The 113,068-nt window shown below is 60.7% G+C and carries 112 protein-coding genes, 4 tRNA genes, 1 pseudogene and 1 riboswitch (2 of these 118 running past the window's edge); of the genes and pseudogenes, 55 read left to right on the top strand and 62 right to left on the bottom strand.

All coding sequences use genetic code 11. The annotated features are described in order from the left end of the window. Positions 1-654, bottom strand: partial view of an acetyl-CoA C-acetyltransferase gene (locus tag QRN46_RS10390; RefSeq protein WP_201820450.1) — the 5' portion only. 552 nt of this gene lie to the left of the window's left edge; the window shows 654 of its 1,206 coding nt (coding positions 1-654); its start codon is at positions 652-654; the stop codon falls past the left edge of the window. A gap of 582 nt (positions 655-1,236) precedes the next feature. Between QRN46_RS10390 and QRN46_RS10385 the strand changes: the two genes are divergently transcribed. Beyond that, on the top strand, positions 1,237-2,064 hold the full coding sequence (locus QRN46_RS10385) for a c-type cytochrome (protein ID WP_285354676.1): 828 nt from the start codon (positions 1,237-1,239) through the stop codon (positions 2,062-2,064). 14 nt (positions 2,065-2,078) lie between these two features. Here QRN46_RS10385 and QRN46_RS10380 read toward each other — a convergent pair whose 3' ends face one another. The 10 genes from QRN46_RS10380 to QRN46_RS10335 all read right to left on the bottom strand — a co-directional run bounded on the left by QRN46_RS10380 (position 2,079) and on the right by QRN46_RS10335 (position 11,030). After that, positions 2,079-2,888, bottom strand: coding sequence for a transglutaminase family protein (locus QRN46_RS10380; protein WP_007959971.1), 810 nt, complete (start codon positions 2,886-2,888; stop codon positions 2,079-2,081). After that, on the bottom strand, positions 2,885-3,835 hold the full coding sequence (locus QRN46_RS10375; RefSeq protein ID WP_007959974.1) for an alpha-E domain-containing protein: 951 nt from the start codon (positions 3,833-3,835) through the stop codon (positions 2,885-2,887). Before QRN46_RS10375 ends, QRN46_RS10380 begins: the two co-directional genes overlap by 4 nt. Positions 3,836-3,847: 12 nt before the next feature. Next, positions 3,848-5,257, bottom strand: coding sequence for a circularly permuted type 2 ATP-grasp protein (locus tag QRN46_RS10370; RefSeq protein ID WP_039769936.1), 1,410 nt, complete (start codon positions 5,255-5,257; stop codon positions 3,848-3,850). Between the two features lie 476 nt (positions 5,258-5,733). Beyond that, complete coding sequence (locus tag QRN46_RS10365) at positions 5,734-6,081, bottom strand: ribonuclease E inhibitor RraB (protein ID WP_007959978.1); 348 nt, start codon at positions 6,079-6,081, stop codon at positions 5,734-5,736. A gap of 210 nt (positions 6,082-6,291) precedes the next feature. After that, complete coding sequence (locus QRN46_RS10360; protein ID WP_007959980.1) at positions 6,292-6,525, bottom strand: hypothetical protein; 234 nt, start codon at positions 6,523-6,525, stop codon at positions 6,292-6,294. Between the two features lie 156 nt (positions 6,526-6,681). Further along, positions 6,682-7,557, bottom strand: a complete 876-nt coding sequence (gene speE / locus QRN46_RS10355) for a polyamine aminopropyltransferase (protein WP_285354610.1) — start codon at positions 7,555-7,557, stop codon at positions 6,682-6,684. 134 nt (positions 7,558-7,691) lie between these two features. Further along, positions 7,692-7,883, bottom strand: coding sequence for a PLDc N-terminal domain-containing protein (locus tag QRN46_RS10350; RefSeq protein WP_007959984.1), 192 nt, complete (start codon positions 7,881-7,883; stop codon positions 7,692-7,694). A gap of 71 nt (positions 7,884-7,954) precedes the next feature. Beyond that, the gene (locus QRN46_RS10345; RefSeq protein WP_011333215.1) at positions 7,955-8,485 is read right to left on the bottom strand and encodes a hypothetical protein; all 531 of its coding nucleotides are present in this window, start codon (positions 8,483-8,485) and stop codon (positions 7,955-7,957) included. A gap of 90 nt (positions 8,486-8,575) precedes the next feature. Continuing rightward, positions 8,576-9,094 carry an ankyrin repeat domain-containing protein gene (locus tag QRN46_RS10340; protein WP_011333214.1) on the bottom strand — a complete coding sequence of 173 codons (519 nt, stop codon included), beginning with the start codon at positions 9,092-9,094 and terminating at the stop codon, positions 8,576-8,578. Positions 9,095-9,191: 97 nt separating this feature from the next. Next, entirely contained in the window at positions 9,192-11,030 is a 1,839-nt protein-coding gene (locus tag QRN46_RS10335) for a long-chain-acyl-CoA synthetase (RefSeq protein WP_011333213.1), read from the bottom strand. 388 nt (positions 11,031-11,418) lie between these two features. Between QRN46_RS10335 and QRN46_RS10330 the strand changes: the two genes are divergently transcribed. After that, positions 11,419-11,697, top strand: coding sequence for a DUF3509 domain-containing protein (locus QRN46_RS10330; RefSeq protein ID WP_041475181.1), 279 nt, complete (start codon positions 11,419-11,421; stop codon positions 11,695-11,697). A 77-nt stretch (positions 11,698-11,774) separates the two neighbouring features. Here QRN46_RS10330 and mtnC read toward each other — a convergent pair whose 3' ends face one another. From mtnC to aroC, 5 genes are all read right to left on the bottom strand, one after another. Beyond that, positions 11,775-12,458: an acireductone synthase gene (mtnC, locus tag QRN46_RS10325; protein ID WP_011333211.1), complete on the bottom strand. Its 684-nt coding sequence runs from the start codon at positions 12,456-12,458 to the stop codon at positions 11,775-11,777. Between the two features lie 3 nt (positions 12,459-12,461). Then, complete coding sequence (locus QRN46_RS10320) at positions 12,462-13,007, bottom strand: 1,2-dihydroxy-3-keto-5-methylthiopentene dioxygenase (RefSeq protein WP_039770173.1); 546 nt, start codon at positions 13,005-13,007, stop codon at positions 12,462-12,464. A 91-nt stretch (positions 13,008-13,098) separates the two neighbouring features. After that, entirely contained in the window at positions 13,099-13,725 is a 627-nt protein-coding gene (locus QRN46_RS10315) for a methylthioribulose 1-phosphate dehydratase (RefSeq protein WP_011333209.1), read from the bottom strand. Beyond that, positions 13,722-14,867, bottom strand: a complete 1,146-nt coding sequence (locus QRN46_RS10310) for an MFS transporter (RefSeq protein WP_285354609.1) — start codon at positions 14,865-14,867, stop codon at positions 13,722-13,724. Before QRN46_RS10310 ends, QRN46_RS10315 begins: the two co-directional genes overlap by 4 nt. A 31-nt stretch (positions 14,868-14,898) precedes the next feature. Continuing rightward, positions 14,899-15,990, bottom strand: coding sequence for a chorismate synthase (aroC, locus tag QRN46_RS10305; protein ID WP_011333207.1), 1,092 nt, complete (start codon positions 15,988-15,990; stop codon positions 14,899-14,901). A gap of 130 nt (positions 15,991-16,120) precedes the next feature. Between aroC and QRN46_RS10300 the strand changes: the two genes are divergently transcribed. Both QRN46_RS10300 and QRN46_RS10295 read left to right on the top strand, forming a co-directional pair. Further along, entirely contained in the window at positions 16,121-17,074 is a 954-nt protein-coding gene (locus QRN46_RS10300) for an alpha/beta hydrolase (RefSeq protein WP_011333206.1), read from the top strand. A gap of 97 nt (positions 17,075-17,171) precedes the next feature. Then, a complete protein-coding gene (locus QRN46_RS10295) occupies positions 17,172-17,963 on the top strand; it encodes a hypothetical protein (RefSeq protein WP_285354608.1) in 792 nt (263 codons plus the stop codon). Positions 17,964-18,005: 42 nt separating this feature from the next. Here the strand turns inward: QRN46_RS10295 and prmB are convergent, their stop codons facing one another. After that, entirely contained in the window at positions 18,006-18,914 is a 909-nt protein-coding gene (prmB, locus tag QRN46_RS10290) for a 50S ribosomal protein L3 N(5)-glutamine methyltransferase (RefSeq protein WP_007960007.1), read from the bottom strand. Between the two features lie 239 nt (positions 18,915-19,153). On the opposite strand from prmB, the gene QRN46_RS10285 reads away from it, so the two are divergent. From QRN46_RS10285 to QRN46_RS10265, 5 genes are all read left to right on the top strand, one after another. Continuing rightward, a complete protein-coding gene (locus tag QRN46_RS10285) occupies positions 19,154-19,744 on the top strand; it encodes a cysteine hydrolase family protein (RefSeq protein ID WP_197869552.1) in 591 nt (196 codons plus the stop codon). 131 nt (positions 19,745-19,875) lie between these two features. Beyond that, the gene (locus tag QRN46_RS10280) at positions 19,876-20,196 is read left to right on the top strand and encodes a hypothetical protein (protein ID WP_285354607.1); all 321 of its coding nucleotides are present in this window, start codon (positions 19,876-19,878) and stop codon (positions 20,194-20,196) included. A gap of 73 nt (positions 20,197-20,269) precedes the next feature. After that, positions 20,270-20,827, top strand: a complete 558-nt coding sequence (locus tag QRN46_RS10275) for a Smr/MutS family protein (protein WP_064594618.1) — start codon at positions 20,270-20,272, stop codon at positions 20,825-20,827. 77 nt (positions 20,828-20,904) lie between these two features. After that, positions 20,905-21,450: a GTP cyclohydrolase I FolE gene (gene folE / locus QRN46_RS10270; protein ID WP_011333202.1), complete on the top strand. Its 546-nt coding sequence runs from the start codon at positions 20,905-20,907 to the stop codon at positions 21,448-21,450. 102 nt (positions 21,451-21,552) lie between these two features. Continuing rightward, a complete protein-coding gene (locus tag QRN46_RS10265) occupies positions 21,553-21,924 on the top strand; it encodes a glutaredoxin family protein (protein ID WP_221616118.1) in 372 nt (123 codons plus the stop codon). Between the two features lie 31 nt (positions 21,925-21,955). Here the strand turns inward: QRN46_RS10265 and QRN46_RS10260 are convergent, their stop codons facing one another. Beyond that, a complete protein-coding gene (locus QRN46_RS10260) occupies positions 21,956-23,122 on the bottom strand; it encodes an aminotransferase-like domain-containing protein (protein WP_221616119.1) in 1,167 nt (388 codons plus the stop codon). 82 nt (positions 23,123-23,204) lie between these two features. Between QRN46_RS10260 and QRN46_RS10255 the strand changes: the two genes are divergently transcribed. From QRN46_RS10255 to QRN46_RS10240, 4 genes are all read left to right on the top strand, one after another. Beyond that, complete coding sequence (locus QRN46_RS10255; protein WP_011333199.1) at positions 23,205-23,648, top strand: MarR family winged helix-turn-helix transcriptional regulator; 444 nt, start codon at positions 23,205-23,207, stop codon at positions 23,646-23,648. Positions 23,649-23,844: 196 nt separating this feature from the next. Beyond that, positions 23,845-25,194 carry an NCS2 family permease gene (locus tag QRN46_RS10250; protein WP_011333198.1) on the top strand — a complete coding sequence of 450 codons (1,350 nt, stop codon included), beginning with the start codon at positions 23,845-23,847 and terminating at the stop codon, positions 25,192-25,194. An 87-nt stretch (positions 25,195-25,281) separates the two neighbouring features. Beyond that, positions 25,282-25,911: a LysE family translocator gene (locus QRN46_RS10245; RefSeq protein ID WP_011333197.1), complete on the top strand. Its 630-nt coding sequence runs from the start codon at positions 25,282-25,284 to the stop codon at positions 25,909-25,911. A 169-nt stretch (positions 25,912-26,080) separates the two neighbouring features. Then, positions 26,081-27,706 (top strand): hypothetical protein, encoded by a 1,626-nt coding sequence (locus tag QRN46_RS10240; protein ID WP_285354606.1) that lies wholly within the window; start codon positions 26,081-26,083, stop codon positions 27,704-27,706. A 104-nt stretch (positions 27,707-27,810) separates the two neighbouring features. Here the strand turns inward: QRN46_RS10240 and uraH are convergent, their stop codons facing one another. Next, positions 27,811-28,164 (bottom strand): hydroxyisourate hydrolase, encoded by a 354-nt coding sequence (uraH, locus tag QRN46_RS10235; RefSeq protein WP_011333195.1) that lies wholly within the window; start codon positions 28,162-28,164, stop codon positions 27,811-27,813. Between the two features lie 430 nt (positions 28,165-28,594). On the opposite strand from uraH, the gene puuE reads away from it, so the two are divergent. The 9 genes from puuE to QRN46_RS10190 all read left to right on the top strand — a co-directional run bounded on the left by puuE (position 28,595) and on the right by QRN46_RS10190 (position 36,666). Continuing rightward, positions 28,595-29,521 (top strand): allantoinase PuuE, encoded by a 927-nt coding sequence (puuE, locus tag QRN46_RS10230; RefSeq protein WP_064594599.1) that lies wholly within the window; start codon positions 28,595-28,597, stop codon positions 29,519-29,521. Beyond that, a complete protein-coding gene (gene uraD / locus QRN46_RS10225) occupies positions 29,518-30,033 on the top strand; it encodes a 2-oxo-4-hydroxy-4-carboxy-5-ureidoimidazoline decarboxylase (RefSeq protein WP_064594598.1) in 516 nt (171 codons plus the stop codon). The genes puuE and uraD overlap by 4 nt, the downstream gene beginning before the upstream one ends. Before the next feature lie 90 nt (positions 30,034-30,123). Further along, entirely contained in the window at positions 30,124-31,119 is a 996-nt protein-coding gene (gene alc / locus QRN46_RS10220; protein ID WP_011333191.1) for an allantoicase, read from the top strand. Between the two features lie 120 nt (positions 31,120-31,239). Beyond that, a complete protein-coding gene (locus tag QRN46_RS10215; protein ID WP_011333190.1) occupies positions 31,240-31,743 on the top strand; it encodes an ureidoglycolate lyase in 504 nt (167 codons plus the stop codon). A gap of 51 nt (positions 31,744-31,794) precedes the next feature. Beyond that, complete coding sequence (locus tag QRN46_RS10210; protein WP_011333189.1) at positions 31,795-33,108, top strand: urate hydroxylase PuuD; 1,314 nt, start codon at positions 31,795-31,797, stop codon at positions 33,106-33,108. A gap of 169 nt (positions 33,109-33,277) precedes the next feature. Continuing rightward, positions 33,278-34,636 carry a nucleobase:cation symporter-2 family protein gene (locus QRN46_RS10205; RefSeq protein ID WP_011333188.1) on the top strand — a complete coding sequence of 453 codons (1,359 nt, stop codon included), beginning with the start codon at positions 33,278-33,280 and terminating at the stop codon, positions 34,634-34,636. Between the two features lie 86 nt (positions 34,637-34,722). Then, on the top strand, positions 34,723-35,508 hold the full coding sequence (locus QRN46_RS10200) for an outer membrane protein OmpK (RefSeq protein WP_011333187.1): 786 nt from the start codon (positions 34,723-34,725) through the stop codon (positions 35,506-35,508). 1 nt (position 35,509) lies between these two features. Then, entirely contained in the window at positions 35,510-35,884 is a 375-nt protein-coding gene (locus QRN46_RS10195) for a hypothetical protein (protein ID WP_011333186.1), read from the top strand. Beyond that, on the top strand, positions 35,881-36,666 hold the full coding sequence (locus QRN46_RS10190; RefSeq protein WP_011333185.1) for an outer membrane protein OmpK: 786 nt from the start codon (positions 35,881-35,883) through the stop codon (positions 36,664-36,666). The genes QRN46_RS10195 and QRN46_RS10190 overlap by 4 nt, the downstream gene beginning before the upstream one ends. 123 nt (positions 36,667-36,789) lie before the next feature. Here QRN46_RS10190 and QRN46_RS10185 read toward each other — a convergent pair whose 3' ends face one another. Both QRN46_RS10185 and QRN46_RS10180 read right to left on the bottom strand, forming a co-directional pair. Beyond that, entirely contained in the window at positions 36,790-37,962 is a 1,173-nt protein-coding gene (locus QRN46_RS10185) for a patatin-like phospholipase family protein (RefSeq protein ID WP_285354605.1), read from the bottom strand. Between the two features lie 35 nt (positions 37,963-37,997). Next, positions 37,998-38,930, bottom strand: coding sequence for a lipid A biosynthesis lauroyl acyltransferase (locus QRN46_RS10180; protein ID WP_285354604.1), 933 nt, complete (start codon positions 38,928-38,930; stop codon positions 37,998-38,000). A 117-nt stretch (positions 38,931-39,047) separates the two neighbouring features. Between QRN46_RS10180 and minC the strand changes: the two genes are divergently transcribed. From minC to QRN46_RS10140, 8 genes are all read left to right on the top strand, one after another. After that, positions 39,048-39,785 carry a septum site-determining protein MinC gene (minC, locus tag QRN46_RS10175; RefSeq protein ID WP_007960063.1) on the top strand — a complete coding sequence of 246 codons (738 nt, stop codon included), beginning with the start codon at positions 39,048-39,050 and terminating at the stop codon, positions 39,783-39,785. 169 nt (positions 39,786-39,954) lie between these two features. Beyond that, positions 39,955-40,767 carry a septum site-determining protein MinD gene (gene minD, locus QRN46_RS10170; RefSeq protein WP_064378705.1) on the top strand — a complete coding sequence of 271 codons (813 nt, stop codon included), beginning with the start codon at positions 39,955-39,957 and terminating at the stop codon, positions 40,765-40,767. Beyond that, the gene (gene minE, locus QRN46_RS10165; protein WP_007960071.1) at positions 40,767-41,021 is read left to right on the top strand and encodes a cell division topological specificity factor MinE; all 255 of its coding nucleotides are present in this window, start codon (positions 40,767-40,769) and stop codon (positions 41,019-41,021) included. The genes minD and minE overlap by 1 nt, the downstream gene beginning before the upstream one ends. A 91-nt stretch (positions 41,022-41,112) precedes the next feature. Next, positions 41,113-41,748 carry an RluA family pseudouridine synthase gene (locus QRN46_RS10160; RefSeq protein WP_007960072.1) on the top strand — a complete coding sequence of 212 codons (636 nt, stop codon included), beginning with the start codon at positions 41,113-41,115 and terminating at the stop codon, positions 41,746-41,748. Positions 41,749-41,794: 46 nt separating this feature from the next. Continuing rightward, complete coding sequence (locus tag QRN46_RS10155; RefSeq protein ID WP_011333181.1) at positions 41,795-42,895, top strand: hypothetical protein; 1,101 nt, start codon at positions 41,795-41,797, stop codon at positions 42,893-42,895. 76 nt (positions 42,896-42,971) lie between these two features. After that, complete coding sequence (locus QRN46_RS10150; RefSeq protein ID WP_007960074.1) at positions 42,972-44,261, top strand: M18 family aminopeptidase; 1,290 nt, start codon at positions 42,972-42,974, stop codon at positions 44,259-44,261. Between the two features lie 132 nt (positions 44,262-44,393). Next, complete coding sequence (locus QRN46_RS10145; protein ID WP_007960078.1) at positions 44,394-44,570, top strand: hypothetical protein; 177 nt, start codon at positions 44,394-44,396, stop codon at positions 44,568-44,570. Positions 44,571-44,646: 76 nt separating this feature from the next. Then, on the top strand, positions 44,647-46,806 hold the full coding sequence (locus QRN46_RS10140) for a mechanosensitive ion channel family protein (protein ID WP_285354603.1): 2,160 nt from the start codon (positions 44,647-44,649) through the stop codon (positions 46,804-46,806). Positions 46,807-47,216: 410 nt separating this feature from the next. On the opposite strand, the gene QRN46_RS10135 is transcribed toward QRN46_RS10140, so the two are convergent. Continuing rightward, positions 47,217-47,930, bottom strand: a complete 714-nt coding sequence (locus QRN46_RS10135) for a UTRA domain-containing protein (protein WP_011333178.1) — start codon at positions 47,928-47,930, stop codon at positions 47,217-47,219. A 352-nt stretch (positions 47,931-48,282) separates the two neighbouring features. Here QRN46_RS10135 and QRN46_RS10130 point away from each other — a divergent pair, with 352 nt between their 5' ends. The 6 genes from QRN46_RS10130 (at position 48,283) to QRN46_RS10105 (ending at position 53,637) form a co-directional block, all read left to right on the top strand. Next, positions 48,283-49,347 (top strand): ABC transporter substrate-binding protein, encoded by a 1,065-nt coding sequence (locus tag QRN46_RS10130; protein ID WP_134023264.1) that lies wholly within the window; start codon positions 48,283-48,285, stop codon positions 49,345-49,347. A gap of 180 nt (positions 49,348-49,527) precedes the next feature. Further along, positions 49,528-50,334: an alkaline phosphatase family protein gene (locus QRN46_RS10125; RefSeq protein ID WP_285354602.1), complete on the top strand. Its 807-nt coding sequence runs from the start codon at positions 49,528-49,530 to the stop codon at positions 50,332-50,334. A gap of 5 nt (positions 50,335-50,339) precedes the next feature. Continuing rightward, a complete protein-coding gene (locus QRN46_RS10120; RefSeq protein WP_011333175.1) occupies positions 50,340-51,176 on the top strand; it encodes an ABC transporter permease in 837 nt (278 codons plus the stop codon). Then, complete coding sequence (locus QRN46_RS10115; protein WP_201820439.1) at positions 51,163-51,963, top strand: ABC transporter permease; 801 nt, start codon at positions 51,163-51,165, stop codon at positions 51,961-51,963. Before QRN46_RS10120 ends, QRN46_RS10115 begins: the two co-directional genes overlap by 14 nt. Further along, positions 51,960-52,949, top strand: coding sequence for an ABC transporter ATP-binding protein (locus tag QRN46_RS10110; protein ID WP_011333173.1), 990 nt, complete (start codon positions 51,960-51,962; stop codon positions 52,947-52,949). The genes QRN46_RS10115 and QRN46_RS10110 overlap by 4 nt, the downstream gene beginning before the upstream one ends. A gap of 34 nt (positions 52,950-52,983) precedes the next feature. Further along, entirely contained in the window at positions 52,984-53,637 is a 654-nt protein-coding gene (locus QRN46_RS10105; RefSeq protein ID WP_064378699.1) for an HAD family hydrolase, read from the top strand. Positions 53,638-53,682: 45 nt separating this feature from the next. Here the strand turns inward: QRN46_RS10105 and QRN46_RS10100 are convergent, their stop codons facing one another. After that, on the bottom strand, positions 53,683-54,645 hold the full coding sequence (locus tag QRN46_RS10100) for a zinc-binding dehydrogenase (RefSeq protein ID WP_011333171.1): 963 nt from the start codon (positions 54,643-54,645) through the stop codon (positions 53,683-53,685). Between the two features lie 181 nt (positions 54,646-54,826). Between QRN46_RS10100 and QRN46_RS10095 the strand changes: the two genes are divergently transcribed. Next, the gene (locus QRN46_RS10095) at positions 54,827-56,911 is read left to right on the top strand and encodes a carboxy terminal-processing peptidase (protein ID WP_170929008.1); all 2,085 of its coding nucleotides are present in this window, start codon (positions 54,827-54,829) and stop codon (positions 56,909-56,911) included. 134 nt (positions 56,912-57,045) lie between these two features. Next, entirely contained in the window at positions 57,046-58,836 is a 1,791-nt protein-coding gene (locus QRN46_RS10090) for a bifunctional diguanylate cyclase/phosphodiesterase (protein ID WP_085608822.1), read from the top strand. Between the two features lie 37 nt (positions 58,837-58,873). Here the strand turns inward: QRN46_RS10090 and QRN46_RS10085 are convergent, their stop codons facing one another. From QRN46_RS10085 to bamJ, 7 genes are all read right to left on the bottom strand, one after another. Continuing rightward, a complete protein-coding gene (locus QRN46_RS10085) occupies positions 58,874-59,290 on the bottom strand; it encodes a hypothetical protein (protein WP_011333168.1) in 417 nt (138 codons plus the stop codon). Positions 59,291-59,298: 8 nt separating this feature from the next. Next, positions 59,299-64,059: an RHS repeat-associated core domain-containing protein gene (locus tag QRN46_RS10080; RefSeq protein WP_285354601.1), complete on the bottom strand. Its 4,761-nt coding sequence runs from the start codon at positions 64,057-64,059 to the stop codon at positions 59,299-59,301. Positions 64,060-64,284: 225 nt separating this feature from the next. Continuing rightward, positions 64,285-64,692 (bottom strand): SEL1-like repeat protein, encoded by a 408-nt coding sequence (locus QRN46_RS10075; protein WP_201820494.1) that lies wholly within the window; start codon positions 64,690-64,692, stop codon positions 64,285-64,287. Next, positions 64,693-65,064: a hypothetical protein gene (locus QRN46_RS10070; protein ID WP_003223109.1), complete on the bottom strand. Its 372-nt coding sequence runs from the start codon at positions 65,062-65,064 to the stop codon at positions 64,693-64,695. Next, positions 65,061-65,402 (bottom strand): helix-turn-helix domain-containing protein, encoded by a 342-nt coding sequence (locus tag QRN46_RS10065; RefSeq protein ID WP_007950435.1) that lies wholly within the window; start codon positions 65,400-65,402, stop codon positions 65,061-65,063. The genes QRN46_RS10070 and QRN46_RS10065 overlap by 4 nt, the downstream gene beginning before the upstream one ends. 114 nt (positions 65,403-65,516) lie before the next feature. After that, complete coding sequence (locus QRN46_RS10060; protein ID WP_007950434.1) at positions 65,517-65,972, bottom strand: YkvA family protein; 456 nt, start codon at positions 65,970-65,972, stop codon at positions 65,517-65,519. Positions 65,973-66,269: 297 nt separating this feature from the next. Beyond that, the gene (bamJ, locus tag QRN46_RS10055) at positions 66,270-66,992 is read right to left on the bottom strand and encodes a BamJ family beta-barrel-assembly machinery protein (RefSeq protein WP_011333164.1); all 723 of its coding nucleotides are present in this window, start codon (positions 66,990-66,992) and stop codon (positions 66,270-66,272) included. Positions 66,993-67,262: 270 nt separating this feature from the next. Between bamJ and QRN46_RS10050 the strand changes: the two genes are divergently transcribed. Both QRN46_RS10050 and QRN46_RS10045 read left to right on the top strand, forming a co-directional pair. Continuing rightward, positions 67,263-69,071 (top strand): di-heme-cytochrome C peroxidase, encoded by a 1,809-nt coding sequence (locus QRN46_RS10050; RefSeq protein WP_285354600.1) that lies wholly within the window; start codon positions 67,263-67,265, stop codon positions 69,069-69,071. A gap of 26 nt (positions 69,072-69,097) precedes the next feature. After that, positions 69,098-70,234 carry a catalase family protein gene (locus QRN46_RS10045; protein ID WP_221616152.1) on the top strand — a complete coding sequence of 379 codons (1,137 nt, stop codon included), beginning with the start codon at positions 69,098-69,100 and terminating at the stop codon, positions 70,232-70,234. 145 nt (positions 70,235-70,379) lie between these two features. Here QRN46_RS10045 and QRN46_RS10040 read toward each other — a convergent pair. The 4 genes from QRN46_RS10040 to QRN46_RS10025 all read right to left on the bottom strand — a co-directional run bounded on the left by QRN46_RS10040 (position 70,380) and on the right by QRN46_RS10025 (position 70,914). Then, positions 70,380-70,456: transfer RNA gene (locus QRN46_RS10040), tRNA-Asp, on the bottom strand. A 19-nt stretch (positions 70,457-70,475) separates the two neighbouring features. Beyond that, positions 70,476-70,551, bottom strand: a tRNA-Val gene (locus QRN46_RS10035). Positions 70,552-70,742: 191 nt separating this feature from the next. Further along, positions 70,743-70,819 (bottom strand) — tRNA-Asp (locus QRN46_RS10030). Between the two features lie 19 nt (positions 70,820-70,838). Then, positions 70,839-70,914, bottom strand: a tRNA-Val gene (locus QRN46_RS10025). A gap of 159 nt (positions 70,915-71,073) precedes the next feature. Here QRN46_RS10025 and rdgC point away from each other — a divergent pair. From rdgC to sugE, 3 genes are all read left to right on the top strand, one after another. Then, entirely contained in the window at positions 71,074-71,994 is a 921-nt protein-coding gene (rdgC, locus tag QRN46_RS10020; RefSeq protein ID WP_007950430.1) for a recombination-associated protein RdgC, read from the top strand. A 74-nt stretch (positions 71,995-72,068) separates the two neighbouring features. Next, positions 72,069-73,034 (top strand): bile acid:sodium symporter family protein, encoded by a 966-nt coding sequence (locus QRN46_RS10015; RefSeq protein ID WP_085611471.1) that lies wholly within the window; start codon positions 72,069-72,071, stop codon positions 73,032-73,034. Between the two features lie 118 nt (positions 73,035-73,152). Further along, positions 73,153-73,467 carry a quaternary ammonium compound efflux SMR transporter SugE gene (sugE, locus tag QRN46_RS10010; RefSeq protein WP_285354599.1) on the top strand — a complete coding sequence of 105 codons (315 nt, stop codon included), beginning with the start codon at positions 73,153-73,155 and terminating at the stop codon, positions 73,465-73,467. Between the two features lie 42 nt (positions 73,468-73,509). Here the strand turns inward: sugE and QRN46_RS10005 are convergent, their stop codons facing one another. The 4 genes from QRN46_RS10005 to QRN46_RS09990 all read right to left on the bottom strand — a co-directional run bounded on the left by QRN46_RS10005 (position 73,510) and on the right by QRN46_RS09990 (position 78,307). Then, entirely contained in the window at positions 73,510-75,384 is a 1,875-nt protein-coding gene (locus tag QRN46_RS10005; RefSeq protein WP_011333159.1) for an MFS transporter, read from the bottom strand. 110 nt (positions 75,385-75,494) lie between these two features. Continuing rightward, on the bottom strand, positions 75,495-76,646 hold the full coding sequence (locus tag QRN46_RS10000) for a TDT family transporter (RefSeq protein WP_221616133.1): 1,152 nt from the start codon (positions 76,644-76,646) through the stop codon (positions 75,495-75,497). Positions 76,647-76,752: 106 nt separating this feature from the next. Next, positions 76,753-77,064 carry a cupin domain-containing protein gene (locus QRN46_RS09995; protein WP_011333157.1) on the bottom strand — a complete coding sequence of 104 codons (312 nt, stop codon included), beginning with the start codon at positions 77,062-77,064 and terminating at the stop codon, positions 76,753-76,755. Positions 77,065-77,119: 55 nt separating this feature from the next. Continuing rightward, positions 77,120-78,307, bottom strand: coding sequence for an MFS transporter (locus QRN46_RS09990; protein ID WP_221616134.1), 1,188 nt, complete (start codon positions 78,305-78,307; stop codon positions 77,120-77,122). A gap of 91 nt (positions 78,308-78,398) precedes the next feature. Between QRN46_RS09990 and QRN46_RS09985 the strand changes: the two genes are divergently transcribed. After that, positions 78,399-78,941 carry a TetR/AcrR family transcriptional regulator gene (locus QRN46_RS09985; protein WP_221616135.1) on the top strand — a complete coding sequence of 181 codons (543 nt, stop codon included), beginning with the start codon at positions 78,399-78,401 and terminating at the stop codon, positions 78,939-78,941. A 132-nt stretch (positions 78,942-79,073) separates the two neighbouring features. After that, positions 79,074-82,544 (top strand): hybrid sensor histidine kinase/response regulator, encoded by a 3,471-nt coding sequence (locus tag QRN46_RS09980; protein ID WP_285354598.1) that lies wholly within the window; start codon positions 79,074-79,076, stop codon positions 82,542-82,544. 9 nt (positions 82,545-82,553) lie between these two features. Here QRN46_RS09980 and QRN46_RS09975 read toward each other — a convergent pair whose 3' ends face one another. Together QRN46_RS09975 and QRN46_RS09970 are read right to left on the bottom strand one after the other, a co-directional pair. After that, entirely contained in the window at positions 82,554-83,918 is a 1,365-nt protein-coding gene (locus QRN46_RS09975; protein ID WP_285354675.1) for a DNA recombination protein RmuC, read from the bottom strand. A 175-nt stretch (positions 83,919-84,093) separates the two neighbouring features. After that, the gene (locus tag QRN46_RS09970) at positions 84,094-84,417 is read right to left on the bottom strand and encodes an SEL1-like repeat protein (protein WP_011333152.1); all 324 of its coding nucleotides are present in this window, start codon (positions 84,415-84,417) and stop codon (positions 84,094-84,096) included. A gap of 954 nt (positions 84,418-85,371) precedes the next feature. On the opposite strand from QRN46_RS09970, the gene QRN46_RS09965 reads away from it, so the two are divergent. From QRN46_RS09965 to QRN46_RS09955, 3 genes are all read left to right on the top strand, one after another. Next, positions 85,372-85,596, top strand: coding sequence for a hypothetical protein (locus QRN46_RS09965; RefSeq protein ID WP_007950419.1), 225 nt, complete (start codon positions 85,372-85,374; stop codon positions 85,594-85,596). A 276-nt stretch (positions 85,597-85,872) separates the two neighbouring features. Further along, positions 85,873-86,355, top strand: coding sequence for a hypothetical protein (locus QRN46_RS09960; protein ID WP_011333151.1), 483 nt, complete (start codon positions 85,873-85,875; stop codon positions 86,353-86,355). Between the two features lie 146 nt (positions 86,356-86,501). Continuing rightward, positions 86,502-87,773 carry an OmpP1/FadL family transporter gene (locus QRN46_RS09955; protein WP_011333150.1) on the top strand — a complete coding sequence of 424 codons (1,272 nt, stop codon included), beginning with the start codon at positions 86,502-86,504 and terminating at the stop codon, positions 87,771-87,773. A 79-nt stretch (positions 87,774-87,852) separates the two neighbouring features. On the opposite strand, the gene QRN46_RS09950 is transcribed toward QRN46_RS09955, so the two are convergent. From QRN46_RS09950 to cobO, 14 genes are read right to left on the bottom strand one after another with little or no spacing between them, the layout of a single operon-like run. Continuing rightward, positions 87,853-88,413 (bottom strand): glutathione peroxidase, encoded by a 561-nt coding sequence (locus QRN46_RS09950; RefSeq protein ID WP_011333149.1) that lies wholly within the window; start codon positions 88,411-88,413, stop codon positions 87,853-87,855. 55 nt (positions 88,414-88,468) lie between these two features. After that, a complete protein-coding gene (locus QRN46_RS09945; protein WP_007950415.1) occupies positions 88,469-88,591 on the bottom strand; it encodes a hypothetical protein in 123 nt (40 codons plus the stop codon). Further along, a complete protein-coding gene (locus tag QRN46_RS09940; protein ID WP_011333148.1) occupies positions 88,588-89,796 on the bottom strand; it encodes an MFS transporter in 1,209 nt (402 codons plus the stop codon). The genes QRN46_RS09945 and QRN46_RS09940 overlap by 4 nt, the downstream gene beginning before the upstream one ends. A gap of 54 nt (positions 89,797-89,850) precedes the next feature. Next, on the bottom strand, positions 89,851-90,255 hold the full coding sequence (locus tag QRN46_RS09935) for a MarR family winged helix-turn-helix transcriptional regulator (RefSeq protein ID WP_007950413.1): 405 nt from the start codon (positions 90,253-90,255) through the stop codon (positions 89,851-89,853). Between the two features lie 56 nt (positions 90,256-90,311). Next, entirely contained in the window at positions 90,312-91,043 is a 732-nt protein-coding gene (locus QRN46_RS09930) for an adenosylcobinamide-GDP ribazoletransferase (RefSeq protein ID WP_201820485.1), read from the bottom strand. 1 nt (position 91,044) lies between these two features. Then, positions 91,045-91,620, bottom strand: coding sequence for an alpha-ribazole phosphatase family protein (gene cobC / locus QRN46_RS09925; RefSeq protein ID WP_201820484.1), 576 nt, complete (start codon positions 91,618-91,620; stop codon positions 91,045-91,047). Further along, on the bottom strand, positions 91,617-92,672 hold the full coding sequence (cobT, locus tag QRN46_RS09920; RefSeq protein WP_285354597.1) for a nicotinate-nucleotide--dimethylbenzimidazole phosphoribosyltransferase: 1,056 nt from the start codon (positions 92,670-92,672) through the stop codon (positions 91,617-91,619). The genes cobC and cobT overlap by 4 nt, the downstream gene beginning before the upstream one ends. Then, on the bottom strand, positions 92,669-93,190 hold the full coding sequence (gene cobU, locus QRN46_RS09915; RefSeq protein WP_201820478.1) for a bifunctional adenosylcobinamide kinase/adenosylcobinamide-phosphate guanylyltransferase: 522 nt from the start codon (positions 93,188-93,190) through the stop codon (positions 92,669-92,671). Before cobU ends, cobT begins: the two co-directional genes overlap by 4 nt. Beyond that, complete coding sequence (locus QRN46_RS09910; protein WP_285354596.1) at positions 93,178-94,644, bottom strand: cobyric acid synthase; 1,467 nt, start codon at positions 94,642-94,644, stop codon at positions 93,178-93,180. Before QRN46_RS09910 ends, cobU begins: the two co-directional genes overlap by 13 nt. Further along, positions 94,641-95,648 (bottom strand): threonine-phosphate decarboxylase CobD, encoded by a 1,008-nt coding sequence (cobD, locus tag QRN46_RS09905; RefSeq protein ID WP_285354595.1) that lies wholly within the window; start codon positions 95,646-95,648, stop codon positions 94,641-94,643. Before cobD ends, QRN46_RS09910 begins: the two co-directional genes overlap by 4 nt. Continuing rightward, positions 95,641-96,549 carry an adenosylcobinamide-phosphate synthase CbiB gene (gene cbiB, locus QRN46_RS09900; RefSeq protein WP_285354594.1) on the bottom strand — a complete coding sequence of 303 codons (909 nt, stop codon included), beginning with the start codon at positions 96,547-96,549 and terminating at the stop codon, positions 95,641-95,643. Before cbiB ends, cobD begins: the two co-directional genes overlap by 8 nt. Continuing rightward, positions 96,546-97,196 carry a 5,6-dimethylbenzimidazole synthase gene (bluB, locus tag QRN46_RS09895; protein ID WP_011333140.1) on the bottom strand — a complete coding sequence of 217 codons (651 nt, stop codon included), beginning with the start codon at positions 97,194-97,196 and terminating at the stop codon, positions 96,546-96,548. The genes cbiB and bluB overlap by 4 nt, the downstream gene beginning before the upstream one ends. Beyond that, complete coding sequence (locus tag QRN46_RS09890) at positions 97,193-98,488, bottom strand: cobyrinic acid a,c-diamide synthase CobB (RefSeq protein WP_201820471.1); 1,296 nt, start codon at positions 98,486-98,488, stop codon at positions 97,193-97,195. The genes bluB and QRN46_RS09890 overlap by 4 nt, the downstream gene beginning before the upstream one ends. Beyond that, a complete protein-coding gene (gene cobO / locus QRN46_RS09885; RefSeq protein WP_007950401.1) occupies positions 98,485-99,096 on the bottom strand; it encodes a cob(I)yrinic acid a,c-diamide adenosyltransferase in 612 nt (203 codons plus the stop codon). Before cobO ends, QRN46_RS09890 begins: the two co-directional genes overlap by 4 nt. Before the next feature lie 81 nt (positions 99,097-99,177). Then, positions 99,178-99,403, bottom strand: a riboswitch (cobalamin riboswitch). A gap of 166 nt (positions 99,404-99,569) precedes the next feature. Here cobO and QRN46_RS09880 point away from each other — a divergent pair. Both QRN46_RS09880 and QRN46_RS09875 read left to right on the top strand, forming a co-directional pair. Beyond that, positions 99,570-100,154 carry a hypothetical protein gene (locus tag QRN46_RS09880; RefSeq protein WP_041475179.1) on the top strand — a complete coding sequence of 195 codons (585 nt, stop codon included), beginning with the start codon at positions 99,570-99,572 and terminating at the stop codon, positions 100,152-100,154. 65 nt (positions 100,155-100,219) lie between these two features. Beyond that, entirely contained in the window at positions 100,220-101,533 is a 1,314-nt protein-coding gene (locus tag QRN46_RS09875; protein WP_285354593.1) for a PQQ-dependent sugar dehydrogenase, read from the top strand. Between the two features lie 64 nt (positions 101,534-101,597). Here the strand turns inward: QRN46_RS09875 and QRN46_RS09870 are convergent, their stop codons facing one another. The 5 genes from QRN46_RS09870 to QRN46_RS09850 form a co-directional block, all read right to left on the bottom strand. Then, complete coding sequence (locus QRN46_RS09870; protein ID WP_011333136.1) at positions 101,598-102,134, bottom strand: C40 family peptidase; 537 nt, start codon at positions 102,132-102,134, stop codon at positions 101,598-101,600. A gap of 219 nt (positions 102,135-102,353) precedes the next feature. Continuing rightward, a complete protein-coding gene (locus tag QRN46_RS09865) occupies positions 102,354-102,974 on the bottom strand; it encodes a C40 family peptidase (RefSeq protein ID WP_039769810.1) in 621 nt (206 codons plus the stop codon). Between the two features lie 214 nt (positions 102,975-103,188). Further along, a complete protein-coding gene (gene hda, locus QRN46_RS09860; protein WP_007950396.1) occupies positions 103,189-103,893 on the bottom strand; it encodes a DnaA regulatory inactivator Hda in 705 nt (234 codons plus the stop codon). 210 nt (positions 103,894-104,103) lie between these two features. Further along, positions 104,104-105,177, bottom strand: coding sequence for an AI-2E family transporter (locus QRN46_RS09855; RefSeq protein WP_221616144.1), 1,074 nt, complete (start codon positions 105,175-105,177; stop codon positions 104,104-104,106). Between the two features lie 35 nt (positions 105,178-105,212). Next, positions 105,213-106,271, bottom strand: a complete 1,059-nt coding sequence (locus QRN46_RS09850; RefSeq protein ID WP_221616145.1) for a DUF2066 domain-containing protein — start codon at positions 106,269-106,271, stop codon at positions 105,213-105,215. A 375-nt stretch (positions 106,272-106,646) separates the two neighbouring features. On the opposite strand from QRN46_RS09850, the gene purM reads away from it, so the two are divergent. From purM to QRN46_RS09835, 3 genes are read left to right on the top strand one after another with little or no spacing between them, the layout of a single operon-like run. Then, the gene (gene purM / locus QRN46_RS09845; RefSeq protein ID WP_011333132.1) at positions 106,647-107,705 is read left to right on the top strand and encodes a phosphoribosylformylglycinamidine cyclo-ligase; all 1,059 of its coding nucleotides are present in this window, start codon (positions 106,647-106,649) and stop codon (positions 107,703-107,705) included. Continuing rightward, positions 107,705-108,355, top strand: a complete 651-nt coding sequence (gene purN / locus QRN46_RS09840) for a phosphoribosylglycinamide formyltransferase (RefSeq protein WP_011333131.1) — start codon at positions 107,705-107,707, stop codon at positions 108,353-108,355. The genes purM and purN overlap by 1 nt, the downstream gene beginning before the upstream one ends. 8 nt (positions 108,356-108,363) lie before the next feature. Continuing rightward, the gene (locus QRN46_RS09835; protein ID WP_007950391.1) at positions 108,364-109,077 is read left to right on the top strand and encodes a DUF3108 domain-containing protein; all 714 of its coding nucleotides are present in this window, start codon (positions 108,364-108,366) and stop codon (positions 109,075-109,077) included. A gap of 53 nt (positions 109,078-109,130) precedes the next feature. Here the strand turns inward: QRN46_RS09835 and QRN46_RS29115 are convergent, their stop codons facing one another. The 3 genes and pseudogenes from QRN46_RS29115 to QRN46_RS09825 form a co-directional block, all read right to left on the bottom strand. Next, a complete protein-coding gene (locus QRN46_RS29115) occupies positions 109,131-109,994 on the bottom strand; it encodes a methyl-accepting chemotaxis protein (RefSeq protein WP_489105391.1) in 864 nt (287 codons plus the stop codon). Beyond that, positions 109,986-110,756: pseudogene (locus tag QRN46_RS29110) on the bottom strand (MCP four helix bundle domain-containing protein); the annotation flags it as partial. The pseudogene QRN46_RS29110 and the gene QRN46_RS29115, both read right to left, overlap by 9 nt. Positions 110,757-110,886: 130 nt before the next feature. Continuing rightward, complete coding sequence (locus tag QRN46_RS09825) at positions 110,887-111,885, bottom strand: amidohydrolase family protein (protein WP_373423152.1); 999 nt, start codon at positions 111,883-111,885, stop codon at positions 110,887-110,889. A 186-nt stretch (positions 111,886-112,071) separates the two neighbouring features. Here QRN46_RS09825 and QRN46_RS09820 point away from each other — a divergent pair, with 186 nt between their 5' ends. Both QRN46_RS09820 and QRN46_RS09815 read left to right on the top strand, forming a co-directional pair. Beyond that, positions 112,072-112,488 (top strand): OsmC family protein, encoded by a 417-nt coding sequence (locus tag QRN46_RS09820; RefSeq protein WP_007959010.1) that lies wholly within the window; start codon positions 112,072-112,074, stop codon positions 112,486-112,488. A gap of 61 nt (positions 112,489-112,549) precedes the next feature. Beyond that, on the top strand, positions 112,550-113,068 hold the 5' portion of the coding sequence (locus tag QRN46_RS09815) for a pirin family protein (protein ID WP_285354591.1). Its footprint extends 372 nt past the window's final position; 519 of the gene's 891 nt are visible here — the first part of the coding sequence; it begins with the start codon at positions 112,550-112,552; its stop codon lies off the right edge, out of view.

Here is a 113,068-nt window from a genome sequence, read left to right as displayed (position 1 = left end):
GCCCAGGCCTTCAAGGGTCGACTCGGCGCGAATGAACTCATCGTGATCGAGCAGGATGATGCCGTTCTGGTCCTGCACCGGCACCAACGACTTGTTGAACGAACCGTCGGCCCGGGCGCGAGCGGCTTTCTGTTGCGAGTGCAGCGCGTAGGCATCGACGTCCTGACGGCTGAAGCCTTCCAGGGTGGCGATCAGGTCGGCGCCGACGCCTTGTGGCGTGAAATGGCTGTGCAGGTTGGTTTGCGGATCCAGCGCCCAGGCGCCACCGTCGCTGCCCATCGGCACGCGGGACATGGATTCGACGCCGCCGACCACCACCAGCTCTTCAAACCCGGAGCGCACTTTCATCGCCCCCAGGTTCACCGCTTCCAGTCCCGAGGCGCAGAAGCGGTTGATCTGCACGCCCGCGACGCTGACGTCCCAATCGGCCACCTGCACCGCGGTCTTGGCGATGTCCGAGCCCTGATCGCCGATCGGCGTGACACAACCCAGCACCACGTCATCGACCTGGCTGGTGTCCAGCGCAGTGCGCGCTTGCAAAGCGGTCAGCAGCCCTGCCACCAGGTTCACCGGTTTGACGCTGTGCAGCGAACCGTCGGCCTTGCCCTTGCCACGGGGCGTGCGTAACGCGTCGAAAATCAAAGCTTGGGTCATGACGTCCTCGAACCTGTGCGGTGAGTGAAATTCGTGCTGCCACTGTTGTCTTCACCCGTCATGGATTCAATGACCACAGCGCTCAATGACGTTGACGCGCACGCTCAGACGGACGGTCATCCGTGGCCTGATTAACCGGTTCAGGTGCGCGAGCTGTCTAGCAAACGGGCGGCAAAGAAGCTGGCAATGGGCCTCATGCCTTTTTAATAGCGACTGGTAGCAAATACATACGAAATGGATCTAAGCGAAGCGTGACGCGGGCCCTAAGGTGAAGATGTACGTCGTTGTCGTCGGGTTTTGCCGAGACAGGCGTTCGCTACAGGAAGTGCAGCGCTTGCCGTCATGGATATGCAGGCAGGCATCAGGAAATAACAATAAAGGCGGTCAAGCCATGTTCAAACAACCGAAAGTACGGCAAGCAGGGCTCATTCTTTTCGCCACGACGCTGTTGTTGATTCTGCCGAACCTGACCAAGGTCATCGGCTGATTCAAGTGTCAGGTATTGTTTATCGCCACTGAAAATGCGACTGGCCCGCTACCCGGGCCAGCGTGGCTGTGCCAATCTTTGCGCACTTCCACGACATGGACGGCGATCACTTGAAAACGCTCATTCTATTTGGGGCCGCGCTGCTGAGCATGCCCCTGTCTGCCGCGCAGCTGAACCTGGAGCTGGGCGCGAACACCCGCACCTGGCAGACCGAGGAGTTGCTCAAGCATCCTCAGGTACAAACCCTCACGGTCAAGAATGATGTGTCCTACAAGAAGGACATGACCTATCGCGCCGTGCCGATGGCCGCGCTGCTGACCGGCATCAAACCGGAGGATCACCTGCAAGCCGTAGCGCTGGACGGTTTCGCCGCCGAACTGTCCGCCGCGCCGCTACTGAACAACAAAGGCTCTCGCGCCTGGCTGGCCATCGAGGATCCGGCGCAGCCCTGGCCGCCGCTGTCGGAAGGCAAGCACAGCGCCGGACCGTTCTATCTGGTGTGGACTGATCCGCAGGCCGGCAATATCAGCCCGGAACAATGGCCGTTCGAAGTCGCCAGCATCAAGCGCATGGCGCCAGTGGCCGAGCGCTTCCCTGCCCTGTTGCCGGATCCTGCGTTGAAGGCCGACGACCCGGTGAATCAGGGTTTTGCGTTGTTTCAGAAGAACTGTCTGGCGTGCCATCGCCTGAATGGCGCAGGCGATGCGCAATTCGGGCCGGACCTGAATATTCCGTACAACCCGACCGAATACTTCGGCGCGGACTTCCTCAAGCGCTACATCCGCGATCCGCAGAGTCTGCGTCAGTGGCCGCAGGCGAAGATGCCGGGGTTTTCCGCCGAGGTGTTGCCGGATGCGGATCTGCAGAAACTGATCGGGTATTTGCAGCACATGGCCGGGCGCAAGGTTGCGCCCGCCAAGTAAGCCAACTACGTCGTTTACTGCTGCTGCACCGAGATGATTGGCGCTGGTGTCGGCGACACCAGCACTTTCGCGTGCATCTGCTCTGAACCGCCGCCACGGCGCATCCCGCGCACCGGGCAGGCGTCGAGGTAATCCAGACCCACTGCCAGTTTCAGGTGCCGCTCCGGCCGCGCCAGTTCATTGGTCACGTCAAAGCTGTACCAGGCGTCATCGATCCAGGCTTCGGCCCAGGCGTGACTGGCCAGATGCTCGCAATCCTCGCTGTACAGATAACCCGACACATAACGTGACGGCACCCCGAGACTGCGCGCGCAGGCTAGGAACGCATGGGCGTGATCCTGGCAAACACCCGCCCGCCCGGCAAATGCCTCGGCGGCACTGGTGTCGACTTCGGTGGCGCCCGGCTTGTAGGTCATGTGCTGGTTCAGCCCATGCATCAGGTCGATCAGTGCATTGCGGTCCCGTCGCTGCTTGCAGGATTTCTCGGCAAACGCCCGCAACGCCTCGTCAGCTTCGGTCAGCCGGGTGAAACGCAGGAACGGCAGCGCCGACTGACTCTCGTGCTCCGCTTCGCGCAACTCGTCGATATCGACCTGCCCCCGGGCGCCGATGATGATCGCTTCGTGAGGCTCGTCCATGGTCAGGACGTGCAGAATGTTGCCGAACGGATCGAGCTGGGCGCGCACCGGGCGCGGCAGGTCGAGCTGCCAGCTCAGCACGTGCTGACGCTCGCTGTCGTGGGGTGTCAGGCGCAGGTACTGGATGCTCGCGCGCACCTGATCTTCGTAGTGATAGGTGGTCTCGTGGCTGATGGAAAGTCTCATGCGGCCTCCAGGTAGGAACTGTGAATGGCGTTGCCCAGCTGGCGCACCAGCGGGATGAATTCGGTGAGCCAGGCGTGCAGCCCTTCCTCGAGAATTTCTTGAATGCCGGTGTAGCGCAGACGCGCGTCCATTTCCGCCGCCAGTCGTTGCGCAGGACGACCGTTGGCCCCCGGCAATTGCGCGAGGATCTGGTCGATCTCTTCGGTGCAGGCCCGCAGCGAACGCGGCACGTCGGCGCGCAACAACAGCAGCTCGGCCACATGCCGGGCGCCGGGCGCATCGCGATAGATCTCGGTGTAGGCCTCGAACGATGACAGCGCCCGCAACAGTGCACTCCACTGGTAATAGGCGTGAGCGGTGCCATCGCTGACTGCTTCGGCCTGATCGCCGGCCATTTCGTAACGCGCATCGAGCAGGCGCAACGTGTTGTCCGCCCGCTCGATGAAGGTCCCCAGGCGAATGAAACGAAACGCGTCGTTGCGCATGATGGTGCCGTAGGATGCCCCACGGAACAGGTGCGAACGTTCCTTGATCCACTCGCAGAAGCGACTCATGCCATAACGGCTGAGGCCCTGATTGGCGATCCCGCGAATCTCCAGCCAGGTGGCGTTGATGTTCTCCCACATGTCGGCGGTGATCCGGCCACGCACCGCATGGGCGCTGGCGCGCGCCGCGCCGAGGCAGCTATAGATGCTCGCCGGATTGGCCGCGTCGAGGGCGAAGAAGTGCAGCAAGCGCTCGGCATGCAGCTCGCCGTGGCGTTCCAGGTAATCGTCCAGCGTGCCGGTGATCAGCAGCGGCATCGCCAGTTCGTGCAGACCGTCGCCACGGCCGTCCTGCGGCATCAGCGACAGCGAATAACTGACGTCGAGCATCCGCGCGAGGTTTTCCGCCCGCTCCAGGTAGCGCGACATCCAGTACAGATCCGAGGCAGTTCTACTTAACATGGCAGGCTTCCTTCAATCCTCGACCACCCAGGTGTCCTTGGTTCCGCCGCCCTGGGATGAATTCACCACCAGAGAGCCTTCACGCAGGGCGACACGGGTCAAACCGCCGGGCACGACCCGGGTTTCGCGGCCGGACAATACGAACGGGCGCAGGTCGATATGGCGCGGCGCAATGCCGTTTTCGACAAAGGTCGGACAAGTCGACAGCGACAGCGTCGGTTGCGCGATGTACGCGTGGGGCTTGGCCTTGATCCGCTCGCGGAACGCATCGATTTCCGCGGTGGTCGCCGCCGGCCCCACGAGCATCCCGTAACCACCGGAGCCCTGGGTTTCCTTGACCACCAGATCCGGAAGATTGGCCAGCACGTGGGAAAGTTCAGACGGGTTGCGGCATTGCCAGGTCGGCACGTTCTTCAGGATCGGTTCTTCGTCGAGGTAGAAACGGATCATTTCGGTAACGAACGGATACACCGATTTGTCGTCCGCCACGCCGGTGCCGATAGCATTGGCCAACACTACATTGCCGGAGCGATACGACGACAGCAGCCCCGGCACGCCGAGCATCGAGTCCGGGCGGAAGGCCAAAGGATCGAGGAACGCATCGTCGAGCCGGCGGTAGATCACGTCCACCGCTTTCGGGCCGTCGGTGGTGCGCATGAAGACCTTGTCGTCGCGCACGAACAGATCCGCGCCCTCCACCAGCTCCACGCCCATTTCCCGGGCCAGGAACGCATGCTCGAAAAACGCGCTGTTGAACCGACCCGGCGTCAGCACCACCACACTCGGGTCGTCGATCGGGCTTGAGCTTTTCAGGGTGTCGAGCAGCAGGTTCGGGTAATGGTCGATGGGAGCGATGCGCTGGGCCGCGAACAGTTCGGGGAACAGGCGCATCATCATCTTGCGGTCTTCGAGCATGTAGCTCACGCCGCTTGGTGTGCGCAGGTTGTCCTCGAGCACGTAATAAGTGCCGTCGCCGTCGCGCACCAGATCGACGCCGGAGATGTGCGAATAGATATCGCGGTGCAGGTCCAGCCCCTGCATCGCCAACTGATATTGCTCGTTGGCCAGCACCTGTTCGGCGGGAATGATCCCGGCCTTGATGATGCGTTGCTCGTGGTAAAGGTCGGCGAGGAACATGTTCAGCGCCTTGACCCGCTGGATGCAGCCGCGCTCGACGATCCGCCATTCACTGGCCGGAATGCTGCGCGGAATGGTGTCGAAGGGAATCAGACGCTCTGTCCCCTGCTCGTCCCCGTAGAGCGTGAAGGTGATCCCGGCGCGATGGAACAGCAGATCGGCCTCGCGTCGCCGCTGGGCCAGCAGCTCGTCAGGCGTTTCGGCCAGCCAGCGGGCAAACTCCCGGTAATGCGGGCGGATCTGGCCGCCGGCATCGTACATCTCATCAAAATAGGTGCGGATCATGCCGTACTCCTTGTCACTCCGGACATACAGGCCTTCGCAAGGCCCGTGCCATCGGCATAAACGCTTTGATTTCAATCGGTTGGATATTCACGCCACACGTACCGCACCATTCCTGTGCGGCAAATGCCCCAACCTGATCGCCCCCGCCTCATTGCGACGCAGTCCCGTCGCCTATCACCAGCATAGTCAGAGTTGATTTCACTGCCCGTCGGCGGCTGCGGATAATCCGCGCATCCGCTGCAAAAACGTCGCTGACGAAGTACGCAGCCTCACTGTTCCGGCTTGCCCTGGCAGCCCTCCCGGCCGTAACCCTGACCGGTTTCCTCTCCTTCCGGTCTTCCCTTTCAGCCACCCCCTCAGGTGGCTTTTTTTTGCGCCGGATTCTTGTTTCAGGGTTTTGCCATGAGGCGTTCAGGGGCAGAAACGACAACGGCCGACCCGAAGGTCAGCCGTTGCTCGACGTGTTGCGAGAGTGATCAGTTCAAACGGTGCCGGTTGCGGATCTCCTGTTTCACGCCCCAGCCTTCGATGATGCCGCCCAAGGGCTCGACCACCGCCGAAAAGCCCTGCTCGAAATCGCCAATGTCGTCGTAGGTTGCGTACATCACCTTGCTCAATTCCAGAGACCAGGCGCCGTCGTCGCGCGCACTGACCTGGGCATTGATGGATTCACCGCGAAATTTGCCTGCCGCCCTGCGTGCCCGCTCCTCGTCCGGGAAAATGGCGTAGAACTCGATGGGATGGAATCGGGAAAAATCGAAACCGCCTTCTTTCATGCGGCGCAGCACACTGCTGCTGATGTCTTCTTGATAGGCTGTGCTCATGAATCGTCCCCCTCGCATAGATGGATAGACTTTCCGTATTCCCTGCACTGGCCCACAGGGCCCGGGTGCTTACGGCAACCGCGTTGCCGGCGGGAAACAAGCATGTAGCTGACAAGACCAGACCTTAGCGATCCGTTCGCTGATCTCGCTTGCAGAGTAGCCCCAAGATAGAGCCGCTGCCAAGGCCTGGTACATGAAGAAAATGAAGATTCAGATTGGGGTGATGCTGCGGATTTCGATGCTGTTCTGGGTTTTCAGGCTTTTTACGCCGGCATCGGCGGTGCGCCCTTCCAGATCGTTCAGGTCAAGCTCGGCGGCGACTGGCAGCAATCGTTCCTTGATGAGGCGAGCTGCCCGTTCATGACTGGGGCATTCCTCGCACTCGAAGACTTCGTCGATCGTTTCACCATGATCGTCCACGAAAGTGACTTTCCACTTTGACATCGGAGCCTCCTCGATCAAACCCGCAAATGGGCTTACACCTATCTCGACTTTTGTCAGGATTGATCGTTCAAAAGGTTTACACCGATGCAACATGAAAAAAGCCGAGGCCGGCGTGTTTTCGCACACCGGCCTCGGCTTTTTCTGACCCGCGAATGATCAGTCGTTGCTTGGCTTGTTCACCGCTTGCAACACGTACTGCGGCAAGGCGAAAGCACCAATGTGAATTTCCGGGTTGTAGTAACGGGTAACGATGCCGCTGCCGATGAAGCGCTGTTGCAGAATTTCACGGCTCAGCTTGCGGTAGGCCGGGTTGGTCGAGCCCCAGGCAAAGGTCATCGAACCGCCGATGTAGGTCGGGACGGCTGCCTGATAGAAGTGCCAGTCCGGGAACAGGCTGCGCAGGCGACCGGCAGTGGTTTTCACTTCTTCGATCTGCATGAACGGCGTGCCGTTCTGGGTCACGAGGATGCCGCCCTCGTTCAGGCAGCGGTGGCAGGCCTGGTAGAAGTTTTCCGAGAACAGCACTTCGCCCGGACCGATCGGGTCGGTGGAGTCGGAAATGATCACGTCGAATTTTTCAGTGGTGGTGGCGACGAAACGCATGCCGTCGTCGATCACCAGGTTCAGGCGTGGATCGTCGTACGCACCGCTGGAGTGGTTCGGCAGAAACTCTTTGCACATGTCGACCACGGTGCCGTCGATCTCGACCATGGTGATGTGCTCGACGCTGGCGTGTTTGGTCACTTCGCGCAGCATGCCGCCGTCGCCGCCGCCAATGATCAGCACGCGCTTGGCGGTGCCGTGGGCGAGGATCGGCACGTGGGTGAGCATTTCGTGGTAGATGAACTCATCGGCTTCGGTGGTCTGGATCACGCCGTCCAGCGCCATCACCCGGCCCATGCGCGGGTTCTGGAAAATCACCAGGTGCTGGTGTTCGGTGCGCACTTCGTGCAGCAGTTTTTCCATGCGAAAACGCTGGCCGTAGCCTTCGTAGAGGGTTTCCAGGTATTCGCTGGTCTTGGTGACGGTCATGGTGAAGTGCTCCGATGAATGCGCGGGCGCCAATCGTCAGGTTCGATTGCCCGGGAAAGGCGCGCATTCTACGTTGCCGAAGATGACAGGTCGAACCTCAGTTCATCGGCCCGACCCGATCAGGGTGCGAACGGTCAGATCCGCACGTTGCCCCGCGGCCCGGCAATCGCCCAGATGATCAGGCCCAGCACCGGCAGCAGGATGATCAGCAGCACCCAGAGGATTTTCATCCCGGTCTCGGCGCCGCTTTTCAGCACATTGATGATCGCCCAGATGTCGAGCGCAAGAATGATCAGGCCGACCAGGCCGTTGAACGTGGAACCCATGGTGTCGCTCCAGAATAGTGGCATGCACTTTTAGGATAGACGGTCGCGCACAGGGTTCCCTTTTATTGCATTCAGACGTGAACGGCGACCTTCAGGGCTTCCAGCGACGGCGCGGCGGCAATGCCGACTTCGGCGCACAGTTCCAGCACGCGCGGCACGTCGTTGCCGTAGACCAGCACCACTTGCAGCTCGTCGTCGAGCAGCTGGCTGAAGTTCATCAGGGTGTAACCGCCGTTTTCCTTGTTCAGGCTGCTCATCTGCACCTGGATGCGGTTGAGCGCGGTCAGCGCCTCGGTCTTGGCCAGTTGCTTGGGCTTGAGGTTGAACTCGACGCCCGGGCCGAACGAAGCCACGATCTGTGCGAACAGGTCAACGTAGGTGTCCGCCTGAAACAGTACGGTCTCGGGCAGGCTGCCGACCACCACCCATTCGCCCAGCGGAATCGGGAAAGTGTCGTCGTAGTTGATGTCCGGGTTGGCGGTCAGAAAAGCATCGGCATCGGCGTAGGCCTGCGCCGCTTCGTCAGCGACCTTCAGGATCTCGTCTTCGCCCATGCAGCCGGAGCTGATTTTGCTGATGAGTTCGGCGAGTGCGGCTTTCATGGGAGCGGATCCTGTGGCGAAGAGAATTTTGAGGGCGCGAAGGATAGCGCATTCTCGCCTTCGCCACAGAACGGGTTCCGGCCAGCGGCTTCAGCCCAGCAGTTTTTCCAGCTGCGCGGTGGTGTCCACAGCGCCCATGGTGCGGGCCGCGTCCAGCGCGGTGATGCCGTTGGCATCCTTGGCTTTCGGATCGGCGCCCTGGTCGATCAGGTAGTCGACGATTTCAACCCGGTTGAACATCGCCGCCATCATCAACGCCGTGCGTCCGTCGAAAGAGGCACCTTCAATCTGCGCCCCACCTTCGACCAACGCCTTGACCACGGCCAGGTCACCCTTGAACGCCGCGCCGGCAATCGGGCTTTGGCCGTTGCCGTTACGTTGTTCCGGGTCGGCCTTGTGCTTGAGCAACACTTGCACCGCGTCCACATGCCCGTAGTAACTGGCGAGCATCAGCAGGGTGTCGCCCTTGCTGTTGGTCAGGTTCACCGGCAGACCGGCAGTGATCAGGCGATCCAGCATTACCGCATCGCCCTCACGCGCCTTGTTGAATACCTGCTCGGTGAATTCGGCGGCTTCTTCTGGGGTCATCTGGCGGCTTTGGTCGGACATGGGGCAACTCCACTTTCGGTCGATCGGAAAGCCGATAGTTTCCCGAGCGCGGCGATAGCTGTCATCCCCTTTTTTCCGAGACCGCCGATAGCCAATATCAATAACGGAACTTGCCTGCCCGGATGTCCGCAAGGATTCCATCCGAGACCTGCACGTAGGTTTCTGTCCCTGGCAGCCAGGCATAAATCGGGTCATCGCCTGTCTGGCGGGGATCGAAGCCTTCGTTTTTCAGGCGCGTCTTCTGGTATTTGAAGGTGCCGGTGGTTTCCATTTTCACCTTGACCCGTAAGAACAACGGCACCGCGTAGGCCGGCATACGCTGGCGGACGAAGGCCAACAGTTCGGCGAAATCCAGGGTCGCCAAAGACTCGGCCGGGGTGATCGCCGCCATCCCGGCGCGACCGTTGGTGTTGGGGATTTCCACACCATAGGCCACGGCTTCGGAAATGTGCGGATGTTGGAGCAGCAGGTTCTCGACCTCGGTGGTCGAGACGTTCTCTCCCTTCCAGCGGTAGGTGTCGCCGAGGCGGTCGACAAACTGTGCATGACCAAAACCGATGTTGCGCAGCAGATCGCCGGTATTGAAAAAGCGATCCCCTTTGATGAACACGTCCTGCAGCACGACTTTGGCGGTTTTCTGCGGATCGGTGTAGCCGTCCAGCGGCGCCTTGTCGTCGATCCGCGCCAGCAGCAGGCCTCGCTCGCCCCGACCGACCTTGCGCATGAACCCGTCAGCGCCACGAATCGGCTCGCCGCTGTCCTGGTCGTAGGCGACCAGTTCCCAGGCCATCAGCGAGAAGCCGATGGTGTTGTCGAAATTGAGGATGTTGGTGAAGCCAATATTGCCGTCGCTGGCCGCGTACAGCTCGCAAATGTGATCCACGCCGAAACGGGTCTTGAACTCGGCCCACGCGCCGGGCCGCAGGCCGTTGCCGATCATTTTGCGCACGTCGTGACGGCTGTCGTCGGCGCTGAGCGGCTGATCCACCAGATAACGGCACAACTCGCCGACGTAACCGATGGTGGTTGCGCGGTAGCGGCGCACGTCGCTCCAGAACTGGCGGGCGCTGAACTTGCGGCGAATCGCGAAACCCGAAGCGCCATTAACCGCCGAACCCCAACACACGCAAAGCCCGGTGGCGTGGTACAGCGGCAAGGTGCAATAGACGATGTCGTCCGGGCGCATGTCGAGGGCGATCATGCCGAAGCTCGCCGAACTGCGCATCCAGCGGCCGTGCTTGAACACGCCGGCCTTGGGCAAACCGGTGGTGCCGGAGGTGTAGATGTAGAAACAGGGGTCGTCGAAGAAAATCTGCCGGCTGCTGGCCGGGTTGTCGCCCGAGGCGTCGGCACTGGCGCTGATCAGGTTGATGTAGCCCTCGGGCGCGATGCCCGGATGGCTGAAGGTATCCTGATCGGCGACGAACCAGGCGCGCGTTGCCGGGATCGACACTTGCTCGCGTACCGCCGCAAATGCCGGCAGCAGTTCCTCACCGACGACAATCGCCGCCGGCGTCACCAGATTGATGCTGTGGATCAGCGTATCGCGGGTCTGCGAGGTATTGAGCAGCGCGCTGACGGCGCCGACCTTGGCCAGGGCCAGAATCGTCACCAGCAGTTCCGGGCGGTTCTCGATGAACACCGCCACCACATCGCCCTTGCCGATACCCTGGCCGATCAAATAGTGGGCAATGCGGTTGGCCCACTGGTTGACCTGTGAATAACTCAGCACCACCTCGCCCGACAGCAGCGCGGGGCCTTCGGGATTGCGCAGGGTCGCTTGCTCGAATGTCCAGCCCAGGCCACAGGTTTGGGTCGGATCCTTGACGTTGGCCACCTTCATGCCTTTCACCACCCGCGGGATGGCTTTGGCAATCATCGGCAGTTTGCGGAGCATCATGCCCCAGGTAATCGTGTCGCTCGGCGCGTGGCGCATGGCAGCTCCCGTTCGACCTTGACGTGCAGGCCGGATTTTTATTGTCGGGCAATCGGGTGAGGCAACCGGCGCTTCTCGAGCGGGGGTCGTGGCCGAAAATACGTCAGGGCTTCGCGGGCTGTACACGCGGTTTTTGCAATGTTTTGTATCCGCCAGCGCTATATGGCGAAGCGGGATTGCTGCCGGACGGAATGGTTCCATCGGATCGACAGCGATCCCGCAAAATGCAGGATGCACGATGGCCATTCATGCAGATTGCACGACAGCCGAAATGAGAAAATTTTATAACCTGCTGTTTTATAACGATTTTTAAAAAAATAAATACTGGCACAATCGCTGCAACTCCCTACGCATGCTTGCCATTCAAGTGCATACGGAGCTGAAAGACATGAGCCTGATCCAAGAAAAATTTACCTCCCTGTTCTCCAACTTCGACGTCACCACTGCGCCACGTCCCGATGGCGGGATCCTGCTGACACTGAAGAGTGCCGACGGCAAAGTGTTCAAACGTGCGCTGACCTATCAGCAACTGCATGCCGGCGATCAACTGTCGTGGGCGATCAGCGCGATCCGTCGTGATCTGGCAGAACAAGCCAGCGAGCTGCCGCAGATCGGCATGCTGCAAAGTCAGCAACGTTTTGCCCTGCCGACTTATCACTCGATGTAATTCGAACACCGTATAAACAGACAGGCCGTGGAGCTTTCGCTTCACGGCCTGTTTTTTTGCGCGGCGATTGTGTGAACTCAGAACGCTTCGGGTTCGATCCCAGTGAAGCTGTCGACGGTCACATGACCTTCCAGCTCCCCGCCCTCACGAGCCAGGCCGCAGGTTTGCAGGCCGGCTGACTGGGCGGCGTCGAGTTCCTGGACGATGTCGGAGAGGAACAGGATTTCCTGCGGTTCGACTCCGATGGCCTGCTGGATATTGGTATATGACTGCGGCTCGCGCTTGGGGCCCGACGTGGTGTCGAAGTAGCCACTGAACAACGGCGTCAGATCTCCTGCTTCCGAGCATCCGAAAATCAGCTTCTGCGCCTGGATCGAACCGGACGAATAAACAAAAAGTTGATAACCGGCCTGATGCCAGCGCTGGAGCGCTTCAACAGCGTCCGGGTAAACATGGCCTTTCAACTGCCCGGCCTGATAACCCTGCTCCCAGACCATGCCTTGCAACGCTTTCAGCGGCGTGGCTTTGCGGTCTTCGGCGATCCAGGCCAGCAGAATTTCCACGACTCGCTCGACGTCAGCCTGCGGTTCGTTGCTGTCGCGGCGCACGGCATCCAGTTGCTCGGCAACGTCGGCGCGCTGGGCGTTCTGACGGACGAAGTCCGGCAGGTGTTTGGCGGCATATGGGAACAGCACGTCGAACACAAAACTCACCGCGCTGGTGGTGCCTTCGATGTCGGTGAGAATGACCTTGATCGACATCGCTCAGTCCTCCAGACGCGGGAAGCGACCGGCGATGTCTTCGCCGGTGAAGTTGGCGACCCAGCCTTCAGGGTTGTTGAACAGACGGATCGCCACGAAATGCGGGTTCTCGCCCATATCGAACCAATGCTTGGTACCGGCCGGCACCGAAATCAGGTCGTTCTTCTCGCACAGCACGGCGTAGACGTAATCGTCGATGTGCAGGGTAAACAGACCGCGACCGGCAACGAAGAAGCGTACTTCGTCTTCGCCATGCCGATGTTCTTCGAGGAACTTGGCGCGCAATTCGGCTTTTTGTGGGTGGTCGCTGTTGAGGCTGATCACGTCGACCGTGATGTAGCCGCGCTCAGTCATCAGTTTGTCGATCTGCTCTTTATAAGCACCGATCACTTCTTCCTGGCTGGCGCCGGGCTGGATCTTCGCGGCGGCTTGCCAACGGTCGAAGCGCACGCCCTGCTCGGCCAGGGTCGAAGCGATGTCTTCGAAATGGGTCAGCACCTTGTTCGGAATCTCGGGGCTGGAAACGTGATAGACGGACAGGCTGCTCATGGGGCATTCCTCGGTATCGGCCTTGCCGTCCGGTTCTTCGAGACCGGTCGGGCACTGCATTCATCGGGCAAAGGGGCTGGTTCTGGTGAAGTCAGCCTTGGCGGTTCATGACGCTGCGGGTCTTCAACTCGCATTCAAACAGGAATTCAAAGGCCTCGATCTGGCGCAACGCGTCGCTCATCTGCGCGCCCCAGGTGTAGAGGCCGTGGCCGCGAATCAGATAACCCACGCAATCGGGATGGGCCTCGAGCCAAGGCTGCACCTTGGCAGCGAGGCGTGCAATGTCCTGATCGTTGTCGAAGATCGGCACGCGCACCCGGGATTCGTGGGTCGAGACGCCGCTGAAGGCTTTTTGCAGTTCGTAGTCTTCGAACTCGATGAAGTCTTGCGGCGTCAGGCGCGACAGCACCGTGGCGTTCACCGAGTGGGTGTGCAACACCGCGCCGATTTCCGGGCGCCAGCTGTAGAGCTGGGTGTGCAGCAGGGTTTCGGCGGACGGTTTTTTGCCGGGTTCCAGGCTGTTGCCGGACAGATCGGTGGCGAGCACGTCGTCCAGGCCCAACTGGCCCTTGTGCTTGCCGGACACGGTCAGCAGCGCTTCGCTCGGCGACAGGCGCGTCGAGTAATTGCTGCTGGTGGCCGGCGACCAGCCGCGACCATAAAGAAAACGCCCGGCGTCGACAATTTGCTGGGCAAGCTGTTCACGGGTAAGGCTCATGGCCTGTCCTCTTGCATTCGAATGGCAATGATAACGGCAGCGGCGAGCGCTGCGAGACTGGCAATACTAAAGGTCAATGTCGCGCCGAGGGCATTCCAGCTGTAGCCGGAATACAACGCGCCGAACGCACCACCGGTGCCAGCCAGCGCGGCATACAACGCCTGACCCTGCCCTTGCTGACGCGCGCCGAAGCTACGTTGCACGAACGCGATGGCAGCCGCATGAAAGCTGCCGAACGTCGCCGCGTGCAGCACCTGGGCAAACAGCAAGACCCACAGGAACTCGGCGAACGAACCTAGCAGCAACCAGCGCAACGCCGCCAGCAGAAAACTCGCCATCAACACCCGCCGCAGGGAAAAACGCGCGAGGATCCGGCTCATGGCCATGAACATCAGCACTTCCGCCACCACGCCGACCGCCCAGAGCATGCCGATCACGCCGCGGCTGTAGCCCAGTCGTTCGAGGTGCAGGGTCAAAAACGTGTAATACGGCCCGTGACTCATCTGCATCAGCGCCACGCAACCGTAAAACGCCAGCACCCCGGGATTGCGCAACTGTTTGAGAAAGCCCTCGCCCGTCGGACGGTTGCCCTGAGGCGGTTGCGCATTCGGCACCCACAGACTGCTGAGGACGATGCCGGCCATGATCAACACCAGCGCCGCCGGGTAGATGTCGAGGCTGAGCCATTCGAACAGGCGACCGAGGGCGACCACGGTGATGATGAAACCGATCGAGCCCCACAGGCGAATCTGACTGTAGCGGGAGGTCTGGCCCTGCAAATGCGCCAGAGTGATGACTTCGAACTGCGGCAGCACCGCGTGCCAGAAAAACGCGTGCAAGGCCATGACCATCGCCAGCCAGGCGTAGGTCTTGCTGACGAAAATCAATGAGAACGTCAGCAGCGTGCACACCGCGCCGAAGCGCACGATGGCCAGGCGCCTGCCGGTGTAATCGCCAAGCCAACCCCAGATGTTCGGTGCTACGCAGCGCATCAGCATCGGGATCGCCACCAGTTCGCCGATCCGCGCGGCACTGAAACCGAGGTGATCGAAGTACAGCGCCAGAAACGGCGCCGTCGAACCGAGCAAGGCGAAATAGAACAGATAGAAACTGGACAGCCGCCAGTACGGGAGCGCCGCCACGGTCAGACCGCGGCGGCTTTGAGATCACCCATCAAAGCTGACCCAGCACCGGGGTGCTCACGCGCACATCGGCGTTCTGGCCACGGTGGCGCAGCAGGTGATCCATCAACACGATGGCCATCATCGCCTCGGCAATCGGCGTGGCGCGGATACCGACACATGGGTCGTGACGGCCCTTGGTAATGACATCGACCGGGTTGCCATCGATGTCGATCGAACGGCCCGGGGTGGTGATGCTCGAGGTCGGCTTCAAGGCCAGGTGCGCGACGATCGGCTGCCCCGAAGAGATCCCGCCAAGGATGCCGCCCGCGTTGTTGCTGAGGAAACCTTCCGGGGTCAGCTCGTCACGGTGTTCGGTGCCGCGCTGGGCGACGCAGGCGAAACCGGCGCCGATTTCCACACCTTTGACCGCGTTGATGCTCATCAGCGCATGGGCCAGTTCGGCATCGAGACGGTCGAAGATCGGCTCGCCCAGGCCCGGCATCACGCCTTCGGCAACCACGGTGATCTTCGCCCCGACGGAGTCTTGATCGCGGCGCAACTGATCCATATAAGCTTCCAGCTCCGGCACTTTGTCCGGGTCCGGGCTGAAGAAGGCATTCTGCTCGACCGATTCCCAGGTCTTGAACGGGATTTCGATCGGGCCGAGCTGGCTCATGTAGCCGCGAATGACGATGCCTTGGCTTGCCAGGTACTTCTTGGCGATGGCGCCAGCCGCGACGCGCATGGCGGTTTCCCGCGCGGAGCTGCGACCGCCGCCGCGATAATCGCGCTCGCCGTATTTGTGGTGGTAGGTGTAGTCGGCGTGGGCCGGGCGGAACAGGTCCTTGATCGCCGAGTAGTCCTTGGACTTCTGGTCGGTGTTGCGAATCAGCAGGCCGATGGAGCAGCCGGTGGTGCGGCCCTCGAACACGCCGGAAAGGATTTCGACTTCGTCGGCTTCCTGGCGCTGGGTGGTGTGGCGGCTGGTGCCCGGCTTGCGACGGTCGAGGTCGCGTTGCAGATCTTCAAGGGAAATCTCCAGGCCCGGCGGGCAGCCGTCGACAATGGCGACCAACGCCGGACCATGGCTTTCGCCCGCGGTGGTGACAGTGAACAGCTTGCCGTAGGTATTGCCGGACATGCAGGACGCTCCGTGAAATCGAACCCAGATTCGTGATGCGCGCCAGTATACGCAGGCTAACCGAGTAGTTCATCCTCGAACCTTAGCGGTGTGGGTGAGTCCAACCGGCACCTTGGCAAATGATGGCGTGATGATGCTGCGAGTTTTGATCTTGAGCCTTTCCCTGTTTACCGGCTTCGTCCAGGCGACTGTCCTGCAACGTCCGGTCACGTTGACGACTGACAACGGCGAACTTTTCGGCTCGCTATTGCTGCCGAAATCCGACAACCCCGTGCCGGTTGTCCTGATCCTTTCTGGCTCGGGTCCTACCGATCGTGACGGAAACAACCCCGACGGCGGGCGCAATGACAGCCTCAAGCGACTGGCCTGGGTGCTGGCCAAACACAACGTCGCCAGTGTGCGTTTCGACAAGCGCGGCGTGGCTGCCAGCCTGGCCGCAACCCCGGACGAGCGAAACCTGTCGGTGGAAGCCTACGTGGCGGACGCCGTGGCCTGGGGGCAGAAGCTGAAAGCCGATCCGCGCTTCGGTCCGTTGATCCTGCTCGGCCACAGCGAAGGCGCGCTGATTGCCAGCCTGGCCGCTCCAAAGGTCGACGCGGCGGCGGTCATTTCGCTTTCCGGCACGGCCCGGCCGATCGATCAGGTGCTGCGCCGGCAACTGGCCCGCAGCCTCCCTCCCCCGTTGATGCTGCGCAGCAACGAACTGCTCGACAGCCTCAAGGCCGGGCATACCGACGACAATGTGCCAGCCCCGTTGCAGGTGATTTTCCGTCCGAGTGTGCAGCCGTACCTGATTTCGCTGTTCCGTCAGGATCCGGCGGCGGCCTTCGCCCAGCTGAAAATGCCGGCGCTGATCGTGCAAGGCAGCAACGACATTCAGGTCCAGGTCGATGATGCGAAATTGCTCAAGGCCGCCAAACCGGACGCAGAGCTGGCGCTGATCGAGGGTATGAACCACGTGTTGCGCATCGTGCCCAACGACGTGAAGCGGCAACTGGCCTCCTACAAGGACCCGAATTTGCCGCTGGCGGCGGAACTGGGGACACGCGTTCTTGAATTTATTGACGGACTTCGCACCCGTTAAGCGGTGTTTACCCTCTAGTCCTGGGAAAAACGGCCGATAAGCCTTTGTCGCCAGCGTACTGGCTGGCGGCAAGCAGCTTGGACAGGATCTCGCCGTTATGACCGATACCCAGACTTCACCCGACACCACCGCTGAAAAAGACGCACCGCCAGCGGTCGAGCTGCCATGGGCGGATGTCCACGTCGAGCACCACAAGATGCTCCGCCTGGCGCCGTTGCAGACCGACCGCAACACCGGCGGGCGGCCGCTGCGCTTCGTTGAATTCGGTTACGCCGAGCGCAACGGCAAAGGACACAGTCTGATGCGCATGGCGATCAAGTTGCCCGCTCAGCGAGTGCGCAAAGAGCAGAATCACCTGGACGTGTGGGTCGACCACACCACCAAGCGTGTGCATTTCGGCCCGGACAGCGGTTTGCAGATCGAACCGCTGAACCGTGGCATCGGCCGTTTCATGGCTGCCCAAGGCATCAACTGGGCAAAAAAGCGCTGGCCCACCTACACCGTCGACGGCATGGACTTGAACAACAAGGACGCGCTGAACGAAGACACTCGCCTGCGCCGCGATCACTTTCTGCGGGTGCATGGCTTTGATGTGGTTTACGCCGACGCCCAGCATTTGAAGGGCAGCGTCAAGGAAGTGAAGGTCGGCGACCTGCTGGGTGACTGGAACAGCGAAAAGCTGCAGATCGTCGAAATTCTCGAAGCTGCGCAGATGTTGCAGCAGGCCGAGCAGAATCTGGCCGAGCAGGAAGTGAAGCTGAAGAAGCAGGAAGACAAGGTCAGCAAGTTCAAGCGCGAAGACGCCGGGCTGCGTTTCACTATTACCTGTCTGGTGGCGTTTGCGGTGTTTCAGGCCGGGTTGCTGATCTGGATTGCTACGCACCGCTAAGCCAATGATCGTTCCCACAGAGGTGGGAACGATCGGTCCAGGTCAGACGCGGGAAGCGAACAGTGCCTGATGGGCGCGACACTGTTCGGCGGTCAGCATGAACACACCATGCCCGCCGCGCTCGAACTCCAGCCACGCGAAGTCGACCTCCGGATACAGCGCTTCGACGTGGACCTGGCTGTTGCCCACCTCGACAATCAGCAAACCCTTCTCGGTCAGATGATCCGCCGCTTCGGCGAGCATCCGGCGTACCAGGTTCAAGCCATCGTCGCCACAGGCAAGGCCCAGTTCCGGCTCGTGCTGGTATTCGTCCGGCATGTCGGCGAAATCTTCCGCATCGACGTAGGGCGGGTTCGACACGATCAGGTCGAAACGTTGACCCGGCAGACCATCGAAACCATCGCCCTGTACGGTGAACACCCGCTCATCGACGCCATGACGCTCGATGTTCTGGTTCGCCACTTCCAGCGCTTCGAACGACAGATCCGCCAGCACCACTTCGGCGTTCTGGAACTCGTAGGCGCACGCGATGCCGATGCAGCCGGAGCCGGTGCACAGGTCGAGAATCCGCGCCGGCTCGTCGCCGATCCATGGGGCAAAACGGTTTTCGATCAGTTCGCCAATCGGCGAGCGCGGGATCAGCACGCGCTCATCGACGATGAACGACATGCCGCAGAACCAGGCTTCGCCCAGCAGGTAAGCGGTCGGAATGCGCTCTTCGATGCGGCGCTTGAGCAGGCGCTGAAGATTGACCAGCTCATCGTCCTCCAGCGCGCAATCCAGATAGCTGTCGGCGATTTCCCACGGCAGGTGCAAGGCACCAAGCACTAGCTGCCGGGCTTCGTCCCAGGCATTGTCGGTGCCATGGCCGAAAAACAGATCCTCCCCATGGAAGCGGCTGACGGCCCAACGGATATGGTCGCGTAGGGTACGAAGTCGGGAAGTGATCACGGGGCAGAACTCCAGAAAAAACGACTGGCGATTCTAGCAGCCAAAACGCGCCGCGACGACGCAGGAAAGATTCCGGGGCGACGGTAGGACTCTTCCGATTTTCCCCTCGGCTATTGAACAGATCGTGTAACTTGACAAGGCTGCAGGCCAGCAACGACGGTGTCTACGATGGTAGCGATTCACAGAACCGCTCAGCCAGAGGAGAATGTCGCAAAAGCCCCACCCGAAGGAGCCCCAGAATGTCCGTTCCAAAAACGATGTTTCAACTCAGCGGTCGCGGTTACGCAGCGGCCACGTTGAGCCATGCCACCGTGGTCATCATCGATGCCCAGAAAGAGTACCTCAGCGGCCCGCTGGCCCTGAGTGGCATGGACGCGGCTGTCGCGAACATCAAACAACTGGTTGCCGCCGCCCGCGCGGCCGGCCGGCCGATCGTGCACGTGCGCCACCTCGGCACCGTCGGCGGTCTGTTCGACCCGCAAGGCGAACGCGGCGAATTCATCCCCGGCCTGGAACCCCAGGGCGATGAAACCATCATCGGCAAACTGCTGCCGAGCGCCTTTCACGGCACCGAACTCTACGATCGTCTGCAAACCATCGGCTCGCTGGACCTGATCGTCTGCGGTTTCATGAGTCACTCCAGCGTCAGCACCACCGTGCGCGCGGCGAAAAACCTGGGCTTCCGCTGCACCCTGGTCGAAGACGCCTGCGCCACCCGCGATCTGCCGTTCAAGGGCCGCGTACTCAGTGCCGCACAGGTGCAGGAAGCGGAAATGGCGATCATGGCCGACAACTTTGCCACCCTCGCGCTGACCCAGGATCTGATCTGATCGACCGTAAATGAGCGGCTCAGCCCGCCGCTCATCTGCAAAAACCTCGCATTTGCTTCAATTACCCTAGCCTCAGGAACAACCCGGTCAACTCCCGGTCGAAGGGCCGATACCCATTGAGGAAGGTCGGAATGAAGTTATCCGATGGATTTGACGCACGCCGCTTGCGGCCCAAAGGCCAAAGCAACTGGCGATTTCGATTCGGCGCGACGATCGCGGCCATTCTGGCGACGTTCGGCGTGCTGCTGGCGATGGCCGGGGCCGCCAGCCTGCTGGGGCGCCCACCGGCGCTCGGCGACCTGAATGCAACACCGCTCGGCTCGGCGATCATTCTCGCAGTCGGCTTGCTGTTCCTGTATTTCGGCGTGGCCCTGTGGCGTCGTTGCCGGCGTCGCGCACGGCAATCACGGGAATTGAACATGTCCCCGCACCTGATGAAAAAACACGATTGATCGACGGCCTGGCTTTTTGCCGGGCCGTTTTGTGTCTGTTTGGGTAAACTGGCCGCCCTTCGCGGAGGCTGACATGCAAGACGACGATTTTTCCCTGTTCAAAAGTGCGATCCAAGGCGTCAAGCCGATCAAGCACGACCGCGCCGACACCGGCAAACCCAAGGCTGACCGTGACCGGATCGCCAAGCTGCGCCAGTCCGCGACCGTGCGCACCGACACCACTACCGTTGACGGCCTGTCCGATCAGTTCGTGATCGACGTCGGTCCTGAAGACGAGCTAATGTGGGCCCGCGACGGGGTGCAGGAAAGCCAGATGCGCAAGCTCAAGATCGGGCAGATCCCGTTCGAAGGCAGCCTCGACCTGCACGGCATGAGCGTAGAAAAAGCCCGCGAAACCCTTTGGGCGTTTCTCGCCGAAGCCACCAGATTCGAAATCCGCTGCGTGCGCGTCACCCACGGCAAAGCCGTGCGTCTGGACGGCAAGCGGCCGATGATCAAAAGCCACGTCAACACCTGGCTGCGCCAGCATGCGCAAGTGCTCGGTTTTTGCTCGTGCCAGGCGAAACATGGCGGCGCCGGCGCCGTGTATGTGATGCTGAAACGCACCATGATGGAAGGCCGCGACGAATAATCCCGTCACACCGAACTTGCAGGGTCGTGTCCGCCACCGTACCCTTGCCCTTTGCGAAAATCCCCACAGGTAGTTTCATGTCCCTGGAACAGAATTACACCGCGATTCTCGGCCAACTGGGCGAGGACGTCTCCCGCGAGGGCCTGCTCGACACGCCAAAGCGTGCCGCCAAAGCCATGCAGTACCTCTGCCGCGGTTATCAACAGACGCTCGAAGAGGTCACCAACGGTGCCCTGTTCAGCTCCGACAACAGCGAAATGGTGCTGGTCAAGGACATCGAGCTCTACTCGTTGTGCGAACACCACCTGCTGCCGTTCATCGGCAAGGCCCACGTCGCGTACATCCCGAGCGGCAAAGTGCTGGGCCTGTCGAAGGTCGCGCGGATCGTCGACATGTACGCCCGCCGCCTGCAGATCCAGGAAAACCTCAGCCGCCAGATCGCCGATGCGGTCCAGCAGGTCACCGGCGCGCTGGGCGTGGCCGTGGTGATCGAGGCCAAGCACATGTGCATGATGATGCGCGGGGTGGAGAAGCAGAACTCGTCGATGATCACTTCGGTGATGCTCGGTGAGTTCCGTGAAAACGCGGCGACCCGCAGCGAGTTTCTCAGCCTGATCAAGTAATGCGTGACAGGAAAAAACCGGCGTTGATCGCCGGTTTTTTTTCGTCCGTGAAAAATCGGGTAAGCTGCGCGCCTTCTTCAATGTCCCTGTGAGGCTTGTAACGTGTTCGTCAAAGCGCTTCGTGTCGGCCTCGGCCAACTGATCATCTTCGTTGATTTCCTGACCCGTCCGGGCAAGAAACAACGCCCCGCCGCTGCCCAGGCTGAGGTTGACGCCGCCGCCAGGGACCTGACCCTGTATCAGTTCCACGCCTGCCCGTTCTGCGTGAAGACCCGCCGCAGCCTGCGTCGCCTGAATGTGCCGGTGACCCTGAAGGATGCGAAGAACAACGAGCAGGATCGTCAGACCCTGCTCGAACAAGGCGGCAAGATCAAAGTGCCGTGCCTGCGCATCGAAGAGAACGGCCAGACCACCTGGATGTATGAGTCCAACACGATCATCGAATATCTGAACCAGCGGTTCGCCGCAGTCTGAATCAAAAAAACCGGCCTGATGGCCGGTTTTTTTATGCCGCCTGCACGGCCTGTGCCTGGCGCACCACCGCCGCCAGACGCTTGAGCCCTTCATCGAGTCGTGAAGGATCGATGTGACTGAAGTTCAGGCGCAGATGACCGGGATTGCGATCCGGCTCGGGGAAGAATGGTTCGCCCGGCATGAAAGCCACATCGTCGGCCAGCGCGGTGTTCAGCAACGTGCGCGTGTCCAATGGCTGCTTCAGGGTCAACCAGAAAAACAGCCCGCCCTGCGGCGTGTTCCAGTCCGCCAGATCGGCGAAATGGGTTTCCAGCGCCGCTTGAAAGGCGTCGCGGCGCTGACGGTAGAAGCCGCGCAATTCACTCAAGTGCTGTTGATATTTCTCACTGCCAATCCACTGCAATGCCTGCCACTGACCGATGCGGTTGGTGTGCAGATCCGCCGATTGCTTGAGTTTGAGCAGATGCGGGAAAAGGTCCGGGCTGGCAATCAGGTAGCCGACTCGCAGGCCCGGCAACAGGGTTTTCGACACGGTGCCGGTGTAGATCCAGCTGGATTTCTTCAGGCGTCCGGCAATCGGTCGGGCGCTGCCGCCGTCGAAGGTCAGTTCGCGATAGGGTTCGTCTTCGATCAGGGTCACGCCGAATTCGTCGAGCAATGCCGCAACGGCTTCGCGCTTGGCTTCGCTGTAGCGCACGGCGGACGGGTTCTGGAAGGTCGGGATCAGATAGATGAACGCCGGGCGATGCTGTTCCAGACGCTGACGCAATTGCGTGAGGTTCGGGCCGTCAGCCTCCAGCGGCACGGTCAGGCAATCGGCGCCGAACAGCTGGAAGATCTGCAGGGCCGCCAGATAGGTCGGCGCTTCGAGCAGGATTTCGGTGCCCTTGTCGATGTACAGCTTGGCCGCCAGATCCAGAGTTTGCTGGGAGCCGCTGACCACCAGCACCTGACTCGCCTCACACGGCAAACCCAGCGCTCTCGCCTCTGCTGCCAGCGCTTCGCGCAGTGCCGGCTCGCCTTCGCTCATGCCGTACTGGCCGAGAGACAGTGGCATGTCGGCCCATTCAACCTTCGGCAGCATGGCTTCAGCCGGCAAACCGCCAGCAAACGACATCACTTCCGGGCGCTGGGCCGCGGCAAGGATTTCACGGATCAGAGAACTTTTGAGGCGCGAGACACGTTCGGAAAAAGCCATGGAGGTCACCGCTAGCGAGGCATGGGAAAAATGAGTCAAACTTGTTGACTGAAATTACGACAGCCTCACTGGAAACGTCAATATGCTTGACCTTAAAAACTGCGCCAGCCAGCAACAAGCCATGGAAGCGTTTTTCTTCGGTTACCAGGCGTTCACCGCCAAGGCCGATGAAATGCTCGAGCGTCGCGGCTTGTCCCGCGTGCATCAACGCATCGTGTTTTTCATCGCTCGCTATCCGAACCTGAGCGTCAAGGAATTGCTCGCGCTACTCGGCGTCAGCAAGCAGGCGCTGAACATGCCGTTGCGGCAATTGCAGGAAATGCACTTGGTGGACAGCGTGGCGTCCGAGACAGACAAGCGTAAACGCCTGCTGGAGCTGACCGTTGAAGGGGCGAAATTTGAACAGGCGCTGCGTCGGGAACAGGTGAAATTGCTTGAACGCGTCTTTGCCGAAGCCGGCGAAACGGCGGTAAACGGTTGGCTGGCGGTGAATCTGGCGCTGGGAACCAATCGCCCGAACGAGTGATATAGCTCGATCAACTGTCTTTTCGTCTACAAAACCAAAAACAATATTTGCTTTATTTGTACACAAAAGCATAATCCACAGCGTGCGAGTTCCTGACCGCATGGTCAACAAATTCGCGTATGCCTCAAAGGGCCGCTGCCACCCCTCATGGGTCCGGTCCTGGAAATAACAATAAAACTCTTGAGGAGTACTCGCTGTGGAAAGCCGCAAATCCGAAGCATCGACGCTGGAACTCTCGCCGCCCTTACGCACGGGCCTGCTTGAGCGCATCTTCAAACTCAGCTTGCATGGCACCACGGTGAAGACCGAGCTGATTGCCGGTCTGACAACCTTCATCACCATGGCCTACATCATTTTCGTCAACCCGAACATCATGGCCGATGCCGGGATCGATCACGGTGCAGCCTTCGTCGCCACCTGTATCGCCGCCGCGCTGGGCTGCCTGCTGATGGGCCTCTACGCCAACTGGCCGGTGGGCCTGGCGCCGGGCATGGGCCTCAACGCGTTCTTCACCTACACCGTCGTCGGCACTATGGGCTACAACTGGGAAACGGCCCTCGGTGCGGTGTTCGTCTCGGGCGTGCTGTTCATGATCCTGACCTTTTCGCGGATTCGCGAATGGCTGCTCAACAGCATTCCGGTCAGCCTGCGCTATGCGATGGGCGCCGGCGTGGGCCTGTTCCTCGGGCTGATCGGCCTGAAAACCGCTGGTATCGTCGTCGATAGCCCGGCCACCCTGATCAAGCTCGGCTCGCTGCGTGAACCCGGCCCGCTGCTTGCAGCCATCTGCTTCCTGATGATCGCGATCCTCAGTTATCACAAAGTGTTCGGCGCAATCCTCATCAGCATCATCACCGTGACCCTGGCAGGCTGGGGCCTGGGCATCGTGCACTATGAAGGGATAATGTCCACCCCGCCGAGCCTGGCGCCGACCTTCATGGCCATGAATGTCGCCGGCGTGTTCAACGTCAGCATGATCAGCGTGGTACTGGCTTTCCTGTTCGTACACATGTTCGACACCGCCGGCACCTTGATGGGCGTCGCACAGCGCGCCAATCTGGTGAACCCTGACGGCCGTATCGAAAACCTGTCCCGCGCCATGAAAGCAGACAGCGCCTCCAGCGTATTCGGCGCGGTCGTCGGCGTTCCGCCCGTCACCAGCTACGTGGAAAGTGCCGCTGGCGTAGCCGCTGGTGGTCGGACTGGTCTTACCGCAGTCACCGTGGGTGTGCTATTTATAGCCGCGATGTTCTTTGCACCGCTGGCCGGCATGATTCCCGCCTATGCCACCGCTGGCGCGCTGATTTACGTAGCGATGCTGATGATGGGCGGCATGGCACACATCGAATGGGACGAAGCGACCGACAGCATTCCGGCGATCGTCACCGCGATCATGATGCCGCTGACCTTCTCGGTCGCCGACGGTATCGCGCTGGGCTTCATTACCTATGTCGCGCTGAAGGCCGGCACCGGTAAATACAAAGAGATTTCCGTCAGCCTGTGGGTGCTCTGCGCGATCTTCATCGCCAAGTTCATCTTCCTGTAAGCGCTGCGCGGTTCACGCTTCAAAACAGCCTCACCCCATCGGGTGGGGCTTTTGCACATTCTTGATAACGATAAAAAGGAGCAAGTGATGAGTCTGGAAACCTGGCTGCTGTTCAGCGGCGCTGCGCTGGTGGTGATCCTGATTCCGGGGCCGCTGTCGTTGCTGATGATCAGCAACAGTCTGAACTACGGTCTGCGTCGTTCGTACCCGGCGTTTCTTGGCGGCGTGTTCGCCTCGATCTGCCTGCTCAGCGCCTCGGCGCTGGGGTTGGGCGCCCTGTTGCTGGCGTCCGAGAAACTGTTCAGTGCCCTGAAAATCATCGGTGCGATCTACCTGTTCTACCTTGCCTGGCAGAGCTGGCAGCAATCGCGTCAGCCGTCGATGGGTGCCGAAGTGCCTCAGGCCGCACCGGTTCCGAAATTCCGCGCGCTGTTCAGCCGGGCCTTCGTGCTGGGCGCGAGCAATCCGAAAGACATTTTGTTTTTCGCCGCGTTTCTGCCGCAATTTCTCAGCGCCGAGCAACCGTTCCTGCCGCAACTGCTGGTGATGATCGCCACCTGGACGCTGCTCGATCTGCTGTGCAAATTGACCTACGGCCTCGGTGCCCATGGCGCGGCGCGTTATCTGCGCAGCGGCAAGGGGCAGAGCTGGTTCAACCGCATCAGCGCCGGACTCTTCGGGGGGGCTGGTGCAGCTTCACTGCTGAGCAGCCACTGATCCGCGATCAGACTGACCGCCATTTCCAGGTGAAGTGGCGGTAGTTGTCCACCTGGAAACGTCCGGCATCAACTGTGTCACCCGATAGACATATGTACCGCACGGCAACGTGCAGGCTTGAGGATCATTGAACGCTCCCGTCATCTGGACCCCGTGAGCACAACAATCCATGAGCCCGAAGAAACCGATCCGCCCCAGAACCCCGCCCACTTCAGATCAAGGCATCCCGAGGGCCCGCGATACGTCGCCTGAAATCACCGTCAGGCAAGCGGCTCACATCGAACAGCCGCCCCTCGATCAGACGACCGATCCGCTCACCGGCCCCGGCAATCTGCCGTCCGGCTCCTCGCCTGCGCACTATCAGATCGCCGATCTGCCCCTCGGCACCCCTATCGCTCGCGTCACAAACGATCGCCCGATTGCCGGTTACTTTCTTCCACCGCGCCTGGTGGACAGATTACCCCAGCCCGACTCACTGACAGGATTTCGCAAGGCCGGGCCGTATACCTACGTCGACCTGATCGACGGCGGAACGGTTTTGCTCGGCGCGGATTTACAAAGCAATATCAGAGCCCGAATGTCGAACGAACTCTGGGCTTCCGGCCCCCGACTCGAGCAGGTGGCAGGCACCCTGCAATGGCGCACGGTGGCCTCGAACGGTTCATCGACCATCGACGCTTCGCAACTTTTTATCACCCGCGTTCCCGCACCCGCTGACGAAGCGCACGCTACACCGCCCAAACGTCCTCGTATTGCGGGTGATGAACAGCAACCGACTGACCCCTCCAGCGCGAACCGCGCGATTGCCGACGCAGAGCTGGATGCGCTGATCGATCCCTGGAAGACCTGGGGCATCATCGGCCAACCGGGCTCACCTGACGACATCAATATCAACGGATCCCGATACCGGACCCTGCCCCGCGGCCCCGCACACAACGATCCAATTGTTTACATCAAGCATCCGTATCACCTGATGTACGACTACGCCACGCTGGATCGGACACTGCGCACCGACTTCCTGCAGCAACCTCGCGGCGCCATTCGTGTTCCGCCTGCCCTGCATTGGGAAGTCGATCCGGCCCTGCCATTTCAGCGGCCGATGAAAGAAACCGTCGCCACCTATTTCCCCGAGTTGTCGGACGTCACCCTGCACAATGTCGCCAAACGGCAATTCACACTCGCCAATGGCTCCGAGCTTGCAACGGGCAGCGGTCTGACGCTGTTGCGTCAAGCGTTCAATGACTGGAAAACCGGCACCGTCAACCCGCGTCCGGAGTTGGTCGATCCGTTGTTGATGCTTGATTCACTGCCGCGATCCATAACGGAAGGCAACCAGAAGGTCGAGCTGCCCGTTGCCAACGTGAAAGCCGGTCTGCGTCGCCTGGACTTCGATCCGGCCCGGTTTCCAGAGGAATGGAGATACTTCATGCCGAGCCAGTCGGCGGTCGATATAAAACGCTTTGCGGCGGGGCTTCTGACGCGCAACGGCTACAGCGTTTTCGAACCGAGCCCTGCACAAAGCTTTGCGGCCGTTGTGTTCACACGGACAGGGCATGACTTCGTCTTTTTCCTCAGCCTGCATCGCGTCAGGGGACGCCAGATTCAGCAGCCTGCTAATCAGGATCCGAATGCCGCGAATATCAGGCTGATCGATCAGGTCGGTCAGGACGCCGCGCAAGCCGTGGAAGCGGCTCACCCGGCGAACAAGGTCGTCTGGCTCAGAGGGGGCGTGCAGACGCTCGCCCCTTATCCGGATACGTTTTTCATCATCAGGGATGATTACGCAAGGCTTTGATGCCTCACAGACGCGAGGATAAAAAAAGCCCGCAGTGTGAGCGGGCGAAAGACCAAAGAAGCTATATGCGCAGTCGCTTCCCGGCAGGAGCAGCTGCTTGGGGGTCAGCTGCCCCGATAGGTGGAATAGCTGTAAGGCGAGATCAGCAACGGTACGTGGTAGTGATCCTGTTCGGCAGAGATGCCGAACCGCAGTACCACCACGTCCAGGAATGCCGGCTCCGGCAACTGGACGCCACGGGCGCGGTAGTAATCGCCGGCGTGGAACTGAACCTGATAGACACCGGTACGGTAGTCATCGCCTTGCAGCAGTGGCGCATCGACCCGACCATCGCTGTTGGTAAGCGCACTGGCGACCAATTCCAGGTGCGAACCTTCAACGCGGTACAGCTCGACCTTGATCGAGCTGCCCGGGCAACCGTGTGCAGCGTCCAAAACGTGTGTTGTCAAACGTCCCATTGATTCTGCGTGCCTGCCTGCGTGGAGCAGTCAGACTTCGCGCCTCCCGAAGTCAGTTGAAAAGGAGACCGCACCGTTTCGGAGCACGAAAAGCTGCGGCGAGCGATTGATTAAGACACTTTTAAAAAAAATTGTACACAATAAAAACGACATTTTTCCTCTCACCCCCGCCATCCTTCGATTTCCCGGTGATTTGCCCCATAACCTCGCATTCATTGAACCCCCAATCCATTAGCTGACTGGTCAGGCAGGTTTCTTGCAGGTTCACGCCATTAACAGCAAAAGATGACGGCCGGTGAAAAATGCGAAAATTCAGGCTTACAAATTGAGAATAAAGTTGTATACAATCAGCCCATCGCTGTGACGCCAGCCTGCCATCCAAACTTCAGGGCGCCACACAATCTGTCAACGAATAAGAAGGAAGACTGCAGTGAGCGCTGACTACCCACGCGACCTGATCGGTTACGGCAGTAACCCTCCTCACCCACACTGGCCGGGCAATGCCCGGATCGCCCTGTCGTTCGTACTCAATTACGAAGAAGGCGGCGAGCGCAACATCCTGCACGGCGACAAAGAATCGGAAGCCTTCCTCTCGGAAATGGTCGCGGCCCAGCCTCTGCAAGGCGCGCGCAACATGAGCATGGAATCGCTTTACGAGTATGGCAGCCGTGCCGGCGTCTGGCGGATCCTGAAACTGTTCAAGGAATTCGACATTCCGCTGACCATCTTCGCCGTGGCCATGGCCGCCCAGCGTCACCCGGACGTGATCCGTGCGATGGTCGCGGCCGGTCACGAGATCTGCAGCCACGGTTACCGCTGGATCGACTACCAGTACATGGACGAGGCGCAGGAACGCGAGCACATGCTCGAAGCGATCCGCATCCTCACCGAACTCACCGGCGAGCGCCCGCTGGGCTGGTACACCGGGCGCACCGGCCCGAACACCCGTCGTCTGGTGATGGAAGAAGGCGGTTTCCTCTACGACTGCGACACCTATGACGACGACCTGCCCTACTGGGAACCGAACAACCCGACCGGCAAGCCGCACCTGGTGATCCCGTACACCCTGGACACCAACGACATGCGCTTCACCCAGGTCCAGGGTTTCAACAAGGGCGACGATTTCTTCGAATACCTCAAGGATGCGTTCGACGTGCTGTATGCCGAAGGCGCCGAAGCACCGAAGATGCTATCGATCGGCCTGCACTGCCGTCTGATCGGCCGTCCGGCGCGTCTGGCTTCGCTCAAGCGCTTTATCGAATACGCTAAAAGTCATGAACAGGTGTGGTTCAGCCGTCGCGTCGACATCGCACGTCACTGGCACGAAACCCACCCGTACCAAGGGGCTGCCAAATGAGCACCTTTCAAACCCTGCAACCGTCGACCCTGAGCCGCGACGCCTTCGTCAAAGCCTTCGCCGACATCTACGAACATTCGCCATGGGTGGCCGAGAAGGCCTTCGACCTGGGCCAGGACGCATCGATCGACCAGATCGAAACCCTGCACCAGCGCATGAGCGACATCCTGTTGAGCGCCGATCACGCCAGTCAGCTGGCACTGATCAACGCTCACCCGGACCTGGCCGGCAAAGCTGCCGTCCAGGGCGAGTTGACCGAAGCCAGCACCCATGAACAGGCTGGCGCCGGTATTCACCAATGCACGGCCGAAGAGTTCCAGCGCTTCACCGAGCTGAACGACGCCTACAAGGCCAAGTTCAAGTTTCCCTTCATCATGGCGGTAAAAGGCAGCAACCGGCATCAGATCCTCGCGGCGTTCGAAACGCGCATTCACAACCCGGTCGACACCGAGTTCAAATGCGCGCTGGCGGAGATCAACAAGATCGCCCTGTTCCGATTACTGACTCTCTAGCGAGCCTGGCCCGAGAAACCTCTAGAACGCTTGTGTTTCCCAGGGCCCTGCAAGCATCCCAAGCCACTTATTTAAAGGCAGACAAGAAGAATGAAAGCTTACGCCGTACCTTTCGAGAAGTTCGTCAACCTGGCCGATGCACGTCTGGGCACCAAAATCATCTCGGTCACCGATGACTGGTTCGCAGACGCCAATCGTCTGTTTCAGCCGACCCCGGCCGTGTGGAAGGAGGGCGTGTTCGATGACAACGGCAAGTGGATGGACGGCTGGGAGTCCCGCCGCAAGCGCTTCGAAGGCTACGACAGCGCGGTGATCCGCCTGGGCGTACCGGGTTCGATCAAAGGCGTGGACATCGACACTTCATTCTTCACCGGCAACTTCCCGCCATCGGCCTCGCTGGAAGCCTGCTTCCTGGCGTCGGGCGAGCCGGACGAAAACACCCAGTGGACTGAAGTGCTGTCTGCCGTCGAACTGCAAGGCAACAGCCACCACTACCACGAAATCAGCAACGACAAGGCGTTCAGCCACCTGCGCTTCAACATCTACCCGGATGGCGGCGTGGCCCGTCTGCGCGTGTACGGCATTCCGTTCCGCGACTGGTCGGCTGTTGGCGACAACGAGCAAGTCGACCTGGCCGCAGCCCTCAACGGTGGCCGCGCCCTCGCCTGCTCCGACGAACACTTCGGCCGCATGAGCAACATCCTCAACCCGGGCCGTGGCATCAACATGGGCGACGGCTGGGAAACCGCACGTCGTCGCACGCCGGGCAATGACTGGGTGATCGTCGCGCTGGGCCACCCGGGCGAGATCGAAAAAATCATCGTCGACACCCTGCACTTCAAGGGCAACTACCCGGACACCTGCTCGATCCAGGGCGCGTTCGTCAAGGGCGGCACCGACAGCCAGATCGAAACCCAGTCGCTGTTCTGGCGCGAACTGCTGCCAAGCCAGAAGCTGGAAATGCACGCCGAACACACCTTCGTCGAGCAGATCAACGCACTGGGCCCGATCACCCACATCCGTCTGAACGTGTTCCCGGATGGTGGTGTGAGCCGCCTGCGCGTACTGGGCAAGGTCGCTAAATAAGCGCTGAACCCGATCGCCAGCAGGCCGGCTCCCACAAGGAAATGTATTCCAGATGTGGGAGCTGGCCTGCCAGCGATAGCAACAGAACCAACAACACAGAATTCGGATAAGAAGAACAGCATGCGCACACTGACGATTGAACCGCTGACCAAAGAAGCCTTCGCCCCTTTCGGTGACGTGATCGAAACCGACGGCAGCGATCACTTCATGATCAACAACGGTTCGACCATGCGCTTCCACAAACTGGCGACGGTCGAAACCGCAACGCCTGAGGACAACGCGATCATCAGCATTTTCCGCGCCGACGCGCAGGACATGCCGCTGACCGTCAGCATGCTGGAACGCCATCCGCTGGGCAGCCAGGCTTTCATTCCGCTGCTCGGCAACCCCTTTCTGATCGTGGTCGCGCCACTTGGCGATGTACCTGTATCAGGCTTGGTCCGCGCCTTCGTCACCAACGGCAGGCAGGGCATCAATTACCATCGCGGCGTCTGGCACCACCCGGTGCTGACGATCGAAAAGCGGGATGACTTCCTGGTGGTTGATCGCAGTGGCAAAGGCAATAACTGCGATGAGCATTTTTTCAAAGAGGATGAGCGTTTGATCCTCGCCCCCCACCAATAAGAGAAGGTCTGATCACTCGACAACAAGAGTGACAGGCGAGAGGTAAAGACTGTGGAAGCACATCTGTTGGAATGGCTGAACCTGAGCGTGCGCTGGGTTCACATGATCACTGGCGTGGCCTGGATCGGCGCGTCGTTCTACTTCGTCTGGCTGGAGAACAACCTCAACCGCGTCAACCCGAAAACCGGTCTTGCCGGTGATCTGTGGGCGATCCACGGCGGCGGTATCTATCACCTGGAAAAATACAAACTGGCCCCTCCGTCGATGCCGGAGAACCTGCACTGGTTCAAATGGGAAGCCTATTTCACCTGGATGTCGGGGATCGCGCTGCTGTGCGTGGTGTTCTACTCCAACCCCGTGCTCTACCTCGTGGCACCCGGCAGCGGCCTGACCGGCCCTGAAGGCGTGGCCATCGGCATCGGTTCGCTGATCGCCGGCTGGTTCATCTACGACTTCCTCTGCGATTCGCCTCTGGGCAAAAAACCTGCCCTGCTCGGCTTCATCCTGTTCGTGCTGATCATCGGCGCGGCGTATGGCTTCAGCAAGGTGTTCAGCGGTCGTGGTGCATACCTGCACGTCGGCGCGATCATCGGCACCATCATGGTCGGCAACGTGTTCCGCATCATCATGCCGGCGCAGCGCGCACTGGTCGCCGCGATCGCCGAGAACCGCACGCCGGATCCGGCCCTGCCGGCCAAAGGCCTGCTGCGTTCGCGTCACAACAACTACTTCACCCTGCCGGTGCTGTTCATCATGATCAGCAACCACTTCCCGAGCACCTACGGCAGCCAGTACAACTGGCTGATCCTGGCCGGGATTGCGGTGTTGGCGGTGTTGGTGCGTCACTACTTCAACACCCGTCACGACAGCCACAAGTTTGCCTGGACCCTGCCGGTGGCAGCGGTGGGCATGATCAGTCTGGCGTACGTCACCGGCCCGGCGCCGATGTCGAACGCGCCGGACGTGGCCAAGGCGCCTGCAAAAATCGAGTACCAGCCACTGCCGGAAACGGCGCTGGGTGGTGGCGCGAAACCGGCTGAAGCAGCACAACCAGCCGCCCCTGCTGCACCGGCCGCCGCTCCGGCCCAGGCGTCCAACGCCGGCCCTGCGTTCGACAAGGTGCACAACGTGATCCAGGAACGCTGCGCGGTCTGCCACTCGGCCAAACCGACCAGCCCGCTGTTCAGCGCTGCCCCGGCCGGTGTGATGTTCGACACCCCCGAGCAGATCCGCCAGAACGCGGCACGGATCCAGGCGCAAGCCATCACCACGCAGATCATGCCACTGGGCAACATCACTCAGATGACCCAGCAGGAACGTGACCTGATCGGTGCATGGATCGCCCAGGGAGCCCAGACCAACTAAGCCGTAAAAACCTCGCGAGCAGGCTCGCGCCCACACGGATCATCCGGATCCTGTGGGCGCCGGCTTGCCTGCGATTGGCCGCATAAGCGGTCTGCCTGATGCAAAGAGGGCAGCGGCAAGCAACCCGGCCGCTGTTCATCACAAGAATAAAAAAGATCCGAGGTGTTGCATGTCCGAGCTGTCCAAAGCGCGCATCCCCGACGCACCCGCCATTCAGCGCTTGCCCCTTTTGCAACTGATCCTGGTCGGTTTGCAACATGTACTGCTGATGTACGGCGGCGCCATCGCGGTACCGTTGATCATTGGACAGGCCGCTGGCCTGAGTCGTGAAGAAATCGCCTTCCTGATCAACGCCGACCTGCTGGTCGCCGGCATCGCCACCATCGTGCAGTCCCTGGGGATCGGCCCGATGGGCATACGCATGCCGGTGATGATGGGCGCCAGTTTCGCCGCCGTCGGCAGCATGGTCGCCATGGCCGGCATGCCCGGCATCGGTCTGCAGGGAATCTTCGGCGCCACCATCGCCGCCGGGTTCTTCGGCATGATCATCGCGCCGTTCATGTCCAAGGTCGTGCGCTTCTTCCCTCCCCTGGTGACCGGCACGGTCATCACCTCGATCGGTTTATCGTTGTTCCCCGTGGCCGTAAACTGGGCCGGTGGCGGCGCTGGCGCCGCACAATTCGGTTCACCGATTTACCTGGCCATCGCCGCACTGGTGCTGGCCACCATTCTGTTGATCCACCGCTTCATGCGTGGTTTCTGGGTCAACATTTCCGTACTGATCGGCATGTGCCTGGGCTACGTGCTCTGCGGCGCCATCGGCATGGTCGACCTGAGCGGCATGGCCAACGCGCCGTGGGTTCAGTTCGTCACCCCGCTGCATTTCGGCATGCCGAAGTTCGAACTGGCACCGATCCTGTCGATGTGCCTGGTGGTGGTGATCATCTTCGTCGAGTCCACCGGTATGTTCCTCGCACTGGGCAAAATCACCGGCCAGGAAGTCTGCCCGCGCATGCTGCGTCGCGGCCTGCTGTGTGATGCCGGCGCATCGTTCTTCGCCGGCTTCTTCAACACCTTCACCCACTCCTCCTTCGCGCAGAACATCGGTCTGGTGCAGATGACCGGCGTGCGCTGCCGTTCGGTGACCATCGTTGCCGGTGGTTTGCTGATCGTCCTGAGCCTGCTGCCGAAAGCGGCGTTCCTGGTGGCATCGATTCCACCGGCGGTGCTCGGCGGCGCAGCGATTGCGATGTTCGGCATGGTGGCCGCCACCGGCATCAAGATCCTGCAAGAGGCCGACATCGGCGACCGTCGCAACCAATTGCTGGTAGCCGTGAGCATCGGCATGGGCCTGATCCCGGTGGTGCGTCCGGAATTCTTCGCCCACCTGCCGTTGTGGATGAGCCCGATCACCCACAGCGGGATCGCCATGGCCACCCTCAGCGCGCTGACGCTGAACCTGTTGTTCAACATCCTCGGCGGCGCCGAACGCGCAGCGATCAACGACTGCCACGCACACCCGCACTGATCCGAAGAGTAAAAAAGGGGGCTCGCCCAAGCCTGCCCCCTCGCGACAGCTTTGCCTCAAACAATAAAAACAAGAGGGAGCAACAGATGATCCGGACTCAAACCAACGTGTTGTTGAGCGGCGGCCTGCTGGCCGCATCGCAAGCCATGGCCGGCGATTTATTGCTGTGGCAGACCAACAGCCTGAGCTACCTGTACGGCAAGAACTTCGCGATCAACCCGTCAATCCAGCAGACGGTAACGTTCGAGCACGCCGACAAGTGGAAGTACGGCGACAACTTCCTGTTCGTCGACAAGATCTTCTACAACGGCCAGGAAGACCGCAACAAAGGCCCCCACGCGTTCTACGGCGAATTCAGCCCGCGCCTGTCGTTCGGCAAGATCTTCGACAGGAAGCTGGAGTTCGGCCCGATCAAGGACGTGCTGCTGGCCATGACCTACGAGTACGGCGAAGGCGACAGCGAGGCCTATCTGATCGGCCCCGGCTTCGACCTCAAGGTGCCGGGTTTCAACTATTTCACCCTGAACTTCTATCGCCGCCAGACCGAAGGCCCGCGCCCCGGCGATGGCGTCTGGCAGATCACTCCCGGCTGGTCCTACAGCATTCCCGTGGGCAACTCTGACCTGCTGATCGACGGCTATCTGGACTGGGTGGTCGACAACGACCAGAACTCCCGTGGCACCTATCACGCCAACCTGCACATCAACCCGCAGATCAAATACGACCTGGGCAAAGCGCTCGGCTGGGGTGAAAAGCAGGTGTACGTCGGCACCGAATACAGCTACTGGAAAAACAAATACGGGGTCGAAAGCACCCACAGTTTCGACACCAACCAGAACACCGCCAGCCTGCTGGTGAAGGTGCACTTCTAAGATGACCCGCAACCGTGCCCGCTACCTGTCGTCGGTGCTCTGTTGCGGGGCACTTGAGGCCTGGCCGTTGAGTCAGTATTCTCCGCGGCCTCCTGAATTCGGTCTAAAAAAAAGCCCGAATTTAATTCCTGACCGAAAAGCCAACTTATCCCGGCCGCGGTCAGTACCGAGGCATCCCGAAAACACGCTCAATCGACTGTTTTTCAGCAGCCGACGGGCGTTTTTTTGCTTTTCGAAAAGCCTTGGCTCAGCTCTTGCTAACAGCATGAAAGCTGACCGGATGGATGACTTTCGCAGCAACGAAAAAAGGCGCCACACCAGAGCGCCGACTCAAAAAAACAAACGTGGAACACCTACTTTGGGAGCAACCGAATGAAACGTATGTGCACCAGCCTGATGCTTGCGGGATCGCTGCTGGCAGGGGGTCAGGCCATGGCCGACGGCCTGCTGCAATGGCAGAACAACAGCCTGACCTACCTCTATGGCAAGGACTTCCAGGTCAACCCGCGCATTCAGCAGACCGTCACCTTCGAGCACGCCGATGCCTGGAAGTACGGCGACAATTTCCTGTTCGTCGACAAGATCTTCTACAACGGCAAGGATGACGGCGGTGTGGGTTCGAACACCTACTACGGCGAAATCAGCCCGCGTCTGTCGTTCGGCAAGATCTTCGATCAGAAACTGGCTTTCGGTCCGGTCACCGACGTGCTGCTGGCCATGACTTACGAGTTCGGTGAAGGCGATACCGAGTCGTACCTGATCGGTCCGGGCTTCGACCTGGCAATCCCGGGCTTCGACTACTTCCAGCTGAACTTCTACCAACGCCACACTGAAGGTTCCCGCGCCGGTGACAACGTCTGGCAGATCACCCCGGTCTGGTCCTACACGATTCCGGTCGGTGACTCGAACATCCTGATCGACGGTTTCATGGACTGGGTGGTCGACAACGACTCCAACTCCAAAGGCGATTACCACGCCAACCTGCACTTCAATCCACAAATCAAATACGACCTGGGCAAAGCGCTGAGCATTGGCGAGAAGCAGTTGTATGTGGGTGTCGAGTACGACTACTGGTCGGACAAGTACGGGATCAAGGACAGCCAGTATTTCAAAACCGATCAGAGCACCACGAGCTTCCTGGTGAAGTTCCACTTCTGATCCTGGTGTCAGTGGCGTCTGAAAGGACGCCTTCGCGAGCAAGCCCGCTCCCACACTCGTTTCGTGTCGTTCACAAAACCAATGTGGGAGCGGGCTTGCTCGCGAATGGCGGCGCAACACATCTCAAGCGGGAGCCAGCGCCTCGTCAATCCCGAGAAACCGGCACAACTCATCGCGCTTGGCCAAGGCATCGCGCCTGCCCAGATCGATCAATTCGCTGCAATACCCCGCCTCGAACAGCAAGTAACTCAACACCCCTGCCCCGCTCGTCTTGGTCGCACCCGGCCCACGCAGAAACAGCCGTAACGCCGTCGGCAATTCCTGGCGATGCCGCGCCGCGATTTCATCGATCGGCTGGCTGGGTGAAATCACCAGCACGTCCACCGGCGCCACACCCAACGCGCGGGTCGGCGTACCTTCAGGCATCAGACGGCTGAACTGGTTCAGACGCTGAAGCAACTCGATGTCGCTTTCCAGGCTGTCAATGAAGGTACTGTTGAGCATGTGCCCGCCGATCTGCGCCAGCGTCGGCTGCTGCCCGGTGTAAGTGCGCTCCAGCGGTTGCGCCGGATCAAAACCGCGCGGGTTGCCGCTGACACCCACCACCAGCACCCGGCTCGCGCCCAGGTGCAGCGCCGGGCTGATCGGCGCCGATTGCCGCACCGCGCCATCGCCGAAATATTCATCGCCGATCTTCACTGGCGCGAACAACAGCGGGATCGCCGAACTGGCCAGCAAGTGCTCCACCGACAACTGCGTCGGCACACCGATGCGCCGGTGACGCAGCCAGGAATCGATGGTGCCGCCGCCCTGATAGAAGGTCACCGCCTGTCCCGACTCGTAGCCGAACGCCGTGACCGCCACCGCGTGCAATTGCTTGCGCGCGATGGACTCGGCGATGCCGGGCATGTGCAGTTTTTCATTGAGCAGATGGCGTAGCGGCGAACTGTTGAGCAGCGCCACCGGCATTTGCCGGCCCATGCCCAACAGGCTATGGGTGACAAAACGACTGGCCTGGTGGATCACTCCCGGCCAGTCGCTGCGCAACACGCGATGGCTGCGAAAGCCTTGCCAGAACAGCGTCAGACGTTCGATGGCGGCGCGAAAGTCCGTAGCACCGCTGGCGAGGCTGACCGCGTTGATCGCCCCGGCCGACGTGCCGACGATCACCGGAAAGGGATTGTCCGCCCCCAATGGCAGCAATTCAGCAATTGCCGCCAGTACCCCCACCTGATACGCCGCCCGAGCCCCGCCGCCGGAAAGAATCAAACCTGTGACCGGTTCAGCTGGGCTCATCGCAACGCTCCGTGGTGCTTATGGGAATGGGTCAATCAACCGCGTTTGGCGTACAGCTTAGGCTCGCCTGGCGGACGACTCTTGAAGCGCCGGTGTGCCCACAGGTATTGCTCGGGGCACTCACGCAACACGCCTTCGACCCACTGATTGATGCGGATGCAATCTTCCTCTTCGGTCTCGCCCGGGAAGCCTTCCAGCGGCGGATGAATCACCAGACGATAACCGCTGCCGTCAGCCAGACGTTCCTGGGTGAACGGCACCACCAGCGCCTTGCCCAGCCGGGCGAACTTGCTGGTGGCGGTGACTGTCGCGGCCTGAATGCCGAATAGCGGCACGAAGATGCTTTGCTTGGCGCCGTAGTCCTGATCCGGTGCGTACCAGATTGCCCGGCCTGCGCGCAGCAACTTGAGCATGCCGCGCACGTCGTCACGTTCCACCGCCAGCGAGTCGAGATTGTGCCGCTCGCGGCCCTGACGCTGGACGAAGTCGAACAGCGGGTTCTTGTGCTCGCGGTACATGCCGTCGATGGTGTGTTGCTGGCCAAGCAGCGCCGCGCCGATTTCCAGGGTGGTGAAATGCACCGCCATCAGAATCACGCCCTTGCCTTCAAGCTGGGCCTTTTGCAAATGCTCCAGGCCTTCGACGTGAGCCAGTTTCGCCAGACGCTGACGCGACCACCACCAGCTCATGGCCATTTCAAAGAAGGCGATGCCGGTGGAGGCAAAGTTTTCCTTGAGCAGGCGCTTGCGCTCGGCGGCGGACTTTTCCGGGAAACACAGTTCCAGATTGCGCTTGGCGATGCGCCGTCGGTCGCCGGCGAAGCGATACATCAGGGCACCGAGAAAACGGCCGATGGCGAGCAATGCCGGATAAGGCAACTGCACGATCAGCCACAACAGCCCGAGGCCGCACCAGAGCGGCCAGAAGCGTGGGGCAAGAAATGCTTTTCGAAAACGCGGGCGATCCATTAAAGCTTCCGTAAATACAGTGGCCGCGCATTCTACATCGTTCGACCCGGCTTGCGGCCTGCGGGCGTTCTCGTTATAAGTCTCGGCACTTTTAGTGACAAGCCGTTGTATGCCGACATGAGCCAAACCGAACCGAAAGACCAAGATCCCGTGTTCCAGCTGAAGGGCAGCATGCTCGCCATTACAGTGCTGGAGCTGTCCCGCAACGACCTGGACAGCCTCGATCGGCAATTGGCCGCCAAAGTCGCCCAGGCACCGAATTTCTTCAGCAACGCGCCTCTGGTTCTGGCGCTGGACAAACTGCCGCCAAGCGAAGGCGCCGTCGATTTGCCGGGCCTGATGCGCGTGTGCCGTCAGCACGGCCTGCGCACCCTGGCGATCCGCGCCAGCCGCATCGAAGACATCGCCGCCGCCATCGCCATCGACATTCCGGTGCTGCCGCCGTCCGGCGCCCGCGAGCGACCGCTGGAAAGCGCCGAACCCGTCGCACCGAAGAAGCCGGAAAAACCGCCGGAGCCGGCCGTCAAACCGACCCGAGTCATCACCACGCCAGTACGTGGTGGCCAACAGATATATGCACAGGGTGGCGATCTGGTGGTGGTTTCCTCGGTCAGTCCGGGGGCGGAACTTCTCGCCGATGGCAACATCCATGTATACGGCCCGATGCGCGGTCGTGCGCTGGCCGGGGTCAAGGGCGACACCAAGGCGCGGATTTTCTGTCAGCAACTGAGCGCTGAACTGATCTCCATCGCAGGCCATTACAAGGTTTCCGAGGACCTGCGTCGCGATCCGATGTGGGGTTCGGGCGTACAGGTCAGCCTGTCGGGCGACGTGTTGAACATCATTCGGCTTTAACGGATACTGCCGCATTTTCCAAGCATCTCTAAAACGTAGCGAAAACGGCTCAAACGAAGTAGGAAAAAGGCCAAAAGCCGAATTCCAGCCAAGGCTGTCCGACTGCAGTAGTTTTCTAGAGATGTTTTTCAGGGGCTGAACAGTCCTTCTTCCTTAGGGGTGAAACACCTTGGCCAAGATTCTCGTGGTTACATCCGGCAAGGGTGGTGTGGGTAAGACCACCACCAGCGCCGCTATCGGTACCGGCCTCGCTCTGCGCGGCCACAAAACAGTGATCGTCGACTTCGACGTGGGCTTGCGTAACCTTGACCTGATCATGGGTTGCGAGCGCCGCGTGGTGTATGACTTCGTCAATGTGGTGAACGGCGAAGCCAACCTGCAACAGGCCCTGATCAAAGACAAACGCCTGGAAAACCTCTACGTGCTGGCTGCCAGCCAGACCCGCGACAAAGACGCGCTGACCCAGGAAGGCGTGGAAAAAGTCCTGATGGAGCTCAAGGAACAATTCGAGTTCGTCGTCTGCGACTCCCCGGCGGGTATCGAAAAAGGCGCGCACCTGGCCATGTACTTCGCTGACGAAGCGATCGTCGTGACCAACCCGGAAGTGTCCTCGGTACGTGACTCGGACCGCATGCTCGGCCTGCTGGCCAGCAAGTCCCGTCGCGCCGAGCGCGGTGAAGAGCCGATCCAGGAACACCTGCTGATCACCCGCTATCACCCGGAGCGCGTCGAAAAAGGCGAAATGCTCGGCGTCGAAGACGTCAAGGAAATCCTCGCCGTACGCCTGCTGGGCGTCATTCCGGAATCCCAGGCCGTGCTCAAGGCCTCCAACCAGGGCGTACCTGTGATCCTCGATGATCAGAGCGACGCCGGCCAGGCCTACAGCGATACCGTTGATCGCCTGCTGGGCAAGGAAAAAGAACACCGGTTCCTGAATGTCGAGAAGAAGGGATTCTTCGAGCGTCTGTTTGGAGGTAGGTAATGAACCTTTTTGACTTCTTTCGTGCCAACAAAAAGCCAAGTACCGCCTCGGTCGCGAAAGAGCGTCTACAGATCATCGTGGCGCATGAACGCGGCCAGCGCAGCACCCCGGACTACCTGCCATCCTTGCAGAAGGAACTGGTGGAAGTGATCCGCAAGTACGTCAACATCGGCAACGACGACGTGCACGTGGCACTGGAGAGCCAGGGCAGCTGCTCGATTCTGGAACTCAACATCACCCTGCCAGACCGCTGAGTCGATCCGGCAGGAACGACGGCGGCTCAGGGCCCTTCCGACACCGGAGGGGCCCTGAGCCGCCGTTGGCATTTGTTACGAGGCTGTTTTAATGCCGTTGTCCAACGTCCAAATCATTCATCAGGACGCCGCCGTTCTGGTGGTGAACAAACCGACCCTGTTGCTCTCCGTCCCTGGCCGGGCCGACGACAACAAGGACTGCCTGATCACCCGCCTGCAGGAAAACGGCTACCCCGAAGCACGTATCGTCCATCGTCTGGACTGGGAAACATCGGGGATCATTCTGCTCGCCCGTGATGCCGACACCCACCGTGAACTGTCGCGCCAGTTTCACGATCGTGAAACAGAGAAAGCCTACACTGCGCTCTGCTGGGGTCAGCCGGAACTGGACAGCGGCAGCATCGATCTGCCCCTGCGCTACGATCCGCCGACCAAGCCGCGCCACGTGGTCGATCACGAACTCGGCAAACACGCCCTGACCTTCTGGCGCGTGCTGGAGCGCTGCGGCGACTGGTGCCGCGTCGAGCTCACACCAATCACCGGCCGCTCGCACCAGTTGCGCGTGCACATGCTGTCCATCGGTCACCCGTTGCTTGGTGACGGCCTCTACGCCCACGAGCAAGCCCTGGCCGCCTGGCCTCGTCTGTGCCTGCACGCGAGCATGCTCAGCTTCACCCATCCCCAGTCCGGCGAACGCTTGCGTTTCGAATGCCCGGCACCGTTTTAAGCACTGTCGGACCGACAGCTGCCCGATTTATAGGATTTTGTTCCGGATGAGTTGTACTGATTCCCTGGCAACACCCGTCAAGAAGACCCGTCATCAACTGCTTTATCTGATTTACGGCAATCAGGATGCCTACCGGCGCGAAGCCAAGTTCAGCATCCTGACCGCCTTGTCCCACGCCAGAAACGGCAAGCGCCCGGCGATCAGGATTCTGACTGACCGACCGCAAGACTACGTAGGCTGGCCGGTCGACACCGTGTTGCTCGACGACGCGACCCTGACCCGCTGGCAAGGACAGAACGGTTACCACCACCGGCGCAAGGCCTGCGCGATTGCCGCCGGCTTGCAACTGGCCGAGAAAACCCTGTTCGTCGACACCGACACCCTGTTCACCAGCCACCCGAGCAGCCTGTTCCAATACATCGATGCGAATCAGTCGGTGATGGATCGCTTCGAATACGACTGGGAAGACGTTTTCGAACGGCCGGACTACCTGAAGCTCGCTCGCGACCTCAGTGTCCACGGTGTTTCCCCGCAGAACGGTTTCAAGCTCTACAACAGCGGCCTGTGCGGTATCACCGACCGCGACTCGGCATTGTTCGAAGAGTCGATCAGGCTGATCGACGAGTGGACGGCCGACGGGTTCGAGATTCACACCATCGAGCAAATCGCCCTGTCCTACGCGATGCGCGAACGGCCGGTGGTGGAAGCGCGCAAACACATCTACCACTACTTCGCGGAAAAACGCTTCTTCCACGCGATGCAGGCGTTTTTCTTCGCCCAGCACGGCGAGAAATTCAGCCAGCGACTGGTGGACCTGTGTGCCGATGTGCCGCGCGTCAAACCCTTTCCGTCCGCCTGGCAGCGCCTGAAGATCAAATGGAAGCTGCGCAACCAGAGCGGTGCCATGCGCAAGGTCGGCCGGGACCTTTTGTACGGCAGCGCCGCGCCGGATCATCCGTACTACAGCGCCTGTCGCCATGAGTGGTGGGAATGCGCCTCGCGGGAGATCCTGCGCTGGGACGAGAGCCGCCAGAAAAAGCTTCTGGAACAGAGCCGCTGGCCCAAGCAGCTGCCTCGCCCGGACAAGCCTGAAGACGAAAAAGCGATCATGAACTACTTGAAAAAACGCGTGGCCGCCGCTCGTTGACGCGAGCGGCACATGCCAAGTCCCAAGCATCAGGCCGATGCGTTAAACTCCCGCCCATTGCTGTCTGGAGCTTCTTATGCGCGAAGAGTTGAACCAAGGCCTGATCGACTTCCTCAAGGCCTCCCCTACCCCGTTCCACGCCACCGCCAGCCTTGTTCAACGCCTGGAGGCCGCCGGTTATGTGCGCCTCGACGAGCGCGAAACCTGGCACACCGAAGCCAATGGTCGTTACTACGTCACCCGTAACGACTCCTCGATCGTCGCGATCAAGATGGGCCGCAACTCGCCGCTGCACGACGGCATCCGCCTGGTCGGCGCCCACACCGACAGCCCGTGCCTTCGGGTCAAGCCACAACCTGAATTGCAACGCCAGGGCTTCTGGCAGCTCGGCGTCGAAGTCTACGGCGGTGCGCTGCTGGCGCCATGGTTCGACCGCGACCTGTCGCTGGCCGGCCGCGTCACTTTCCGCCGCGACGGCAAAGTCGAAAGCCAGCTGATCGACTTCAAGGCCCCGATCGCGATCATTCCCAACCTGGCCATCCACCTCAACCGTGAAGCCAACCAGGGCTGGGCCATCAACGCCCAGACCGAACTGCCACCGATTCTCGCCCAGTTCGCCGGTGACGAGCGCGTGGACTTCCGCGCGGTGCTCACCGATCAACTGGCCCGCGAACACGGCCTCAACGCCGACGTGGTGCTGGATTACGAGCTGAGTTTCTACGACACCCAGAGCGCTGCGGTCATCGGCCTGCACGGTGATTTCATCGCCGGCGCGCGCTTGGACAACCTGCTGTCGTGCTATGCCGGCCTGCAAGCCCTGCTGACCGCCGACACCGAAGAAACCTGCGTGCTGGTGTGCAACGACCACGAAGAAGTCGGCTCCTGCTCGGCCTGCGGCGCCGACGGCCCGATGCTCGAACAGACCCTGCGCCGTCTGCTGCCGGAAGGTGATGAATTCGTACGCACCATCCAGAAGTCCCTGCTGGTTTCTGCCGACAACGCCCACGGCGTGCACCCGAACTACGCCGAGAAGCACGACGCCAACCACGGCCCGAAACTCAACGCCGGCCCGGTGATCAAGGTCAACAGCAACCAGCGCTACGCCACCAACAGCGAAACCGCCGGTTTCTTCCGCCATCTGTGCATGGCCGAAGAAGTGCCGGTGCAAAGCTTCGTCGTGCGCAGCGACATGGGTTGCGGCTCGACCATCGGCCCGATCACCGCCAGCCATCTGGGCGTGCGCACGGTCGACATCGGCCTGCCGACCTTCGCCATGCACTCGATCCGCGAACTGTGCGGCAGCCATGACCTGGCCCACCTGGTCAAAGTGCTGAGCGCGTTCTACGCCAGCCGCGAACTTCCGTAGAACACAGCCGGGATCGCAGCCTCGAGCTGCGGTCCCCCGGCCCGTAAAACCGGCTCATTTCTGATACACATCAGCACCGTCCATCGAAAACCCACCTAGACTTGAACAATCCCTTTCGACAAGGCTGTCGCCATGATCTCGATGTCTGCGTTCCACTCCATGCTCATTCCCATCCTGTGCGGAATGATTCTGCTGGCCATCGGCTTCAACTTCCGTGACAAGAACGCCGGTGTGTTCGCCATGTGGATCGGCATGCTGATGATCCTGGCCACCGTGGTCTACAAGATCCTGGCCAAACTCAACGAATAAATCCGCGCCCGGCTCGCATTGAATCTGGCGGGCTCGTACACTCGCCCGATCCGCCCCTTGCGAGGTTGACCGCCTAGTGTTCGCTCGTCTTTTTGCCCTGCCCTGCCTGTTTCTCGTCTGCCTGATGACCCTGACGTCGCCGGCACCTGCCGACGCCGCCGGTCTGCCGGGACTGCTCACAGGTTCCGGCAAGGCTCAGCCCGAAGCTCAGGAACCGCTCGGCCAGTCGCTGGACGAGGTCATCAAGTCGCTGGAAAACGACAAGCAACGTGCCCAGTTGCTGACCGACCTGAAAAAACTGCGCGATGCCACGAAAAAAGCCCAGGCCACCCCGGAAGAAGGGGTACTGGGACTGATCGGCGGCACCCTCGCCACTTTCGAAAAACAATTCTCTGGCGCCGACAGTCCGCTCAATCGCTGGTCCGCTGAATTCGACATGGCCCAGGACGAACTGAAAGGCCTGATGCTGCCGGCCAGCGAATGGCTGCCGATCATCTTCGCCTTCGCCGTGATCCTCGCGGTCTGGAGCCTGCTCGCCGCCGCACTGATCTGGCTCGGTCACCGGGTACGCATGCGCTTCGGCCTGACCGAAGAACTGCCGCAACATCCCCGAGCCCTCGACATGCTGCGCTTCGCCCTGCGCAAGCTCGGGCCGTGGATGATCGCCCTGGTCATCACGGTGTACATGAGTTACGCACTGCCCTCGTCGCTGGGCAAAAGCCTGGCGATGGTACTGGCTTATGCGCTGGTGGTCGGCACCTGTTTCTCGGCCATCTGCGTGATCGCCTTCTCCGTACTCGACGGTCCGCACCGTCATCGCGCGCTGTACATCCTGCGTCACCAGGCCTTTCGGCCGCTGTGGCTGATCGGCAGCTTCGCCGCGTTCGGTGAAGCCCTGAGCGATCCGCGACTGGTGGCCGGTCTCGGCGTGCACCTGGCCCACACCGCCGCTACAGTCGCCAACGTCCTCGCGGCGCTGTCGACCGGTCTGTTCATCCTGCGTTTCCGCCGGCCGATCGCCCACCTGATCCGCAACCAACCGCTGTCCCGCCGCCTGACCCGCCGCGCCCTGAGCGACACCATCGAAATCCTCGGCACCTTCTGGTACGTCCCGGCGCTGGTGCTGGTGGGTATTTCGCTGTTCGCCACCTTCGTCTCCGCCGGCGACACCAGCACCGCCCTGCGCCAGTCGCTGATTTGCACCGTGCTGCTGGTGTTGTGCATGGTCATCAACGGCCTCGTCCGCCGCCACGCCCTCAAACCCCAACGCGGGCCGAAACGCCACGCGCTGTATTCCGAGCGCCTGAAAAGCTTCTTCTACACCCTCGCCCATTTGCTGGTGTGGCTGGCCTTCATCGAACTCGGCCTGCGGGTGTGGGGCATGTCGCTGATCGGCTTCACCGAAGGCGAAGGCCACGACGTCAGCGTCAAACTGTTCAGTTTGATCGGCACGCTGATCTTCGCGTGGCTGATCTGGATCCTCAGCGACACCGCCGTGCACCACGCCCTCACCCGTTCTCGCAAAGGCCTGGCCAACGCCCGCGCGCAAACCATGATGCCGCTGATCCGCAACGTACTGTTCGTGGCGATCTTCATCATCGCCCTGATCGTCGCCCTGGCGAACATGGGCATGAACGTCACGCCCCTGCTGGCCGGTGCCGGCGTGATCGGCCTAGCGATCGGCTTCGGCGCCCAGTCACTCGTAGCAGACCTGATCACCGGCCTGTTCATCATCATCGAAGACTCTCTGGCCATCGACGATTACGTCGACGTCGGCGGCCACCTCGGCACCGTCGAAGGCCTGACCATCCGCACCGTACGCCTGCGGGACATCGACGGCATCGTCCACACCATCCCGTTCAGCGAAATCAAAAGCATAAAAAACTACTCCCGCGAATTCGGCTACGCCATCTTCCGCGTCGCCGTGCCGTTCAACATGAGCATCGACGAAGCCATCAAACTGATGCGCGACGTCGGCCAGAAAATGCGCACAGATCCACTGCAGCGGCGCAACATCTGGTCACCGCTGGAATTTCAGGGCGTGGAAAGTTTCGAGTCCGGCAACGCGATATTGCGTGCAAGATTCAAGACCGCACCGATCAAACAATGGGAAGTTTCACGGGCATTCAACCTGTCGCTGAAACGGCATCTGGACGAGGCCGGACTGGACTTGGCGACGCCAAGGATGAATGTGCAAGTGATCACCGCAGGCGGTGGTGGCCAAACTCAAGAATAGACCCGAAGAATCGGGCCAACTTCAAGGCCCTCATCGCTGGCAAGCCAGCTCCCACCACTCACCACGATGAGCGTTAGCTCGAGTACCGCTCTTGACGTGCCGGCCCCATCGGCCGGCTGAGTGGAGGGATTCATCCGGGGGTGGGAGCGCAGCGACCGTGCGGCGCAGCCGCATGCATCGAGAGGAGGTGCAGCGAAGCAAACCGTAGGCGATGCCCCCGGATGAATCCCGGAACGAAGGAACACCGAGCCTCAGCGAGGTGCCGAACGCAGGGGCCCAGCGTTTTGGTTACTTTGGGGCGTTTGCCAAAGTGACTCGCCGTAAGGGCGAAACCGTCAGCGGCAGCACCCGAAGCAACGGATATTCACCCAAAACAACCCAAAACCTGGTCGGCCCAGAGGCCGCCAAGGTCAAACCACATCAACCCCCACGTGAATCGCATCATGCCGCCAAAACTCCAGATCACAATCAATCAACCGCCCAAACTGATCATAATTAACCCGAGCAATCCTCAACCCCGGACTCCCCACCGACACCCGCAACGCCGCCGCCGCATCGACCGATAAAGACGTAGGCACAATCTCGAACCGCACCCGCCCATAGTGCAAATCGTAATGCCGCGCATACAGCTCGGTAATCGACTGATTCAGATCAAACTCGAGAATCCCCGGAAAAAACTGCGGATTCAGATAATGCTCCACATACAACACCAGCCGCCCATCGATCCGCCGCGACCGGCAAATCTGAATCACGCTCGACAACGCCGGCAACTGCAACCACGCACAGACCGCCGCTGAAGCCGGCTGCAACCGCGCCGAAATCACCTCGGTCGACGGCACCCGCCCCTGCGCACTGACCATCGCGTGAAAGTGACTGCGCTGCATCAGGTTGTAAGCCAGACGCGGCGGCGACACGAACCAGCCCCGACGCTCCTCGCGATAAATCTGGCCCTGCGCCTCCAGCTGCAACAAGGCTTCACGCACCGTAATCCGGGTCGTGCCGAACAACTCGCTGAGCTTGCGCTCCGCTGGCAGTTTGCTCCCCGCTGCGAGCAACCCATGGTCGAGTTGTTCCTGAAGGATCTGGCCAATGGCTGTCACCGCTTTTGTTGCCTCATCGCGCATCAACGTTACCTATCTGGACTAGACCAGCACTGTTTCGGGGCAAAAACCGCACAGCGATAGCGCCGCTTGGTCGTGTTGCAAGCCTAGGCAGTGCAGATGACCGAGAGATGACAAAACTACCGAACGGTCGCTCTGACAACTTGCAATACATCGGCCAAGTCCCTTGTCCACCGGGACTTTGCGGGTGGTCTACGCTTAGCGGGCAGCCTTCGATACCGGAGAAATAAAACACGGGGCGGGCAACCGCCGACATCAAAGTGTCATCCAGCCCCCCTACATTGGCTCAGGTATTGCTGACCTAGACCAACACCAACCGCAATCGCAGCGTTGAACACGACCAAGGAGCTTCGGAATGAAACAGCTTTTCCTGGCAACACTGTTAGGCTCGACCATTGCCATGTGCACCGCCGCCATGGCGGCTGATGATCTGAAAACCCTCGAAGCCGCTGCGAAAGCGGAAGGTGCCGTCAACAGCGTCGGCATGCCCGATGACTGGGCCAACTGGAAAGGTACCTGGGAAGACCTGGCTAAGAAATACGGCCTGAAACACATCGACACCGACATGAGTTCGGCCCAGGAAATCGCCAAGTTCGCCGCCGAAAAAGACAACGCCACCGCCGACATCGGCGACGTCGGCGCGGCCTTCGGCCCGATCGCGGTCAAGCAAGGCGTGGTGCAACCGTACAAGCCGAGCACCTGGGATCAAGTGCCGGACTGGGCCAAGGACAAGGACGGCAACTGGGCGCTGGCCTACACCGGCACCATCGCCTTCATCGTCAACAAGAAGCTGCTGCACGGTTCCGAAGTGCCGACCAAATGGGCTGACCTCAAGGGCGGCAAATACAAGGTTTCCATCGGTGACGTAAGCACTGCCGCACAAGCTGCCAACGGCGTGCTCGCCGCAGCGCTGGCCAACGGCGGCGACGAGAAAAACCTCCAGCCTGCCCTGCTGCTGTTCGCAGACATCGCCAAGCAGGGTCGCCTGTCGATGGCCAACCCGACCATCGCCACCATGGAAAAAGGCGAGATCGAAGTCGGCGTGGTCTGGGACTTCAACGGCCTGAGCTACAAGGCGAAGATGGCCAACCCGGATGACTACGTGGTGCTGATCCCGTCCGACGGTTCGGTGATTTCCGGCTACACCACCATCATCAACAAATACGCGAAGAACCCGAACGCTGCCAAGCTGACCCGCGAATACATCTTCAGCGATGCCGGCCAGACCAACCTCGCCCGCGGCAACGCTCGCCCGATCCGCGCCGAGCACCTGCAACTGCCGGAAGACGTGAAAGCCAAGCTGCTGCCGAACGAGCAGTACAAGAAGGTCACGCCGATCAAGGACGCCGATGCCTGGGAAAAAACCTCCAAGGCCCTGCCGCAGAAGTGGAACGAAGAAGTCATCGTAGAAATGAAGTAAGCCCGTAAACCCAACAGGGTTTGACGCAAAACTCTGTGGGAGCGGGCTTGCCCGCGATGGCAATTTCACATTCAACAAATGTGTTGAATTGCATGACGCCTTCGCGGGCAAGCCCGCTCCCACAGGATCCGTGTTGATTTCGAGTTTTCCGATTTATTGTTTCGCGGAGTTTTTGCCCCTATGAAGCACACCGTCATCCTTGTCGTGCTCGACGGCCTCAACTACGAGGTCGCGCGTCACGCCATGGGGCATCTGCAGGCTTACGTTGGCGCAGGACGCGCCGCGCTCTACCAGTTGGAGTGCGAGTTGCCGGCCCTGTCCCGACCGCTTTACGAATGCATCCTCACGGGCGTACCGCCGATCGACAGCGGCATCGTCCACAACAACGTCTCGCGCCTGTCCAATCAGCGCAGCATCTATCACTACGCCCGCGATGCCGGTCTGAAAACCGCCGCCGCGGCCTACCACTGGGTCAGCGAGCTGTACAACCGCTCGCCGTTCGTGGCGGCACGGGATCGGCATACCGATGACCCGACGCTACCGATCCAGCATGGCCACTTCTACTGGAACGATCACTACCCGGATTCGCACCTGTTCGCCGACGCCGAAAACCTGCGCCTGCGCCATGCCCCGGATTTTCTTCTGATCCATCCGATGAACATCGACGACGCCGGCCACAAGCACGGCCTCGACACCCCGCAATACCGCAACAGTGCACGCAGCGCCGACATCATCCTCGCCGACTACCTGCAAGGCTGGCTCGACGCCGGTTGCCAGGTGCTGGTGACCGCCGACCACGGCATGAACAACGACCGCTCGCACAACGGCCTGCTGCCGGAAGAACGCCAGGTACCGTTGTTTGTACTCGGTGACGCCTTCAGTTTAAACACCGACGCCATGCCGAAGCAGACCGACATCTGCGGCACCGTCTGCGAGCTGCTCGGCGTACCTCACGACAAACCTGTGTGCCGGGAGTTGCTCAAGTGAACTCAATGACTCGCGGCAAATGGCTGGCCGCCCTGTGCCTGGTGCCTTTCGCACTGTTCTTTATCGTGTTCGAAATCGCCCCGCTGATCTGGGTGATGATCAACAGCCTGCAATCGGAAGAATTCGGTTGGGGCTTTGCCAACTTCAGCAAGATCTTCAATTCGAAGTTCTATCTGCAGGCGATCCAGTACAGCCTCGAAATCAGTTTCTGGTCGAGTGTGTTCGGGATCATCATCGCGGTGCTGGGCGCCTACTCCCTGCGCCGGGTCGATTCAAAACTGCGCAACTTCGTCAACGCCTTCGCCAACATGACCAGCAACTTCGCCGGCGTGCCCCTGGCGTTTGCGTTCATCATCCTGCTCGGTTTCAACGGCAGCATCACCATCATGCTGAAGCAGGCCGGGATCATCGAGGACTTCAACCTGTATTCGAAAACCGGGTTGATCATCCTCTACACCTACTTCCAGATTCCCCTCGGCGTGTTGCTGCTGTACCCGGCATTCGACGCCCTGCGTGAAGACTGGCGCGAATCCGCGGCACTGCTCGGCGCCGACAGCTGGCAGTTCTGGCGCCACATCGGCCTGCCGGTACTGACCCCGGCCCTGCTCGGCACCTTCGTGATCCTGCTGGCCAACGCCCTCGGCGCCTACGCCACGGTCTACGCCCTGACCACCGGCAACTTCAACGTATTGCCGATCCGGATTGCGGCGATGGTCTCCGGCGACATTTCCCTCGACCCGAACCTGGCCAGCGCCCTGGCCGTGGTGCTGGTGGCGCTGATGACCCTGGTGACTGTCGTGCATCAACTGCTGTTGAAGAGGAGCTACCATGTCTCGCGCTGAATCCGGCCCGGCCGGCGTCTACCACCGCGTCGTGGTCTATCTGTTGTTCGCAATCCTGCTGCTGCCGTTGCTGGGCACCTTGATCTACTCGATCGCCAGCAGTTGGTCGGCGACCGTGTTGCCCAGCGGTTTCACCTTCAAGTGGTACATCCAGTTGTGGAGCGATCCGCGCTTCCTGCACGCCTTCGGCCAGTCGCTGCTGGTGTGCGTCGGCGCGCTGATCCTGTCCGTGGTGCTGATCCTGCCGCTGCTGTTCGTGGTGCATTACCACTTCCCGAAACTCGATGCGCTGATGAACATCCTGATCCTGCTGCCCTTCGCAGTGCCGCCGGTGGTGTCGTCGGTGGGGCTGTTGCAGCTCTACGGTTCCGGGCCGATGGCGATGGTTGGCACACCGTGGATTCTGATCGGCTGCTACTTCACCGTGGCACTGCCGTTCATGTACCGGGCGATCACCAACAACCTGCAGGCGATCAACCTGCGCGACCTGATGGACGCCGCCCAACTGCTCGGCGCCAGCACCTTTCAGGCAGCTTTCCTGGTGGTGCTGCCGAACCTGCGCAAGGGCCTGATGATCGCATTGCTGTTGTCGTTCTCGTTCCTGTTCGGTGAGTTCGTGTTCGCCAACATCCTGGTCGGCACCCGCTACGAAACCCTGCAGGTCTACCTCAACAACATGCGCAACAGCAGCGGCCACTTCACCAGTGCGCTGGTGATTTCCTACTTCTTTTTCGTGCTGGTCCTGACCTGGGTCGCCAACATCTTGAACAAGGACAAAAGCGAATGAGCTATGTCAGCGTCCAACACCTTCAGAAAAACTACGCCGGCACCACCGTGTTCAGCGACATCAACTGCGAAATCCAGAAGGGCGAATTCGTCACCCTGCTCGGCCCGTCCGGTTGTGGCAAATCCACCCTGCTGCGCTGCATCGCCGGCCTGACGCCGGTGGATGGCGGCAAGATTCTGCTCGATGGTGTCGACATCGTGCCGCTCACCCCGCAGAAACGCGGGATCGGCATGGTGTTCCAGAGCTATGCGCTGTTCCCCAACATGACCGTCGAACAGAACGTCGCCTTCGGTTTGCGCATGCAAAAGGTCAATGCCGACGACAGCCACAAGCGGGTTGCCGAGGTGTTGAAATTGGTTGAACTCAACGATTTCGCCAGCCGCTATCCGCATCAGCTGTCCGGCGGTCAGTGCCAGCGTGTCGCCCTCGCCCGTTCGCTGGTCACCCGTCCGCGCCTGTTGCTGCTGGATGAACCGCTGTCGGCCCTCGATGCACGGATTCGCAAACACTTGCGCGAACAGATCCGTCAGATCCAGCGCGAACTCGGCCTGACCACGATTTTCGTCACTCACGATCAGGAAGAAGCCCTGACCATGTCTGACCGGATTTTCCTGATGAATCAGGGAAAGATCGTACAAAGCGGCGACGCCGAAACCCTCTACACCGCCCCGGTCGACGTATTCGCCGCCGGCTTCATCGGCAACTACAACCTGCTGGATGCGGAGAGTGCGTCGAAACTGTTGCAGCGGCCGATCAACCACCGCATCGCGATCCGCCCGGAGGCCATCGAATTGAGCCTCAGCGGCGAGCCCGATGCGCAGATTCGCAGCCACAGCCTGCTGGGCAACGTGATTCGCTACCGCGTCGAAGCCCGGGGCGTGGAACTGGTGGTGGATGTGCTCAACCGCTCGGCGGCGGATCTGCATCCCGACGGTCAGCGCCTGTCACTTTCCATCGATCCCACCGCCCTGTGTGAGGTAGCCTGATGACTTTGCTGACACCCAAGAGGGAACTGAACTGATGGCCCTGGCAATTTTTGATCTGGACGAAACCCTGATCCACGGCGACTGCGCCACCCTCTGGAGCGAGCAGATGGGGCGCCTGGGCTGGGTCGATCCCGAGTCGTTCATGCGCCGGAACAACGAGCTGATGGACGCCTACAGCCATGGCAAGTTGCGCATGGAAGACTACATGGACTTCAGCCTCGAACCGCTGATCGGTCGCACCCCGGAGGAAGTCGAGCACTTGGTTGGCCCATGGGTTGAAGATTTCATCGAGCCGATCATCTTCAGCGACGCCACCAAAACCATCGCCGCCCATCGCAAGGCCGGTGACCGGATTCTGGTGATCTCGGCCTCGGGCACGCACCTGGTCAAACCGATTGCCGATCGGCTGGGCATCGACGAGGTGCTGGGAATCGAACTGGAAGTGGCGCATGGCGTGTACAGCGGCCGCACCGTGGGCACGCTGACCTACCGCGAAGGCAAGATCACCCGCTTGCTGGAATGGCTGGATGCCGAAGAGGAAAATCTTGAGGGCGCGAGTTTCTATTCCGACTCACGCAATGACCTGCCGCTGCTGCTGAAGGTGGATTACCCGCATGTGGTCAATCCGGATCCGGTGTTGCTGGCAGAGGCCGAGAAGTCCGGCTGGCCGATCCACCTCTGGAAGTAAGCGATGGTCTTGTGGGAGCAGACCTGCTCCCACAAGCAATGATGATCAGCTCAGGCTTTCGTCGATCACCAGCACCAGCTTCCCTGCCACGGTGTTGCTCGCCAGCTCTGCAAACGCAGCCTCGGCATCCTTGATCGGGAACGCCTTGGCCAGTTGCGGCTTCAGGCGCCCTTCGGAAAACAGCGGCCACACGTGCTGGCTCAGATCGCTGAACAGATCGGCCTTGAACTGATCGTCACGGCTGCGCAGGGTCGAGCCCAGCAGTTGCACGCGCTTGGCCAGCACTTGGGCCAGATCCAGTTTCGCCTCACGGCCGCCCATCAGGCCGATCAGCACCCAGCGTCCGTCCTGGGCCAGCAACTTCAGATTCAACGCCGAATAATTGCCGCCCACCGGATCGAGGATCACATCGAACGGCCCGAAATCCCGCAGGCTTTCCAGATCGTCGGTGCGCACCACCCCGCCCTGGGCACCCAGCGATTCGCAGTACGCCAGCCGCTCAGCCGAGCCAACGCTGACCCAGCACGGATTGCCGAAAGCCTTGCACAGTTGAATGGCGGCTGAGCCGATGCCACTGGCTCCGGCGTGCAGAAGAACTTTCTCACCCGGTTTGAGCGCAGCGAGTTGAAACACATTCAGCCAGACGGTCGCGTAAACCTCGGGCAACGCCGCCGCTTCAATCAGCGACACGCCTTCCGGAACCGGCAGCACATGCCGTCCGTCGACGACCACCTCTTGCGCCATCCCGCCCCCGGCCAGCAAGGCGCAGACCCGGTCACCGACCTGCCAGGACGAGCCCGCGCCGACCTCGCTGATCACCCCGGAGCATTCAAGACCCAGCACGTGGCTGGCACCTGGAGGGGGTGGATAAAGTCCGGCTTTCTGTAATAAATCCGCGCGATTGAGGCCCGCTGCCGCCACCCGGATGCGAACTTGTCCTACATCACATGTAGGACTTGGTTCATCAACCCATGCCACTTGACCTTCAACGCCTTGCAATGCCTTCACAGTGCCTCCATAGTGAGTCTGGACTGAGCCCGAAGCTGTAGCGCCGGGCTTTTTGCATTATGCGACCGGCCCTGGGGTCTGAACGAACGCTGAACAGCAGTTATCGTACAGAGCGTAGAGGTACCGGCGACTTCAAAGACGGCCTAATATGCGTTATCAATTGTCCCCGCGTCGAATCAGCATGAAGCATCTGCTCCCCAGCACCGCCCTCGCTCTTTTCATCGGTATCGGTCTGTTGCCGGTGTCGGGCACCACATTCGCAGCCAACAGCTGGGACAAGTTACAGCCTGATCGCGACGAAGTGATCGCCAGTCTGAACGTCGTCGAGTTGCTCAAGCGTCACCACTACAGCAAGCCGCCGCTCGACGATGCGCGCTCGGTGATCATCTACGACAGCTACATCAAGCTGCTCGACCCGTCGCGCAGCTATTTCATGGCCAGCGACATCGCCGAATTCGACAAGTGGAAGACCCAGTTCGACGACTTCCTCAAGAGCGGCGACCTCAACGCCGGGTTCACCATCTACAAGCGCTATCTGGATCGCGTGAAGGCGCGTCTGGACTTCGCCCTTGCCGAGCTGAACAAAGGCGTCGACAAGATGGACTTCACCACCAAGGAAACCTTGCTGATCGATCGCAAGGACGCTCCGTGGCTCAAGTCCACCGCCGAACTCGATGACCTGTGGCGCAAACGCGTCAAGGACGAAGTGCTGCGGCAGAAGATCGCCGGCAAAGAGCCGAAGCAGATCCAGGAAACCCTGACCAAACGCTACAAGAATCAACTGGCGCGTCTGGACCAGACCCGCGCCGAAGACATCTTCCAGGCGTACATCAACACCTTCGCCATGTCTTACGATCCGCACACCAACTATCTGTCGCCGGATAACGCGGAGAACTTCGACATCAACATGAGCCTGTCCCTCGAGGGCATCGGCGCCGTGTTGCAGAGCGACAACGATCAGGTGAAAGTCGTGCGTCTGGTGCCGGCAGGCCCGGCCGACAAGACCAAGCAGGTTGCTCCTGCCGACAAGATCATCGGCGTTGCCCAGGGCAACAAAGAGATGGTCGACGTGGTCGGCTGGCGTCTGGACGAAGTGGTCAAGCTGATCCGTGGCCCGAAAGGCACCGTGGTCCGTCTGGAAGTCATCCCGGCCAGCAATGCGCCGAACGACCAGACCAGCAAGATCGTGCCGATCACCCGCGAAGCGGTGAAGCTCGAAGACCAGGCCGTGAAGAAGTCCGTGCTTAACCTGAAACAGGACGGCAAGGACTACAAGCTCGGCGTGATCGAGATTCCGGCGTTTTACCTCGACTTCAAGGCCTTCCGTGCTGGCGATCCGGACTACAAGAGCACCACTCGCGACGTCAAGAAACTGCTGACCGAGCTGCAGAAAGAGAAAGTCGACGGCGTGGTCATCGACCTGCGCAACAACGGCGGCGGTTCCCTGCAGGAAGCCACCGAGCTGACCAGCCTGTTCATCGACAAGGGCCCAACCGTGCTCGTGCGTAACGCCGATGGCCGGGTCGATGTACTTGAAGATGAAAACCCGGGCGCGTTCTACAAAGGCCCGATGGCGCTGCTGGTCAACCGCCTGTCCGCCTCGGCTTCGGAGATCTTCGCCGGCGCCATGCAGGACTACCACCGTGCGCTGATCATCGGTGGCCAGACCTTCGGCAAAGGCACCGTGCAGACCATTCAACCGCTGAACCATGGCGAACTGAAACTGACCCTGGCCAAGTTCTACCGGGTTTCCGGTCAGAGCACCCAGCATCAGGGCGTACTGCCGGACATCGATTACCCGTCGATCATCGACACCAAGGAAATCGGCGAAAGCGCCCTGCCGGAAGCCATGCCGTGGGACACCATCCGCGCGGCGATCAAACCGGCGAGCGATCCGTTCAAGCCGTACCTGGCCCAGCTGAAATCCGAGCATGACACCCGTTCCGCCAAGGACGCGGAGTTCGTGTTCATCCGTGACAAGCTGGCCCTGGCGCAGAAGCTGCTGGAAGAAAAAACCGTCAGCCTCAATGAAGCCGAACGCCGTGCCCAGCACGCCGACATCGACGCCAAGCAACTGGCGATGGAAAACATCCGTCGCAAGGCCAAAGGCGAAGAACCGCTCAAAGAGTTGAAGAAAGAAGACGACGACGCCCTGGCAGCCGCCGAGCCGGACAAGGTCAAACCGGAAGACGACGCCTACCTGAGCGAGACCGGGCGCGTGCTGCTGGATTATCTGAAGCTGAGCAATCAGGTCGCAAAGAAGTAAGGTGATGGCAATTTAATGCTGGCGATCCCCGGATCGTCATCAAACAGTCATCATTCTGTCGTGCAATAAAGGACTGGGAGCGGTTCTCTTCATCGAGAACGCTCCCAGTCCTTTTTTTATTGCCAGAGATTGCCATGACCACGACCGAACAGCTGAGTGCCTTGAGCTCGATACTGACTCAAAGCGGATTACACAGCCTGTTCCAGCCGATCATTTGCCTCTCCGAACGGCGCATTCTTGGCTACGAAGCCCTGACCCGCGGCCCGTCCAACAGCCCACTGCACTCCCCCATTGCCCTGTTCGCCGTGGCCCGCCAGGCCGGGCGCTTGAGCGAACTGGAAATCGCCTGCCGCCAAAGCGCCTGTCGTCGTTTCAACGAACAGCAATTGCCGGGCAAGCTGTTTCTCAACGTCTCTCCCGAATCCTTGCTTGAAGCCGCGCACCAGCCGGGGCGCACGCTGCAGCTGCTTCAGGATTTCGGCATTCCACCGAGTCAGGTGGTGATCGAACTCACCGAACAGACGCCAATCGATGATTTCCAGTTGCTGCAAACAGCACTGCATCACTATCGGGCGATGGGTTTTTCGATTGCTCTCGATGATCTTGGGGCCGGTTATTCGAGCCTGCGCCTGTGGTCGGAACTGCGGCCGGACTACGTGAAGATTGACCGGCACTTTATCGACGGCATCCATCAGGATGCGTTGAAACGAGAGTTCGTCGGATCGATCCTACAAATCGCAAAGGCCTCGCGTGCGCAGGTAATCGCCGAAGGCATCGAGTTGCCGGAAGAGTTGGCGGTGCTGACCGAGATGGGTGTGGATCTGGTGCAGGGCTATCTGCTCGGCCGCCCTCAGGAACACCCGCCGCGCGATGCCCGCGCCTTGATGCCCAAACACGATAGCAGCGCCGTTGCACTGAACGATGAAGGCAGCGATCTCAGCGCTCTGCTCAACGATCAACCAGCCGTGAATCGCGACACACCGACTGCCACCGTACTGGAAGCCTTCCGCCGCCAGGCAAACCTGAACTCGCTGGCGGTGCTCGACGAACAGGGTCAGCCGTGCGGCATCGTTCATCGTCACTCGTTATCCGATGCGCTGCTCAAACCGTTCGCCACCGACCTGTTCGCCCGCAAACCGATCAGCCGCCTGATGAACGACGACTTCCTCGCCGTGGAAATGAGCCAGTCGCTGCAACAGGTCAGCCGTCTGATCACCAGCCGCGCCCGGCAACGCATCGAAGAGGATTTCATCATCACCCTCAACGGCAGCTACTTGGGCCTGGGCCGGGTGATTGACGTGCTCAAACTGATTACCGAGCTGAAAATCCAGCAGGCCCGCTATGCCAATCCGCTGACGTTGTTGCCGGGGAATGTGCCGATTCAGCAATGTTTGACTCGATTGCTGCAACAGGGGCGCGAGTCGGTCATTTGTTATGTCGACATCGACAGCTTCAAACCCTTTAACGATATCTATGGGTATGGACGTGGGGATGAAGTGCTGCTGTGTCTGGCGCAATGCCTCAACGAACGCGTCGACCCGTCCCGCGATTTCGTCGGGCATATCGGCGGGGATGATTTCCTGTTGGTGCTCGGCCCGGAGGATTGGCGCAAACGGCTGAATCAATTGCTTGATGATTTCCAGAGCCAATGCCGACGGTTTTATCGTCCCGAACATCTTGAGGCTGGGTGTTTTGTTGCGCCGAACCGCCAGGGTATTCGTCAGGAGTTTCCGTTGCTGTCATTGTCCATTGGCGTGGTGCATTTGCATCCTGAAGCGTGTGCGCAGCTGGATGCGAGTCAGTTGGCGGAAATGGCATCGCAGGCGAAGCATCATGCGAAGAATGTTCCGGGGTATAGCGTGCATTTGATTGATAGCCTTTCCCTGTCTAACCTCCATCAATTAAAGACAATCGAGCAGTTCTGACCTCTTCAAATGCACGAAACGGCTAAACCAATAAAACTCACCATTGATCTTGATCTTCAAGGTTCGCCCGAAGTAAATCTTCCCTCCACGACTTAGTAACTATTTCATATATATGTTCAAAAAAACCACGAGGATCTATTATTTCCGTTTTGTCCCATGCAAGCACTCTCGGATTATCAAAGTCGCTCTGAAACTCTCCCGAAAAATCAAAACCAGCATCCTGCAAATGGCTTTCAAGGATTTTATAAATCAAAAACCTATGGCGATAGGTTAGATAATCAAATTCAGGAACAATAAAATTCTTAATTATTTCTTGTTGATCCTCATACTTATTAGGGTCATAAACCCACAATGCCTTACCAAGCGTCTCTTCCCGATCATAAATCGATATCCCACTCAACAAGTGAGAGAGCCGGGGTTCATATGGAAATTCCGTAAATGGTTGCATCAACATAACTTCACCTATCTTGGAAAGCCAGTAAATGGCCGTGTAATATCTCGTTTATCAAATTTCACTTCCGCCCCATCCAAGCTATCTATATAACGAGGATTGCTTAGATCTCTTTCATTAGGTTTATAGCCACGACCTGCTCCTGGCAGTTTCATCCTAACAATAGGATTTTGGTCAGCATCATACCCTGTAGGCTCAGGAACTTTTTTATGCATCCTGGATAAAGCAAAATGCAACGCTCGAAACTGCATCATCCAACTACGGAATTGAGAACTCGGCCCCACCATCCCTCTAACGCCTTTTTTTGTTGGATGTGAGCCATCTATTGACCTCTGCTTTAAAGCTGCATCGTCAATTTCTGGCCCATGTTTTTCTACAGAGTGCATTCTGTATTGTCTGTTCCAAGCTAATACCTGACGTTTAGCTTCAGCTTCATTTTTTGGCCCATCTTTACCAACCGCCGGAACGATAGGCAACCCTTGATTTACGTTAGGTTTGTTAGCCTGAATTGGTACTGAGCACTTCTGGATCTTATTGTTTTTGGGCGGCGGACAGTTGGACGTCAACCCCAACGGATCCACCCACCCCGTCGGATTCGGCACGTACCGGTACTGATTCAGCCCTCCCGCCAGCTTCACCGGATCCGGCGTCAGGTACCGTCCCACGTCCGGGTCGTAATACCGATGCCGGTTGTAATGCAGCCCGCTTTCGTCATCGAAATACTGCCCCTGAAAGCGCAGCGGCTGGTTCAGATAGTCCTCGGTCGCGAGCTCCAGCGAGGTGACCTTGCCGTAGGCGCTATATTTGGCTGACCAGACGATGTCGCCGCTGTAGTCGGTCAACTCTTGCGGAGTGCCGAGGTGGTCGAGTTGGTAGTAGAACGGGCAGGCGCGTTTCGGGCCTTGGCCGTCGAGCATCGCCAAGGGGTGGAAGGTGCCGGGTTCGTAGATGAAGCTGCGGTGCTGGGTCGGGCTGCTTTCCGCGATCAGGTGGTCGCCTTGCCAGAAGAACTCGGTGGTCTGGCCGTTGACGGTTTTGCGGATGCGCCGGCCGAAGGCGTCGTACTGGTAGGTGGCGCTGGTGCCGTCGGGACGGGTGAGGCCGATCAGGCGGTGCTGGCTGTCGTAGCGGTATTCGGTGACGAGGGTTTGCGCGCGGCCACGGCGTTCGCGGATCAGGTTGCCGAAGGCGTCGTAGTCGTAGTGGCGGTCGCCCTGCATCTGCAGGCGATTGCCTTTGATCTGCGTCGGGCCGGGGCGGTCCTGCATCAGCAGGTTGCCGGCCGGGTCGTGGGCGAAGTTTTCCGGCAGGTCGTCGCGGGTGTGGCGTACGCGGATCAGCCGGTCGAGGGCGTCGTAGGTGTAGCTGCGCTGGCCGTGGCGGGTGTCGGCGATGTGTTCGAGGTTGCCGTTGGCGCTGTAGGCAAAGTCGCGGCGGTACAGTGCACTGCGTTGATGGCCTACGGCGTGGGCGCGCAAGCAGCCCTGTTCGTCGTAGGTGTATTCGCTGAGCAGCAGGCCTTGCTGGCGCTGCTGTTCGCGGCCGTTCTGGTAGACGTGGCGGGTGAGCAAGGCGCCGTTGAGGTCGATCGCGGTCAGCGCGCCGCCCTTGGCGTAGTGGTAGTCGAGCTTGCTGTTGTCCGGCAGACGCATGCGAGTGAGCTGGCCGCAGGCGTCGTAGGTGTAGCGCAGGGTGCCCCAGCCCTGATGCTCGCGCACCAGCCGGTCCTGCAGGTCGTATTCGAAGGCCAGCGGGTGATCCAGGCCGTCATCGACGCCGACCAAACGGCCTAAACGGTCATAGCGGTAGCTGACCTCGACCCCGTCCGGCAGGGTCTTGAGCAGCAGACGCCCGGCGCTGTCGCGTTGGTAAGTGGTGACCAGCGTCGAGCCGTCATCGCCGTACTCGGTCTTTTCCAGCAGGTGGCCGTTGCGGTCGTAGACGTAGGCGGTGCGCCGGCCATCGAAGCCGGTTTCCTGTCGGATCAGTCCGGTCGGCGTGTAGTCCAGCCGGTACTTTTCGCCGGACTCGTTCTCGATTTCCGTCAGCAGCAGCTGCGCATGGTCGTAGCGGTATTGCAGGCGCGTGCCGTCGGGGTTGATCCGCCGGCTGACCAAATGCAGGTCGTCGTCATACTCGTAGCGGGTGATGCGCCCCAGTTCATCGCGTTCGGCGGTGATCTGGCCGTAGGCGCTGTAGGACCAGGCGCGGGTGGCGCCATTCGGCGAGGTGGTCTGGATCAGCCGGCCAACGGCGTCCCACGCATGGCGAGTGACCGCTCCGTGTTCGTCCTGCGCAGTAATCCGCCGCCCCAACGCGTCGTAGGAAAACTTGCGAACCCCACCGTCCGGCAGACTTTCCTCGACCAACTGACCCAGGTCGTTCCACACAAACACGTGGCGACCCGAATCCGGATAACGGATCGACAGCAACCTGCCCTGTGCATCGTGGTGGTAATGGGTGACATGGCCGTCCGGGTCGACCGCTTCGGTGATGTCACCCTGGGCATTACGCCGGTACGTCCACACGGCATCGCCACGTGAACGGCTGTGCAGGAAACCGTTGCGGTACTCGTAGGACGTCGGCGCATCGTCCGGCGGAATCAGCGCGATCAGCCGTCCGGCATCGTCGTAGCGGTATTCGGTGACCGCCCCCAGCGCATCCTGCTCGGCGACCAACCGACCTTGCGCGTCATAGGCCTTGAGCTGCTCGCCACCGTCCGCCGACACCTGACGCACCAGCCGCGCCGTGTCGTCGTGGACATAAACCTCTTCGCGACCGTCGACGTACTGCACGGTGACACGGCCGGCGTCATCCCAGACGTAGCGCGTGTCCATCTGCGAAAACGAGGCCCAGTGCCGCACGCAACGCGCGGCCTTGCCGGCGCGTTCCCACGCCCAGAAGAAGCTCGCACCACCGCTCAGTTGCCGTTGCAGGATGACGTGCTGGTCGTCGTAGTCGTAACGCTCGCTTTCGCCGACCGCATTGGTCGCCTCAATGAGCCGATGACGGGCGTCGAACCGATAACGGGCGAGGGTCTGCTCGGTGCGCCAGGCAGACTCCCGAAAAACCTGATAATCGACCGCGACCAGATGCGCCCGCTCATAGCGCAGCAACAAGGAGCGACCAGCGCCGTTGTCGAGGCGCTCAACGCGATCCAGACGATCCCGCGTAATACGCAACCGGTTACCGTAGGCATCGCTGACCGCCGTCAGACGCCCAGCCCGAAAGTGATAAAACCGCGCCGCGTCCCCCGCCAGCGCAACAATCAACTCCTCCGGCTCATCCCCGAGAAAGATCGCCGCCCGCGACAAGCTGTTGTGGATTTCCGGCCGCTCGACACTCGGCAACGGAAACCGCGTCCGCCGGTTCTCATGGTCCACCCAGACCACCGCAGCGCCCTCGACCTCCAGCCGATGCGCCAGCGAGTGACTCCAGCCAAACCCCAGCCCGACATCGATCTCGACCGCACTGCTGCGATACAAGCGGCTGAACTCGAACGACAGCAGCCCGTCGAGCACGCCATCGGTCAGCGTCAACAGCTCTTCGCCAGTGACCATCGACACCGGACAGCCGTTGGTGCAGGTCCGCGGCGCACAATCGGCGCTGTCACCGTTGGGATTTTTCGCCTGATCCGGGGTGTCGTCGTGGTGCTCGTCTTTTTTCAGGGAGGCATTGCGCCGGGCATCCCAGCGCAATTGCATGCGGCCCTTTTTCACCCCGGCGGCGATGCCCCGTGCGGCGACGGATTTGTACTGGTTCACGTAGCCGATGAAGGTGCTGACGATGCCGAACATCGCCTTCACCAGGCGCGTCACCGCCGACAGCAACTGAGCGCCACGCTCCGCCAGACGCAAGGTCAGATACGCAATCCCCGCCCCGGCACCAACGAAGGTCAACACAACGCCAATCAACACATCGATCAGCAGTTGCACCACTACCATCGATACCGCCTCGGCGGTTTTCCCGGCAATTTCACTGGGTGGCAGCATCTCCAGCCAGAGGCTGGCAGTTCGCAGCAACAAACACAGCGCTGCTTCGTCACTGACCAGCAACTGAAGCTTCTCCATCATTTCCGGCGCTGTTTCTGCCAACGCGATCAGCTGTGCGGCGCCACTGCCCAAACGCTCGTCAAACTTTCCGGGATCCTGGAGAATCTCCGACAGCAACCCGATGCTGTCCCACACCCCCTCGATCGCCGCCCAACTCCCGGCCAGCATGCCGTTCCCGGCTGCCGTGGCCACCGACTGCGACCACTGCGGCTTGAAACCCTGCCACTCGCTGCGCAGCCAGCCATCCAGCTGCCGAGTCAGGCCATCGTAGGATTCGAAAAGCGCATCAACCTGCTGCTCGCTGGCGCCGCCGTGCACCACGACCCGATAAAACTTGCCCGCTTCACCGGTGAACACCCCTTTGCCCTGAACATCCAGGGTGACGGACTCGACTGCACCGCCTTCCACCGCCACCACATCGACAACGATGTCGCCCAACGGAATGTCGTACGCCGACTCGAACTTGCTCTCGATCTCCATTCGCCCGGAATACGGGCATTGCACGACCGCAGAGGAGAAGCGGTTGTCGTCAATCGCAACCGCCGTGCTGTGCTCGCCGAAACGGATGATCCGCTCCATCCCCATCAGCGAAGGCAGATCAGCCGCATGACTGACGCCGTCTGCCGAGCGACTGAGCCAGTGCTTGAGCTGCTCGCGATAGAGATCGAGGGTGCGGGGAAAGCTGTCGAGTTCTTGCTCGATGCGGGTGACGGCATCCATCAGCGCATTTCCATGCGCATGGCGAAACGAAAAACCGGGTCAAACATGTGCGTTCCCTCGCGCAAAAATCAGGCGAGGGACTTTGCGGGGGATCAAACAGAAAAGAAGTCAGGCGAGTAGGCAGAGGATGTAGGAGAAGTCTGTAACTGTTTTTTATCGAACTGCAGACGCAAAAACGGGGCGGGAGGTTTCCCTCACGCCCCGTTCACGGAACAGATGATTTGCTTATCGAGAAGCATCTCGGCCGGCCAGCTCTTTCAACTTGAGCTCGGCCAGCGGATGCCCGACCTTCGCGGCCATGGTCCACCAGCGAGCGGCTTCCGAAGGATCCGGCGCTTTGCTCGACGTACCTGCCAGACTGATGACACCCACCTGATACGCCGCCTTGCCATCCCCGGCCAGCGCAGCCAGTCGCAACAACCGCACACCTTCTTCACGTGCGCCCAGGCCCACCCCGCGAAACGTGAGGATGTGCCCGTAAAAACTTTGCGCGCCGACATCGCCCAAGTTGGCCATGCGCGCAAACTGTCCTTCGAGCCAGCGCCAGCCGCGGGGCTGACGGACAAACCACGACCAGTGAAACAGCCTACGGGCCAGCCAGTAACTTGCCCGCGCCTTGAGTCGTAAAAACACTCAGGCCTCCGCCGATTCCGGGTATTCGTACTCAAACACCCGCACCACTTCCGAGGCATGCCAGGAGGCGGCGGCAACACCGTCGGACGGCCCGGAAAAACGCCCCAGACGCTCGACACACTCAAAGAAACCGGTGCGTGGCAGGCGGCTGGCGCCCTGGCTGATCACCAGCGAGCTGCGCAACGGTTGTTCGGCTTTCGCGTCCAGTGCCGCGAGATGCTCCAGTGCCGCGGTCAATGTCTGCATGGCCGGCGTGGGCAGTTGCAGGCGTTCAAGCAAGGCTCGATAAGTCAAAAGATGGCGCTGCCTGCGCGCCTGATCCAGCTCCCCCAGCAATCCGTCCCAATGTTGACGACTGATGCGTACGCTCACGATTGTTCCCTCCACCCTGGCACCGTCAACTCCCAGGCCAGGCTGCGGCGAATCGCGGCGTCGGGCAGACGCTCGCCACTTTCGATCATGGCCAGGTAAGACGGGCTGATGCCTACCGTGCGGGCCAGCGCCTCGATGGCGATGCCCTTCCCTTCGCGCAAACTGCGTAACTGATCCAGACCTGGAAGAATCGGGTCCGGGGTTGCCGCAAGCGGCGCTGGAGCCGGTTGCGACGGTGCTTCGTTAATGCCTGCTGCTTTCAGTAGAGCCTGATACTGAGCCCATGGCAGAACCGCATATTCGGGTTCGCCATCGCGTGCAATTATCTGAATATCCATGACTACCCCGTAGGACAACAACACTTAGCGAGTCGGCACTTTTCCCTAGAAGTGTAATCCTAACAGCGGCCAAGGTCGTGGGGGGTATCTATCTGAATAAGAGGCTGTCGCAATTCAGGACTTTTTTGGCCCCTGAAGCTGAAGTTGCTCGGGCGTATCGGGCAATCGCTCGACCACCCTGAGCTTTTCCGGCGCCTGGCGCTGACGCCACAGGCGGAAGGCATTCAGTTCATCGTCGAGGGTTTTCATCAGCCAGGCGAGGACGGCGATGTCATCGAGCATGCCGAACATGGGAATGAAATCCGGGATCGCATCCACCGGACTGAGGAAATACATCAGACCGGCCACTACCGAAACGATCGCCTTGGCGCTGATCGCACGGTACTCGCCGCGCCAGTACGCCAGACACAGTGCCTGCAACAGACGCAAATCGTCCTTCAGCTTGCCGAGACGATTGCCTTGGGCGGCGCCTTTGCTGGCCACGGCGAACAACAACGTCGGCAAGCGGCCTCGAGCCAGCAGTCGTCCGGCCAAAGGCAGGAATCGGGCGAAATTCCACGGCGCTTTCATTTATTTCTCCCGTTGAAATGTTATCCACACAAATTGTGGATAACCTTGTGAACAGAGCTGCATTTCAGCGCTGAGAGCCCCGTTTCATAAGGGCTGCGCTCAGATCGGGCGTTTTTTACTCACATAAAAAATCCCAATATTTCATTGACTTGGCGGCTCCGGGCGTCTAACGCGGGCCACCTTAAAGTCTAGGACTGCCATGACCAGCATCGGTTCGGTCTGTTTACGCCGACCATCGTCCAGATGCAACAACGCCCCGCATAAGCGAGGCGTTGTTGGTGAAACCGGTGCCGAAGTTTATTGCTTGGCGGCAGCGGCGTCTTCTTTGGCTGGGTCCTTGATGGCCAGCAGTTCCAGGTCGAAAACCAGGACCGAGTTGGCCGGGATTGCCGGGCTTGGCGATTGTGCGCCGTAAGCCAGATCGCTAGGGATGTACAGCTTGTACTTCTCGCCAACGTGCATCAGTTGCAGGCCTTCGACCCAACCCGGGATCACACCGCTGACCGGCAGATCGATCGGGCTTCCGCGCTCGACGGAGCTGTCGAAAACGGTGCCGTTGGTCAGCTTGCCGGTGTAGTGAACGGTCACGACATCGGTAGGCTTGGGTTGTGGGCCGTCGGCTTTCTTGACCACTTCGTACTGCAGACCGGAAGCGGTGGTGGTCACGCCAGCCTTCTTGCCGTTTTCTTCGAGGAATTTCTTGCCGGCGGCTGCCGACTCTTCGCTCATCTTGGCCATACGCTCTTCGGCACGCTTTTGCAGCGCGGCGAAAGCTTCGACCAGTTCTTCATCTTTCAGCTTCTGTTCTTTCTTGCCAACGGCATCTTCGATGCCCTGGGCTACCGCTTTGGAGTCCAGATCATCCATGCCTTCCTGAGCAAGGCTCTTGCCCATGTTCAGGCCGATACCGTAGGAAGCTTTTTGCGCCGGGGTTTTCAGCTCTACGCTGGTCTGCGAATCACAACCCGCGAGTACCAGGCTAACCAGGGCAACCGCCGCCGCCAACCGATGCTGTTTCATGCTATTTCCTTGTTCATGCGCCGAAAGGGCAATCGAGTAAAGCCGCGAGCTTATCAGGCCGCCACGACCAATGGCTACCGGCATGAGAGCAGGAATCTTCCGATAAGTTCAGGGATTAAAACGCATTTGGCCAACGCCGTGATGAAGCTTCTGTCATCTGGCTCTGACGACAATTGATGTCACCTCCCACAACACTTGGCGTAATGGCCACTTGCCGCACACCACCCGCCTCAGGCATAACAGCGCAACAAATCGACAAGGATGTTCATCTTGCGCCTCTTATACCGTGTGCTGACGCTGATCGTGGTGCTGCTGGGACTGGTCCTGGCAGTGGTTCTTTACTATGTCGCCAATCCGAAATTGCCCTTCCCGACGCCCGCGAAACAGGTGCATTACCTGGATCAGTGGACTGAGCAAGAGCGCCAGACCTACTACTTCACCCCACAGGGAACGCAGGTCAAAGGCTTGCGTTACGAATGGTTCCAGGCGCTGGAGCTGCCGTTCTCGCAGCAACGCTTTGCCTCCCCGGAATACCTCGCGCGCTTCGGCTTTCTGATCGATCCGCAGCAAAAAGCCACGCCGGACAACCCGGGGAATCTGCCGGTGGGTTTCGCCCGGCACCAGAATCCCGGCAGCACCGAGCAATATCTCGACATCACTTGCGCGGCCTGCCACACCGGGGAACTGCACTTCAATGGCCAGGCAGTGCGCATCGACGGCGGTTCGGCCCAGCATGTGTTGCCCTCCAGCGTTCCTACATTGCGCGGCGGCAGTTTCGGACAGGCATTGGTCGCCAGTCTCACCTCGACTTATTACAACCCGTGGAAATTCGAGCGCTTCGCCCGCCACGTGCTGGGCAATGACTACGACGCACGCCACGAACAACTGCGCAAAGACTTCAAAAGCTCACTGAACACCTTCATCAAAGTGGCCTGGAACGACACTCACCGTGGCCTCTACCCCACCGAAGAAGGCCCGGGCCGCACCGATGCCTTCGGGCGTATCGCCAACGCGACCTTCGGCGATGCGATATCCCCAAACAATTACCGCGTGGCCAATGCCCCGGTGGATTACCCACAGCTGTGGGACATGTGGACCTTCGACTGGGTGCAGTGGAACGGCTCGGCGCAACAACCGATGGCGCGCAATATCGGCGAGGCTTTGGGCGTCGGTGCCACGCTGAATTTCTTCGACGCCAACGGCCAGCCGCTGCAAGGCGATGAGCGCTATGCCTCCAGCGTACGTGTGCGTGATCTGCACAAGATCGAAGAAACCCTGCAAAGACTGCGACCGCCGGCATGGCCTGAGGAGTTGCTCGGCGTCGTCGACAGACCCTTGGCAGCCAAGGGGCGAGCCCTGTTCGCCGAGAATTGCGCCGGATGCCACGTCCCGCGTCAAACCCAGGAAGGCGAGCGTTGGGTGCAACACCTGCACATGCTACCGGTGGACGTCATCGGCACCGACCCGAACGCCGCCAACAACATTGCCAATCACCGTTTCGACCTGACCGCTCTGCAATGGAACCCGGCGGAACTCGAACAAATGGACGTGAAGTGGCACCCCAAACCCAAGGAGCCGCTGGACCTCAGCCAGTTGTCGGTGGCCAAGGGACTGGCTTACGTCACCGCCTTCGTGGAAAACCGTGCATACCGTGAAGCGGGCGTCACCGCTGCCGAGAAACCACAGCTCGATGGCTTCGGTCTGCCGATCGGCGTTCGCGAAAAAGTCGCCTACAAAGCGCGTCCGCTCGCCGGCGTATGGGCCACGGCCCCATTCCTGCACAACGGCTCGGTGCCGAGCCTTTATCAGTTGCTGTCGCCTCAGGACGAGCGCGCCACCACCTTCTATAAAGGCACCTTCGAATACGACCCGCGCCATCTGGGCTATCGCACCGAAGCTTTCACCAACGGTTTCCTGTTCGACACCCGCATCACCGGCAACCACAACAGCGGCCACGAATTTCGCGCCGGCGAACGCGGCAATGGCGTCATCGGCCGACTGCTGCAGCCAGAAGAGCGCTGGGCGCTGCTTGAATACCTGAAAGTGCTGGGCGGCCCGCTGGAGGCGCAACTGCCATGATCTTCAATTCCTTCAAAAGACCTTCGATGCTGGCGCGTTTCTGGCTCTGGCTGGGACGGTTACTGGGCAAAACCCTGCTGATCTTGCTGGTGATCGGTCTGATCGGCTGGGCCCTGACGACCGCCTGGTTCGCCTGGCAGCACCGTGGCCCGGTGTCGGCGCTGGAGCAGATTCCGGATGGCGAAGCCGCCATGACCCAGGATGTAATTCAGACCGCCGTGCGCATCGTCGATCAGCACCGCGAAAGCACCCGCTATCTGCGCGACGCCCATGCCAAGGCCCATGGCTGCGTGAAGGCCGATGTGCAGGTGTTGGCGGATCTGGCTCAGGAACTGCGCCAGGGCGTCTTCAGCGAACCGGGCAAGCTGTGGAAAGCGACGATGCGCCTGTCCAACGGCAACGCCTATCCGCAATTCGACAGCATCCGCGACGCCCGGGGCATGGCGCTCAAATTGCTCGATGTGCCGGGCAAGCAGTTGCTGGGGGACCGTCAGGGTCTGCACGAGCAGGATTTCGTGATGTTCAGCCATCCGAATTTCTTCGTCAGTGATGTCGCTGAATATCGTCAGAATGTGGCGGCGCAGGCTGACGGAAAGAAGGTCATGGCGTTTTTTCCGGGGTGGGATCCGCGCAGCTGGCAGATCCGACATCTGTTCATTGCGCTGGCGACCCTTTCGCCACCACCGGAAAGCCCGACCCGCACCACATATTTCTCGGTATCGCCTTACAAGTTCGGCGAGGCCAATGCCAAGTTTCGGGTGATGCCGGATCCGGAGCGCTGCCCCGCGTACACCCTGCCGAAACAGAACCAGGATCTGCCGAACTTCCTGCGCAACGCGTTGAATCAACAGCTGTCGACCGATCGAATTCCGGCGTGTTTTGTGTTGCAGATCCAGCGCCAGGACGCGAACAAGTACATGCCGATCGAAGACACCAGCATCGAATGGCGCGAGCAGGACAGCCCATTCCAGACAGTGGCGAGGATCACCCTGCCCCCGCAGGACTTCGACACCCCGGCAATGAATCTGCAATGCGACAACCTGTCGTTCAATCCCTGGTTCGGTATCGAGGCCCATCGCCCGATTGGCGGGATCAACCGGTTGCGCAAAGCGGTGTATGAAGCGGTCAGCGATTACCGCCACAGCCGCAATTCGGCGCAATAGCAGCGCCAGAAACGAAAAAAGCGACCATCAAAGGTCGCTTTCTCATGTTCAGGCGCGGCAAAAAGCCAAATCCCGGACAGCAAAAAGCCCGCACCAGGCGGGCTTTCTGTGGTGACCTGGCGTTCAGTGTTCCAGGTACCGAATATGGCGCAGCGGACGGGACTCGAACCCGCGACCCCCGGCGTGACAGGCCGGTATTCTAACCGACTGAACTACCGCTGCGCGAAACGCTTGAAACGAATGGTGGGTGATGACGGGATCGAACCGCCGACATTCTGCTTGTAAGGCAGACGCTCTCCCAGCTGAGCTAATCACCCTTCGCTTCGTTACGGAGCGCATTATGCCACAGATTTTCGTAATGTGTTGATTTAATTGAAGTTTTTTTTCAAATAAATCCGAAAACCGGTGAAACGACACATCCCGCAGGTACAACTCGAGGCAGAAAAAAACCCGCCTTGGCGGGTTTTTCCGTGGTGACCTGGCGTTCAGTGTTCCAGGTTACCGAATATGGCGCAGCGGACGGGACTCGAACCCGCGACCCCCGGCGTGACAGGCCGGTATTCTAACCGACTGAACTACCGCTGCGCTAAACACTTGAAACGAATGGTGGGTGATGACGGGATCGAACCGCCGACATTCTGCTTGTAAGGCAGACGCTCTCCCAGCTGAGCTAATCACCCTTCGCTTCGGTGTGGCGCGCATTCTACGGAGCGACCCAACCTCTGGCAAGCACTTTTTTAAATAATTTTCTTAGCCCTTCCAAAGGCTTAGAGAAGGGTTGGCCTATGACCCGGCGAAGACAATAATGCCCCCCTTTGTATGAAGGAGAGACTCACCCCATGTGGTTCAAAAACCTGCTTATCTATCGCCTGACCCAAGACCTGCCTGTCGATGCCGAGGCGCTGGAAACTGCACTGGCCACCAAACTGGCGCGTCCATGTGCAAGCCAGGAGTTGACCACTTACGGTTTTGTCGCGCCGTTCGGCAAGGGCGAAGATGCTCCACTGGTGCACGTCAGCGGTGACTTTCTGCTGATCTCCGCCCGTAAAGAAGAACGCATTCTGCCGGGCAGCGTCGTGCGTGACGCGGTCAAGGAAAAGGTCGAAGAGATCGAAGCCGAGCAGATGCGCAAGGTCTATAAGAAGGAACGCGATCAGATCAAGGATGAAATTATCCAGGCTTTCCTGCCGCGCGCCTTTATCCGCCGCTCGTCGACCTTCGCCGCCATCGCGCCGAAACAGGGTCTGATCCTGGTCAACTCGGCCAGCCCGAAACGCGCCGAAGACCTGCTCTCCACCCTGCGTGAAGTGATCGGCACCCTGCCGGTTCGTCCGCTGACCGTGAAAACCGCGCCGACCGCCGTGATGACCGAGTGGGTCACCACCCAGCAAGCCGCCCCGGACTTCTTTGTGCTGGACGAGTGCGAACTGCGCGACACCCACGAAGACGGCGGCATCGTGCGTTGCAAGCGTCAGGACCTGACCAGCGAAGAAATCCAGCTGCACCTGAGCACCGGCAAGGTGGTGACTCAACTGTCGTTGGCCTGGCAGGACAAACTGTCGTTCATGCTCGACGACAAGATGACCGTCAAGCGCCTGAAGTTCGAAGATCTGTTGCAGGATCAGGCGGAACAGGACGGCGGCGACGAAGCCCTCGGCCAACTGGACGCCAGCTTCACCCTGATGATGCTGACGTTCGGCGACTTCCTGCCGGCGCTGGTTGAAGCACTGGGCGGCGAAGAGACACCGCAGGGGATCTAAGCCTCTGCGCAGTCTTTGGGTTATCTTCAAACGCCACCGCTTCGGTGGCGTTTTCACATAATAAGGAACAGGCCATGCGCGCACTGGCTGCACTGAGTCGTTTTGTCGGCAATACCTTCGCTTACTGGGTTCTGATTTTCGCGGTGATCGCGTTCCTCCAGCCGGCCTGGTTCCTCGGCCTCAAAGGCGCCATCGTGCCGCTGCTCGGGCTGGTGATGTTCGGCATGGGCCTGACCCTCAAACTCGACGACTTCGCCGCCGTCGCTCGCCATCCGTGGCGTGTGGCGCTGGGGGTCGTCGCGCATTTCGTGATCATGCCGGGGATGGCGTGGCTGCTGTGCCAGATCTTTCATTTGCCGCCGGAAATCGCCGTCGGCGTGATTCTGGTCGGTTGCTGCCCGAGCGGCACCTCCTCGAACGTCATGACCTGGCTGGCCCGTGGCGACCTGGCGCTGTCGGTGGCCATCGCCGCCGTCACCACCCTCCTCGCCCCGCTGTTGACCCCGGCGCTGATCTGGCTGCTGGCCTCGGCGTGGTTGCCGGTTTCGTTCATGGAATTGTTCTGGTCGATCCTGCAAGTGGTGCTGCTGCCGATCGTTCTCGGCGTGGTCGCGCAACGTGTGCTTGGTGACAAGGTGCGCCACGCGGTGGAAGTGCTGCCGCTGGTGTCGGTGGTCAGCATCGTGATCATCGTTGCCGCCGTGGTCGCCGCCAGCCAGGCGAAAATTGCCGAATCCGGTCTGCTGATCATGGCCGTGGTGATGTTGCACAACAGCTTCGGCTATTTGCTGGGGTATTTCACCGGACGCCTGTTCGGCCTGCCGCTGCCGCAGCGCAAGTCCCTGGCGCTGGAAGTCGGCATGCAGAACTCGGGGCTGGGTGCTGCGCTGGCCAGTGCGCACTTTTCGCCACTGGCGGCGGTGCCAAGTGCATTGTTCAGTGTGTGGCACAACATTTCCGGGGCGCTGCTGTCGACCTGGTTCCGGCGGATGAGCGAAAAAGAAGACCGTGAGACGTTGGCACAACAGACGGCCGACTGATTCCGGATCGCGGTGCAGCGCACATTTTTAGGTAGTATGTGCGCCACGCGGGGACGACCCTGCGGCTCAATCGAGTTTTCAATCAGGGGACGGCCCCGTCAATCGATGGAGGTCTTCCATGTCCTGGATCATTCTGTTTTTCGCCGGCCTGTTCGAAGTCGGCTGGGCTGTCGGCCTGAAATACACCGACGGCTTCAGCCGTCCGCTGCCCACCGCTCTCACCGTCGCCGCCATGGCAGTCAGCTTGGGCTTGCTGGGGCTGGCGATGAAGGAACTACCGCTGGGCACGGCTTATGCGATCTGGACCGGGGTCGGTGCCGTGGGCACGGTGATTGCCGGAATCATTTTGTTTGGCGAATCGATGGCGTTGATCCGCCTGGCCAGTGTGGCGTTGATCGTCGCAGGGCTGATCGGGCTCAAGGTCAGCGCCTGAGCCGTTGCCGCCATCCGTCAGGGATGGCGGCTTTCTTAACAACTACCTGACAGTCCCGCGCAACTCCCCGACCAACGCCTGCAACTCCGCCGGCTGCGCCGCTTCCACGGCGACCGGTGCACCCGCCACAAGCGTCACCCGCGACCACAAGCGCCGGAATACCCCTTTGTTCGGATCGCGACTGAAGAAACTCCCCCACAACCCCTGCAACGCCAGCGGAATCACCGGCACCGGCGTTTCTTCGAGAATCCGCGTCAGCCCGCCCTTGAACTCGTTGATCTCGCCATCGGCGGTCAACTTGCCCTCCGGGAAGATGCAAACCAGCTCACCGTCCTTCAGATACTGGGCAATCCGGGTGAAAGCCTTTTCGTAGATCTGAATGTCTTCCTGACGTCCGGCGATAGGAATCGTCCCCGCCGTGCGGAAGATAAAGTTCAACACCGGCAGGTTGTAGATCTTGTAGTACATGACAAAGCGAATCGGCCGACGCACCGCGCCGCCGATCAGCAAGGCATCGACGAACGAAACGTGGTTGCATACCAGCAACGCCGCGCCCTCATCGGGAATCGCCTCAAGGTTGCGATGCTCTACGCGGTACATGGAATGGCTGAGCAGCCAGATCATGAAACGCATGCTGAACTCGGGGACGATCTTGAAGATGTAGGCGTTGACGCCGATGTTCAGCAGCGACACCACCAGGAACAGCTGCGGAATCGACAGTTTCACCACACTCAACAACACGATGGTGACAATCGCCGAGACCACCATGAACAGCGCGTTGAGAATGTTGTTGGCCGCGATCACTCGCGCCCGCTCGTTCTCGGCGGTGCGTGACTGGATCAATGCGTACAACGGCACGATGTAAAAACCGCCGAAAATTCCGAGGCCCAACACATCGATCAACACCGCCCACGCATGGCCAAAACCGAGCACTTCGGTCCAGCTGTGGCCGACGGCGCTTTCCGGAATTCCACCGGAATGCCACCACAGCAACAAACCGAAAACCGTCAGCCCGAACGAGCCAAACGGCACCAGGCCGATCTCGACTTTGCGCCCGGACAGCTTCTCGCACAGCATCGAGCCCAGTGCGATACCGACCGAAAACACCGTCAGAATCAGGGTAACGACGGTTTCGTCGCCGTGCATCCACTCCTTGGCATAAGCCGGGATCTGCGTCAGATAAATCGCCCCGACGAACCAGAACCACGAGTTGCCGACAATCGAACGCGACACCGCAGGCGTCTGCCCCAGGCCGAGTTTCAAGGTCGCCCACGACTGACTGAAGATGTTCCAGTTCAGGCGCATTTCCGGGGTCGCCGCTGCTGCGCGCGGGATGCTGCGACTGGCCAGATAACCCAGCACCGCGATGCCGACAATCGCGGCGGACACCACCGGCGCGTAATTGGCCGACGACATCATCACCCCGGCCCCAATGGTCCCGGCCAGAATGGCCAGAAACGTGCCCATCTCCACCAGCCCGTTGCCGCCGACCAGTTCGTCGTCGCGCAAGGCCTGTGGCAGGATCGAATATTTCACCGGCCCGAACAGCGCCGAGTGCGTGCCCATGGCGAACAGCGCCACCAGCATCAATGACAGGTGATCGAACAGGAAGCCGACGGATCCCACGGCCATGATGGCGATTTCTGCCAGCTTGATCAGACGGATCAGCGCATCCTTGGCGAATTTTTCCCCGAACTGCCCGGCCAGCGCCGAGAACAGAAAGAACGGCAGAATAAACAGCAACGCACACAGGTTGACCCAGATCGAGCGGTCACCCTCGATGGTCAGCCGATAGAGAATGGCGAGGATCAGCGACTGCTTGAACACGTTGTCATTGAACGCGCCCAGCGACTGGGTGATGAAAAACGGCAGGAAGCGCCGGGTACGCAGCAGGTTGAACTGTGAGGGGTGACTCATCTTCCGTGTGACCCTGTTGTTTTTGGAAAGAGAAGGTAGTCAGTGGCCTGGCTACGATTATAAGAATCTCGAACCGCGATCCAGGCCACACATTACCTAATCTTCGCAGGTTATTTCTTCAAACCTGCAATGCACGGTGAAACAAACAGCTCGCCGCGCCACGCACCTTGCAGCGTGCGTTTGCCGACGATCAGCCACATCACCGCCAGCAACGCCACCAGCACACAACCGGCCACACTGAAGAACGTCAGGTGCAAGGTGCTGCCCAGTTTCAGGGTTGCCAGCGAATACACACCCAACGGGAAGGTGAAGCCCCACCAGCCGAGGTTGAACGGAATGCCGTCACGCAGGTAACGCAAAGTGATCAGCAGCGCCATCAACATCCACCACAGACCGAAGCCCCACAGCGTGAGCCCGGCGACCAGGCCCAGGCCCGACGCCATTTCGCCGATGCCCGGCAGACCGTTGGCCGTGAAGATCGCCGGGGCGTCGCCACCCAGCAGCAACATGCCCAGGGCGCCGGTGCCGATTGGCCCCAAGGCCAGCCAGCTCGAGGCTGCCATGTTTTCGTGGGGCAGTTTGTGCAAGGCCATGCGCAGCAAGAGGATGGTCAGGATGCTGAACGCCACTGGCAGGGAAAAGGCCCAGAGCACGTAACTGGTCACCAGCACCACCAGTTGCGAGTGCGCATCAGCGAGATGCGGCACCAGCAGTCCACCGCTGGCCGCGGCCACTTCTGCCGCCACCACCGGCAGCAGCCAGACGGCGGTCATCTGATCGATGCTGTGTTCCTGACGGGTAAACATCATGTAGGGGATCAACACACCGCAGGCCAGCGACATCCCCACGTCCAGCCACCACAATGCTTCAGCTAGATGAATGACCCCGTCGCCCCAGCGCGGCAGACCGAACAGCAGAAAGCCGTTGATGATGGTCGCCAGGCCCATGGGAATGGTGCCGAAGAACATCGAAACCGTGGAGTGGCCGAAGATCCGCCGCGCTTCGTCGAAGAACAGAATCCAGCGCGCGGCGTAGGCAGCGGTAAACAGCACGAACAACAGAATGTTGAACAGCCACAGCCCTTCGGCCACCGCGCGCAGGCCGGGAATGGACACCGGCAATTGCGCCAGCGCCAACGCCAGCACGCCGGTGCCCATGGTGGCGGCGAACCAGTTCGGGGTGAATTGACGGATCACTTCAAGCGGGTGCTGAAGCTGGCTGAATGGCTTGATGCCGGGTTTGACGCTATTGGGGCAAATCATTCATGAACTCCTGTCCTCAGGTGAGGTTGAGTCCATGGTAGAACTGAATCGAATATCTATATAACGGGTAATATCTCTAACTGTTATCTGTTTTGTAGATATGCGGTCAGACACTACCTTCGGTTTCGATCACCAGAATCCGCGCTGCGCCCTGAGGATGAGCGACGTGTTCAGTGCCAATGCACGCGTAAAAGATGTCGCCAACGTCGAGCAAGGCCTGCTTCTCCTCACCTTCTTCGCGATAGTGCATGAGCACCTGACCGTCAAGCACCACAAACACTTCTTCACCGTCATTGACGTGCCATTTGTAAGGCTGATCGGTCCAGTGCAGGCGCGTGGTGATGCCGTTCATATTGGCGATGTCGAGCGCGCCCCAGGCGCGCTCGGCGGTAAAGGTCTTGCTGCGGATAATCTTCATGCGTCGATCCGTGAGAAGAAGTGGGGCTGGCCAAGGCTAACCGAATCCGACGGGCTTATGGAGCGCTGCAGGTCTTCGCCGCTTGCGCCCGGAAACTCATCAACAGCGCACCGACCGCCAACACGATCAGCACTGCACCATACACATCGGTGGTGGCCAGCAGGCCCACGCTATGAGTGAAGTGCCCTGCCAGCAACGCCGGCAGGCAGAACGCCAGGTAACTCAGCACATAAAACGCCGACATCAAACCAGCCCGCTCATGGGGCAACGCCAGCGGCACCAGGCTGCGCACAGCGCCGAGAAAACCGGAGCCAAAGCCACAACCGGCCACCAGCGTGCCGAAGAAGAACAGCGACAGGCTGGCGCTGTGCACGCCCAACAGAATCAGCACGACACCGGCCGGCAGCAGACTCGCCCCGAGTTGCAGCGCGCGGGAGGCAGGACGATTGCGCAACGTGAAGATCATCAATGCACCGGTCACGGTCAGCGCCGCCACGGTCGCGCCGCCGATCAGATTGGAGGTGGAGCCGGTGGCGGTGCGCACCAGCGACGGCGCCAGCGAGGCATAGAAGCCGCCGAGCGCCCAGGTCGCGGTGTTCAGCGGCAACACTCGCCACAGCGTCGAGCGGGCCTGAACCGGCACGTGCAGGGTCGGCCGTAACGAGGCCCACGCTCCGGCCTGCGGCGAGACGCTTTCCGGCAGGCGCCAGACATAAATGCCCTGCAACACAAACAGCGCGAGCAGCAGCCAATAGGTCAATTGCAACGGCGCCGGGGCGAATTCCGCCAGCAAACCGCAGCCCATGCCGCCCAACGCCATGCCCAGCAAAGGCGCAACGCTGTTGATCAACGGCCCCTGCTGGCGATCAGTGTCGAGCAGCGTTGCGCTCAACACGGCGGTGGCCATGCCGGTGGCGAAACCTTGCAGCACTCGCGCGCCGATCAGCCAGCCCACGCTGTCGGCATAGATAAACAGCAGCATCGCCAGCGCATTGAGCGTCACGGCGGTGAAGATCACCGGTTTGCGTCCCAAGTGATCCGACAGCGACCCGACCGTCAGCAACGCGGCCAGCAGACTGAGGGCATAGACGCCAAAAATCAGGGTCAGTACCGCTGCCGAAAAATGCAGCTGATCCTGATACAGGTGATACAACGGCGTCGGCGCAGTGGAAGCGGCGAGAAAACTCAGTAAGGTGATCGCCAGAAACCACAGGCTGGAACGGTTGGAAGCAAGGCTGGTCATGGGCACACTCCGCAAAAGCTAATTTTTTGCTTTTGCGGAGTGTGCTCTCGGCTTGCGCTTAAAGCAAATTCTTTGTGTTAAGGTCTGCCGCATGGCTATTAAAGAAGGTTTACGCCCCGGCGGTCGCAGTGCCCGGGTGCAAGAGTCGATTCATTCGGCAGTCCGCGCGCTTCTGCAAGAACAGGAGCGCTCAACGGTGACCGTCCCGCAAATCGCGGCGCGCGCCGGTGTGACGCCGTCGACGATTTATCGGCGTTGGGGCGATCTGGCGACCTTGCTGGCCGACGTCGCCCTCGCCCGCATGCGCCCCGACAGCGAGCCGGCGGAAACCGGCAGTCTGCGCAGCGATATCCGCGCGTGGGCGGAACAATATCTCGACGAAATGAGTTCGGAGCCAGGGCGCAACATGATGCGCGACGTGCAGGCGAGTGCAACGCCGGGCTACTGCGTGGCGATCATCGGCGCGCAGTTGCAGACCATCATCGAGCGCCACCCCAAGGAACCGGCGCCGAGCGTGGATCGGCTGATCAATCTGGTGGTGTCCCCGGTGGTATTTCGCATTCTGTTTTCGGCAGCGCCGCTGGAAGTCGAAGAACTGCACCGCCTGATCGACCTCGCGCTCAAACCGGACTGATCAGAACTGCCCGGTTCTGTTCCTGCGACACCCCGCCGCGCCACGACCTTGGTCGACACTGACTAACCGCCGCGCCCGTGCGAGACTGTCTGACCGGGCGCGAGTCCGGTCGTTTTCTGTCGGGAGTGTTCCATGTCGTTGTCCACCGGGCTGATCGCCGCCGTCGCCCTGGCCTATATGGCCATCATGTTCGCCATCGCCTTCTACGGCGACCGTCGCAGCACCCCGCTGCCGCCACGGGTGCGTGCCTGGGTGTACAGCCTGTCGCTGGCGGTCTATTGCACCAGCTGGACGTTCTTTGGCGCGGTCGGTCAGGCCGCCGAACAACTGTGGTCATTCCTGCCGATCTATCTCGGGCCGATCCTGCTGTTGCTCGGTGCGCCGTGGGTGCTGCAGAAAATGGTGATGATCAGCAAACAGGAGAACATCACCTCCATCGCCGACTTCATCGCCGCCCGCTACGGTAAATCCCAATCGCTGGCGGTGGTCGTCGCGCTGATCTGTCTGGTCGGCGTTCTGCCTTATATCGCTTTGCAGCTCAAAGGCATCGTCCTCGGTGTGAACCTGCTGATCGGGGCCGGCGCCGACGCCATGGGCACCCGTGCCCAGGACACGGCGCTGATCGTGTCGCTGGTGCTGGCGCTGTTCACCATCGTTTTCGGTACGCGCAACCTCGACGCCACCGAGCACCACCGCGGCATGGTGCTGGCGATTGCCTTTGAATCGCTGGTCAAACTGTTTGCCTTCCTCGCCGTCGGCGCTTTCGTCACCTATGGGCTGTATGACGGTTTCGACGACCTGTTCAATCAGGCGATGCTCGCCCCGCGCCTTGAGGAATACTGGAAAGAAACCATCAACTGGCCATCGATGGTGGTGCAGACCGGCGTGGCGATGATGGCGATCATTTGCCTGCCCCGGCAGTTTCACGTGACAGTGGTCGAGAACATCGACCCGCAGGATCTGCGCCTGGCCAAATGGGTGTTCCCCGCCTACCTCGCATTGGCCGCGCTGTTTGTCGTCCCGATCGCCCTGGCCGGTCAGATGATGTTGCCCAGCTCGGTCATCCCCGACTCGTTCGTTATCAGCCTGCCACTGGCCCAGGCTCACCCGGCGCTGGCGATGCTGGCGTTTATCGGCGGTGCGTCGGCAGCCACCGGCATGGTGATCGTGGCGAGCGTGGCGCTGTCGACCATGGTCTCCAACGACATGTTGTTGCCATGGTTGCTGCGCCGCAACAACGCCGAGCGCCCGTTCGAAGTGTTCCGTCAGTGGATGCTCTCGGTGCGTCGGGTCAGCATCGTGGTGATTCTGTTGCTGGCTTACGTCAGCTACCGTTTGCTCGGTTCCACTGCGAGCCTGGCAACCATCGGCCAGATCGCTTTCGCGGCAGTCACCCAACTGGCCCCGGCGATGCTCGGCGCGCTGTACTGGAAACAGGCCAACCGCCGCGGCGTGTTCGCCGGCCTCGCCGCCGGTACGTTCCTGTGGTTCTACACCCTGGTCCTGCCGATCGCTGCGCGCAGCCTGGGCTGGTCGCTGGACAGCTTCCCCGGCCTCGCCTGGCTGCACAGCAACCCGCTGAACCTGCCGATTACCCCGCTGACCCAAGGCGTGGTGCTATCGCTGGCGGGTAACTTCACGTTGTTCGCCTGGGTTTCGGTGCTGTCGCGCACGCGGGTGTCGGAGCACTGGCAGGCCGGGCGCTTCATCGGTCAGGAAATCAGCGCACGGCCAAGCGCACGCTCGATGCTGGCGGTGCAGATCGACGACCTGCTGCAACTGGCGGCACGCTTTGTCGGTGAAGAACGCGCCCGGCAGAGTTTCATCCGCTTCGCCTACCGTCAGGGCAAAGGCTTCAACCCGAATCAGAACGCCGACGGCGAATGGATCGCCCATACCGAGCGATTGCTGGCGGGTGTCCTTGGCGCATCTTCGACGCGAGCTGTAGTAAAAGCCGCCATCGAAGGTCGGGAAATGCAGCTGGAGGACGTGGTACGGATCGCCGACGAAGCGTCGGAAGTGCTGCAGTTCAACCGCGCGCTGCTGCAAGGCGCCATCGAAAACATTACCCAGGGCATCAGCGTGGTCGACCAGTCGCTGAAGCTGGTGGCCTGGAACCGCCGTTATCTGGAGCTGTTTAACTACCCGGACGGCTTGATCAGCGTTGGCCGGCCGATTGCCGACATCATTCGCCACAACGCCGAGCGTGGCTTGTGCGGCCCCGGTGAAGCGGAAGTTCATGTCGCCCGGCGCCTGCACTGGATGCGTCAGGGTCGTGCTCACACGTCCGAGCGTTTGTTCCCCAACGGCCGGGTGATCGAACTGATCGGCAACCCGATGCCCGGCGGCGGTTTCGTCATGAGTTTCACCGACATCACCGCGTTCCGCGAAGCCGAACAGGCCTTGACCGAAGCCAACGAAGGGCTGGAGCAACGGGTCAGCGAACGAACCCAGGAACTGTCGCAACTCAACGTCGCACTGACCGAAGCCAAGGGCAATGCCGAGGCGGCCAACCAGTCCAAGACCCGCTTCCTCGCCGCCGTCAGTCACGACCTGATGCAGCCATTGAATGCGGCGCGGCTGTTCTCCGCCGCCCTCTCCCATCAGGCGGACGGCTTGAGCGAGGAAGCGCAGAAACTGGTGCAGCATCTGGACAGTTCGCTGCGTTCGGCCGAAGACCTGATCAGCGACCTGCTGGACATTTCCCGCCTGGAAAACGGCAAGATCAACCCGGATCGCAAGCCGTTCGCGGTCAATGAGCTGTTCGATATTCTCGGTGCCGAGTTCAAGGCACTGGCCCAGGAACAAGGCCTGAGTTTCCGGGTACGTGGCAGTCAGCTGCGCATCGACAGCGACATCAAGTTGCTGCGACGCATTCTGCAGAATTTCCTGACCAACGCGTTCCGCTACGCAAAAGGCCCGGTGCTGCTGGGCGTGCGTCGGCGTAAAGGCGAAATCTGTCTGGAAGTGTGGGATCGCGGACCGGGGATTCCGGAGGACAAACAGCAAGTGATCTTCGAGGAGTTCAAACGCCTCGACAGTCACCAGACCCGCGCCGAAAAAGGTCTGGGCCTGGGCCTGGCGATCGCCGATGGCCTGTGCCGCGTACTCGGCCACACCTTGCGTGTGCGCTCATGGCCGGGGCGCGGCAGCGTGTTCAGCGTTCGTGTGCCGTTGGCCAAAGCGCAGACCGTGCAGCCAACCGCGGCGGTGGAAATAAACGGTAAATTGCACAGCGGCGCGCAGGTGCTGTGCATCGACAACGAAGACAGCATTCTGATCGGCATGAACAGCCTGCTCACGCGCTGGGGCTGTCAGGTGTGGACGGCGCGCAACCGCGAAGAATGCGCGGCACTGCTCGACGAGGGCGTGCGCCCACAGTTGGCACTGGTGGACTATCACCTGGATCACGGCGAAACCGGCACCGATCTGATGGCCTGGTTGCGCACAAGACTGGGCGAGCCGGTGCCCGGCGTGGTGATCAGTGCCGACGGACATCCGGAAACCGTGGCCCAGGTGCACGCGGCGGGGCTGGATTACCTGGCCAAACCGGTGAAACCGGCGGCGTTGCGGGCGTTGTTGAGTCGCTACTTGCCGCTCTAGCAGAGCGGCTTATTCAGGCAGCTCGACCAGGCCGTCGGCGTCGGTCATCGCGCGTTCCAGCAGATCCGCCGGCAAGCTTTTGCTGGCCCGCGCGCCGAGCAACTTGAGCTGCTCGCTGCGGCTGACCAGGTTGCCGCGCCCTTCCGTCAGCTTGTTGCGCGCCGCGCTGTAGGCCTTGTCCAGTTGCTGCAAGCGATTGCCGACTTCGTCCAGATCCTGAATGAACAACACGAACTTGTCGTACAGCCAGCCGGCGCGCTCGGCGATTTCCCGGGCGTTCTGGCTCTGGCGCTCCTGCTTCCACAAGCTGTCGATGACCCGCAGCGTCGCCAGCAATGTGGTCGGGCTGACGATCACGATGTTGCGGTCGAAGGCTTCCTGAAACAGCGTCGGCTCAGCCTGCAACGCAGCGGAAAACGCCGCTTCGATGGGCACGAAAAGCAAGACGAAATCGAGGCTGTGCAAGCCTTCCAGACGTTTGTAATCCTTGCCGGCCAGGCCTTTGACGTGGCTGCGCAAGGACAGCACGTGCTGCTTCATGGCGATCTGGCCGATGGCATCGTCGTCGGCGGCGACGTATTGCTGATAGGCGGTGAGGCTGACCTTGGAGTCGACCACCACCTGCTTGTCGCCCGGCAGATAAATGATCACGTCCGGCTGGAAACGCTCGCCATCCGGCCCCTTGAGATTGACCTGGGTCTGGTACTCGCGCCCCCTCTCCAGCCCGGCATGCTCAAGCACGCGCTCGAGAATCAGCTCGCCCCAGTTGCCCTGGGTTTTCTGGCCCTTCAGAGCGCGGGTCAGGTTGGTCGCTTCATCGCTCAGGCGCAGGTTCAGTTGTTGCAAGCGTTCCAGTTCCTTGGCCAGCGAAAAACGCTCGCGGGCTTCGGCCTGATAGCTTTCCTCGACGCGTTTTTCGAACGACTGGATGCGCTCCTTCAACGGATCGAGCAATTGGCCGAGGCGTTGCTGGCTGGTTTCGGCGAAACGTTGTTCACGCTCATCGAAGATCTTGCCGGCCAGTTCGGCGAACTGCGCGCGCAGCTCGTCGCGGGAACCTTGCAGGTCATCCAGGCGTTGTTGATGGCTTTCCTGTTGCTCGCGCAACTCGGCATTCAGCGAAGCGGCCTGGGCGTCCAGGCGGCGCAATTCAGCTTCCTTGTTGGCGCGCTCGAGGTTCCAGGCGTGGGCGGCGTCACGAGCGTCATCGCGCTCGATCTGCAGCAGCTCGACTTCCCGGCGCACGGCGGCGAGATCCGCCTGCTTGGCGGCATTGGCCTGGCCGAGGTCGGCGATTTCATCGCGGCAGGCTTCAAGTTGAGCATTGAGGCCATCCTGGGCCATCTGCGCCATGGCCAGCCGCTCTTCGAGCAACGCGACTTCAGACTGGTTCTGACTGGCCCGACGTTGCAGTTGCCAGGCCAGTGCCAGCAGCGGCACCGCCGCACCTGCCAGCCCCAGCAGGATGCTGGTCAAGTCCATCGCCATAGTGATTCCCGCCAATCCGATAAAGCCTGAAGGTTAACCAAGGCGTCTGGTCTTGGACAGCTCAGTCTTCGATCAGGCCGAGTTCCTGTTGCGCGCGTCGGTCACCGGCACGGGCGGCCTGGCGCAGCAGGTCCTGGCCGATCCGCCGATCCCGGGCATTGCCGCACTCGCGGCACATCAACTGGCCGAGGCGACTCTGCGCCGCGACCACCCCCTCCCGGGCCGGTTGCTTGAGCAGGCGGCCGGCGAGGTGCTTGGCATTCTGGCTGTCGCCCAGTCGGGGGCTGTCCAGCAGCCATTCGGCCACGCGCACGGAAAATCGCTTGGGAGCGGTAACACGAGGGGGTTGGGAGGTAACAGAGTCTGTAGCTGAACGAAACTTCATAAAGCACTGTGGGACAGATCGGAAGGCGCGCCACTCTACTCTTTTTTTCGCACAGGTAAAGTCGAAAAAAACCCGGCACGCCCGTGCTAGAGCAAGCGCTCGGGACAATCCACAGAAGCTGTGGATAACTCAGTGGACAACCGTCCTCCAGTCGCCGCAAAGCCTTGTGGAATGGGGCTCTCAGTCAAACTGACGATTTTTTCACCAGTAAAAAAAAGCGATGTTTTTCATTGACTTAAACTTTCGTTACAGGCAGCCACCGGGGTCAGGATCGTTATGACAGCACCGTTACAGTCTGCGCAACTAATGTGCACAAGTACCTGCTACGCGGTTATATCGATGCGCCTTTTCGGGTCGTTTTGGCATTCGGCCTGGGGATAGGCCTCTGCGTCGAGCTTCCGCGCCTGCCAGGTTGTGGCGACCGACGGTCATGATCTGAACCGGATCGGGGCAAGTTTCAAGGCCTGGGCGATATCTCGGGATTTTTTTGTTCAGCGGGTTTGCCTTCTTTGGAGCGTTCGGTTAGTATCCGCGGCGTTAGTACCAAGCTGAAAGTCAATTCCGGTCGAATACACCCCCACGGTCAAGGTTCTCTCACAGAAGCCTTCACCGAAAAAAGCGGGATCGACCCCTCGATGGTTTCCAGGTAAATCTTGCGACGACACAGCCTTTGAACTGAATGCAAAGGGTGTTGCGAAGACCATTTACTCTGACCTAACCAACCTGCAAATTGATCAGGATCTTCACCCCGGGCCCAGAACCTCTGCCCTCGATGTGTTGCCTGTCCTCCTAAGTACCTACCTGCCAGCCCAAGCGCGCCAACTTTTATAGCGCTCGAACTGGCTGCCTTGTTCCAGTCGGGTTCTTCGTTCGACCAATGGTGGTTGACGTTACTGGAACGTTTTAACGTTGCACGGTTCTTATCCGTGTCATTTGTAGGAACACCTAATAACTATGTCGACTCAAATCCAGACTCAGGATGCCATTCGCACCCTAACCAACGCTTTTGCCCCAATGAACTGCCTGATCATGGCCGCTCGCAAAGGCTGCTTCAGCTTCACCGTGGTCAATGAACACGGGATCGCCCGCCACAGCGAGCGTCTGTACCCCGATCAATACTCCAGCGCCGAACCGCTGCAGGCCGTGATTGATCGCACCCGTCAGGCATTGATCGCCTGAGAGGCCGAAATGGCTGCAAAAGCAAAAGCCCCGCTGAAAATGCGGGGCTTTTTATTGCCCGATATTTCACCCTTACCCTTTTCGCTTAAGCACCAACCGATATAACGGTTATAACGCGTCACCGGAAATATTTTAAAAACAGGCCTTTACGTCGCGAATATGACACTACACTTCAACTCAAGCGGCGTGATCCGCTTCCGGCGAGCCTGAGTCGATCCACAGCTGCCAAGCTCCCCTTCAGGTCTCGCCGCCCGAATAACAAGATCCGAGGGTTTTATGGGTATCGCTGCCAGCGAACTGTGCCGCTACGTGATCCGTCCTACGCTGATCTACCTGGGACGCCACTGCGCAACTGCCGAATCCCTTCTGCTGGGCATTGCCGCCAGCCAGTCCGCCCTCGGTTCCGCCCTGCATGACCGCCGTGGCCACGGCCTGTACCGGATTGCCGAACACCGTCATCAGGCCCTCTGGGACCATTACCTGGCGCTGGATCCGGAACGCGCCAGCCTGGTGCGCGGCCTCGCCAGCCAACATGCATTTCTCAGCGGGCCGCACCTCGAACTGACCGTCAACCTGCGTTACGCCACGGCCATCGCCTGGCTGCTGGTGGAAGAACAAAACCCCATCCTCCCCGAGCCGGACGATCTGCTGGGCATGGCGCGCATCTGGCGTCAGACCTTCCAGCCTCAAGGTCGTCTGCGCGATTTCACCTGCGCCTGGCAAACCTGTGTTTCACCGCTGAATCAGGTCGCTTGCTGACCCACCGGTTTTGCAACATCGCCCAACGAGTAGCGAATCTGGTCGGATTGTCCTACAAAACCGCTCTAACTCAAGGCATACGGACTATAGCGCCGGGACGAAAATGTTGGTAATTTTCGCCCCGGTGATCACCAGGAGTTCTAATAATGAAAAAAGTCATGCTCAAAACCACCCTTAGCCTTGCCGTAACCGTGGCATCCACCCAGATCTTCGCGGCTGGCTTTGCCATCAACGAACACAGCATCAGCGGGATGGGGACTGGGTACGCCGGGCGATCTTCTTCTGCCGACGACGCAAGCACTGTTTACGGCAACCCTGCCGGCATGTCGCGCATCACGCGCGAACAAGTCACCGGTGGCGTTGCATTCCTCGATGCAAAAACCGATATCAGCGACGCCAGCTCCAGCCCGAACGGCGGCAGCAACAAAGGCGACATGGTGCCCTTCACCTCCGTACCTATGGGCTACTACGTCAAGCCGATCGACGAGCATTGGGCATTCGGTCTGGGTGTGTACGTACCCTTCGGCCTGATCACCGACTATGAAAACGGCTTCGCCGGCCGTTACTTCGGCAGCAAGTCCGAAGTCAAGATCATTACCTTCCAGCCAACCGTCAGCTACAAGTTCAACGACGTCGTGTCGATCGGTTTCGGCCCGACCATCAACCGTATCGACGGCTCGCTTGAATCAAACCTGTCGATCACCCAGGCTGCGCCGGACGGCAAGGTCAAGATCAAGGGTGACGACACCGCACTGGGCTACAACATCGGGGTGCTGGTACAGGCTACCGACAGCACTCGCCTGGGTCTGACCTACCACTCGAAAGTCGACTACAAGCTCGAAGGCAACACCAAGGTCAACTACGGTGTGCTGGGCGCGATCGGCCTGGGTGCGAACCAGAAGTACGACGCTTCGCTGAAGATCACCACGCCTGAATCCGTGGACCTCTCGGTCACCCAGGCGATCAACGATCGCTGGAACGTCTACGCCGGTACCACCTGGACCCGCTGGAGCCAGCTGGAAAAGATCACCGTCAAGAACTCCGGCGTTCAGCCACTGCTGGCTGGCCAGTTCGGCGAGATCACCGAAGAACAGAACTGGCATGACACCTGGGCGTACGCCATCGGTACGTCCTACCAACTGAACAAGGAATGGGTACTGCGTACCGGTCTGACGTTCGACCAGTCGCCGACCAACAACGTCGACCGTTCGCCACGCATACCGACCGGCGACCGGACCATCTTCAGTATCGGTGCCGGCTGGAGCCCGACCGAAGACCTGACCATCGACGTTGCCTACTCGTACCTGAAGGAAGAGAAGGTCAACATTCGCAACACAAACGATCGTGGCCAGAGCTACAACTCGCAGTATGAAAACTCGGCAAACGGCTTCGGTGTCGGCGCAACCTACCGCTTCTGATGCTGCACGGCGAGGCTAACCCCTCGCCATAAAAAGCCCCGCTCTCTTCACAGAGGCGGGGCTTTTTGATGGGTGTCGATCAGGGTTTCAGCGACTGGGAGGCAATGGCTTTCTCGATGGCTGCCAGAAATTCCGGATCATCCGGTTTGGTCAGGCTGGAGAAGTTGGCAATCACCTTGCCCTGGCGGTCGATGACGTACTTGTAGAAATTCCACTTCGGCGCGCTGCTCTGCCTGGCCAGCACCTGGAACAAGTGAGTCGCATCGTCACCCCGAACCTTCTGCGGCTCGGTCATGGTGAACGTCACGCCGTAGTTGGCGTAGCAGACCTTGGCGGTCTCGGCGCTGTCCTTGGACTCCTGCTTGAAGTCATTGGACGGTACGCCGAGCATTTCCAGGCCCTGGGCCTTGTAGCGCTGATTGAGCGCCTCCAGCCCCTCGAACTGCGGCGCGAAACCACAGAAGCTGGCCGTGTTGATCACTACCAGCGGTTTGTCGGCGTAACGCTGACACAGGTCGATGGATTCCTTGGCCCGCAACTTGGGCAACGAACCTTGCAACAGATCCGGACAATCCGCGGCCTGAGCCAGTCCGGTCAACGCCATCAGCAACGCGGGAACAGCACACCAGCGCTTGAGCATGTCGGGCATCCTTGAGCAATCGTCAGACCTCGACGTTACTCGCCCTCCCGCCGATCTAGCAAGCACCCATGCCCAACTGCATCAGCGCCAGCCCGCCCTGATGCCAGCCCCACCACACCAGCGCCAGCAACGCGGCGCCGAGTGCGGTGACGACGATCTGCGGCCAGAAACGGTTCATGCAGCGCTCGCACGCGGTTGCAGGCGCTCGACCGGACGCTCGCGCACCGGCCAGTTCAGCGCTGCCGCCAACAGGCTCAAGAGAATCGCCACTTGCCAGATCAAGTCATAACTCCCGGTCCGGTCATACACCACCCCGCCCAGCCAGCCGCCGAGGAACGAACCCAACTGATGGAACAGGAACACGATCCCACCGAGCATGGACAGGTTTCGCACGCCGAACAAGGTCGCCACCGTACCGTTGGTCAATGGCACCGTGGACAGCCAAAGAAAGCCCATGGCCATACCGAACAGATAGGCCGAGGTCGTCGTCACCGGCAACCACAGGAATAGCACGATCACCACGGCGCGCAGCAGATAGAGCCCGGTCAGCAGACGCGGTTTGGACATCCGCCCACCGAGCCAACCGGCGGTGTAAGTGCCGAAGATGTTAAACAGGCCGATCAACGCCAGCACGGTGGTGCCGACGGTGGCCGGCAGGTGCTGATCGACCAGATACGCTGGCAAGTGCACGCCAATGAACACAACTTGAAATCCGCAGACGAAGAAGCCGAACGCAAGCAGCCAGAACCCGGAGTGCGAACACGCCTCGCGCAAGGCTTCGGACAGGGTTTGTTCATGGCCGAGTACCGGCAGCGGTTTGTCCTTGAGCATGCTCACCAGCGGCACGATCAGCGCCACCAGCAGGCCCAGCACCAGCAATGCCGCCGACCAGCCGAGCCAGCCGATCAGCCCGAGGGTGCCCGGCAGCATCGCGAACTGGCCGAAAGAACCGGCAGCACTGGCAATACCCATGCCCATGCTGCGTTTTTCCGGCGGCACCGCGCGGCCGACCACGCCGAGAATGACCGAAAACGAGGTGCCGGACAGACCGATACCGATCAGCAAGCCAGCGCTCAGGGACAAGCCCAACGCGGTTTCCGACAGGCCCATGAACACCAGGCCCAAGGCGTAGAGCACCCCGCCGATCAGCACCACTTTTGCTGCGCCGAAGCGGTCAGCCAGTGCGCCGGTAAACGGTTGCGCCAGGCCCCAGATCAGGTTCTGCAAGGCGATGGCGAAAGCGAACACCTCACGGCCCCAGCCAAACTGGGCGCTCATCGGCGACAGAAACAAACCGAAGCCGTGCCGCACGCCCAATGACAACGCCAGAATCAGCGCACTCCCCAGCAACACCCAACCGCACGTACGCCACATCGAACTCATTATTATTCTCCAGTCGCGGGTATATACCCGCTTAGATTCGGAAAAAACCGGCCCTCAGGCCAGTTCATCCAATAGCCGCAGCAAGGTTTCACGCTTCTCGGCACCCAGTCGGTCGATCAACCGCTGTTGCGCCGCTTCCCAGGCTGGCAGTGCCGCTGCCAGGCGTTGCGCACCGGTTTCGGTGAGCCGGACGATGCGGTTGCGCATGTCTTCGCCTTCAGCCAGCGCCACCAGCCCCTCGCCTTCCAGTACCCGCAGATTGCGCCCGAGGGTGCTGCGATCCAGGCCCATCGCCTCGGCCAGTTCGGAAATGCTCGGTTGATCCAGCCGCTGCAGATTGCACAGCAAAGAATACTGGGCAACGTTGATCCCGAAGCCGTCGAGAGCGCCGTCGTAATGCCTGCTGACGCCACGTGCGGCGCGTCGCAGGTTGGTGCACAAACACTGAGATGGAAGCATGATGCGTGTATATACCCGCGACTGTGTTAAATCAAGTTACAGATCAAAGTTACTTATCAAAACAAGGCCAGCCCGACCAGCACTGACATCTCCAGCAATTCCAGCAACGCACCGGCCGTATCACCGGTGGTCCCACCCAGTCGTCGCACCATCAAATGCCGCAGCCAGATGAACACGATGACCGCCAGCAGCAACGCCACGACAGCATTGAACCCGGCAATCACCAAACACACCGCCGCACTCACCGCCAGCACCTGCCAACCTGTCTTGCGTGGCAGATGATCGGCCAGCGCCTGCCCCAACCCGCCGGCCCGCACATAGCTCGTGGTGAGAAACAGTCCGAGCAACGCCGCTCGGCCGATCAGCGGCACGATGATCAACGCCATGCCCTGCTGTTGTTCGATCAAGGCCAGCAACGCGGCGTACTTGAGCAACAACACCAACACCAGCGTCACCACGGCAATCGGCCCGCTGCGCGGATCTTTCATGATCGTCAGCGTACGCTCGCGATCACCGAAACCGCCGAGCCATGCATCGGCGCTATCCGCCAAACCATCAAGGTGCAACGCCCCGCTGAGCAGTACCCACACCGTCAGCAACAGCGCCGCGTGCAACAGCAATGGCGCGCCCGCCAACGCAATGTTCAGCGCCCAGAGAATCACACCGAACAGCAAGCCCACCAGCGGATAAAACAACAGTGACCGGCCGAGCTGTTCCGGCGCCGGCATGCCCGGCAGACGAATCGGCAGGCTACTGAGAAATTGCAGGGCGATCCACAGAGGCAGCATGTCAGAGCACTTCCCTGAGCGAACCGTCGGCCTCGACGATCAGCGAAAACAGCGCGCCGTGACCGACCTCGACATTGAGCAGTTGCTCACGGGGCAAGCCACGGGCCCGCGCCAGCAACAGACGCATCACGCCGCCATGACTGACCAGCAACACCCGCTCACCCGCGTACGCCGCGTGCAGGCGCATCACCGCCGCCAGCACCCGCGCAGAGAAATCGCTGACCGGCTCACCCTGCGGCGGAGTAAAGCCATAAGGATCCGCCCAGAACAGACCCAGCGCCTCGGCATCGGTTTCCATCAACGCTGCTGCACTCTGCCCTTCCCAGGCACCGAAATGCAGCTCCTGCAGATTCTTGTCCAGAGATACCGGCAGATCCCGCTGCGCGCTCAACTCTTCAGCAAACCGCGCGCAACGCTGCAACGGCGAACTGACCAGCCGATCCCACGGCCCCTGCCCAATCACCGCCTCGCGCATCTGCGCCCAGCCCTTTTCGGTCAGTGCATCGTCGAGACTGCCGCGCAGGCCGCCGCCGAGTTCGGTTTCTCCGTGGCGCAGCAGGTCCAGACGCAAGGTCATGCCGGGCGATCCGCCACTGCTGCTTCGGCGAAGGTCGCCATCTGACCGTGCAGGTCGCAGGCCAGACGCAGCAACGGCACCGCCAGCGCCGCGCCACTGCCCTCGCCCAGACGCAGACCCAGTTCAAGCAGCGGCTCCGCGCCAAGGGTATCCAGCACATGGCGATGGCCCGGCTCGGCACCGCGGTGACCGAACAGCAGCCACTCACGGCAAGCCGGATTCAGACGCACCGCCACCAGCGCGGCGACCGTGCAGATAAAACCGTCCACCAAAACCGCCACACCTTCCTGCGCACAGGCCAGATACGCGCCGACCAAAGCCGCAATTTCGAAGCCGCCGAGATTGAACAGGGTCTGCAACGCATCGCCGCATTGTGCTGCGTGTAGCGCCAGCGCTCGCTCGATCACCTGCGCCTTGTGACTGACGCCTTCGGAATTCAACCCGGTGCCCGGACCGGTCAGATGAACCACTGGGCAATCGAGCAGCGCACAGGCCAGCGCACTGGCAGCCGTGGTGTTGCCGATGCCCATTTCACCGCCGATGAACAATTGCGCGCCTGCCGCTTTCGCCCGCAGCACACTGTCGCGACCGCCCTGCAAGGCGAGTTCACCCTGGGCCCGAGTCATCGCCGCGCCCTTGGCGAAATTCGCCGTGCCCGGACCGATGTTCAGGTGACGCACGCCCGGCAGGTTCAACGACGGCGTCACCGTGCCCAGATCCACCACTTCCAGCTGCGCGCCAAGTTGTCGCGCCAGCACACTGATCGCCGCGCCGCCGCTGACGAAATTCAGCAGCATCTGCCCGGTGACCTCCTGCGGAAATGCGGAAACCCCTTCGGCGACAACACCGTGGTCACCGGCAAAAATCGAAATCCAGACGTGATCGAGTGTCGGTTTGACCTGGCCCTGCAATCCGGCCAGTTGCACCGCCACCGATTCGAGCTGCCCGAGGGAGCCGGCGGGTTTGGTCAATTGCTGCTGACGCGCCGCCGCGTTTTCAACGGCGTCCGTATCAACCGGTTTGCACGGGTTCAGCCACCAGGCTTGGGTCATAACGCAGGTCCTTTCAGAGTCAGAGGCAGGCCGGCGACCGTCAAGACGACTCGCTGACAACCCTCGGCCAGAGCTTGATGCAGCCAACCGGCTTCATCGACGTAGCGGCGAGTCAATTCGCCCAGCGGCACGACACCCATTCCGGTCTCGTTGCTGACAAAAATGGTTTCACCCGGCAGCGACGCCAGGCATTCGAGCAGGGCTTCGCGTTCGGCAGCGAGGCGCTCGGCGTCATCGAGCATCAGCAGATTGGTCAGCCACAGGGTCAGGCAATCCACCAGCAGGCAACGTTCGGCACTGGCGGTTTCGCGCAGGACCCGGGCCAGCTCCAGCGGCTCTTCGATCAGCGCCCATTCGGCGGGACGGCGCGCGCGGTGATGAGCGACGCGTTCATTCATCTCGCCATCCAGCGGCTGACTGGTGGCGATGTACGTCACTGCCAGCGCGCTGTCAGTGGCGAGTTTTTCAGCCAGGCGACTTTTGCCGGAGCGGGCGCCGCCGAGGATCAGTTGGAGCATGGGGACATTCCACAGAGTTCACGTAACAGCCCGGTATCCAGATGCTTCTCCACCAGATCCGCCAACCGCTCGATGTCGCGTTCGCGCAGGCCGTGGTAATCCACCTCCTGCACATCGTTCAGACCGGCCCAGCGCAACAGCGCCGCACTGGCCGCCGGCGATTCGAACAGGCCATGCAGGTAGGTGCCGAAAATCTGTCCATCGAGACTTTGCGCACCATCACAGCGGCCGTCGTCCAGATGCACAGCGGCGTTTTCCAGCGCAGCTCCCGTGGTCACGCCGGCATGAATTTCATAACCGCTAACCTCTGCATCTTCCAGCGCCAGACGTCCACGCACATTGCGCAACTGCTTTTCGGCTTCGAGCTGCGTTTCAAACGCCAACAAACCCAGACCGGCGCTGGAACCCGGCGCGCCTTCCAGGCCCAGCGGATCGTGCACCTGCTCGCCGAGCATTTGCAGGCCGCCGCAGATCCCCAGCAATTTGCCGCCGTAACGCAGGTGACGGCGGATCGCCGATTCCCAGCCATTGGCCCGCAGATACGCCAAATCACTGCGCACGCTTTTCGAGCCCGGAAGAATGATCAGATCGGCCGGAGGAATCGCCTGCCCCGGGCCGATGAATTGCAGATCCACCTGAGGATGCAGACGCAACGGATCGAAATCGGTGTGGTTGCTGATACGCGGCAGCACCGGCACCACCACTTTCAAGACTTGCTCGGCCTTGTCGGTCTGGCGCTGATCGATGCCGTCCTCGGCCTCCAGATGCAGGTCCATCACGTACGGCAGCACGCCCACCACTGGCTTGCCGGTGCGCTGCTCCAGCCAGTCGAGGCCCGGCTGCAGCAAGGCGATGTCACCGCGAAAACGGTTGATGATGAAGCCTTTGACTCGCGCCTGTTCACTCGGCGACAGCAGTTCCAGCGTGCCGACCAGATGGGCAAACACGCCGCCACGGTTGATGTCGGCAATCAACAAAACCGGGCAATCCACCGCTTCGGCGAAACCCATGTTGGCGATGTCGCCGGCGCGCAGATTGATCTCTGCCGGCGAGCCCGCGCCTTCGACCATCACCAACGGATAAGCAGTGCTCAAGCGTTCATGGGAAGCGAGAACCGCCTGCATGGCGATGGCTTTGTAGTCGTGATAGGCGACGGCGTTCATGCTGGTGACCGCACGACCGTGGATGATCACCTGGGCGCCAGTGTCGCTGTTGGGCTTGAGCAGCACTGGGTTCATGTCAGTGTGCGGTTCCAGAAACGCCGCCTGCGCCTGCACCGCTTGCGCGCGGCCGATTTCGCCGCCGTCGGCCGTCACCGCGCTGTTGAGCGCCATGTTCTGCGGTTTGAATGGCACCACCGCAACGCCCTGACGGGTGGCCCAACGGCAGAGCGCCGTCACCAGCGTGCTTTTGCCGGCGTCGGAAGTGGTGCCCTGCACCATTAATGTGGTCATGCTGGTTTTTCCATGGAGCAATGCTTGGCGAATGCTTGCAGGGCTTGCTCAAGGCGCGCCTCGTCGGCGGCATCGGCGGGCAGCCCGAATCGCAGGCTGCTGTTGTGCGCGAACAGACGCAGAAGAATGCCACGGCGGGCCATGAATTCGTGCAGCGCGGCGGCCTGTTCGGTGATCAGCCACTGAAACAGCGCGCAACCGCCCTGCGGTTTGAAACCGTGGCGCTCAAGCAGCGCAGCCAATCGTTCGCTGGCCTCGTCGCTGCGGATGCGCTGACGGGTATGGCCTTCGGTGTCGCGCAGACAGGCCTGACCCAGCACCCGAGTCGGCCCGCTGACCGCCCAAGGACCGACCTGCTCGGCCAGCAACCGGAGCACTTTGCGCTCGGCCAGCACGAACCCCAGCCGCACACCGGCCAGACCGAAAAACTTGCCGAACGAGCGCAGTACGATCAAACCCACTTGATGCGCATGCGGGGCAAGGCTCAACTGCGGCGTGTTGTCCATGAACGCTTCGTCGACCACCAGCCAGCCGCCGCGCTGGGCCAGCCGTGCGTGCCAGTCGAGCAGGCGCGCCGGGGTCAGGTTCAGGCCTGTTGGATTGTTCGGATTGACCACCACCAGCACGTCGAGGCTGTCGAGAAAGAAGTCGACTTCCTGCTCCAGCACCTCACGCACGATATAGCCGCTGCGCCGCCAGGCTTCGGCATGCTCGGCATAACACGGCGACAGCACACCGACCTTACCGGCGCGGCGCAATCGCGGCAGCAACTGAATGGCCATCTGCGAACCGGCCACCGGCAGCACCTGGCTGGCACCGTAGTAATCGCAGGCGGCCTGCTCCAGGCCGTCATCGTTTTCCGGCAAACGCGCCCACGCCCGCAGCGGAATCTCCGGGACCGGAAACGGCCACGGCGCCAGGCCCGTAGACAGGTCGAGCCAGTCTTCTTCCGCGATGCCGTATTCGAGCGCCGCCCTGCGCAACCGGCCACCGTGCTCAAGCATAGAATTCAGCCCCCACGCAGAGAATCAGCAGCCATAACCATACCCCGCGCTGGACCAATTGCCAGCCGCGATCAATGGAATCGGCATCCGCCGGCGCGCCCTCGCCCAGTTGCGGACGCTCGTGCAGCTCGCCGTGGTAAATCGCCGGGCCACCCAGCTCGACGCCCAAGGCACCCGCGCCGGCGGCCATCACCGGGCCGGCGTTCGGGCTGTCCCATTTCGGCGCCTGGGTGCGCCAGCATTTCAACGCCAGTCGGGTTTTGCCGAGCAAGGCGTAGGTCAACGCCACCAGCCGTGCAGGAATGTAGTTGAGGACGTCGTCGATTTTTGCCGCTGCCCAGCCGAAACGCTCGAAGCGTTCGTTGCGATAGCCCCACATCGCGTCGAGCGTATTGCTCAGACGATAGAGCACCACGCCCGGCGCACCGGCCACGGCAAACCAGAACAGCGCGGCGAACACTGCATCGCTGCCGTTTTCCAGCACCGACTCGGTGGCGGCGCGGGCGACGGCGGTGCTGTCCAGCTCATCGGTCTGACGGCTGACCAGATAACCCACACGCTTGCGCGCCTCCTCCAGATCATCGGCGCGCAAGGCCTTGGCCACCGGCTCGACGTGCTCACCCAGGCTGCGCATGCCGAGGGCGCAATACAGCGCAAGAATCTCAACGACCCAGCCCACATACGGCGCCCAGGAAAACGCGGTGGCCAGCAGGGTCAGCGGCAACACCGCGATCACCCACGCGGTGACGCCATGGCTGCGCCAGCCACGACCAGCGCTATTGAAACGTTGCTCGATGCGCCCGGCGAAATTGCCGAACGCCACCAGCGGATGCCAGCGTTTCGGTTCACCCAGCAGCGCATCCAGCGCAACCGCGGCGGCACTCAGCAACGCCACACTCATTGACTCACTCCCCAGAAATTTTCGTACAGCAGCTCATTCAGCGGACGCGCCTGCGCCCACCCTTCGAGTACCAGCATCGGCGCCGGATAGAATGCCTTGACCGGCCCCAGACAAAGCACCGCCAGCGGCTTGGCCCCGTCCGGCAGTTTCAGCAGATCGGCCAGCGCCTGCGGTTCGAACAGCGACACCCAGCCCATGCCCAGGCCTTCGGCACGCGCGGCCAGCCACAGGTTCTGGATTGCGCAGGACAGCGACGCCATGTCCATTTCCGGCAGCGTGCGACGACCGAAAATATGCCGCTCGCGATCGTCCATCAACGCCGCGACCAACACTTCGGCGCAGTCGTTGATGCCTTCGACCTTGAGCTTCATGAATTCGTCACTGCGCTCGCCGAGGGCTTCGGCGGTGCGCACGCGCTCCTCTTCAACAAGGTTCTGGATCTGGCCACGTAGCGCGCGGTCGCTGATACGGATGAAGCGCCACGGCTGCATCAGGCCGACGCTCGGCGCCTGATGCGCGGCTTCAAGCAATCGTCGCAACACGTCAGGCTCGACCGTACCGCCGCTGAAGTGGCGCATGTCGCGGCGTTCGGCGATGGCGCGGTAGACCGCTTCGCGCTCGGCGTCAGTGAAGGCGTTGTCGGTCATGGCACCAACAGTGCGGCAATCGCCGACGGATTCGACGGGAAGTAAAAATGTACGTACGAGGCGGTCATCCGCCCTTGCCGGTACACCGCTTCTGCGCCGCGCCCCCCATTGGGGCTGTGGCCACGGGCAATCGGCGTCAGTTCGGTGGTGGTCAGGGAATGGTGATAGGTGTGGCCGCGCAACAGGCCTTCCGGCAGGTCGACCTCTTGCAGCGCCAGCGCGGCGAGGCGCTTTTGCATCACGGCGTCGCCACTCAACAGGCCGACCAGCTCCGCGCGGGTGCCTTCGACATCGGTCAGCGAGTCGAGCAAGTACAGCATGCCACCGCACTCGGCGAGCAACGGTTTGCCGGCCGCGTGGTGCGCGCGGATCGCTTTGAGCATGTCGGCGTTCTGCGACAAGGTTACGTGGTGCAATTCCGGATAACCGCCGGGCAGGTACAAGCTGTCGGCGTCGGGCAATTGCGCATCGCGGATCGGCGAGAAGAAACTCAGCTCCGCCCCCATCGCTCGCAACAGATCGAGACTGGCGCCGTAGGTGAAGGCAAAGGCTTCGTCGCGGGCGACGGCAATTCGCACGCCTTCGAGCAGCTTTTCGGTCTCAACGATTTTTGGTGCGGCGAATTCCACGGCCGGTGGCAGCGCTACCTCGCAAGTGCCGGCCAGTGCTTCGGCGGCGGCGTCGAGACGTACGTCGAGGTCATTCAGTTCGCTGGCCTGCACCAGGCCGAGATGGCGGCTTGGCAGTTCGATCCCGGTTTCCCGGGACAACGCGCCGTACCAGCGCAGGCCTTCAGTGAGGCTGCCTTCCAGCAACTGCGCATGGCGCACGGTACCGACGCGGTTGGCCAGCACGCCGGCGAACGGCAGGTCCGGCTGATAGCGCGCCAAACCCAGAGCCAAAGCGCCGAAGGTCTGCGCCATGGCCGTGCCGTCGATCACGCCGAGCACCGGCACGCCGAAATGCCGCGCCAGATCGGCGCTCGACGGCGTACCGTCAAACAAACCCATCACGCCTTCGATCAGGATCAGATCGGCTTCGGCGGCGGCTTCCCACAACAGGCGACGACTTTCCTGCTCGCCGACCATCCACATGTCCAGTTGATAGACCGGCGCACCGCTGGCGCGCTCGAGGATCATCGGGTCGAGAAAGTCCGGGCCGCATTTGAACACGCGGACCTTGCGCCCCTGATTGCGATGCAGACGGGCCAGCGCGGCGGTGACGGTGGTCTTGCCCTGACCGGAAGCCGGCGCGGCGATCAGAACCGCCGGGCAGTGACGTGGTTGATTCAAAGTTCGACGCCTTTCTGCGCTTTGATACCGGCCTGGAAGGCGTGCTTGATCATGCCCATTTCGGTGACGGTGTCGCCCATCTCGATCATTTCCGGCTTGGCAGCGCGACCGGTGACGATCACATGCTGCATCGGCGGACGGGCCTGCAGATCGCTGAGCACCTGATCCAGATCGAGGTAACCGTGCTTGAGGGCGATGTTCAGTTCATCGAGCACCACCAGACCGATCGACGGATCACGCAGCAGTTCGCGGGAGACTTCCCAGGCCGCTTCGGCGGCGGCGATGTCGCGCTGGCGGTCCTGGGTTTCCCAGGTGAAGCCTTCGCCCATCACATGAAAACGTACTTGTTCAGGGAAGCGGCGGAAGAACAGCTCTTCGCCGGTGCTGTTGCGACCCTTGATGAACTGCACCACGCCGCACTGCATGCCGTGGCCCATGGCGCGGGCGAGCATGCCGAATGCCGAACTGCTCTTGCCTTTGCCATTGCCGGTGAGCACCAGCACCAGCCCGCACTCGTCTGGCGAATTGGCGATGCGTTCGTCGATCACCGCTTTTTTGCGCTGCATGCGCGCCAGGTGGCGCTCGTCGCGTTCGGGGGAATCAGTCATGGGGGAGCTCTCCGTTGAGGCTGGATAACGGCGGGCAGGCACAAGAATAGACGGCAACAAGCCTGGCATCGCCCACCGTGATGCCGCTGGATGGATCAGGCCGGTCTCCGGGCTCATGAGCGGCTGGTGCCTGGCTGCGCGCCTTCCCGCTCTTAAGCAGTGGCATCAGACGCAGCTTTTACTCATTTACCGTTGCGGGGGCAGCGCCGGGATCGTGAGGGTTCTTCGCTCGAAGACCCGCCTCACCGGCTTCCCTGTTTCACTCTGTCGACATGCGCCACAGAGCACCTGAAACAAGCCGCGAAGGTTAGAGGGTTGGGGGTGGAGCGTCAATTGAAGAGGGGCTTGTGCGGCGAATAACTGCCGCCGATCAATTAACTGACGCCAATCTTGTGCCACACTGCCATGAGTGATATCAAAGAGCCATGCTTTTTGACTGCAGAGAGCACATCACAATAACAAGGGAGAGCACCATGCAAGGCATGATCATCAGCAATCCGCGGCTGGAATTCCTGCGCCCGGTGCTGGAACGCTGGTTTGACTGTATCGACCGCTACAACGCCGTGCGCGGCGACAATGACACACCTTATTGGCACGACGAAAAAGCCAACCTCGGCCTGCTGTCGGCCGCTGCGTGGATGGCCGAACTGGTCACCCTGCGCGACACTGCCACCCGCAAACAGAATGAAGAAGGCGAGCGCAACGCCCGCGCCGATTTGTTTATTGCTGGCGCCGAGGATCGCGCCTTCATTCAGGCGACCCAACGCTGGCCGCGCGTCACCAGCCTGAATCTGACGCAGGCCCTGGCGGATATCACCAGCGACGCCAGGCGCATCAGCTACGCCAGCGACCTGAAACTCGGCTGCCTGTTCGTCGCCCCGCAAAAAGCCCAGCACAGCGCCAGCCCGGAAGAGTTGCAGGACATGGTCGACGACCTGCAAAAGGAACACACCTGCGCCGTCGCCTGGTACTTTCCCTACGCCTACCGCAAATTGCGCAGCGAAGCCGGCAACTATCACCCCGGCGTTGCCGTGCTGTTCAAGGAAGCCCGCGGCTGAGGGTTGAACCATCGGGCTTGTGCGCTTCTCTATGATTAGGAATGCATTCATAGGGAAGATCAGCAATGCGCAAGCCCCAGTTCGTTTTCGTCATCATGATCGCCGGAGGGCTCGCCGCCTGTGGTGAATCCTCCAGCCTGCAAGTCTCCGACGGCACCGGTCCGTCACCGAAACTGCCCGAACCGAACAAGACCCTGATCCCGACGGTGAACATCGCCCCGGCCATTGGCTGGCCGGCCGGCGCGAAGCCGACGGCAGCGGCAGGCACTCAGGTGGCGGCTTTCGCCGAAAATCTCGATCATCCGCGCTGGCTCTACGTACTGCCAAACGGCGATGTACTCGTGGCAGAAACCAACGCCCCGCCAAAACCGGACGACAGCAAGGGCATTCGTGGCTGGGTGATGAAAAAAGTCATGGGGCGTGCCGGTGCCGGCGTGCCCAGTCCGAACCGTATCACCCTGCTGCGTGACGCCGATCATGATGGCGTGGCCGAAACCCGCACGGTGTTCCTGCAGAACCTCAACTCGCCATTCGGCATGACCTTGGTCGGCAACGATCTGTACGTGGCCGATACCGATCGCCTGCTGCGCTTCAACTACGAGCCCGGCGCGACCGAAATCAAGAGCCAGCCGATCAAGGTCGTGGATTTGCCGGGCGGCACGCTCAACCATCACTGGACCAAGAACGTCATCGCCAGCAAAGACGGCCGTAAGCTGTACGTCACCGTCGGCTCGAACAGTAACGTCGGCGAAAACGGTCTCGATCAGGAAGAAGGCCGCGCGGCGATCTGGGAGGTGGACCGCGCCACCGGCAATCACCGGATCTTCGCCTCGGGCATCCGCAACCCCAACGGCCTGGCCTGGGAGCCGCAAAGCGGTGCGCTGTGGACCGCCGTGAACGAGCGCGACGAAATAGGCAGCGATCTGGTGCCGGACTACATCACTTCGGTCAAGGACGGTGCCTTCTATGGCTGGCCGTTCAGCTACTACGGCCAGCACGTTGATGTGCGCGTCGAACCACAGCGACCGGACATGGTGGCCAAGGCCATCGCTCCCGACTACGCCGTCGGCCCGCACACCGCATCACTGGGCCTGACCTTCGCCGAAGGCAACCGCCTGCCGGCGCAGTTCAAAGAAGGCGCATTCATCGGTCAGCACGGCTCGTGGAACCGCAAACCGCATAGCGGTTACAAGGTGATCTTTGTGCCGTTTGCCGCCGGCAAGCCGAGCGGAACGCCAGTGGACGTGCTGACCGGTTTCCTCGACAAGGACGAGAACGCGCTGGGCCGCCCGGTCGGCGTGGTGATCGACCAGCAAGGTGGATTGCTGGTGGCGGATGATGTGGGGAACAAGGTGTGGCGGGTTTCAGCGACCCGTTAATCTATTGCAGGCATAAAAAACCCGTGGGAGCCATTCAGCTGCCACGGGTTTTTATGTATCTGGACTACGGGTTATGCGCCAGATGCTCTGGCTGCAGAACGCGCTTGGCGCTCAGATAGGCTTTCTGCCAATATGCTTTCGACAGGCTGTCCAGCTTCACCGTGCCGCCGGTGGCGGGCGCATGAACGAAGCGCCCTTCCCCGACGTAGATCCCCGCATGACTGACCTGTGAACCGCCATTGGTGGCGAAGAAGATCAGGTCGCCGGTTTGCAAGCCTTCCTTGCCGACATTCGGCGCCTGCATGACGATCATCTCGCGGGTTGAACGCGGCAGGCTGATGCCGGCGGCATCGCGGTAGACAAAACCGATCAGGCCACTGCAATCGAAGCCCGAATCCGGCGTATTGCCACCCCAACGATAGGGCGTACCCACCAGCCCGAGCGCGCGAAACAGCACGTCTTCGGCAGCGGGTGAAAAGGCCTGGGAGGATCCGAACACGATCGGAGCGCGAACCACCGGCGCAGGCGGCGGAGTGCGGCTGGCGCAGGCGCTGAGCAGCGCTGCGAAGAACATCAGGGCAAAGCGGGCCGACATCGTCATTTGCAGAACATCCTGATCTGGCTGCGGCTTTGACTGCCGATTCGATAGAAAACAAAACCGCCTGCGTTGGGACGCAGGCGGTTTGCCATCAATATAGATCAGGATTCTAGCGGCTACGCGGCAAACTTCAAGTAAGACTTTAACTTCACCTTGTAAAGTTTAGGTCTATTGCGTCAGAAGGGCCGCTTTGTCGCCACGAGCGTAGCGACAATCGAGTGATTACTTGCGAGCAGTAACCACGGTCGGAGCGTTCGCCAAAGCGCGTTTGGCTTCGATGAAGGTCTTGCTCCAGTAGCTGTCGCCCAGGCTGTCGATGCGAACACCGCCGCTGCGACGAGAGCTGGAATGGATGAACTGGTTGTCGCCCAGGTAGATCCCGGCGTGGCTGACACGACCGCGACGACCATTGGTGGCGAAGAACAGCAGGTCGCCCGGCTCGAGGTTGCTGCGCGAAACCAGCGGCGCATCAACGTTGATCATTTCGCGGGTGGAGCGCGGCAGGTTCATGCCCGCTTCTTCGCGGAACAGGTAGCCGATGAAACCGCTGCAATCGAAACCGGCTTCAGAGGTACCGCCGAAACGGTAACGGGTACCGATCAGGGACATGCCGCGTTCGAGGATGCTGTCAGCCAGAACCGGAAGCTGGTAAGGCTTCTTGCCGTTGAAGTCGGCGAGTTCTTTTTCGGTGTCCAGCTCTTCCTGGTAAATAACGGAAGACTGTGCGGTGGCAGAATTTTTAACCTGTTGTTGCTGCTCTTGATTAACAGGTGAATGAGCAGCGCAACCGAACAACAGGGTGACGAGTGCGAGAGGCACGAGGGGTGCGAAGCGCTTTAGCATGGGCACGACCGTGGCTGATAGTTGTAAAGAAGCCGAGACTATGCCCGCTATCAGCCTCATTTGCAAATTCAATCGATCTTTTTGTGACTTCCCGGTTTCTCGGTAACATCTAAGCGCTTAAGCCTATTTGAATGGAGACGCGGCCTGTGCAACCCACAGGAAAGCGGGTTTTCTGGCGCCTGAAATATGCCAAAACCGGCTGAAAGCCCCGGTTTTACCAGCCCAGGGTTTCTTTCAGGAAGGGAATGGTCAGCTTGCGCTGAGCCTGCAAAGAGGCCTGATCGAGCTGCTCCAGCAGATCGAAAAGCGCGCTCATACTGCGGGTACCGCGAGTCAAAATAAAATGCCCAACCTCGTCAGTCAGGTGCAGACCGCGACGTGAAGCACGCAGTTGCAGGGCACGCAATTTGTCTTCGTCGGAGAGCGGACGCATCTGGAAGATCAGCGCCAGGGTCAGCCGTGATTTCAGGTCAGCCAGTTTGATCGGCAGTTCACGGGGTGAAGTGGACGCCGCAATCAGCAGACGCCGACCGCTGTCACGCAGACGGTTGAACAGATGAAACATTGCCTCTTCCCAGTCCGCCTTGCCGGCAATCACCTGCAAGTCGTCCAGACAGACCAGTTCGTACTGTTCGAGGTTGTCGAGAATTTCGATGCCGCGATCCATCAACTCGGCCAGCGGCAGGTACACCGCCGGTTCACCCATCTGTTCGAAGCGCAGGCACGCGGCCTGCAACAGATGCGTACGCCCTACTCCGTGCTTGCCCCACAGATAGATCAGGCTTTCGGTCCAGCCGGCGTCGGCTTCGCATAGACGCTCGACATAGCCGAGTGCAGCGGCATTGGCGCCTGGGTAGTAGTTGATGAAGGTGGCGTCGTCACGCAGACGCACACCTAGGGGCAGCTGAATCGGTTTCATGCTGACTGAACAGTTCCCAAGGAACCGTTAGTGGCCTCTGTGTAAAGTGAGCGAAGTTTATACCCGTGAAGCGGAGCGCACAATGCGACAGACCCCAAGCAAAATCAAAGGTTTGCGTTAACGTGCTGGTTTTATGACAGTTTCTTTGGCGCCATGGCCTGCAGGAGACGGGCCAACCCGGTAATCCACCGGACGGCCCGCGCTTCACGATTACAACTCCGGCTCATCCACCCCGCTATAAATCTCGGAATCCTTGTACAGATCGTGGACATGCCGCACCAGCACCATGATCACCGCCGCCACCGGCAATGCCAGTAGCACACCGGTGAAGCCGAACAGCTCGCCACCGGCCAGAATCGCGAAGATCACCGCCACCGGATGCAGACCGATCCGGTCCCCCACCAGCAAAGGCGTCAGCACCATGCCTTCCAGCGCCTGACCGACCATGAACACCGCGACGATTCCGATCATCGGATACAGATCGCCACCGAACTGAAACAACCCGGCAATCAACGCCGCACCGATGCCGATCACGAACCCCATGTACGGCACAATCGCCGCCAGCCCCGCGATCAGACCGATCAACAGGCCCAGCTCCAGGCCGACAATCATCAGACCGGCCGCATAGATCACGCCCAGCGCCAGCATCACCAGCAATTGCCCGCGCACGAACGCGCCCAGCACTTCATGGCATTCACCCGCCAGCGCCACCACTCGCTCTTCACGATCACGGGGCAACAGGCCGCGGATCTTGGCCATCATCACGTCCCAGTCGCGCAGCAGGTAAAAGCTCACCACAGGGATCAGCACCAGATTCGCCAACCAGCCGATCAGCGCCAGGCTTGAGGCCGTCGCCTGACTCAACACCACCCCGACGATGTCAGTGGTCTGGCCCATGTGTTCGCTGATCGCGGCTTTGACCTTGTCGAACTTCCAGAAGCCGTCGGACAGCCCCAGCTTCGATTGCGCCCATGGCACGGCGGTGTGTTGCAACCAGTCGAGCATTTGCGGCGCCAGTTCATACAGCCGCAGCAATTGCTTGGCGAGCATCGGCACCAGCACCAGCAACAGCGCGGTGACGATCAGGGTGAACAAGGCGAACACCGTGATCACACCCCAGGTGCGGGACAGCCCCAGGCGCTCCAGACGATCAACGAGCGGATCGAACAGATACGCGAGCAGCAGCGCCACTAGAAACGGCGTGAGGATCGGATGCAGCAACCAGACAAACGCGCAAAGCAGGAGCACCCCACCGAGCCAGAACCAACGCCGCGTATCGGCCATGTAACACTCCATTGCTTATATATAAGAAAGAAAACCTACCAGCGAAACCGCAAGGACGGCGCCGCCGGTGTCGGTGTCGGCGCAGCAACTGGCGGCGAACCGGCGACCGCAGGCTGAGGCGCAGCGACCGGAGCCGGCGCCTCGGCCGGCAGTTCCTGCAACTTCGCCAGCGACAATTGCGCTCGCAATTGATCGGCACTGCCGTTGACCCGATAGAGGATGCGATCGGCATCGACACTCTGCAGACGCACGCCGAACGGTTCGAGTAACCGCAGCAGCGCCGCGTAGTGCTCCAGATTCATGCCCTGCACTTCCAGGGTCTGCTGACCGGACGCGCCCGGCTTGGCAACAAAGCGAGGTGCCAGACGCTCAGCGACCGCCAGCATCACCGCATCGGTCACGGCAGCCTGATCCGCGCCCTGCACGTTGCCCGCCTCTTTTTTATCGCCCAGCCACAGTTGCCATTTAGCCTGCCATTGTCCGCCTTCTTCGCGGGCATGCACGGCTAGCAAGGCGTCAGCGCTGTAGCGCTCGGAAGCGTTGCGCAACGGCGCCGGGTCAGCACCCTCAAGCGCCGGCGCCGTGGCGACCAATTGCTCGCTCAAGTCCGCCAACGGCAGTCGCAACGGCAAGCCACGATGCTGAGCCGCACGGCGCAACGGTGCGGCACTGGCCTGACCGTCGCCCACCAGGCTCGAGCCTTCGCTCGAATCGTTCAGCCACCAGCTCAGGATCGAGGGCCGATTGGCGCCCCACAGCGCCAGCCCGGCGCGGCGCAACGCCTGTTCGGTGGTTCCCGGATCGAAATCGACTTTCAGCACTTCCGGCGGCCCGGCATCGAAACCGAACTGACTGATAATCTGCTGCGGATCCTTGCGAACCGGCGCCAGCCCCGGGTTTTGCGGGGCTTTCGGGTCACCGGTCAGACGCAACACCAGCGTATCCAGTGCGGCCTGGGTCGCGCGATCGCGCTCCTCTGGCGACTGGCCAGTGACCGGTTCGCGCACCTGATAGAGACCTTTGAGATTTTCGGCCTGACTCGCCAGGCTGATCAGAGACAAACCACCCACTAACAGCAATTTACACAAACCCATGGAGAATTCCCGTCGACAAGAGCGGCTGGAACAGGCCGCGTGTACCGTTCTGCAAGCCTGTGACCACAGGCCGTCGCAAAACATTCACACGCGGTCGGTAAGTTTTTGCACAGTCCTAACGATAGACGGTTCCTTATACAGGCACCCGTGATGTCGCCCACAGCGTCAATTGCAAAATTTTTCCACCGATATGCCCCTGCCCGTCGGCGTGAGGATGGCCGCTGCCCCTCAAGCCTGATAAAATCGCGCGCCTTCGCAGACCGGCAACAGCCGGGCACCCCGAACTTCGCGTGAGGCAATCGCCCCCTGTCGGATTCGGCGTTCCCGCTGAACTCGGTCGTTACCCCTGAATCCCCTCCCCTAAAGGCCTGGATCATGAGCAAGCAACCCTCCCTGAGCTACAAGGACGCCGGTGTAGACATCGACGCCGGTGAAGCATTGGTCGAACGCATCAAGAGCGTCGCCAAGCGCACTGCGCGCCCGGAAGTCATGGGCGGCCTGGGCGGTTTCGGCGCCCTCTGCGAGATCCCGGCCGGTTACAAGCAGCCGGTGCTGGTTTCCGGTACTGACGGCGTCGGCACCAAACTGCGCCTGGCGCTGAACCTGAACAAGCACGACAGCATCGGCCAGGACCTGGTCGCCATGTGCGTCAACGATCTGGTGGTGTGCGGCGCCGAGCCGCTGTTCTTCCTCGACTACTACGCCACCGGCAAGCTGAACGTCGACGTAGCGGCCACCGTGGTTACCGGTATCGGTGCAGGCTGCGAACTGGCTGGCTGCTCGCTGGTCGGCGGCGAAACCGCTGAAATGCCTGGCATGTACGAAGGCGAAGACTACGACCTGGCCGGCTTCTGCGTCGGCGTCGTGGAAAAAGCCGAAATCATCGACGGCTCGAAAGTCGCCACCGGTGACGCCCTGATCGCCCTGCCATCGTCCGGCCCGCACTCCAACGGTTACTCGCTGATCCGCAAGATCATCGAAGTGTCCGGTGCCGATATCGAAACCGTTCAGCTCGACGGCAAGCCGCTGACCGAACTGCTGATGGCCCCGACCCGCATCTACGTGAAGCCGCTGCTCAAGCTGATCAAGGACACCGGCGCGGTCAAGGCCATGGCCCACATCACCGGTGGCGGTTTGCTCGACAACATCCCGCGCGTTCTGCCAAAAGGCGCTCAGGCCGTGGTTGACGTGGCCAGCTGGAACCGCCCGGCCGTCTTCGACTGGCTGCAAGAGAAAGGCAACGTCGACGAAACCGAAATGCACCGCGTGCTGAACTGCGGCGTGGGCATGGTGATCTGCGTGGCTCAGGAGCACGTTGAAGTTGCGCTGAACACCCTGCGTGACGCCGGCGAGCAGCCTTGGGTCATCGGTCAGATCGCTGCCGCTGCCGAAGGCGCGGCCCAGGTCGAACTGAAGAACCTCAAGGCTCACTGATGTCCCAGACCTGTGATGTCGTGGTGCTGTTGTCCGGCACCGGCAGTAACTTGCAGGCCCTGATCGACAGCACGCGGACCGGCGACAGCCCGGTCCGCATCGCTGCGGTGATTTCCAACCGCGCCGACGCCTACGGCCTGCAACGCGCCAGTGACGCGGGTATCGCCACCCGCTCGCTGGATCACAAGGGATTCGAGGGCCGCGAGGCCTTCGATACCGCTCTGATCGAACTGATCGACGAATTCAATCCCAAACTCGTGGTACTGGCCGGCTTCATGCGCATTCTCAGCGCTGACTTCGTCCGTCACTACCAGGGTCGCCTGCTCAACATCCACCCGTCGCTACTCCCCAAATACAAAGGGTTACACACTCATCAGCGCGCGCTGGAAGCCGGCGACGCCGAACACGGCTGCTCCGTGCACTTCGTCACCGAGGAACTCGATGGCGGACCACTGGTCGTACAGGCAGTAATACCGGTAGAGTTGCACGATTCGCCGCAAAGTCTGGCGCAGCGGGTTCACGCTCAGGAACACCTGATCTACCCGATGGCCGTACGCTGGTTCGCCGAAGGACGGCTGAGCCTCGGCGAGCAAGGTGCTTTACTGGATGGCCAGTTACTCGGGGCCAGCGGTCACTTGATTCGAAACTAGGAGATTTTATGCGTCGCGCCCTGCTCTTCGCTTGCGCTCTGCTCGCCCTGCCTTTTGCCCAGGCGGCAGACCTTCAACCGTTCTCCGCCAGCTACACTGCCGACTGGAAACAGCTGCCCATGAGCGGCACCGCCGAGCGCAGCCTGACCAAACAGGCCAACGGCGTCTGGAAGCTCAGCTTCAAAGCCTCGATGATGATTGCCAGCCTGTCCGAGGAAAGCACCCTGACCCTGGACAAGGACACCCTGCTGCCACAGTCCTACCACTTTGAACGCGGTGGTCTGGGCAAGGCGAAAAAGGCTGACCTGGACTTCGACTGGGCCAACAAGCTGGTGACCGGCACCGACCGCGGCGACGCGGTGAAAATCCCGCTCAACCGCGGCATGGTCGACAAATCCACCTATCAACTGGCGCTGCAGCATGACGTGGCCGCCGGCAAGAAAAGCATGAGCTATCAGGTGGTCGATGATGGCGAAGTCGATACCTACGACTTCCGCGTGCTGGGTTCGGAGAAAGTCGAAACCAAGGCCGGCCAGATCGATGCGATCAAGGTCGAGCGCGTCCGCGATCCGACACAAAGCAAGCGCATCACCGTCCTGTGGTTCGCCAAGGACTGGGATTACCTGCTGGTTCGCCTGCAACAGGTCGAAACCGACGGCAAGGAGTACAACATCATGCTCCTCGACGGCACGGTCAACGGCAAGACGGTCAAAGGCAGCTGATCCAACGAAAAGCCCCGCAAATGCGGGGCTTTTTTTCGCCTGCCGAACGCTGATCAGACCGAGAACTTGGCCACCATGCTGTTCAGATCCACCGCCAGCCGCGACAGTTCCTGACTCGCGGCACTGGTCTGATTGGCCCCCGCAGACGTCTGCATCGCCAGATCACGAATATTCATCAGGTTGCGATCGACCTCCCGCGCCACGGCCGCCTGCTCTTCCGACGCACTGGCGATCACCAGATTGCGCTCGTTGATCAAGGTGAATGCCGAAGCGATTTCCTCAAGCGCAACGCCGGCGGCCTTCGCCAACTCCAGAGTCGAGCGCGCCCGGACGTTGCTCTGCTGCATCGAGCTGACCGCCGAATCGGTGCCCTGCTGGATGCCGCCGATCATCTGCTCGATCTCCTGCGTCGACTGCTGAGTGCGATGGGCCAGCGCCCGCACTTCGTCCGCCACCACCGCAAAACCCCGCCCGGCATCCCCCGCCCGCGCAGCCTCGATCGCCGCGTTCAACGCCAGCAGATTGGTCTGCTCGGCAATCGAGCGAATCACATCCAGTACTTTGCTGATGCTGTAGACCTTCTGCGCCAGATCTTCCACCTGCGCGGCATTGGCGGTGACATCGTCCGCCAGCAGCTCGATGGACGACACGGTCTGCTGGACCTGCTCACGGCCATGCTGGGCGATTCGATCTGACTCACGGGAGGCCACGGAAGTCGCGACGGCATTGCTCGCCACCTCTTCCACGGCAGCGGTCATCTGATTGACCGCCGTGGCCGCCTGTTCAATTTCCAGACTCTGCTGGTGCAGCCCCCGCGTGGCGTCTTCGGTAACACAGCTCAATTCTTCCGAAGCCGAGGCCAGTTGACTGGAAGACTCCGAGATCTGGCGGATAGTGTCGCGCAGGTTGTGCTGCATGCTCTTGAGCGCGTGCAGCAGTCGCGCCGGTTCGTCCTTGCCGGAAATGCTGATATCCCCGGTCAGGTCGCCACCGGCCACCACTTCCGCAACACTGAGTGATTGCGACAGCGGCAGCACGATGCTGCGGGTCAGCAACAACGCCAGGGCGACGGTAATCAGCGCGGTGATGCCGATCATCACCCCGACCCACACCCGCGAGTTAGTGAACACCAAACGTGCGGCCTCAGTGGCGAGGTTGGCGTTGTGCTTGTTCAGCTCGACCAGTTCACGCAGGGTCACCGCAATTTCATCCGCCAGCGGGCTCATCTGCCCATTGAGAATGGCGGCCGCCTCTTCCACTCGTCCCTGAGCAGACAAGGTCATCACCTGCGCTTGAAACTCCAGATACTTGTGTTCGGCGACCTTGAAGCGGTCGAACAGCGCGCGCTCTTCGGGCAATGCGATCAGGCTGTCGTAACGTTGCTGGGCTTCACTCAGCACACCGCGCAAATCATTGAGCTTGGCCACGTTCTGATCCAGCGCCTGCGGATCGCGATTGAGCAACAGGCGCATGGTCAACGCGCGCAGGCGCAGCATGTCCTGGCTCATCTCGCCCACCGCCATCACGCTGGGCAACCAGTTGTTGTCGACCTCGTCGGACTGCGCGCGCATGTTTGACATCTGCAACAGTGCGAACGCCCCAAGGGCAAACACCATCAGCGCCAGCACGCCAAAACCCAGCCCGGCCCGGGGTGCAATATTGAGACTACGGATACTCATTGCTCTGGTTCCTTCCAAAAGCGCTGCATCAACCCTGCAGCTGGTTGCTCTAGAAGGTATCGGCCCTTGTAAAAAATGCGTAAGACCAAAACGCGATATCAAAAGGCCTTGATCCTACGAACCGTCGGCATTAACGATTCAGCGCAGGTTGACCGGACTTGAGCGCTGTTCGCGGCAAGATCGCCAGGAAGTTGTCCCGTGCGACTTTTTTCGCGACTGCCTCAGGCAAGGCGTCGAGAAACGGCTTGAAGCTATGAATTTCCTTACCGAGTTTGTTGAATCGCCCGACCACGTCCGAACCGATCATGAAGCGATCCGGATAGCGCTCCACCAGTTGCACCCACTCCGCTCGCGGCTGGCCCTTTTCGTCCAGCAGATAAGGCGTCAGCAGGCTCCACGACAGATCGATGAACAGGTTCGGATACGCTTCCAGCATTCGCGTCAGGGTCGGCAGCAGAAAATCCAGTTGCGTCTGATGACGATGGATCTCGGCACTGGTGCCGGCATGGGCCCAAATGAATCGGGTGTGCGGATGATTACGCAGCGGCTCTTCGATTTCCTTCAGGTACAGCGGATTCTTCTCACGCTTGGAAGTGATGTTGGAATGCAGCATCACCGGCAGATCGTTTTCGGCGGCCAGGTGATAGATGCGGGTCATGGCTTCGTTGTTGGCGCGCGGCGTGTCGCCGGAGGTCAGCGCGGTCAGGTCGTCGTGACGGGTGAAGACCTCGCCGATGCCCTGCCACAAGCCGGGATACAGATCGAGCATGCGCTGAATGTGCGCGGCGGAGTTCTTGTCGTTGGGGTTGAAGCCTGAAAGAAACGGGTGAAAGGACTGGCGCTGCTCCGGCGTGAGCTTCTGCACCGCGTCGGCGACGATCACGTCCGTCGCGCTGTACCAATAGGCATCGGCATCATCGCCAGCGTAATAACGCGGGCGCTTCGGCTCGTCTTCGTGCCATTTCTTCGCCACGGGAATGCCGGAAATCATCACATGCTCAATGGAGTTTTCCTTCATGGCCGTGAGCAATTTCGGCATGCCGGCAGTTTCCTGGAAAAAATCCACGTAATGCAGGTGCGCGTCACTGTAGGTGTATTCCCGGGCGCTGGCGGCGCCGGTGAAAACCATCAGGACGGCAAGGCTCAAACGAAACACGGACACAAGCGTTCTCCGGCAGACAGGCATAGCCTAGACCCTCGCCGGGCAACGAGGGTTCACCCGGCAAGAAAGTGGAACGCGCCTGTGTGGGAAATGCTCTATACCTGCAAGGTCTTTTTTGATCGAATCCCTTTTCCTACTGCTTGCGAGGTTCACATGACCGTTACCGTCAATACCGTGTCCGCCGAGGGTTTTCGCCACACCGTTCAGATCGATGAGCATGAGCTGTTTGCCGATGTCCCGACGACTGCCGGCGGTGAAGGCTCGGCTCCCGAGCCGCACGATTACTTCGACGCCGCCCTCGGTGCCTGCAAGGCTCTGACCCTGAAGCTGTACGCGAAGAAAAAGGACATCCCGCTGACCGGCGTCGGCGTTGAGGTCAAACGCGACAACAGCCAGGAGCAGAAAGGCAAATACGCCCTGCACGTGACCCTCACCCTCAAGGGCGTGCTCACCGATGCCCAGCGCGAAGAACTGCTGCGTGTTGCCGACCGCTGCCCGATCCACAAGCTGATGACCACCAGCGAAGTCACCATCGAAACCCACGCACCCGTCGGCTTCGACAGCCAGTAATCACCCCGACGACACCGGCGGGTTATGCTCCACGCATCACCCGCTCAGCCTGGAATGGACCATGGACACCCAACCCCTGATCATCCGCCCGCGCGCCGAAGACGTCGAAGGCCAGCCGATTCTGCGCCCGCTGCCGTCAGCCAAATGCCGCAGCGTCGGACCTTTCGTGTTTTTCGACCACATGCTCGAAACGGTTTATCCGGCGGGCAAAGGCATGAACATCCGACAGCATCCGCACATCGGTCTGTCGACCCTTACGTATTTGTTCGACGGGCAGATCCAGCACAAGGACAGCCTGGGTTCGGATCAGGTGGTCAGCGCCGGCGATGTCAGCTGGATGACCGCCGGCACGGCGATCGCTCACGTCGAGCGCACGCCCGAACCGCTTTGGGAACAAAGCTTCAAGATGCACGGCCTGCAAATCTGGCTCGCCTCGCCCAGGGACCACGAACAAGGCCCGGGGCATTACAGCCACCACCCGGCCTCGACCTTGCCGGTCAGCGATAACCTCGGTGTACAGATCCGCATGATCGCCGGGTCAGGCTTTTGCCTGGAATCGCCGGTGCCGGTGCTTTCTCCT

Source organism: Pseudomonas sp. lyk4-R2A-10 (assembly GCF_030209075.1).
Taxonomy (GTDB): Bacteria; Pseudomonadota; Gammaproteobacteria; order Pseudomonadales; family Pseudomonadaceae; genus Aquipseudomonas; species Aquipseudomonas glycinae.
The sequence above is the reverse complement of the archived record's forward strand: the minus strand, read 5'-3'. Positions and strand labels throughout refer to the sequence as shown.

What these genes read in the sequence shown, in the direction of transcription:
- QRN46_RS10215 (WP_011333190.1), top strand. Translation starts at nt 31,240, where the DNA reads ATGCGCACACTGACGATTGAACCGCTGACCAAAGAAGCCTTCGCCCCT.
- QRN46_RS10375 (WP_007959974.1), bottom strand. Translation starts at nt 3,835, where the DNA reads ATGTTAAGTAGAACTGCCTCGGATCTGTACTGGATGTCGCGCTACCTG.
- QRN46_RS10275 (WP_064594618.1), top strand. Translation starts at nt 20,270, where the DNA reads ATGCAAGACGACGATTTTTCCCTGTTCAAAAGTGCGATCCAAGGCGTC.
- alc (WP_011333191.1), top strand. Translation starts at nt 30,124, where the DNA reads ATGAAAGCTTACGCCGTACCTTTCGAGAAGTTCGTCAACCTGGCCGAT.
- QRN46_RS10335 (WP_011333213.1), bottom strand. Translation starts at nt 11,030, where the DNA reads ATGCGCCACGCGCCGAGCGACACGATTACCTGGGGCATGATGCTCCGC.
- QRN46_RS10000 (WP_221616133.1), bottom strand. Translation starts at nt 76,646, where the DNA reads ATGATTTGCCCCAATAGCGTCAAACCCGGCATCAAGCCATTCAGCCAG.
- QRN46_RS09950 (WP_011333149.1), bottom strand. Translation starts at nt 88,413, where the DNA reads ATGCTCAAGCGCTGGTGTGCTGTTCCCGCGTTGCTGATGGCGTTGACC.
- QRN46_RS10115 (WP_201820439.1), top strand. Translation starts at nt 51,163, where the DNA reads ATGTCTCGCGCTGAATCCGGCCCGGCCGGCGTCTACCACCGCGTCGTG.
- QRN46_RS10045 (WP_221616152.1), top strand. Translation starts at nt 69,098, where the DNA reads ATGCTGGCGCGTTTCTGGCTCTGGCTGGGACGGTTACTGGGCAAAACC.
- QRN46_RS09940 (WP_011333148.1), bottom strand. Translation starts at nt 89,796, where the DNA reads ATGAGTTCGATGTGGCGTACGTGCGGTTGGGTGTTGCTGGGGAGTGCG.
- QRN46_RS10285 (WP_197869552.1), top strand. Translation starts at nt 19,154, where the DNA reads ATGTCCGTTCCAAAAACGATGTTTCAACTCAGCGGTCGCGGTTACGCA.
- cobU (WP_201820478.1), bottom strand. Translation starts at nt 93,190, where the DNA reads ATGCTCCAACTGATCCTCGGCGGCGCCCGCTCCGGCAAAAGTCGCCTG.
- aroC (WP_011333207.1), bottom strand. Translation starts at nt 15,990, where the DNA reads ATGTCCGGCAATACCTACGGCAAGCTGTTCACTGTCACCACCGCGGGC.
- bamJ (WP_011333164.1), bottom strand. Translation starts at nt 66,992, where the DNA reads ATGAAACAGCATCGGTTGGCGGCGGCGGTTGCCCTGGTTAGCCTGGTA.
- QRN46_RS10260 (WP_221616119.1), bottom strand. Translation starts at nt 23,122, where the DNA reads ATGGCTTTTTCCGAACGTGTCTCGCGCCTCAAAAGTTCTCTGATCCGT.
- QRN46_RS10145 (WP_007960078.1), top strand. Translation starts at nt 44,394, where the DNA reads ATGATCTCGATGTCTGCGTTCCACTCCATGCTCATTCCCATCCTGTGC.
- QRN46_RS10180 (WP_285354604.1), bottom strand. Translation starts at nt 38,930, where the DNA reads ATGGATCGCCCGCGTTTTCGAAAAGCATTTCTTGCCCCACGCTTCTGG.
- QRN46_RS09980 (WP_285354598.1), top strand. Translation starts at nt 79,074, where the DNA reads ATGTCGTTGTCCACCGGGCTGATCGCCGCCGTCGCCCTGGCCTATATG.
- QRN46_RS29115 (WP_489105391.1), bottom strand. Translation starts at nt 109,994, where the DNA reads ATGCAGCACAACCTGCGCGACACTATCCGCCAGATCTCGGAGTCTTCC.
- cobO (WP_007950401.1), bottom strand. Translation starts at nt 99,096, where the DNA reads ATGACTGATTCCCCCGAACGCGACGAGCGCCACCTGGCGCGCATGCAG.
- uraH (WP_011333195.1), bottom strand. Translation starts at nt 28,164, where the DNA reads ATGGGACGTTTGACAACACACGTTTTGGACGCTGCACACGGTTGCCCG.
- QRN46_RS10105 (WP_064378699.1), top strand. Translation starts at nt 52,984, where the DNA reads ATGGCCCTGGCAATTTTTGATCTGGACGAAACCCTGATCCACGGCGAC.
- QRN46_RS10190 (WP_011333185.1), top strand. Translation starts at nt 35,881, where the DNA reads ATGAAACGTATGTGCACCAGCCTGATGCTTGCGGGATCGCTGCTGGCA.
- QRN46_RS09820 (WP_007959010.1), top strand. Translation starts at nt 112,072, where the DNA reads ATGACCGTTACCGTCAATACCGTGTCCGCCGAGGGTTTTCGCCACACC.
- QRN46_RS10015 (WP_085611471.1), top strand. Translation starts at nt 72,069, where the DNA reads ATGCGCGCACTGGCTGCACTGAGTCGTTTTGTCGGCAATACCTTCGCT.
- QRN46_RS10005 (WP_011333159.1), bottom strand. Translation starts at nt 75,384, where the DNA reads ATGAGTCACCCCTCACAGTTCAACCTGCTGCGTACCCGGCGCTTCCTG.
- QRN46_RS09825 (WP_373423152.1), bottom strand. Translation starts at nt 111,885, where the DNA reads ATGGTTTTCACCGGCGCCGCCAGCGCCCGGGAATACACCTACAGTGAC.
- QRN46_RS09855 (WP_221616144.1), bottom strand. Translation starts at nt 105,177, where the DNA reads ATGGCCGATACGCGGCGTTGGTTCTGGCTCGGTGGGGTGCTCCTGCTT.
- cobC (WP_201820484.1), bottom strand. Translation starts at nt 91,620, where the DNA reads ATGACCTTGCGTCTGGACCTGCTGCGCCACGGAGAAACCGAACTCGGC.
- QRN46_RS10360 (WP_007959980.1), bottom strand. Translation starts at nt 6,525, where the DNA reads ATGTCAAAGTGGAAAGTCACTTTCGTGGACGATCATGGTGAAACGATC.
- QRN46_RS09995 (WP_011333157.1), bottom strand. Translation starts at nt 77,064, where the DNA reads ATGAAGATTATCCGCAGCAAGACCTTTACCGCCGAGCGCGCCTGGGGC.
- QRN46_RS10185 (WP_285354605.1), bottom strand. Translation starts at nt 37,962, where the DNA reads ATGAGCCCAGCTGAACCGGTCACAGGTTTGATTCTTTCCGGCGGCGGG.
- QRN46_RS10125 (WP_285354602.1), top strand. Translation starts at nt 49,528, where the DNA reads ATGAAGCACACCGTCATCCTTGTCGTGCTCGACGGCCTCAACTACGAG.
- QRN46_RS10350 (WP_007959984.1), bottom strand. Translation starts at nt 7,883, where the DNA reads ATGGGTTCCACGTTCAACGGCCTGGTCGGCCTGATCATTCTTGCGCTC.
- QRN46_RS10255 (WP_011333199.1), top strand. Translation starts at nt 23,205, where the DNA reads ATGCTTGACCTTAAAAACTGCGCCAGCCAGCAACAAGCCATGGAAGCG.
- minE (WP_007960071.1), top strand. Translation starts at nt 40,767, where the DNA reads ATGAACCTTTTTGACTTCTTTCGTGCCAACAAAAAGCCAAGTACCGCC.
- QRN46_RS10065 (WP_007950435.1), bottom strand. Translation starts at nt 65,402, where the DNA reads ATGGATATTCAGATAATTGCACGCGATGGCGAACCCGAATATGCGGTT.
- QRN46_RS10280 (WP_285354607.1), top strand. Translation starts at nt 19,876, where the DNA reads ATGAAGTTATCCGATGGATTTGACGCACGCCGCTTGCGGCCCAAAGGC.
- bluB (WP_011333140.1), bottom strand. Translation starts at nt 97,196, where the DNA reads ATGACCGACAACGCCTTCACTGACGCCGAGCGCGAAGCGGTCTACCGC.
- QRN46_RS10365 (WP_007959978.1), bottom strand. Translation starts at nt 6,081, where the DNA reads ATGAGCACAGCCTATCAAGAAGACATCAGCAGCAGTGTGCTGCGCCGC.
- QRN46_RS10340 (WP_011333214.1), bottom strand. Translation starts at nt 9,094, where the DNA reads ATGTCCGACCAAAGCCGCCAGATGACCCCAGAAGAAGCCGCCGAATTC.
- QRN46_RS10200 (WP_011333187.1), top strand. Translation starts at nt 34,723, where the DNA reads ATGATCCGGACTCAAACCAACGTGTTGTTGAGCGGCGGCCTGCTGGCC.
- QRN46_RS10120 (WP_011333175.1), top strand. Translation starts at nt 50,340, where the DNA reads ATGACTCGCGGCAAATGGCTGGCCGCCCTGTGCCTGGTGCCTTTCGCA.
- QRN46_RS09865 (WP_039769810.1), bottom strand. Translation starts at nt 102,974, where the DNA reads ATGCTAAAGCGCTTCGCACCCCTCGTGCCTCTCGCACTCGTCACCCTG.
- rdgC (WP_007950430.1), top strand. Translation starts at nt 71,074, where the DNA reads ATGTGGTTCAAAAACCTGCTTATCTATCGCCTGACCCAAGACCTGCCT.
- QRN46_RS10155 (WP_011333181.1), top strand. Translation starts at nt 41,795, where the DNA reads ATGAGTTGTACTGATTCCCTGGCAACACCCGTCAAGAAGACCCGTCAT.
- QRN46_RS10095 (WP_170929008.1), top strand. Translation starts at nt 54,827, where the DNA reads ATGAAGCATCTGCTCCCCAGCACCGCCCTCGCTCTTTTCATCGGTATC.
- QRN46_RS10090 (WP_085608822.1), top strand. Translation starts at nt 57,046, where the DNA reads ATGACCACGACCGAACAGCTGAGTGCCTTGAGCTCGATACTGACTCAA.
- QRN46_RS09955 (WP_011333150.1), top strand. Translation starts at nt 86,502, where the DNA reads ATGAAAAAAGTCATGCTCAAAACCACCCTTAGCCTTGCCGTAACCGTG.
- QRN46_RS09880 (WP_041475179.1), top strand. Translation starts at nt 99,570, where the DNA reads ATGCAAGGCATGATCATCAGCAATCCGCGGCTGGAATTCCTGCGCCCG.
- QRN46_RS09990 (WP_221616134.1), bottom strand. Translation starts at nt 78,307, where the DNA reads ATGACCAGCCTTGCTTCCAACCGTTCCAGCCTGTGGTTTCTGGCGATC.
- QRN46_RS09870 (WP_011333136.1), bottom strand. Translation starts at nt 102,134, where the DNA reads ATGACGATGTCGGCCCGCTTTGCCCTGATGTTCTTCGCAGCGCTGCTC.
- QRN46_RS10150 (WP_007960074.1), top strand. Translation starts at nt 42,972, where the DNA reads ATGCGCGAAGAGTTGAACCAAGGCCTGATCGACTTCCTCAAGGCCTCC.
- QRN46_RS09960 (WP_011333151.1), top strand. Translation starts at nt 85,873, where the DNA reads ATGGGTATCGCTGCCAGCGAACTGTGCCGCTACGTGATCCGTCCTACG.
- QRN46_RS09930 (WP_201820485.1), bottom strand. Translation starts at nt 91,043, where the DNA reads ATGCTGCCTCTGTGGATCGCCCTGCAATTTCTCAGTAGCCTGCCGATT.
- QRN46_RS09850 (WP_221616145.1), bottom strand. Translation starts at nt 106,271, where the DNA reads ATGGGTTTGTGTAAATTGCTGTTAGTGGGTGGTTTGTCTCTGATCAGC.
- QRN46_RS09935 (WP_007950413.1), bottom strand. Translation starts at nt 90,255, where the DNA reads ATGCTTCCATCTCAGTGTTTGTGCACCAACCTGCGACGCGCCGCACGT.
- QRN46_RS09970 (WP_011333152.1), bottom strand. Translation starts at nt 84,417, where the DNA reads ATGAAGTTTCGTTCAGCTACAGACTCTGTTACCTCCCAACCCCCTCGT.
- QRN46_RS10320 (WP_039770173.1), bottom strand. Translation starts at nt 13,007, where the DNA reads ATGAGCAGCCTGTCCGTCTATCACGTTTCCAGCCCCGAGATTCCGAAC.
- folE (WP_011333202.1), top strand. Translation starts at nt 20,905, where the DNA reads ATGTCCCTGGAACAGAATTACACCGCGATTCTCGGCCAACTGGGCGAG.
- cobT (WP_285354597.1), bottom strand. Translation starts at nt 92,672, where the DNA reads ATGACCCAAGCCTGGTGGCTGAACCCGTGCAAACCGGTTGATACGGAC.
- QRN46_RS09965 (WP_007950419.1), top strand. Translation starts at nt 85,372, where the DNA reads ATGTCGACTCAAATCCAGACTCAGGATGCCATTCGCACCCTAACCAAC.
- QRN46_RS10085 (WP_011333168.1), bottom strand. Translation starts at nt 59,290, where the DNA reads ATGTTGATGCAACCATTTACGGAATTTCCATATGAACCCCGGCTCTCT.
- QRN46_RS10130 (WP_134023264.1), top strand. Translation starts at nt 48,283, where the DNA reads ATGAAACAGCTTTTCCTGGCAACACTGTTAGGCTCGACCATTGCCATG.
- hda (WP_007950396.1), bottom strand. Translation starts at nt 103,893, where the DNA reads ATGAAACCGATTCAGCTGCCCCTAGGTGTGCGTCTGCGTGACGACGCC.
- cbiB (WP_285354594.1), bottom strand. Translation starts at nt 96,549, where the DNA reads ATGAGTGTGGCGTTGCTGAGTGCCGCCGCGGTTGCGCTGGATGCGCTG.
- QRN46_RS10370 (WP_039769936.1), bottom strand. Translation starts at nt 5,257, where the DNA reads ATGATCCGCACCTATTTTGATGAGATGTACGATGCCGGCGGCCAGATC.
- QRN46_RS10330 (WP_041475181.1), top strand. Translation starts at nt 11,419, where the DNA reads ATGAGCCTGATCCAAGAAAAATTTACCTCCCTGTTCTCCAACTTCGAC.
- minC (WP_007960063.1), top strand. Translation starts at nt 39,048, where the DNA reads ATGAGCCAAACCGAACCGAAAGACCAAGATCCCGTGTTCCAGCTGAAG.
- QRN46_RS10300 (WP_011333206.1), top strand. Translation starts at nt 16,121, where the DNA reads ATGATGCTGCGAGTTTTGATCTTGAGCCTTTCCCTGTTTACCGGCTTC.
- cobD (WP_285354595.1), bottom strand. Translation starts at nt 95,648, where the DNA reads ATGCTTGAGCACGGTGGCCGGTTGCGCAGGGCGGCGCTCGAATACGGC.
- sugE (WP_285354599.1), top strand. Translation starts at nt 73,153, where the DNA reads ATGTCCTGGATCATTCTGTTTTTCGCCGGCCTGTTCGAAGTCGGCTGG.
- QRN46_RS10080 (WP_285354601.1), bottom strand. Translation starts at nt 64,059, where the DNA reads ATGGATGCCGTCACCCGCATCGAGCAAGAACTCGACAGCTTTCCCCGC.
- QRN46_RS10295 (WP_285354608.1), top strand. Translation starts at nt 17,172, where the DNA reads ATGACCGATACCCAGACTTCACCCGACACCACCGCTGAAAAAGACGCA.
- QRN46_RS10135 (WP_011333178.1), bottom strand. Translation starts at nt 47,930, where the DNA reads ATGCGCGATGAGGCAACAAAAGCGGTGACAGCCATTGGCCAGATCCTT.
- QRN46_RS10245 (WP_011333197.1), top strand. Translation starts at nt 25,282, where the DNA reads ATGAGTCTGGAAACCTGGCTGCTGTTCAGCGGCGCTGCGCTGGTGGTG.
- QRN46_RS10315 (WP_011333209.1), bottom strand. Translation starts at nt 13,725, where the DNA reads ATGAGCCTTACCCGTGAACAGCTTGCCCAGCAAATTGTCGACGCCGGG.
- QRN46_RS10110 (WP_011333173.1), top strand. Translation starts at nt 51,960, where the DNA reads ATGAGCTATGTCAGCGTCCAACACCTTCAGAAAAACTACGCCGGCACC.
- purN (WP_011333131.1), top strand. Translation starts at nt 107,705, where the DNA reads ATGTCCCAGACCTGTGATGTCGTGGTGCTGTTGTCCGGCACCGGCAGT.
- QRN46_RS09835 (WP_007950391.1), top strand. Translation starts at nt 108,364, where the DNA reads ATGCGTCGCGCCCTGCTCTTCGCTTGCGCTCTGCTCGCCCTGCCTTTT.
- QRN46_RS10380 (WP_007959971.1), bottom strand. Translation starts at nt 2,888, where the DNA reads ATGAGACTTTCCATCAGCCACGAGACCACCTATCACTACGAAGATCAG.
- QRN46_RS10060 (WP_007950434.1), bottom strand. Translation starts at nt 65,972, where the DNA reads ATGAAAGCGCCGTGGAATTTCGCCCGATTCCTGCCTTTGGCCGGACGA.
- QRN46_RS10205 (WP_011333188.1), top strand. Translation starts at nt 33,278, where the DNA reads ATGTCCGAGCTGTCCAAAGCGCGCATCCCCGACGCACCCGCCATTCAG.
- QRN46_RS10160 (WP_007960072.1), top strand. Translation starts at nt 41,113, where the DNA reads ATGCCGTTGTCCAACGTCCAAATCATTCATCAGGACGCCGCCGTTCTG.
- QRN46_RS10345 (WP_011333215.1), bottom strand. Translation starts at nt 8,485, where the DNA reads ATGAAAGCCGCACTCGCCGAACTCATCAGCAAAATCAGCTCCGGCTGC.
- speE (WP_285354610.1), bottom strand. Translation starts at nt 7,557, where the DNA reads ATGACCGTCACCAAGACCAGCGAATACCTGGAAACCCTCTACGAAGGC.
- QRN46_RS10385 (WP_285354676.1), top strand. Translation starts at nt 1,237, where the DNA reads ATGGACGGCGATCACTTGAAAACGCTCATTCTATTTGGGGCCGCGCTG.
- QRN46_RS09875 (WP_285354593.1), top strand. Translation starts at nt 100,220, where the DNA reads ATGCGCAAGCCCCAGTTCGTTTTCGTCATCATGATCGCCGGAGGGCTC.
- QRN46_RS10195 (WP_011333186.1), top strand. Translation starts at nt 35,510, where the DNA reads ATGACCCGCAACCGTGCCCGCTACCTGTCGTCGGTGCTCTGTTGCGGG.
- QRN46_RS09985 (WP_221616135.1), top strand. Translation starts at nt 78,399, where the DNA reads ATGGCTATTAAAGAAGGTTTACGCCCCGGCGGTCGCAGTGCCCGGGTG.
- QRN46_RS09910 (WP_285354596.1), bottom strand. Translation starts at nt 94,644, where the DNA reads ATGACCACATTAATGGTGCAGGGCACCACTTCCGACGCCGGCAAAAGC.
- mtnC (WP_011333211.1), bottom strand. Translation starts at nt 12,458, where the DNA reads ATGTCGATCAAGGTCATTCTCACCGACATCGAAGGCACCACCAGCGCG.
- QRN46_RS10240 (WP_285354606.1), top strand. Translation starts at nt 26,081, where the DNA reads ATGAGCCCGAAGAAACCGATCCGCCCCAGAACCCCGCCCACTTCAGAT.
- purM (WP_011333132.1), top strand. Translation starts at nt 106,647, where the DNA reads ATGAGCAAGCAACCCTCCCTGAGCTACAAGGACGCCGGTGTAGACATC.
- uraD (WP_064594598.1), top strand. Translation starts at nt 29,518, where the DNA reads ATGAGCACCTTTCAAACCCTGCAACCGTCGACCCTGAGCCGCGACGCC.
- QRN46_RS09945 (WP_007950415.1), bottom strand. Translation starts at nt 88,591, where the DNA reads ATGAACCGTTTCTGGCCGCAGATCGTCGTCACCGCACTCGGCGCCGCG.